Origin of the sequence: Rhodobacter sp. NTK016B, from assembly GCF_017303295.1 — a bacterium.
Lineage (GTDB): Bacteria > Pseudomonadota > Alphaproteobacteria > Rhodobacterales > Rhodobacteraceae > Pararhodobacter.
On sequence record NZ_JAFKOK010000002.1, the window covers coordinates 168,472 to 279,398 of the forward strand.

A 110,927-nucleotide genomic window follows, 5' to 3' on the forward strand; every position below is an offset into this window, starting at 1 on the left:
AGGCCACGCGGACATTGAGCATGATCATGCCCTTTTCGTCCGGGTAGTTGGCCATCGAATAGGCGCGCTCGATCGGCTCATCGACGGTCGAGGTATACTGCCACAGATTGAACCGGTCCCAGTCGCCGCGATACTCTTCTTCGACGTCGAAATCGGTGTATTTCACCGAATGCGCGGGCGCCTCGATCTGGATATAGCCGCCAGCGCGGAAATTCACGTCTTCGCCCTCGGGCAGATCGAGCACCAGCGCCTTGATGAAGGTCGCGACGTTCTCGTTCGAGCGGACGGTGCATTCCCATTTCTTGACGCCGAAGACCTCTTCAGGGACCTCGACCTCCATGTCCTGCTTGACCGCGACCTGACACGACAGCCGGTCACCGCGCGCGGCTTCGCGCTTGGTGATGTGCGATTCCTCGGTCGGCAGGATCGACCCGCCGCCGGAATGGATGCGCACGCGGCATTGCGCACAGGTGCCGCCGCCCCCGCAGGCAGAGGGCACGAACAGCTTCTGTTCGGCCAGCGTCTGCAGCAGCTTGCCACCGGCGGGGACCGAGATGGTCTTTTCGCCGTTGATGCGGATATTGACGTTACCGCTGGACACCAGCCGCGACCGCGCGGCAAGGATGATCGTCACCAGCGCGATGACGATCAGCGTGAAGAGCAGGACCCCAAGGCTGAAAGTTTCCATGATCCTCGTTCCTCAGAGTTTCACGCCAGAGAAGGACATGAACGCCATCGCCATCAGCCCCGCCGTGATGAAGGTGATGCCAAGGCCCTGCAGACCGTTCGGGATGTCCGAGTATTTCAGCTTCTCGCGCACGCCCGCCATCAGCGTGATGGCCAGCGCCCAGCCAAAGCCCGAGGACAGCCCGTAGGTCGCGGCCTCGGCGAAATCGTAGTCGCGTTCGACCATGAACAGCGAGCCGCCGAGGATGGCGCAGTTCACGGTGATCAGCGGCAGGAAGACCCCGAGCGCGTTGTAGAGCGGCGGGAAGTACTTATCGAGCACCATCTCGAGGATCTGCACCAGCGCGGCGATCACGCCGATATACGAGATCAGGCCGAGGAAGGTCAGGTCGACATCCGGAAAGCCCGCCCAGGCCAGCGCGCCGGGCGCGAGCAGGTAGGTGAGCAGCAGGTTGTTCGCCGGTACGGTGATCGCCTGCACGATCATCACCGAGACCCCGAGGCCCATCGCGGTCGAGATCTTTTTCGACACGGCGATGAAGGTACACATGCCCAGAAAGAAGGACAGCGCGAGGTTCTCGATAAAGATCGAGCGGACGGCAAGGGAAATGAGCGCTTCCATCAGTGAGTCTCGACCGTTTGGATCTTGTATTCGCGCTCTTCGACCTGTTCGGGTTTCCACGACCGGAAGGCCCAGATCAGCAGACCGATGATGAAGAAGGCCGAGGGCGGCAGCAGCAGCAGGCCGTTCGGAACGTACCAGCCGCCGTTATTCACCGTCTCAAGGATGGTGATGCCGAACAGGCTGCCCGAGCCGAACAGCTCGCGCACGACGCCGACCAGCATCAGGATCAGGCCGTAACCCAGCCCGTTGCCGATGCCGTCGATGAAGCTTTCGAAGGGCGGGTTCTTCATGGCGAAGGCTTCCGCCCGGCCCATGACGATGCAGTTGGTGATGATCAGGCCGACAAAGACCGACAGCGTCTTCGAAATCTCGAAGGCGAAGGCCTTGAGCAGCTGGTCGACGACGATCACCAGCGAGGCGATGATCACCATCTGCACGATGATGCGGATCGAGCCGGGGATCTGGCTGCGGATCATCGAGATGAACATCGACGAAAAGGCCGTCACCAGCGTCACCGCCAGCGCCATCACGAAGGCCACCTGCAGCGACGAGGTCACCGCAAGAGCCGAGCAGATGCCGAGCACCTGCAGCGTGATCGGGTTGTTGTCGACCAACGGGTCGATCAGCATTTCGCGGCGTTTGTGAGCCATCAGACATCCCCCGCTTTGAGCCGGTCGAGGAACGGACCATAGCCGCTCTCGCCCATCCAGAAATTGACAAGGTTATTCACGCCGGCCGTGGTCAGCGTGGCACCGGCCAGCGCGTCGATATGGTATTCGGCCCCTGCCGGCGGGACGGTTTTCGACACGCTGATCTGCAGCTCGCCATTCTCGTCGGCCAGAAGCGTGCCGCGCCATTCCGCGCGCCAGCGCGGGTTGTCGACCTCGGCGCCCAGACCGGGCGTTTCGGCGTGTTCGTAGAATTGCAGGCCGTAGATCGTGTTGCCGTCCGCTTCCAGCGCGATGTAGCCATACAGCGTCGACCACAGGCCGTAGCCGTGGATGGGCAGGATCACGCGCTCGATCTCGCCCGCATCGTCACGCAGGATATAGACAGTGACGAAGCGGCTCTGGCGACCGATCCCTGCGGGGTCGTCGTCCAGTTCGATCGACAGGGCCGGATCATCCGCCGCCGCGCGCTGGTCGAAGGTCGCCGGGTCAAATTCATCGGTGAATTCGCCGGTCGCCAGTTCCAGCACATGCGGCTCGAATGCGGCGAAGCTTTCGGCCACGTCGGCGGTCGGGTCATAGATGCCCGCGACCTGAAGGATGTTGATCTGCCGGTCGCGCAGCGCGTTGACCTGCTGCAGCGGGCGCAGAGCCACGGCTGCCGCCGACACGACCATCGAAGCCACGAGGCACAGCGCCACCGCGACGAAGACGGTCTTGCCCACGGAATCCGCGGGCGCCGCCAGGAACCGGGCGATTGCGCCTTTGGGGGCGTCGTTTCCGTCAGCCATTCCGCTTGCTCCTGCGCTTGATATTGGCCTGAACGACAAAGTAGTCGATCAGCGGCGCAAAGACGTTCCCGAACAGGATCGCCAGCATCATGCCTTCGGGGAAGGCAGGGTTCAGCACCCGGATCAGCACCACCATGACACCGATCAGCGCGCCATAGAAATAGCGGCCCATATTGGTATGCGAGCCCGAAACGGGTTCGGTCACCATGAACACAAGGCCAAAGGCAAAGCCGCCGGTGACAAGGTGCCAGTACCACGGCATCGCGAACATCGGGTTCGAGCTGGAACCGATCCAGTTCAGCAGCAGCGAGAAGCCGATCATGCCCGCTAGGCAGCCCGCGACCATGCGGTAATTGGCAATCCGCGTAGCCAGCAGGAAGACAAGACCGATGGCGCAGGCCAGCGTCGAGGTCTCGCCCATCGAACCGGGGATGAAGCCCAGGAAGCTGTCCCACCACGTCATGCCGCGCGCGGCCAGTTCCTGAAACCCGTCCGAGGCCGAAACCGCCAGCGCGGTGGCGCCGGTATAGCCGTCGACCGGAACCCAGACGCTGTCGCCCGACATCTGCGCGGGATAGGCGAAATACAGGAAGGCCCGCCCGGTCAGCGCCGGGTTCAGGAAATTCTTGCCGGTGCCACCGAAGACTTCCTTGCCGATCACCACGCCGAACAGGATCCCCAGCGCGACCTGCCACAGCGGGGTCGTCGCCGGCACGATCAGCGCATACAGCATCGAGGTCACAAGGAAGCCTTCGTTCACTTCGTGCTTGCGCGCGGTGGCGAAGATCACCTCGGCGATACCGCCCGCGACCAGCGTCGTGATGTATATGGGCAGGAAATAGAGCAGCCCGTGCAGCATGTTTGCCATCGGGCTGGTGGCATCGAAACCGATCCCCAGCGTCTCGATCACCGAAGCCCGCCAGCCCGACGCGCCGAATTCGGCAATCGCCCGGTTGGTCTGATAGCCGGTGTTATAGAGCGCCATCAGGATGCACGGGATCGTCGCGATCACGACATAGGTCATGATACGCTTCATATCGATATACGAGCGCGCATGCGGGGCGACGGTGGTCACGGTTTTCGGGGTATAGAGGAAGCTTTCCACCATCTCGTAGACGGGGAAATACCGCTCCCATTTGCCGCCCTTCAGAAAATGCGGCTCGACCCGGTCAAAGAAGCTACGCAATCCCAAGGATCAGCCCTCTTTCTCAATCTTGCTCAGGCAATCCCGCAAAGCGAGGCCATATTCATATTTCGCGGGACAGGCGAAGCCGACGAGACCGAGGTCCTCTTCGTCGAGTTCCAGCGCGCCGAGCGCCTGTGCCTGGTCAGTATCCATAACCAGAAGCGCACGCAACAACTGGGTCGGCAGAAAGTCCTGCGGCATCAGGCGTTCAAACGTGCCCGTGGGCACCATCGCCCGACGCCCGCCATTCAGGTTCGAGGTCAGCGGGAAGGTCCGGCGCGACAGGGCCGAGCCCAGCACCGGCTGCACCGCGTATTTCGACACCATCGGACGGATCCAGCCCATCGCGATCTGCTTGTGGTCTTCCTCGATCAGCGTGATCTGGCGCGCATAACGGCCCAGATAGCCATTGGCCCCCGCGCCCATATGCCCACTCAACACCGAGCCCGAGATCATCCGCGCGGGCACGTCCTGCGGCAGATCGGCCCCGGCGAGTTCCGCCATCGACGCCCCCAGCGTGGTGCGCACAAGCCGCGGATTGGCGCAGATCGGCCCCACCAGCGCGATCACGCGCGAGAAATCGACGCGCCCGGTCAAGAACAGCCGGCCGATGGCGATCACGTCCTGATAGCCGATGGTCCAGACCGTCCGCGTGTTCGACGGCGGGGTCAGGAAATGCATATGCGTGCCGGCCAGCCCGGCGGGATGCGGCCCCGAGAAGGCCGCCGCTTCGACACCCGGCAGATCGGCGCCGGGGATAGACGCGCCGTCGGCGTGGCACAGATAGGTCGTGCCCTCGGTCAGCGCGGCGATGCAGGCGAGACCCTTGGTGAAGGCCTGCGCCTCGGCCTCGATCAGCGGGGCGGGATCGGGCGAGAGCGGCTCGGTATCCATCGCGGTGACGTAGATCGCGTAGGGCCGCGCCGCCGGGTCGGGCAGCTTGGAATAGGGCCGCGTGCGGAACGAGGTCCACAGCCCCGATGCGCACAGCTTCGCAGCGATGGCCTCGGCGCTGTCTTCGCCCCCGATCTGCGAATAATCGACCGGCTCGGCGGCGCGGTCATCGGCTTCGATCTCGATGCTGATCAGCTTGCGGCGCGCGCCCCGGTTGATCGCCTTCACCCGGCCCGAAACCGGCGCGGCGATCTGCACTTCGGGCAGGTCCTTGTGGAACATCAAGGGCGCTCCGGCCCCGACGACATCGCCCTCTTCCACGACGATGCGCGGCTTCAGGGACACGTAATCGTCGCCGAGAACGGCATAGATCCGCGCCGCGCCGGTCTCGACCGAAGTCTGCCGAAGAGCACCGTCAATGGGAACATCAAGTCCCTTCTTCAGGGCGAACCGCTTCACCACGCGTGACCTCTAGCTTTGATACATCTCGAGTTTCGTGGCTTATGCACCGAGCATTCGCGTGGTAAAAGTCGAAAATCGGCCCCGGGCCACAACTTTTTTGCTTGAACTGACCCCGAATGTCACGGACAAGCCGCACGTCTTGCTCTGGTGAGCGTGCAAACCCAGAAGAGGTCAACAATTGTCCGATCTGCCCAAATTTTCCCGTCGCTCTGTTGTCGGAACCGCCTTCGCGCTGCCGCTGGCCTTCGCCGCCTGCAACCGCGAACCGTCGGTGCACAATCTTGTCGGGCGCGCGATGGGCACGTCGTATTCGATCACCGTCATCGATGAGACCCGCAAGCTGACCGAAGCCGAGATCCGCACCGCCATCGACGGCGCGCTGGCCGAGGTCGACGTGCAGATGTCGAACTGGAACCCGGCGTCGGAAATCTCGCGCTTCAACGCGCAGACCGGCACGCAGCCGGTAACCCTGTCGCCCGAACTGGCGATGGTGATCGACGCGGCCGAGCAGGTGCATCTGGCCAGCGACGGCCGTTTCGACACCACGGTCGGCCCGCTGATCGAGTTGTGGGGCTTCGGCGCCCCCGGTGCGCATGATATGCCCGCCGAGGCGCAGATCACCGAAGCCATGGCCCGTATCGGCCATGAGCGCACGCTGGCGCGCGAAGCCGGCGCGCTGCGAAAGCGTCAGGGCGATGCGCAAGTCTACCTGTCGGCCATCGGCAAGGGCTATGGCGTCGACCGCGTTGCCCGCGCCATTGCCGAGCTGGGCGTGAGCGATTTCATGGTCGAGATCGGCGGCGACATGTATGCCGCCGGCCGCAATCCGAACGGCCTGCCCTGGCAGATCGGCATCGAAACGCCCGCGGCCCTTGGCGGCGGTGTGTATGACGTTGTCGGCATCTCGGGTGTGGGTCTGGCGACCTCGGGCGATTACCGCAACTATTTCGAACAGGACGGTCAGCGCTTCTCGCATGTGATCGACCCGACGACGGGCCGCCCGGTCACGCACCGCACCGCCTCGACCACGGTCATCGCCGAGAATTCGATGCTGGCCGATGCCTGGGCCACAGCGATGCTGGTTCTGGGCCGCGAGCGCGGGCTGGAAATCGCGCGAGCGCACGACGTGGCGGTGATGTTCCTTGACCATCAGGGTGAGGGCGCCGGATTTGCCTCCTCCACCAGCCCGCGTTACGATGCGCTGGTAGCCTGACATCGGAAATAAGGACGGCGCGACATGGCCACGTTCCTTGCGACTTTCGTGATCCTGATGGTGGTGATGCTGGGCATGGCGCTCGGCGTCATCCTGATGGGACGCACCATCAAGGGCAGCTGCGGCGGTCTGAACGCCATCGCGGACGCCGATAAATGCCTTGTGTGCAGCAAGGATATCGACCCCGACAGCCCCCTGCGCGAGCGGCTCGCCTGCCCGCGCGCGCGCAAGATGCTCGAACGCGCGGGACTCGAAGCGGGGCTCGAGGACGCGCCCAGCTCCTGACGCGCCCCGACGGGCGCGTCTAAGCGCCGGCCGTGCTCCCGGTGGCGAGCGGGATGAATCCCACCGTCAGAAGCCCGGTCGCCGCCAGCACTCCCCATAGCCACAATTGCCAGCGCGGGCCTTCGGCCTTCCAGACCCGGCGGAACTGAAAGCCGCAAAAGCAGGCCACGACGAAGATCGTGACGGCGGCAGGTTGTGGCAGGGTGAGATGCGGCACGAAAAAACTCCTACTGGTTTCGTCCGGTTGCGCTATCTTTGACGAAGCGACCAATCCACGGCCAGGGAGAGAACCGCGAAATGCCAGCGTCTTATCAGCCTCCGATGCGCAAAGACGAGGAGAAAAACCGCACTCACAGCCAGAGTGCGGCGACCAACCTCAAGACCGAAACCCTGACCGTGCGTCAGGTGCTCGACCACAAGGGAAGCGACGTCTTCTCGATCACCCCGGACGAAACCCTGCGCAGCGCGGTCGAAATCCTGCGCGACCAGCGGATCGGCGCCCTGCTGGTCTGCGATACCGAAGGCGCGCTGGTGGGCATCCTGTCCGAGCGCGACATCGTCCGCAAGCTTGCCGACGCGCCGGGCCAGACCCTGCCGCAGAAGGTGGGCGACGTGATGACCTCGAAGGTGCAGACCTGCGAGCCGTCGGAAACGCTGATGCAGATCCTCAAGACGATGAATGCGGGCCGCTTCCGGCACATGCCGGTGATGGAAGACGGTGCGCTGGCGGGGATGATTACCATCGGCGACGTGGTGAATTATCGGCTCGTCGAGTTGGAACACGAAGCGCTGCAGCTCAAGCAGCTGATCGTCGGCTGACATCGCCCTGCCCTGCCCCGCACGGGTAGGGATCTGACAGCAAGACGGCCCGCGCAGTCAGCGCGGGCCGTTTGTCATTCCGTGACAGGCGGTGAGGGATCTCAGCCCTGCAGGTCGTTCCACATCTGCTGATCGCGCTCGGCGGTCCAGATGCGGGGGGTGTCGATGCCGCGGGCCTCGTCATAGGCGCGGCCGACATTGAAGGGCAGGCAATGCTCGTAGATCGCGTAATCCTTGAATTTCGGATCGCATTCCGCGCGCACCGCGTCCCAGGCCTCTTTCAGCGTGCCGCCGCGCGCCACGACGCGGGCGACCGGCTTGTAGGTCGAGCGCACGAAATCGGCGGTGTTCTCGATCGCCGCCGTGACCATCTCATCGCCCACCAGCGCATCGCCCCGGCCCGGCGCAATCGCCCGCGGCTCGAACGAGGCGATATTGGCAAGCGTCTGTTCCCAATCGGCAAAATGACCGTCGCCGCAATAGCAGGCCGAGTGGTACTCGACGATATCGCCGGTGAACATCACCTCGGCATCGGGCACCCAGACCACCGCGTCGCCCGCCGTATGCGCGCGCCCCAGATGCATGATGTCGACCCGGCGATTGCCCAGATAGACGGTCATCGAATCGCTGAACGTGGTGGTGGGCCAGGTCAGGCCGGGGATTTCCTCGTGCCCCTGGAACAGGCGCGGGAAGCGGCCGAATTCCGAATCCCAGTCCTCCTGACCGCGCTCGGCGACCATCGCGCGGGCGGTGTCGGACATGATGATCTCGCGCGCGCCATAGGCGGCGGCCCCCAGCACGCGCACCGCGTGGTAATGGGTCAGAACCAGATGCGTGATCGGCTTGTCGGTCACCGAGCGCACGCATTCGATCACCTTGCGCGCCAGACGCGGCGTCGCCTGCGCCTCGACGATCATCACGCTGTCATCGCCGATGATCACCCCGGTATTCGGATCGCCTTCGGCGGTGAAGGCGTAAAGCCCCTCGCCCACCTGCGTGAAGGAGATCGTCTTCTCGGTCATGTCCCCGGCGGAGGCAAATGCTTTGGCCATTGGTAAACTCCGATAGTCTCTTGGTTTCGTTGGGTCAGCGCAGCGCGATGGGCAGCCACAGCGCAATGGCAGGAATGAAGATCACCAGCAAGAGCGCGGTGATCTGGATCAGCACGAAGGGGATCACCCCGCGATAGATCGTGCGGATCGGCAGCTCTGGCGCGATGCCGCGCAGGTAGAACAGCGCATAGCCGAAAGGTGGTGTCAGGAACGAGGTTTGCAAGTTCACTGCCAGCGCGATGGCAAACCAGATCATCACCTGATCGCCCGGCAGACCGAAATCCAGCTGCGCGACGATGGGCGCGACAATCGGCACCACGACGGCGGTGATCTCGACCCAGTCAAGAAAGAAGCCCAGCAGGAAGACCAGAGCCATGATGGTGAAGAACACGGCGTAGGGATTGCGCTCGCCGATATTGAACAGATCGAGGATCATCGCGTCGCCCCCCAGCCTGCGGAACACGACCGAAAAGATCGACGCGCCGATCATCACGAAGACGATCATCGCCGTGGTCTTGGTGGTTTCGTGCAGTGCGCCGCTGAGCGCCTTGAAGCTGAGCTTGCGCGACAGAAGCGCCAGCACCAGCGCACCGGCCGCGCCGATGGCGGCGGATTCGGTGGGCGTGGCGATGCCCGCGATGATCGTGCCCAGCACCGACAGGATCAGCACCAGCGGCGCCACAAGGTCGCGCATCAGCGCCCACAGCGTCTGGCCAAGGCTACGCTTCTCGCCGCGTTCGGGCGCGGGCACGCGGTGCGGCTGGAAGAACGCGACCGAGCCGAGATAGAGGAAATAGAGCCCCGACAGCACCAGCCCCGGCACGATGGCGGCCATGAACAGGTCGCCCACCGAGACACGCAGCTGGTCGCCCAGAATGATCAGCATGATTGAGGGCGGCAGCAGGATACCCAGCGTCCCCGACGAGGCGATCAGCCCCGAGGCAAGGCGCATATCGTATTTCGCCTCGCGCATGGCGGGCAGCGACATCATGCCCATCATCACCACCGAGGCGCCGATGATACCGGTCGAGGCCGCCATGATCACGCCGATGATCATCACCGAAAAAGCGTAGCCGCCCGGCGTGCGCTGGAACAGCGAGGCGAGCGAGCGCATGAGCCGCTCGGCAATGCCCGAGCGTTCCAGCATCAGGCCCATGAAGACGAAAAGCGGGATCGCCACCAGCAGCCAGTTGGTGAGCGTGCCGGAATAGATCCGCTGCACGCCCATCGACAGGAACAGCATCGGAATGCCGTTGAGGACGGCGAAAATAATGCCGATGCCGGCAAGGACAAAGGCGACGGGATAGCCCGAGAAGATGCCGGCGATAAGGCCCAGCAGCATCAGTTCGGGGCCGAGATGGTCGATCATCGTGTGTCCTCGGTCAGGTCGCCGCGGAAGAGTTGAATGGCGGTGCCGATTGCGCGGATGAGGCCCAGAAGCCCAAGCACCGCGAAACTGAGCGGCAGCATCGCCTTGATCAGCCAGCGAGTATCGAGCCCGCCCTGCGTCGAGCCTTCGGCGGTGCGGAAGGCCACTTCGGTAAAGGACCAGCCATACCAGGCGATGATCGCGCAGAAGGGCAGAAGAAAGACCAGATCGCCGATCATCCGCACCCAGAGCCGTTTGCGCGGGCCCATCTGCAGCGCAAGGAAATCGACCGAGACATGGCGATCATCGCGCAGTGACCAGATGCCGCCCCAAAGCACCAGCAGGGCGAAGATGTACCACTGGATGTCGAACAGGCTGTTGACGGTCAGCGCCCGGCCCAGAACCGGGATCGAGCCGTCCCAAGCGATCAGCGTGTTGCGACCGAGGGCGGCGTAGACGATTGAGATCAGGATCGTGGCGATCAGCGGCAGCGTGAGCCAGCTGACCCAGACGGCGGGCAGGCACAGAAGTGCCATCGCTTTCTTCAGGAATGCCGGCATGCTCCCCCCCGGGCAAGTGGGCCGTGTTCGTGGTCGGGGCGGTCGCCTCTGCTTTGAGGGACCGCCCCGGCTGTTGTCGCTATCCAATCACGCCGATCAGCGGGCCGGAAGGGCCTGCAGGCTCGACCATTCGCCGACGCTGTCCATATAGGCGCGCAGCGATTCCAGCGCCTCGGCAAAGATCGGGTCCTGGGCGGCCTGCTCGTCGAGCACCGCGTCCGAGGCGTCGCGCAGGGCGAGCAGAACCTCGTCGGGGAAGCGGCGGACGTCGGTCCCGGCTTCGCGGATTTCCGCGATCGCGGCGGCCTGGCTGTTGATCTGGTCGCCGAGGTTATAGGCGATGTTGGCCTGGCAGGCTTCGGTCATGATGTCCTGCGTACGCTCGTCGAAGCTGTTCCAGACATCCATGTTGATGATGATGCTGTCCCAGCTCGACGGCTGGTGCCAGCCCGGGAAGTAGTAGTATTCCGTCACACGCTGGAAGCCGAAGCCCACATCGAGCTGCGGTGCCGAGAATTCGGCCGCGTCGATGCGCCCGGTTTCGAGGCTGAGGAAGATCTCGCCCGCCGGGACCAGCTGGGTGTTGGCGCCCAGACGCGCCATCGCCATGCCGCCGAGACCGGCGATCCGCATGTTCAGGCCCTCAAGGTCTTCGACCGAGTTGATCTCGCGGTTGAACCAGCCACCGGCTTCGGCGCCGACCAGGTGGCAGGGCAGAACCTTGACGTTGAACGGGTCATAGGCGCGCTGGATGATTTCCAGACCGCCCCCTTCGAACATCCAGCCCAGCGCCACGTCCGGCGAGGGGCCGAAGGGCATCGAACCGACGAGGTTGGCGACCGGGATCTGCTGCGCCCAGTAACCGATCCAATCGAAGCCCATCTGCAGGGCGCCCGAGCTGACCGCGCCGAAAACTTCGAACGGCGGCACGAAATCGCCCGCGCCGTGCACGTTGATGGTGACGTCGCCGTCGGTCATCTCGTTCACGCGCGCCGCCCAGAGCTGCGGGCTCGGGCCGATCGAGGGCACGTTAAGCCCGAACACACTTTGCAGATCGAAGGTCTGCGCCTGAGCGGCCGTGCCACCCGCGGCGACAAGCGCGGCCGCAGCCAGCAGCGGCAGTCGTTTGAAAGTCGTCATGTCTGTTCCTCCCGAAAATTCGCGTCTTCCGTCCTCGGCATGGTGCCGGGGCGGACTCCCGAAGCCGGGAGCACTGCTTGCGAAAAGACGTGTCCCAACCCTACCTTTTGTTAGTCATCAACAAATCTATTTGCAACAGACAAATTTTGTGCGAGACGAAAAAGGCAACCCAGAGGGGATCGGCACATTGGCCGTGCCCCTCTGGGGATCGGGATGGGAGGACATGATGCAAGGATTTTCCTTGAATTTTAAAGGCGTTGTTGCCGTTGTGACCGGCGCGGCGCAGGGAAATGGCCGGGCGATCGCCTTGGGGCTGGCCGAGGCAGGCGCAGCGGTCGCCTGCTGCGATATGCAGGGCGATTCGGTGCGCGAACTGGCCGAAGAGATCGTCCGGTCAGGCGGCAAGGCGGTGGGAATCACGCTGGACGTGACCGATTCCGACGCCTGCCGGTCCGCCGCCAAGGCAGTGGCGGAAACGCTGGGTGATGCCTCGGTGCTGGTCAACAATGCGGGCGTCATCCGCCGCACGCTGCCCGATGCCGAAAGCTTCGCCGCCGATTGGGATTTCGTGCTGAAGGTCAATGCGACCGGCACGATGCAGATGGTCCGCGCCTTCCTGCCGCAGCTTCGCGCCACGCAGGGGCGGATCGTCAATCTGGGGTCGATCATGTCAGTGACAGCCGGGCCCGGTCTGGCCGCTTATGCCGCGTCGAAGGGCGCGGTGCTGCAGCTGACCAAGGTTCTGGCGCATGATCTGGCGCCCGACGGCATCCGCGTCAACGCGATCGCGCCCGGCGTGATCGAGACGCCGATGACCGAGGTCACGCGCGCCGATCCCGACGCGATCGGGCGTTTCATGGCCCATACCCCGCTGCGCCGCCCCGGCCATCCGTCGGAACTGGTCGGGCCAGTGCTGTTCCTCGCTTCCGAGGCATCGAGTTACGTGACGGGCGCTCTGTTGCCCGTCGATGGCGGCTATCTGGCCGCGTGAGAAGGATTGAGACGATGAAACGACAAGAGGTAGACGTTCTGGTAGTCGGTTCGGGCGCGGGCGGTCTGTCGACCGCCGTGGCCGCCGCGCATCGCCGGCTCGACGTTCTGGTGGTCGAGAAGGAACCCGTGTTCGGCGGCACCACCGCGCGGTCGGGCGGCTGGATGTGGATCCCCGGCAACGGCCCCGAACTGCGCGCCGGTATCGAGGACGACGCCGCCAAGGCGCGGATCTACCTGCAGCACGAAGCGGGCGAGCATTTCGATGCCGAGCGCGTCGATGCCTTTCTGGAAGCCGGCCCCAAGGCGGTCGAGTTCTTCGAAGAGAAAACCGCGCTGCAATTCGACCTTGGCCCGTTCTTCGCCGATTACCATCCCGATGCCCCGGGCGGCATGGATGGCGGCCGCTCGATCGTCGCGCGGCCCTTCGACGGGCGTGAACTGGGCCCCGAGATCAAACGCCTGCGTCCGCCTTTGCAGGAGATCACTTTCCTCGGGATGATGATCGGCTCGGGCAAGGAGCTGCTGCACTTCTTCAACGTCATGCGCTCGCCGGTCTCGGCCTTTTACGTGGGCAAGCTGTTCTTCAAATTCCTGCGCGACATGGCCTTCCACGGTCGTCCGATGCGACTGATGAACGGCAACGCGCTGGCCGGGCGGCTGGCGAAATCGGCCTTCGACAAGGGCGTGCCGATCTGGACGCATGCGCCGGTGCGCGAGCTTCTGCGTGACGACAACGACAACATCATCGGCGCACGGATCGACCGGCGCGACGGTCCGGTCGAAGTGATCGCGCGCAAGGGCGTGGTGCTGGCTGCGGGCGGCTTCCCGCAGGACATGCTGCGCCGCAAGGAGCTGATGCCGCACGCCCCCACCGGCTACGAGCACGTCACCCCCGCGCCTCCGGGCAATACCGGCGACGGGCTGCGGCTGGGCGAAAGCGCGGGCGCCACGGTGGACACCTCCCTGCCCCATGCCGCCGCTTGGGTCCCGATCTCGCGGCCGGTGCGGCCGGACGGGACGCTGGGCACGTTCCCGCATTTCGTCGACCGCTCGAAACCCGGCGTGATCGCGGTCACGCGCTCGGGCAAGCGGTTCGTGAACGAATCGAACAGCTACCACGATTTCTGTCAGGCCATGGTCGCGCGCTGCCGCGAGGAAGCGGGCGAGGGCACCGAACCCGCCGCGTGGTTCATCACGGATCACCGGGCGTTCCGCAAATACGGGCTGGGCTATGCCAAGCCCGCGCCGGTTCCCTACAAGGCGCTGATCAAGAACGGCTATCTGTTGCGCGGCAACACGCTGCGCGAACTGGCCGAGCAATTCGGTGGCGACGGGGCCGAGCTTGAACGCACGGTGGCCGCATACAACCCGCTGGCGGCCAAGGGCGAGGACCCGGAATACGGCAAGGGCTCGACCAGCTACAACCGTTCGCTGGGCGACCCCGAGCATGGGCCGAATCCCTGCCTTGCGCCGATCAAGGACGGGCCGTTCTACGCGGTGCGGCTCTATGTGGGCGATCTGGGCACCTTCGCGGGGCTCAAGACAAACGCCAATGCGCAGGTGCTGGATGCTCAGGGCCAGCCGCTGCAGGGGCTCTATTCGGTGGGCAACGACGCGGCCTCAATCATGGGGGGCAATTACCCCGGTGGCGGCATCACGCTGGGTCCGGCGATCACCTTTGGCTACATCGCCGCGCGTCACATGGCGCGGGCCAACGACTGATCGCGTCATGGATCGAACGCGGCAGGGCGTCGCGCTGGGTTTCCTCGCGGCGCTCAGCTGGGGGATCTACAATGTTGGCGCCGAAATCGGACAGGCGACGGGCTTCCGGCCCGCCGACCTGACGCTTCTGCGCTACGGGGGAGCGGCGCTGCTGATGGCGCCGCTTCTGGTTCTGGCCCGCCACCGGCTGCCGCCCCTGCGCAAGGTGGCGGTGCTGGCGCTTCTGATCGGTCCGCTTTTCGCGCTGGCCTTCAACGAAGGGTTCCAGCGTGCACCGCTCTCGCATGCGGTGGTGATCGGGCCGGGCATGTCGATGCTCGTGGCCAATGCGCTCGACCGCTGGACCAGCGGCACGCCGCTAAGCTGGATGCGGCGGATCGGCATCGCGATCCTGATCGGCGGGCTGCTAATCATCGCCGCCGACGCCCCCGCGCCACGCGCCTCGGGCGGGTCGGTGCTGGTGGGCGATCTGTTCTTCGTCACCTCGGGGTCGCTGTGGGGGATCTACGTCTTCACCATGGGCCGCTGGAAGCTGCCACCTATCGAGACCACCGCCTGCATCGCGACACTCGCGACCCTCGCCTATGCGCCGGTCTATCTGTGGGTCTGGGGCCTGCCCGATCTGGCGCCGGGCCTGTGGGCCGAGCAATTCTTCTATCAGGGCGTAGTCGGCGGCTGCCTTGCCTTCGTGATCTTCGCTGCGACCGTTTTGCGGCTGGGCGGGGGACGGGCGGCGCTTTTCTCGGCACTGGTCCCGTCCGCGGCGGTGTTGCTTGCGATACCGCTTACCGGGCAATGGCCCAATGCCATACAATGGATGGGTGTGGCGGTGACGACACTGGGGCTGATCGTCTCGCTTGACCTGTGGCAGCGTCAGAAGGCATTGCCGGGGCGTGCCGGGTAGCGGAAACGTGGCAGCAGCCAGAGCGGGAGAGGGCGGATGGCAGAGGATATGGCGCGCGGCGAGGGCGCAGATGGCGGCAAGCCCGCCAAAGCGCAGCGCGGCATCCGTTCGCTGGAAACGGCGGGCGCCATCCTGCGGGTGATGGCCGAGGCCAATGGCCCGATGAAACTGCGCGACATCGCCGAGGCGGTCGACGTGGCCCCTGCCCAGCTGCACCCCTATCTCGTCAGCCTGCGCGGGATGCAGATGGTCGAGCAGACCGATACAGGCCTGTACGGGCTGGGGCCGTTCGCGCTGCAACTGGGCATGAGCCGTCTGCGCGCGCAGGATGCCTATCACGAGGCGATCGTGCGGGTGTCGGGGCTGGCCGAGGAAACCGGGCTGATGGTCGCGCTGTCGGTCTGGGGCCTGCATGGCGTGACCATCGTCCATGTCCGCGAGACCATTGCGCGCATCCATGCCAACGTGCGCGCGGGCGGCGGGTTCGGGCTGACCAACACCGCGACGGGGCGGTTGTTCGTGGCCTTCCTGCCCGAGACGATGACCGCGCCGCTCATTCGTCAGGAACTGGCCGAGCGCGCCAGCACCGAAACCCGCTTCAGCTTCGACGAAGCCGCCTACCGCGCCGATATCGCCCGTATCCGGCGCGAGCGCTACGAGACCACTCTGGACCTGCCGATCCCGGGCGTCAGCGCCGTCACCGCGCCGGTCTTCGATTTCACCGGCGAGATGAAGCTGGCGATCACGGTGATCGGCCCGACCCAGCAGATTGATCTGGGCCCGGACGGCGCGGCGGTGCGCGCGACGCTCGATTTCGCGCGCAAGCTGTCGACCGACCTGGGCTATCACCCGTCCTGACGCCTCAGGCATCGGCGGGCATCGGACCACCAACGAAAACACCGCGCCCCAAAGGGACGCGGTGTTTCCTTTTGCACGCGGTTAGCCGGGTTTAAGGCGCCTCGCAGGTGAAGTTCTCGGCGAGGGTCTCGTCGCCCGTGCCGCTATAGCGCGCCTGCGACGGATAGGGGCAGGCCGGACGGCTCAGTTCGGCAGTGCCCGCAGCCTCGGTCCCGTGGGTGACGATCCGGTCGGGTGCCTGACCGTTTTCGACCCAGTCCACCACCGCTTGTAGCGGATCGAAACGACCCAGCCCCGAGCCGCCGCCGCAATGATGCACGCCGGGCACGAAGAACAGCCGCGCGAAATCGTCACGCGCATCGCCATAGGTCGCGTCCAGCTCCCTGAACCAATCCATCAGCTCATAGCCCGAAAAGACCGGATCGCCGCTGCCGTGCCAGACGATCATCCGACCGCCCCGGTCGCGGAACGCGTCCAGATCGGTGCTGCGCGAACCCCAGATCTCTTGCGAAGCCGTGGTCTGGGCCCAGTCGGTCTCGGCGTCGAAATCGCGCAGGGGATCGGTGTTGGGCCGGGGGTCAGGGAAGGCCAGATAGCGCAGCCAGTCCTGCTGATAGGTGCCCTGACGACCGTATTGCCCCGCCGTCGGTGCGCTGCCCAGAAGCCAGGCGCGCCAGCCGCTCGGCCCGGCCTCGGCCCCCGGCATCAGGCCGCGATAGATGGGCGTACCATCCGCCAGCGAGGGGCCGTCATAGATCGCCTGCACCGCGTCCACCTGCGCCTGCGTCAGGCACTGGTTGCTTTCGCCCTCGCCGCAGAGCAGCTCGGATGGATCGACGCGGCAGCTCGTATCCTGAATGAGCCCGTCCTCGATCCCGTCGCGCGCGTCGCAGGTTGCCCGCGCATGGGACTGGATGAGCGCCAGCTCGTCATCCGAGAAGGCTTGCGAGACGATTGGATCACCGTTGCCATCGGTCGGCGACGCGGCGGCCAGCGCGCGGGTGTTCCAGTTCCACGCGACCACCGCGCCCACCAGATCCATCGCCGGAGCCGCCGAGACGATGCCGTCGAAATGCTCGGGATAGCGCCAGGCGGAAATCATCGCCTGCCGCCCGCCATTCGAGCAGCCGTTGAAATAGCTGTGGTCGGGGCCGGCCCCGTAAAGCTCGGTGACCAGCGCGCGGGCGCCGGTGGCGACGATATCGACCGCGTTGTAGCCGTTATCCAGCCGCGCCTGCTGATCGACACCGAAGCTCGCATCCGCCGAATCGACGCCGGTATGGCCCGAATCCGTCGCCACGACCGCAAAGCCCTGCGCCAGCGCCGGGGTGCCGCTGACGCCATCCGCGCCAATGGCCGGACGCACCGCGCCGTCCAGACCGCCGCCGCCCTGGAACAGGAAGCGGTGGCTCCAGTCCTGCGGCAACCGCAGCTCGAAGCCCGCACCATAGATCTTGCTGGGGCCGCCGGGCGCCGGGGTCCCCTGCCCCAGACGCGGCGCCATAATCCCCTGCACAAGGCAATGTGGCGTGGCGCCGTCGGCCAGCGTCGCCATGCGTGCGGCGGTCACGATGCCGCCGGCAAGATCCGCCTGCATCAGCGCCGTGCAGCGCTCGGCGAAATCGTCGGTGGTTGCGGGCGCGCTTTGCGCATGCGCGGCGCCAGCCAGCCCCAAGACAAGGGCAGAGGTCAGTCCGGTTATGGATCGCATGTGTCGTCCTCCCGATGCGATGCCCGGCCGATGCGCACCTGATGCGGGCACCACCTCCCCGTGGGGCTCCACTGCGCAAAGTCCGGCTTGATTCGAATTATTCGATATCGAACAATTCGAGATCAGTATTCCGACGCAAGGGTGAAGCTGTCAAGCGGGACCGCGATGCGCGCGCCGGTTGCGGTGGGTCGCCGGACAGGGCAGCGAAATCGCATCGCGCTGTGCCGCGCAACCGGGGATGCGCGGCACGGCAGATCGGGGATCGACGCCCTACATCGTCGAGGGCAGGAACAGCACCAGCGCCGGGAACATCACCAGAATGATCAGCCGCAGGATGTCGGTCACCACGAAGGGCAGCACGCCTTTGAAGATCGTGGTCAGCGAGACTTCTTTGGCAATCGTGTTGATGACGAAGACATTGATGCCCACAGGCGGGGTGATCATACCCAGCTCGGCCACCATGACGATGATCACGCCGAACCAGATCGGGTCGAAGCCCAGATGCATCACCACCGGGAACACGATCGGCACCAGCAGCAGGATCATCGCCATCGTATCGAGGATGCAACCGGCGATGATGAAGGCGATGAGGATCAGCGCCAGCGTGCCATGCGCCGAGAAATCGAGGCCCACCAGCCATTCGGTCAGCTTCTGCGGCGAACGGGTGATGGCAAGGAAATAGCCAAACAGCACCGCGCCGATCAGCACCGAGAACACCGATACCGATGTGCGCAGCGATTCCACGAGGCAATGCATGATCTTCGGCCCGTCGAGCTGACCGCGCACGACGCCGATCACCAGCGTGGCCATCGCGCCGATGGCCGAGGCCTCGGTCGGGGTGGCGACGCCCAGATAGATCGCGCCGACGACCGACACGAAGAGCAGCATCACCGCCCAGACGCCGGACAACGCGCGCATCGCCTCGCCGAACCGGAAGGGCTGACCTTCGGGCAGGCCCTTGCGATGGGCGATCAGCACGGTGCCCATATACATCAGGATGGCCAGCGTACCGGGGATGATACCGGCGATGAACAATTTGCTGACATCGGTTTCGGTGATGTAGGCATAGATCACCATCACCACCGAAGGCGGGATCATGATCCCCAGCGTGCCGCCGGCGGCGATGACGCCGGTCGCGGTTTCCTCGCGGTAGCCGAAGCGGCGCATTTCCGGCAGCGCGATGCGGGTCATCGTCGCCGCGGTTGCCACGGACGAGCCGCAGATCGCGGCAAAGCCAGCACAGGCGGCGATGGTGGACATCGCCACCCCGCCCTTGAGCGCACCGAACCACGCATTGGCAGCGCGGAACATTTCCCGGCTCATGCCCGAATGGGTGGCGAAAGAGCCCATCAGGATGAAGAACACCACCAACGACAGGTGGAAATCGGTCAGCACTCGGATCGGCGATGTGGCCAGCAGGTTTAAGGCGGGCGTCATGCCACGGATCGCGCCGTAGCCGAACACACCCACCAGCCCCAGCGCGACGCCGATCGGCACCCGCAGAAGCAGCATGGCAAACAGGGCGACGAAGCCCGATACGGCGATAAGATCAGCGTAGGCCACGCTTTGCCTCGTCCAATTCCTGATTGTCGGCCGAGGCGACCATATCCACCCCGGCGATGATACGAATGAGCTTGATGGCGATGGTCACGCAGCTTGCCGCAAGCCCGCCCCAGATAAGCGCAAGGAACGGCCAGAGCGGCAGGCGCAGATCGAAGGTGGTCTCGCCCGAGGCGCGCACCGACAGGATGCGCCCCCAGATCTTCCACGCCAGCAGCACCGCGAACAGCAAGAGCGCCGCCCAGGCGAGCGCGTCGATTGCCCGGCGCAAACGCGGGCCGAGGCTTTCGGCCACCAGATCCACCTGAATATGGCCACCCTTGAGGCCGATCACCGCGAAGCCCCAGGCGAGGCAGGCGCCCAAGATCAGCCGCGATATGTCGAAACTGTCGGGAACCGGCGTGGCGAACAGGTAGCGCCCAAGGGTCGAGACGACGACCAGCGCCGTCACCGCCACCAGAAGGATTGCCGCGATCCATTCGGTCACGCGGCAGAAGATATCGAGGAAGCGGGTCATGGAACCTCGCGAATTGAAGAAAGGCAGGGCGGATGCACCGCCCTGCCGGTCACCGGATCGGATCAGTTACCCCAGGCCGGGCTGTCCCAGCCGCCGCCCGCCGCGTCGAGGCGGTCGATCAGGTCGGCCAGAGCGCCCTCGGCATCGTCGAGACCGGCCTCGGTGGCGGTGGCGACCCACTCACCGCGAAGCTGGTCGGACAGTTCCATCCACGCCGCCATCTGCTCGTCATTGGGCGTGTAGAAGTTGTGACCCTCTTCCTCGGTCTTGATGCGCTGATAGGCGGCAACGTCGACCGTGTCCCAGCCGGTGGCGATGCGCTCGGACCATTCGGGCGTGCAATGCTCGTCGATCACCGCGCGGTTTTCGTCCGACAGCGCGTCATAGCTGCCCTGATTGATCGCATAGACGAAGGCCACGCCGTAGAGCGGCATGTCGAGGTGATGGGTCACGACGTCTTCGACCCCGAACAGCTCGAGGCTCTGCCACGGCGACACGGTGGCATCGGCCCCGCCCGACGACAGGATCGCGCGCATCTCGGGCGCGGGAACCTGCACGGGGCTTGCGCCCATCAGGCTGATCATGCGGGCGATGGTGGCCTGCGGCGGGCGGATATTCATGCCCGCGAAGTCCTCGGGCCCGGCAATCGGCCCCCGGATCGCGTGCAGCGTGCCGGGGTTGTGAAAGTGCACGAGGCACACTTTCACATCGGGCATCTCCTGCTCGGCGTATTGCGCGTACCATTCGTGCAGCGCGCGGCTGGCGCTGGTCGCGTTCGAGGTCAGGAACGGCAGTTCGGCAGCGGCGATGATCGGAAAGCGGCCGGCCTGATAGCCGGGATTGACGAAACCGATATCGACGATGCCGTCGCGGGCCATGTCGTAATGGTCAGGCGCGGCGCCGAGCTGCTGGGCCGGGAAGATGTCGATCTGGATGCGGCCTTCCGAGGCCTCGTTGATCGATTCGACCCACGGCACGAAGCCCGAGACCTGAACCTCGGATTGCGGGGGCACCCAGTGCGAGAACGCCCAGGTGACGTCTTGCGCGGATGCGGCGGTGGCGACCGAAAGGGCCAGCGCGGTCCCGGCGGTCAGATGACGGATGGTCATGGTTCTTCCTCCCTGTTCTGCGACGCGGCCCTCCAGTTGCCGCGCCCTGCCCGACCGTCACCGCGACGGCGGGCGGTATCCGGCACCCTTCAGAGTGCGCGGAGATTCGTGATGACCCGGTCGAGCATCTCGCGCAGCAGCACGATCTCTTCGTCCGAGAAACCGGCGAGCGTCTGCTCTTCGACCAGATTCGCCTTGTCCGACAGATCGGCGACGATCGCCTCGCCATGCGGGGTGGCCCAGACGGCATTCGCCCGGCGGTCGCCATCGACCGCGCGACGCTCAAGCACGCCGTTCTTCTCCATCCGGTCCAGAATCGGCACAAGGCTGGAACGCTGCAGGCCCACGGCCTCGGCCAGACGGTGCTGCGGCATGCCGGGATTTTCGCACACGATGGACAACAGCCCCAGATAGCGCGCGGCGCCGGAATGGTCGGGCGTCACCGCCTCGAAAGACTTGTAGGCAAGGATCTGCGCCATGCGCAGACGGAAGTTGATACTGGGTTCCAGCGCCGCCTGCAGCTTGAGGGGCGCCTCGACCGGCTCGTCGGCGATCTTAACCGCTGTGCTCTGCATCTGCTCCTCCCGTGAACCGATCGGCATCTTACTGGTCATCGTCATATTGATTGACGTCGAACAATTCGATAACACTCCGGTTGCAGGCTGTCCAGCCATCTCGGGCAGCGACGGGAGGACATCATGACGAACAACGCTCCGGCCATCTGGCCCGCGCGCGGGGACGGCCCCGCCCTTTGGGACATCACGCTCGGCGACCTTCTGGACCAGCAGGCCAGCGCCCATGGCGACAGGCTGGCGGTTCTGGTCGATGAAACCGCGACGGACACCCAGACCCGCTGGAGCTACAGCGAACTCAAGGCCGATGCCGACGCGCTGGCACGCGGCATGATCGACTGGGGGATCGAGGCTGGCGACCGCGTCGCCGTCATGGCCCAGAACTGCCCCGCCTGGGTGTTGCTGGAATACGCGCTGGCCAAGGCGGGCGTGGTTCTGGTGACGGTCAACCCGGCGCTGAAACCCGCCGAGCTGTCCTATCTGCTCGATCAGGGCAAGGTCGCCGCGCTGTTCTTCGCGCAGGGCTTCCGCGGCAGCGATATCGGCGGCGACCTGCTGTCGCTGATGCCCGATCTGGCCCATACGACGGGCGGCCTTCGCGACGCCGACGGCCCCTTCCCCGCGCTGCGCCGCCTTGCGCTGATCGGGGACAAGCCGCTAGGCTTTGCCCGGCCCTTCAACGACATCCTTGAAACCGGGCGCGGGCTGGACGACGCCGCGCGTGAAGCGCGGCAGGCGGCGGTGCAGCCCAAGGACGTGGCGCAGATCCAGTATACCAGCGGCACGACCGGCAAGCCCAAGGGCGCGATGCTGACCCACCATTCGACGGTCAACAATGCCCGCCTGATGGCCGATAGCGGCGGCTATGTCGCCGAGGACGTGATGCTGTCGGCAATGCCGCTGTTCCATACCGCCGGCTGCGTGTGCAACGTGATGGCGATGGCGGCCTGCGGCGGCGCGCTGATCACCATGGACAGCTTCGACGCGGCGCGGATGCTGCAATTGTGGCACGAGCATCGGCCCACGCTGCTGAACGCGGTGCCGACGATGATGGTGCGGATGCTGGAACATCCCGATTATCCGCAGCGCGACACCCACACGCTTCGCCGGGTCATCAGCGGCGGCACTTCGATCCCGCCCAGCCTGATGCTGCGGATGCGCGACGAGACCGGCGGCGAGCCGCTGATCATCATGGGCATGACCGAATGCAGCCCGATCATCACCCAGACCCGCGCTTCCGACCCGCTCGAGGTCCGCGTCTCGACCGCCGGGGTGCCACAGCCCCATACCGAACTGCGCATCGTCGATCCCGAAACCGGCGCGCCCGTGCCCTTCGGCCAGTCGGGCGAGCTGTGCATTCGCGGCTATCTGGTCATGAAGGGCTATTTCGACATGCCCGAGAAAACCGCCGAGACCATCGACGCCGACGGCTGGCTGCACTCGGGCGATCTGGCCGTGCTGGAAGAAAGCGGCCATCTGCGAATCGTCGGGCGGCTCAAGGACATGATCATCCGGGGCGGCGAGAACGTCTATCCGGTCGAGATCGAGGACTGCCTGCTCGATCACCCTGCCGTCAGTCAGGCGCAGGTCGTGGGCGTCCCCGATCCCGATCTGGGCGAGGAAAACTACGCCTATGTCGTTCTGGTCGAGGGGGCCGAGGCCGATGCGCTTGCCCTGCAGACGCATTGCCGCGAAAAGATGGCACGCCACAAGCTGCCCAAATACGTCGAGATCGTGAAGGAGATGCCGATGACGGCCAACGGCAAGATCCAGAAATTCGCCCTGCGCGAGGCCGCCACCGCCGCGATTGCCGAAGGCCGGGTCACGGCGGTGCGTCGATGAGCGCGCTGCCCCTGCTGCACGAGCGCGACGGCGCGGTCGCAATCCTGACGCTGAACCGCCCCGAAGCGCGCAACGCGCTTAGCCCGGAACTGGCCTGCCGTCTGGCCGATACGCTGGACGAGATCGCGCAGGACAGCTCGGTCCGCGCGGTGGTGCTGACCGGCGCGGGCGACAAGGCCTTTTGCTCGGGCGGCGATCTGGCCCTGTCGCTGCCGCTTCTGTCGGGCGCGCGCCAGCCCGAGACCGAATGGGATCGCCGCTTCCTGGCCGATGACGGCATCAATGCCCGCATCGCCCAGCGCGGCTTCGATCTGGGCAAACCGGTGATCGCGGCGGTCAATGGCCCCTGCATGGCGGGCGGCATGGAGACGCTGCTGGGCACCGATATCCGGCTGGCCGTGCCCCATGCCAAATTCGCCTTGCCCGAGGCCGCGCGCGGGGTGATCCCCTTTGCCGGTGCCTTGGTCCGGCTACCGCGCCAGATCCCTTACGCCGTGGCGATGGAGATGATGCTGACGGGCCGCGCCATCAACGCCGAAACGGCGCTGAATGTGGGCCTGATCGGGCGCATCGTCCCGCCCGAGGCGCTGATGGACACGGCGCTGGAAATCGCCCAGCAGATCGCCCGCAACGCGCCGGTCGCAGTGCAAGAGATCAAGCGCACGGTGATCGCCGCCAGCGGCGTCACGCTGGCCGAAGGCTACGAGATGGAAGACCGCGCCAAGGCTACGGTGATGGCGACCGACGATGCCCGCGAAGGGCCGCGTGCCTTCATGGAAAAGCGTCCGGCGGCATATCAGGGGAAATGAGCATGGATTTGCAGGGCAAGGTCGCGCTGATCACCGGCGCCGGGCTGGGCATTGGCCGCGCTACCGCACTGGCCATGGGCCGGGTGGGCGCGCGTGTCGTGGTCAACGATATCGACGGTGACGCGGCGCAGGCCGTGGTCGATGAGATTGTTGCGGCAGGGGGCGAAGCCGTCGCCGTCGCCGCCCCAATCGGCACCGACGGATCGGCCGAGGCCTGCGTGGGGGCGGCGGTCGAGGCTTTCGGGCGGCTCGATACGCTGTTCGCCTGCGCCGGAGTGCTGCGCGATTCGGTGCTGTGGAAGACCGGGGATGACACGTTCGATCTGGTCGTCGGCACGCATCTGAAGGGCACGTTCCAATGCGGTCGCGCCGCCGCGCGCCAGTTTCGCGCGCAGGGCGGGGGTGGCAGCCTGATCCTGACCGCCTCGCCCGCCGGGCAGCAGGGGAATTTCGGTCAGGGGGCCTATGCGGCGGCGAAATCGGGCATCGTCGGCATGATGCGCAGCTGGGCGCTGGAGCTGACGCGCGACCGGGTGACGGTCAACGCCATCGTGCCCACCGCGCTGACGCGGATGACCGCGACGATCCCCGCGCTGGCCCCGCATGTCGCGGCGATGGAGCGGGGTGAAGCGCTGCCGCAGCCGCTGCGCGAGAAGGGCATCGGCATGCCCGAGGATGTCGCACCGCTGGTGGTGTTCCTGGCCTCGGACGCGGCGCGCGATGTAACCGGGCAGGCCTTGGGCATCGGCGGCGACCGGCTGAGCCTGTGGTCGCATCCCGCCGAGATCCGGGTGCTTCAGCAGGCGGGCGGCTGGAGCGCCGAGACCATCGCCGAAAGCTGGGACGAGGTCGCGGCCGAGGGCCTGCAGCCGGTCGGCGTACCGCTCGATTTCTGAGCCATCGCAGGCGCCGCGCGTAAGCCCGCCGATTGTCCGGCGGGCTTTTTCGTGCTGATCGGGTCTGCGGAACTTGGCTCAGCGCGGCAAAATGTATGCAAAACCGTGCGCGATCTGGTCTAGGATCGCGCCATGCCCGCTACTCCGGGGCGCGTCGCGGCGCCCCCGCAAGGATTGGGGCCGGAGGACTGTCATGCGCGTCGATGTCTTGGGATTGCAGGCTTTCATCGCGATTGCCGATCACGGTACCTTCGGGGCCGCGGCCAAGGCGCTGAACCTGTCGCAGACCGCGCTGAGCCACCGGATCGCCAAGATCGAGACCGAGCTGGGCCTGCCGCTTTTCGTCCGCACGACCCGCAAGCTGGCGCTGACGCAAGAGGGGCTTGCGCTATTGCCCCGCGCGCGCCGGGCGCTGGTGGATCTGGAAAAGGCGATGACCGATCTGAAGCAACTCGGTCAGCTTCGGCGGCAAGAGGTCACGATGGGCTGCATCCCCTCGCTGGCGACCTCGGTTCTGGGTGAAACGCTGCCCGATTTCGCCCGCGTGATGCCCAATGTGCGCGTCCGGGTGATGGATGGCTACGCACGGGTCATCGCCACGCAGGTCAATGGCGGCGAGGTGGAATTCGGCCTCGCGGTGCGGATGGGCACGCATTACGAGCTGGATTTCAAGCCCGTTATCTCGGAACGCTTCATCGCCGTGTGCCGCCACGACCACCCACTGGCCGACCGTGGCACGGTCACGTGGGACGAGCTGTCCGAACATTGCCTGATCGGCAACACGGTGATCAACAGCGCGTTGCGGATGAGCGCGAACCAGCCCTATTGGGATTTCGAGGCCGAGACGATCTCGACCGCGGTGAGCTTCGTCAAACACGGGCTGGGCGTGACGCTTCTGCCCGAATTCGAACAGCAGCAACCGGGCTATCAGAACCTGCGCACCCTGAAGGTCACCGGCCCCGAAGTCAGCCGCGAGGTGGGGTTCATCGCCCGCCCGGACATGCCGCTATCGCGCCCAGCCTCGGTCCTGATGGACCTTATCGCCGCGCAATTTCAGGTGGTTGCGGGCCGCGCGGAAGATGGCGTCATCGGGGCTGCACAACGCCTCGCCTGAGCGCGAGAAGGCGGCATGAACCCATGACCACGGGCCGGTCCGATGCCACATTGATGCATCTTGTGCATATATTATCCAAATCTTCGCGTTTGTCTTTCTGTATACATTGCCCGAGCCTGTCCCCAGGTCAGCGCCGCCCTTCCTTGGCGGCTCTGACGCAGCAACGGGGGAGAGCGACGTGGCACCAAGACCCGCCTATCCGACCATCGCCCGCGCATCGGCGCGGCGTGCCGCGATACCCGTCCGCTCAGCGGAAGCGCGGCGCCTTGGTGGCCTGCCAGTGCTGCACGATCGCGTCGAGCGAGGCGGGCTGGCCCGTCTCGACCAGCGTATCGGCGGGGGGCGTGAACCACGGCTGCGCGTGTTGGGTCCAGATATGGGCCGCCGGCCGCAACCACGAGGTATCGTCAAGCGTGCCGCCGCGCAGGTGACAGAAATCGGTGTCGGGCCGCATGTTGTAGATGCGCCCGCCGCAACCGGGGCAGAACACGCTTTCGGATCCGGTTCCGCGCTCGGTCACGCGGGTTCGGGTGACAATCTCGCCCTGAACATCGAGATCGGCACGCCGCACGCGCAGCGACTGCCCGAAAGCGCTGCCGGATTGCCGCTGACAAAGCGTGCAATGGCAGGCGAACAGCGCAATCGGCGCGCTGCGCAGCGTGTAGCGGACACCACCACAGGCGCAGCCACCATGCAGCGGCAGCGCGACTTCGGACCGGGAGGATTGGAGCGTTTCGGAGGGCATGAGGCATATCCTGTCTGCAGCTTCCGCGCCATCAGACCAGCTTAGTGCTGATCGAACAAGACACAATTTAATCAATGACTTGCCCCTCATTTCCGGTCGATCTGAGACCGCTCGGGCACGTCTGATATCCACCAAAATGTCAATCTGGGAGGAGACGACATGAACCATCAAACCCTGCGCAATCTGGTCGCGACCACGGCGCTTGTGCCGCTGCTGGGGCTTGCCCCCGCCGCCGCACAGGTGATCGATCTGGAAGGCCGCACCGTGACCATCGTGCATAACGCCTCGCCCGGCGGCTCGACCGGGCTTATCAGCCAGCTTGCCGCCGATGCGTGGTCGCAGACGATGGAGGGCAATCCGACCATCGTCGTGCAATCGGTCGAGGGCGGCGCGCTGTCGCGCGGCATCCTGCACGTAATGAATGCACGGCCCGACGGGCGCACGCTGGGCTGGGTGGCATGGCAGGGCTCGACCCGCGTGCTGGACCCGGTCGAGCGTCAGATACCGTTTCAGGATTTCGGCCTGATCGGCGGCGTCGGCGGCTCGGTCTTCATCGCCCATACCTCGACCGATCCCGAGCGCGGCATGAACTCGGCCGAGGATCTGCCGCAGCTCGACCATTACACGTTCGGCGGCTATTCGCCCCGCAGCGGCCCGTCGATCCGCACGGCGGTGGCGATGGACATGCTGGGTGTCGACTGGACCTTCGTGTCGGGCATGTCGGGCGACACGCCGCTGGAAGCCGCCCGCCAGCGCGGCGAGATCGACGGCTACCCGGTGACGGCGGCCTATTATCTCAGCACGCTGGCGCCGGGCCCGGTGGCCGAGGGCACGGACATTCCGCTGTTCTATTTCACCGCGCCGAACGAGGACGGCACCGGCCTGTCGGTCGATCCCACGCTTGAGGGGATGCTCCCCTTCGACCAGTATTACGAACAGGTGACCGGGTCTGCGCCCGAAGGGCCGGGCTGGGACATGATCATGTATCATGCCCGCGTCACCGATCCGATCAACTGGCTGGTCGTGGCGCCTCCGGGCACGCCCGACGAGCATCTGCAGATGCTGCGTGAAAGCTTTGCCGAGGCGCTGGAAAGCGAGGAATTCCTTGCCGGTGCCGAAGAGCTTCTGGGGATGGTGCCGACGGTCTCGTACTACGACGACGTGCAGGCGATCGTCGACGAGATCGCCAACACGCCCGAAGCGATGCGCCAGCTGCAGCGCGACTATATCGGCCGCATGGAGCGCTGAGACCGGACGGAGAGCGGCACGGCCCGCTCTCTTCCTCCTCTGATCGGAGTTCACATGGAATCCCTGCTGGCAGGTCTGTCCCTCGCATTCGAGGGCACGACCCTTCTTTACCTCATGGGCGGCGTCTTGCTGGGCCTGTGGTTCGGGGCGATCCCCGGCCTTGGCGGTGTCACGGCGATGATTCTGGTGCTGCCCTTCACCTTCGGGATGGAACCGCAGCAGGCCTTTGCGCTGCTGCTGGGCGCGCTGGCGATTTCGACCACGTCGGACACGATTTCCTCGGTGATGCTGGGCATCCCGGGCACCATCGCGTCGCAGGCCACGGTGCTGGACGGACACGAAATGGCCAAGCAGGGCCGTGTTCTGACCGCCTTTGGCGCGGCCTTTACCGTCTCGGCCATCGGCGGCGTGGTGGGGGGTATCGCGCTGGCGCTGAGCCTGCCGATCATGACGTGGCTGGTGCTGACCTTTGGCGCGCCCGAATTCTTCGTGCTGTCGCTGATCGGGCTGGTGATGGTCGGCGGTGTCAGCGGCAACGCGATCGGCAAGGGGATCTGCGCAGGCGCGCTGGGGCTGTTGATCTCGCAGATCGGCTATCCGGTCGCGGCCTCGGATCCGCGCTACTGGTTCGACAGCATGTTCCTGATCGACGGGCTGCCGCTGGTGCCGGTGGTGATCGGGCTGTTCGGCATCCCCGAGATGATGCAGCTGGGCAGTTCGGGCGGCGCGCTGGCGGCGAAGAATTTCGGACAGGCCGAGGATGACAGCCTGATGGCGGGCGTCCGCCATGCCTTCCGCAACCGCTGGCTGGCCTTTCGCTGCTCGCTCATGGGGACCTATGTGGGGATGCTGCCGGGGCTGGGCGCCTCGGTCGTGGACTGGCTGGCCTATGGTCATGGCGTCCACAGCGCCAAGGACCGCAGCCAGTTCGGCAAGGGCGATGTGCGCGGCGTGATCGCGCCCGAGGCGGCCAACAACGCCACGCTGGGCGGTTCGCTGATCCCGACGCTGGCCTTCGGCATTCCCGGTTCTGGGGCGATGGCGATCCTGCTGGGGGCGATGACCATCCACGGGCTGGTGCCCGGCCCCGCAATGCTGGATCAGCACCTGCCGCTGACGCTGAGCATGGTGGTCTGCATCATCCTCGCCAATATCGTCGGCGCGGGGGCGCTGATGATCTGGTCCAGACAGGTGGCCAAGGCCGCTTTCATCAACGGCAACCTCGTCGTGCCCGCCGTTTTCGTCTTTCTCGTCATGGGGTCGTGGATCGGCCAGCCCGACATCCGCACGCTTGTCGCGCTGCTGGCCATCGGCTTCGCGGGTTTCGCGCTGCATGCCGCAGGCTGGCCGCGCCCGCCGCTGATCCTGGGTTTCGTGCTGGGTCCGGTGATGGAGAATTCGCTCGCCATCACCGCGCAGGCCTATACCTGGGGCGAGGTTTTCAGCCGCCCCACGATCCTGATCCTGCTTGCGCTCTTGGTGGTGATCTTCGTGGGCGCCGCGCGCGCCATCGCCAAGCGCAAGAGCGAGTTCAAGATCGAGATCGGCGGCGCGGCCAGCAAGGGCAGTCTGGCCCTGTCGCTGGTGCTGGCGCTGTCGGTGCTTGCGCTGTTCGTCTGGGCCTTCGCCGAAGCGCGCGACTGGACCTTCCTCAGCCGGGTTTTCCCGATGGCGATCTGTTCCGTCGGCGCGGTGGTGGCACTGGTCTGCGCCACGCAGGACATCCGCGCGCTGCGCCGTTACCAGCCCGTGGGCGACAGCGACACGCTGGCCGGGTTCGGCCGCCAGCACGCGCGCGAACTGCTGGTCTTCGCGATCTTCGCGCTGACCGTCGCGCTGATCCCGGTGGTCGGGCTGGCGGCGGCGATGGTCGGCTTCGTATTCCTTTACCTGCTGGGCTGGGGCCGGTTCCGCTGGCTGACCGGGCTCGTCTACGCGGCGGCGGTGGGGCTGTTTCTCTACGTCGTCTATCACCGGATGCTGCACGTTCCCTTCGTGCCGCCGCTCTTCCTGAACTGAAAGGACTTGCTTCCATGACCACTGACGTGATGGACCGAAAGCCGGGCAAGGCCGGAACACGCGATGTGCGGATCGATTGCGATATCCATCCGCGCCTGCCCCGGCTGCCCGATCTGGTCCCCCATGCCGCGCGCTACTGGGCCGAGATGTTTGACTACCGCAATATCGACCGGCAAGAGCTGATGACCTATCCCGTCAGCACCCTGCCCTACCGCCCCGAGGATCCCTCGGTTCAGGCCGATGCGGCGGGGCTGGCGGCGGCGCATCTGGACCCGATGGCGGTGGATGCGGGTATCCTCAACGTGCTGTCGGGCGCGCATGCGGCCTACGACCCCTATCTCGCGGCGGCGATGTGCGAAGCCACGAACCGCTGGCTGGCGGCAGAATGGCTGGAGCGCGATCCAAGGCTCAGGGCCTCGGCGCTGGTGCCGTTCCAGAACCCCGAAGCGGCGGTGGCAGAGATCGAGCGCCTCGCGCAGGATCGGCGCTTCGTGCAGATCCTTGCCGTTCTGGGGGGCGAGAAGCCTCTGGGCCGGCGCGAATACTGGCCTATCTACCGCGCCGCTGCCGACCATGGCTTCGCGCTGGCCATCCATCCCGGCGGCACCGCGCGCCACGCGCCGACGCAATCGGGTTTCGTCGCCACGCGGATCGAAGAAACCGTCTTGCAGAACCAGACCTTCGCCAGTCAGGTCGCAAGCCTCGTGGCCGAGGGGGTGTTCAACGAGGTGCCCTCGCTGCGCGTGGTGCTGATGGAAAGCGGCATTTCATGGTTGCCGGGGCTTATGTGGCGGATGTCCAAGGACTGGAAGGGTGCCCGCATCGAGGTGCCGTGGCTCGACCGTCCGCCGATCGAATACATGACGCGCCACCTGAGGCTGACCACGCAACCCTTCGACGGCCCGCAGGACGCGGTCATCGCCGCGAAGGTGCTAGACCAGCTTCCGGCGCCCGAGATGCTGATGTGGTCCTCGGATTTCCCGCACCGCCATGCCGAGCGCGGCCTGCCGCGCGGGCTGCCCGAGGCGATGCACAAGGCCGTCTGGGGGCAGAATGCCCTTGCCACCTATGAACGACTGGAGCTGTCCAATGTCTGAGCAGGTTTCCGATACGCTGACCCGCGATCTGAGCGGTGCGACCCCGGTCGCACGCACCGGCCAGCCGGTGGTCGATTGCGACATTCACCCCGTCTATCGCTCGCCCGAGGACATGGCCTCGTACCTGCCCGAACGCTGGCGCCAGCATGTGCGGGATTTCGGCGTTCAGACCGCGTCGCCGCTGGTGGGCGCGCTGCCCTATCCGCGCATTGCCAACGGGATGCGCCGTGACAGCTATCCGCCGACCGGCGGGCCGCCCGCCTCGGATCTGCCGTTTCTGCAAGAGCAGTTGCTCGATCCGCTGAACATCGCCCACGGCATTCTTCAGCCCCTGAGCGGCGCGCATACCGCGCTGCATCCCGGGCTGGCCGAGGCGATGGCGACCGGTACCAACGACTGGCAGCTGGACCGCTGGATCGAGCCCGACGCGCGGCTCAGGGGCTCGCTCGCCATCGCGCAAGAGGATGCCGAGGCGGCGCTGCGCGAGATCCGCAGGCGCGAAGGCGACCGGCGTTTCGTGCAGATCTCGGTTTCGCCACGCACGATGGAACCGGCCGGATCGAAACGCTACTGGCCGATCTTCGAGGCGGCCGAGGCGCTCGGTCTGCCGATCAGCATGCATTCGGCGGCGTTCGGCGCGCGCTCGAATACCGGGACCGGCTGGACCTCGTTCTACATCGAAGAGCATTTCGCGTTTTCGCATGGCGCGCAGGCGGCACTGGCCAGCATGATTTTCGGCGGTGTCTTCGACCGGTTCCCCAAGCTGAAGCTGATCCTTGTGGAAGGCGGATTCGGCTGGCTGCCGCCGACCGTCTGGCGAATGGAGCGTGAATTCGACCGCTACCGGACCGAACTGCCCGATCTCAAGCGGCGCCCGGCGGAATATGTGCGCGACCATCTGTGGCTGACGACCCAGCCGGTGGAAGAGCCGCCGAAATCCTCGCAACTCTCGGATCTGATCGACTGGATCGGCATCGACCGGCTGCTGTTCTCGACCGATTACCCGCACTGGGATTTCGACCACCCCGATTACGCCTTCCGCGTGCCGCTGACACCCGAGCAGCGCGCGAAGCTGATGCATGACAACGCGGTCGAGGTTTTCAACCTCGCCTGACGGCCTGACAGGAGCACTATTCTATGAGCGAGCATGTGGTTTGCCGGCTGGACGAGATTCCGGTCGGCACGTCGAAGCGCGTCAGCGTGGACAAGCGCGACATCGCCATCTTCAATGTCGGCGGGCGGCTCTCTGCCATCGCCAATCGCTGTCCGCATGAAGGCGCGCAGCTTTGCCTTGGCCGGGTAACCGGCGAGGTTCGCGCCGACCGCCCCGGCCAGCAGCGCATCGAGCGCGAAGGCGAGCTGGTGCGCTGCCCGTGGCATGGCTGGGAGTTCGATCTGAAAACCGGGCGGTCCTATTGCGACCCCGAGCGGCTGAAGGTGAAAGCGTTCGATGTCGCGGTGAAGCCGGGCGCCGAGCTGGTCGAAGGGCCCTATACGATCGAGACCTACGACGTTCAGGTACGCGACGACTATGTCGTGCTGACCGTCTGAGACCAGCGCCATCACAGGAACGGCCCGCCGGCACAGCCTCGCGGGCCGTTCTGGCCTTTCCAGAAGGCGAAACTTCCGCGCCGGTGGTCCGATGTGGCGACGCCTTGCGACCGCGTCAGGACAGCGGGGGTTTGCCCCGCCGCGTCGGTCGGCCCATTTCGTGTGACGCAGGGCGGGCGAACATCGGTGCGACGACGCTGACGAAGTGATCGAGCAGGCGCTCGGGCTCATCACGGCAGAACCCGTCGCCGACGGCTGCGTTTACGCGCTCGGGTTCGCGCAGCACGAGCGTTCTGATGGCAAGCGCCGAATAGACCCGCCACGCCGTTTCTTCGCGCGTGAGCCAAGGCGCCAGCTGTTGAAAGAGGTCCACGAACTCATCGAACTGCGCGCGTTCAAGCCCGGTATAGGCGCTGACCTCGGGGTCGTCGGTCAGGGTCCGGATGACGGTGTAGTGCCGAAAGACCGCGTAGCGCGACGGATCGCCACCGAAGGCCAGACGCAGCGACGGGCCGATCATTGCGCGGATCACGGCCTCGAGCGGCGGCAGATCGGGCGCGTGGCTTTCCACGAGTTGCTGAAGCTCGACACGCCGCTGTCCGTTGAAGCGCTTGTAGCTGCGCACCATCACCTCGCGCAGAAGCCGGTCTCGGCTTCCGAAACGGTAGACCAGCGCGGAATGGCTGGTATGGGCTTCGCTGGCGATGCGCCGAAGCGTGACCTGATCGACGCTGCGCGCGGCGCATAAAAGCTGTTCGGTGGTGTCGAGGATCTGTTTGTCGGAAGGCACGGACATGGCGGGCTCTCTGGTCGTCGCCGCACCGTAACGAACGGATGTGTCAGCCGGATGGCACTTTACCAGTGGTTCAATCCTGTCACGCGGCGGCCATGCCCGGGGCTTAGGACGGGCGGCAACAGAAACCCGACCACAGGACATCACCATGCCCACCCGCCGCCAGACCCTGACCTATCTTGCCGCCGCCTTCGGCGCGCCCGCTGCGCTGATGGCCCCCGCCCGGGTCTTTGCCCAGGACGGACGCCCCGTCCTGCGCGTGGCCGTTCAGGCGCTGAATGCCAGCCTTGAACCCTTCGAATCGGCAAACAATGTCGGCCTGCGCGCCGTTGATGCGCTGTTCGACCGCCCGCTGCGCCGCAACTTCGTCGAAGAGGCCGCCAATCCCGGTACCACCGTCATCGATCCGCAGCTGGCGCTGTCGGTCGAACAGATCGAGCCGCTGATCTGGGAAATGCGCCTGCGCCCGGACGTGATTCTGCACGACGGCCGCACCTTTTCGGCCGATGACGTGCTGGCGACGCTGTCGCCCGCCCGCGTCGGACCTGATTCCCCCTATGCCGATGGCCGCGTGCTGTTCAGCTTCCTCGACCGTGTCGAGAAGATCGACGACCTGACCGTCCATCTGCACACCGTTCAGGAAGACGTGGTTCTGCCGCACCGCATGGCTGGTTACGGCCCGTGGATCGTGTCGGGCGCGGCGCTGGACGAGATGGGCGCCGATGCGTTCCGCCTGTCGCCGGTCGGCTCGGGCCCCTACAAAATGAACAGCTTCGAGCGGGACGCGCGTCTGGTTCTCGATTCGCATGACGAGTACTGGATGGGGCAGCCCGCCGCCGCGCAGGTGATCTTCACCGTCGTCCCCGAAGTCTCGACCCGGATCGCCGGCCTGATCTCGGGCGAATACGACATCGTCACCAATGTTCTGCCCGATCAGGTCAGCCAGCTCGCCAGCTATGACGATATCGAGGTGCAGAGCGCCGCGATGGACCTGCTGCATATCCTGACCTTCGATACGTCGCGCCCCGTCATGCAGAACAAGTTGCTGCGTCAGGCGCTGGCGACCGCGATCGATTACGACGCGATCGGGCAGGCCGTCTGGGGCGAGAACTATCAGCGTCCGCGCAACTTCCAGATCCCGTCCTTCGGCCCGTTCTACGATCCCGAGCGCGCCTATTTCCAATACGACCCCGAAGCCGCGCGCGCCCTGTTGGTGCAGTCCGGGTATGACGGGGCCGAGATCGTCCTGCGCGTGCCGCCGACCTATTATCTCGGGTCGGGCGACATGGCGCAGATCGTTCAGGCGATGTGGCAGGAGATCGGCGTCAATGTCCGTCTTGAGATGTCGGAAAGCGCGTTGACCGCGGCCGAGCCGGGCGCGGATGTGCGGATGGTGTCGACCTCGTTCCGCTATCCCGATCCGCTTTCGGGCGGGGTCGGCGTCCACATGGGCCCGAACAGCTTCGTGCAGCAGCGCGGCTTCTGGCAGCCCGAAGGCGATTACAACGATGTTCTGGCCGCGTTCGAGGCCGAGACTGAGCAATCGCGCCGCGTCGAGCTGTTCCACCGGCTTCTGGACATTCTGGAAGACGAGGCGCCGGTCACCATCCTGTATTCGGTCAACGAGAATGTCGGCGTCAGCACCGAGGTCAACTGGACGCAATACCCGCTCTATTATTTCGACCTGCGCCCCGATGTCTTTTCGTTCCGGAGCGTCTGAGATGCGGATTGTCCAGATTTCCGACCTGCATCTGTCGCCCAAACACGGGTTCTTCATCAACAATTGGCGACGCGCTGCGCGTCGCCTGCAACAGATGGCGCCCGATCTGGTAATCGTCACCGGCGACCTTGCGATCAACGGTCCTGACGATGCCGGGGAACTGGCCTTCGCGCGGGCCGAGCTGGACAAGCTCGGCCTTCCGTGGCGGGCCGTGCCGGGCAATCACGATATCGGCGACGAGCCGCCGGGTCAGGATCCCACGCAATTGGTCAATGCCGCGCGCCTCGATGCGTGGCGCACGCATTTCGGTGCGGATTGGTGGTCGCAGGATGTGCCGGGCTGGCGTCTGATCGGGCTCGATTCGCAGGTCTTCGGCAGCGGCCTGCCCGACGAAGCCGCGCAATGGGATTTCCTGCGCGACGCGCTGGACGGGGCCACGGGCGATATCGGCGTGTTCATGCACAAGCCGCTGACCATCGACGATCCCGATGAGCCCGCCTCGACCCGCTGCATCGTCCCCGCCCCGCGCAAGGCCCTGACCGAGCTGTTCGATGCCTATCCGGTGCGTTTTCTGGCCACCGGGCATCTGCACGCCGCCAAGCATCAGAGTGCCGCCGAAAGCGGTCACGGCTTTGACCGGATCTGGGCCCCGCCGCTGGCTTTCGTGCTGACCAAACCCACCGCGCAGAATGCCGATCACATCCTGCCCGGTACGCGGCGCGAAGTGGGCATGGTTGTCTACGATCTGCAGGAAAGCGGCTGGAACGCCGGGTTCGACGCCGTCGCGGATGCCGAGATCTTTGATCTCGATGACATCAAGCAGGGGCGCTACGCCTTCCTGCGCGACATGCCCGCCTATTTCCCCGAAGATCTGGTGGAGTTGGCGGAATGAACGAACCGGCGCTGGAAGCCCGCGACCTGAAGGTGCGCACGCCCGACGGGCTGGCTGTCGAGGGGCTCGACCTGATCCTCGAGCGGGGGCGCACGCATTGCCTCGTCGGGGAATCGGGCTGCGGCAAGAGCCTGACCTCGCTGGCGATGGCGGGGCTTCTGGCGCCGGGCCTTTCGGCATCGGGGCGGCTGTCGCTGGAGGGCCGCCCCGTCTCCCTGCCCGCGCGGCGACCGCCGCAGGGGCTGGCGATGATCTATCAGGATGCCACCGCCGCGCTGAACCCGATCCAGCGGATCGGCCCGCAGGTGGCCGAGGCGATGCCGCGCGGCACCAAACGCAAGGCCGAGACGCTGCGCCTGCTCGCGCGCGTGGGTCTGCCCGACCCCGCCGCGATCGCCCGGCGCTATCCGCATGAATTGTCGGGCGGCATGAACCAGCGCGTGACCATCGCCATGGCGCTGGCCGCGCGGCCTTCGGTGCTGATCGCGGACGAGCCGACGACGGCGCTCGATGTCTCGGTACAGGCGCAGATCCTGACGCTTCTGCGGGAAGTGCAGGACGAAACGGGCGCGGCGCTGTTGTTCATCACCCACGACCTGAGCGTGGTGGCCGAGATCGGCGACAGCCTGTCGGTAATGTATGCCGGTCGCATCGTCGAAACCGGACCGGTCGCCCGCCTCTTCGATGCGCCCCGTCACCCCTATACCGCCGCGCTGATGGCCTGCCGCCCGCGTCTTGCCCCGCGCAACGCCGGTGGGTTCGCCGGCATTCCCGGACGCGTCCCGCCGGTCGGGGCGCGGCCCGCCGGCTGTGGCTTTGCACCGCGCTGTGCCCATGCCAGCAGCGCCTGCCACGCCACGCGGCCCGTATTGGACGATGACGGCGTGGCCTGCCTGCACCCGCTGCCTGCCTTCACCGATGCGAGCGAACGGAGATCCGCATGACCACGCCGCTTCTCAGCCTCAAGGGGATCGGCAAGACCTATGCCGCGCGCGGTGCCACCCCGGCTTTCCGCGCGCTCGCGGGTATCGACCTGACGGTGATGCCGGGCGAGGCGCTGGGGATCGTCGGCGAAAGCGGCTCGGGCAAGACGACGCTCGGACGGATCGTGACAGCCGCCCTGCCCCCGAGCGAGGGCGAGGTGCTCTATCGCGGCACGCCCTACCGCGCGCCGATGCCGCTGCCGCGCCGCGCTCAGGTCCAGGCCGTTCTGCAAGACACGCTGGGTGCGCTAAATCCGCGCCTGTCGATCCGCCGCCAGATGCTCGAGCCCTTCGCTATCCATCGCAATGTCCCGCGCGCCGCGCGGGGCGCGCGCATTCACGAGGCGCTGGCCGAGGTCGGGCTTGACGAAAGCGTGCTGACCCGGTTCCCCGGCGGCGTCTCGGGCGGGCAGCGTCAGCGTTTGCTGATCGCCCGTGCGCTGCTGCTCGATCCTGAGCTTCTGGTCGCCGACGAGCCGGTCTCGGCGCTCGACGTGTCGGTGCAGGCGCAGGTGATGACGCTGCTCGACCGGCTCCGGCGCGAGCGTGGCATGGCGATGATCTTCATCTCGCACGATCTGCGCGTGGTGCGTCAGCTTTGCGACCGCGTCGCGGTGATGAACAATGGCCGGATCGTCGAGATCGGGCCGACCGCCGAGGTGCTGGAACATCCCACCCACGACTACACCCGCGCCCTGATGGCCGCCCTGCCGCGCGACCATCCCCGCGCACGCCCCTCCCCTTCCCCTGAGAGTACCACCATGGCGCAACCCCTTCGGCCCCACCGGCTGCGGAGCCCCGCATGAGACAATTGCTGCTCTCGCGCGGAATCCGCGCCGCGCTGACGCTGTTCCTTTGCCTCGTTCTGGCCTTTGTCATCCTGCGCCTGTCGGGCGATCCGATGATGGCACTGGTCCCCGGTGAGGTCCCGCCTGTGCTCCTCGACGAATACCGGGTGCGCTGGGGTCTCGACCGGCCGCTGCCCGAACAGTTCCTGCGCTATGTCCTCGCCGCGATGCGGGGCGATTTCGGTCTGTCGCTGATCGACGGGCGTCCGGCGATCGAGCTGGTGACCGAACGCATCGGGGCCACGCTGAAACTGGGGCTGGCGTCGCTGTTGCTGGCGCTCGTCATCGGTCTGCCCGCCGGAACCTATGCCGCGCTTAACCGTGACAAGCTGGGCGACCGGCTGGTCATGAGCACGGCGATCTTCGGCTATGCGATGCCGAATTTCTTCCTTGGACTGCTGATGATCCTGCTGTTCGCGTTGCAGCTTCGGCTGCTGCCCTCGTCGGGCTACGGCACACCCGCACATCTGGTGCTGCCCGCGCTGACGCTGGGCACGGCGCTGGCCGCGAAGCTTGCGCGGTTTACCCGCACCTCGGTGCTTGATGTGCTGGGCCAGCCGCATGTGCGCACCGCGCGCGGCAAGCGGCTGTCGGGTTTCGCGGTGCTGATCCGCCACGTCCTGCCCAATGCGGCGATCCCGGTGATTACTTTCCTCGGCTTCGAGATCGGCCTGCTGATCGGCGGCGCGGTGGTGACCGAGACCGTTTTCGGCTGGCCCGGCATCGGACAGCTTCTGGTGATGTCCGTCACCCGCCGCGATCTGGCCGTAGTGCAGGCGATCGTGCTGATGATCGCGCTGGCCATCGTCGTCGTGAACCTTCTTGTCGATCTGAGCTATGGCCGGATCGACCCGCGTGTCCGGGGGACCCATGGCAAACGCGTCTGACCTGATGACCTCGTCCGCATCCCTGCCCCGCCAGCGCCGTCGCGCCGTTCCGGTGGTGGTGGTGACCAGCGCGGCGGTGCTGGCGCTGATCGCGCTGGCGGGACTTCTGGCGCCATGGATCGCGCCGCATGGCTATGCCGAACAGGACCTGCTGAACCGCCTTGCCCCGCCGGTCTTTCTGGACGGCAGCTGGGACTATCCGCTGGGCACCGACAATCTGGGCCGCGATCTGCTCAGCCGGCTGCTCTATGGTATCCGGACCTCGGTTCTGATCGCGTTGACGGCAACCGTGCTGGGTTTCGTCTTCGGCACCACGCTGGGCTTTCTGGCCGCGCTGCGCCGGGGTGTCGTGGAAGAGGGCGTGATGATGCTGGCCGATGTGCAGGCGGCGATCCCGACGCTGATCCTTGCGCTGGCGGTGCTGGCCTTTGTCGGCAACTCGCTCGGCATCTTGATCGTTCTGGTCGCCCTCGACGGGTGGGAGCGCTATGCCCGCCTCGCCCGCGCGCAGGTTCTGGCGGCAAAGGAAAGCGGCTATGTCGCGGCGATGCAGGTGATCGGCGCGCCGGGCTGGCGGCTTGCACTGGTGCATATCCTGCCTAACGTTCTGGGCGCGCTGGTGGTGCAGGCAACGCTGAATTTTCCGGGGACGATCATGCTGGAAACCGCACTCAGCTTCTTCGGGCTGGGCGTCCAGCCGCCCGAGACCTCGCTTGGCCAGATGCTGGGCACCGGACGAAATTATCTGCTGGGCGCATGGTGGATCGCGGTTTTGCCCGGCACAGTGATCTTCGTCACCACGCTGGCCGCCTGTCTGCTTGGCGACTGGCTGCGCGACCGCATCGACCCCACGCTGGAAAGGCCCTGACCCGATGACGCAAAACGAAACCACCTGCCGGGCCGAGGGCCTGATCAACCTGCGCGACCTTGGCGGTATCCCGGTCGAAGGCGGGCATCTGCGCTCGGGCCGTCTGTTTCGCAGCGCCCATCCCGGCGCGCTGACCGTCTCGGGCGCCGAAAGCCTGCGCGCGCTCGGTATCCGGACGATCTGCGATCTGCGCTCGCATGCAGAGCGGGCGGAACGGCCCTTTGCCCATCCATGGTACGGCGTGCTGCTGCATCTTCCCATCGAACCCCGGGTGAAGGCCCGGCTCGATGCGCTGTCGGGCGAGACGCCTGATCCTGCCGACAGCCCCGATGCGCTGATGCGACAGGCCTATCGCGTGTTCATCGCCGAACATGCGCAGGTCCTTGGCGCCTTCGTGACCCGGCTGGCCGATAGCGGCGAGGGGCGTGGCGTGCTGGTGCATTGCACCGCTGGCAAGGACCGCACCGGGCTGGCCGTGGCGGTGGTTCTGGCGCTTCTCGGGGCGGACCGTGCAGCGATCGAGACCGATTATCTTGAGACCAACCGCCACTGGCGCGGGACGGGCCGTCTGGACAACAGCCCCGCCGAGGTTCGCGCCGCGCTGACCGAAGCGCGCCTTCCCTATCTCGCCGCCGCGATGGACGAGATTGCAACGCGCCACGGCTCTGTCGCCGCTTTCGCGCGGGACGGTATGGGGCTGGACGACGAAACGCTGGACCGCCTGCGGACAGCGCTTGTGGCTTAGCGCCGGGCGGCTTTTCAGGATGGCTGAGGGGTCTGACTGAATGCGGAAAACGGGGCCGCCGCTGCGCCGGACGCGGGGCCGCACCCTTCAGTATTATCAAACCGGATTTGTTGACCGGTGACAGGAATCCTGATACCCCTTCCAAAGGGAAACGCTTGGGAGGGCGCCATGAAGTCAGCAAGAGATTTTCTGTCAGGAATCGTAATGACCGCTGCGATGCTGGGGGCCAGTGCGCCCGCTGTCATGGCGCAAGACAGCTACCCCAGTCAGACCATCAACCTGATCACCGGCTTTCCCGCCGGATCGGGTGCCGATGTTCTGGTGCGCTATTTCGGCACGGAACTGGCCGAGCTGACCGGCGAGACCGTGGTGGTCGTCAACCGCGCCGGGGCGGCGGGTAATATCGGTGCTGAATTCGTCGCCCGGTCGGACCCGGACGGCTATACCATGTATATCCACGCTGCGAGCTCGATTGCCGGGAACATGCATCTGTTCCGCAACCCGCCGATCAACGTGGCCGAGGATATCCGCATTGCCGCGACGCTCAACCAGCAGGCCTTCATGCTGATTGTCCCGGCCTCGAGCCCCTATGAAACCATCGCGGAGCTGGTCGAAGGGCTGCGCGCCGAGGGGGCCGAAGGTTCTTACGCCACGTCGAACACCACGGGCCGCGTCATGGGCCGCATCTTCACCGATGCCGCCGAGTTGGAAACGGTCGAGATCCCCTACCGCACGGATACCGACATCATTCCCGATCTGGCCGCTGGCGTGCTGGATTTCTCCATGATGAACCCGGTCTTCTCGCTGGCTCAGGTGGCCGAGGGGCGCGCGCGCATTCTTGCGGTCAGCACGCCGGAGCGGCTGCAGGCGGCGCCCGATTACCCCACTTTCGCCGAAGCCGGCATGCCCGAGCTGGTGATGCTGAGCTGGTTCGCGGTGATGGTGCCCTCGGCTACGCCCGATGACGTGGTCAACACGATCAACGGCTATTTCAACGAGATTCTGGCACGCGAGGAAACCGCGGAGTTCCTGAACTCGAATGGCGGCGATCCTTTCATCTCGACGCCCGAGGAAGGCCAGGCGCTGCTGCTTCAGCAGATCGAGGATTGGGAGCGTTACGTGGCGATCGCCAATATCGAACCGATCTGACGCATGAGCCTGCACGACACGATGCCCGCGAACGGCCTGTCGCCCTTCGCGGGCATGGATGCCGCCTCGTTTCTGGTACAACGCACGCGCCACTATGGCGACCGGCCCCTGATCCTGTGGGCGCCCTTTGACGGGCCCGAGCGCAGCTGGACCTATGCGGCCTTTCTGAACGATGTACAGAAACTGGCCGGCGGGCTCAGCGCGCGCGGCATCGGGCCCGGCGACAGGCTGCTGATCCATCTCGAGAATTGTCCCGAAACATTGCTGGCGCGCTTTGCCTGCGTCTGGCTGGGCGCGGTGGCGGTGATCAGCAACGCTATGGCCTCGGCCACCGAACTGCGCGACATGATCGACCAGACCGGCGCGCGCGCGGCAATCACGCAGCCCCGTCTGTCATCAACCGTGGACAGCGCCGGGGCGCGCCTGCTGGACTGGATCGCCGTCACATCGACCGATGCGGGCGACCCCGCAAGCGCCGAAACCCTGCCCGCGCCCGCCGACAGGTTCGACGCGCTGATGGGCGACCCCGCACCGCAGCGCGCGCCCGATCCCACACAACCCGCGCTGATCCTCTTCACCACCGGCACCACGGCCCGCGCCAAGGCGGTGCTCTGGACCCATGAGAACCTGCTGTGGGCCTCAAGCCTTGGCGCGCAGCAACAGGGGTTCCGCGACGGTGATGTGGCGCAGGTCTTTCTGCCGCTGTTCCACGTCGTCGGCTTTTCATGGACCTTTCTGCCCCTTCTGTGGGTCGGCGGCGCGGCGTTGTTGCAGCCCCGCTTCTCGGCCTCGCGGTTCTGGAGCGCCGCGCAACGCCACCGCGCGACCATCAGCCCGCAAGTGCCCTTCACGCTGGGCGCGCTGGCCGGGCATCCGGTGCCGGACCGGCACGATTTCCGGTTCTGGATCGTCAATCGCCAGATCCCCGAGGAACAGGCGCGGTTCCGCGTGCCGGGGATCGTTTCGGCCTGGGGCATGACGGAAATGGTCTCGCAGCCGATCGTCGGCGTGCAGGGGAACGGCGATCTGCCCGCGCAGGCAATGGGCAGGCCCTCGGCGGGCTACACGATCCGCGTCGTCGCCGAAGACGGCACGCCCGTCGCGCCGGGCGAGATCGGGGAATTGCTGGTTGGCGGCGTGCGGGGGCGGTCGATCTTTCTGGAATACGACCGCAACCCCGACGCCAATGCCGAAGCCTTCACCCCGGACGGCTTTTTCCGCACCGGCGACCGCGTGCGTCAGCTCGATTGCGGCGTGCTGGTCTTCGTGGACCGGATCAAGGACGTGCTGAAGGTCGGGGGCGAGGGCGTCTCGTCGGCCGAGATCGAAGCCGTGATCCGCCGCGCCGCCGGGGTGCAGGACGTCGCCGTCGTCCCCCGCCCCGACGCGCTGCGCGGCGAGGTTCCCGTGGCTTTCGTCGTGGCCGATCCCGACAGGCCCTCCGCCGATGACGCGCTGCGCGAGGCTATTCTGGCGCATTGCACGGCAGAAATGGCGCGCTTCAAGGTGCCGCGCGAAATCCGGTTTCTGGAGGCCCTGCCCCGCGTTGGCTTTGGCAAGATCGCCAAGGGCAAGCTGCGCGCGATGGCGGCGGAGGGACAGCCATGAGCGGCGCTCCGGTCGACTTCTATTTCGATCCCGTCTCGCCCTATTCCTATCTTGCCACGACGCAGATCGAGAAACTCGTCACCCGCCACGGACGCCGCGTGATCTGGCATCCTGTGCTGGTCGGCGTCACCGTGGTCAAGGTGATGGGGCTGAAACCCGTGCCCCTAACGCCGCTGAAATCCGACTATTCGCGCCGCGATCTTGCGCGGCAGGCCGAGATTTTCGGCGTGCCACTGAACCGCCACGGGCTTAAGGGCGTGACCTCGGTCGCCGCGTGCCGGGCTTTCCTGTGGCTGACCGACCGCGATGCATCGATGGCCAAGGCCCTGATCACCCGGCTCTCGGCTCGGCTCTGGGTCGAGGGGATGGATCTGAGCGCCCCCGAAACGGTGGTGGCCGAGGCACAGGCGCTGGGGGCAGGCCCCGATGCGCTGCGGGACGCGCTGCAGGATCCGGCGCTCAAGCAGCGGCTCGATCAGGCGGTGCAGGACGCCATTGACCGCGGCGTGTTCGGGGTGCCGTTCTTCTTTGTCGACGGCCAGCCGCTCTGGGGCTGCGACCGGCTGTGGATGCTGGATTACTGGCTGACGCACGGCCAGTGGCCCGGCCCGGCCGCGCTGCCCTGGAACCCCACGCCCAATCCCAGCCCGTAGCCAGCCTTGCGGCGCAGCCTCTAGTCCGCCCGCGCATACAGGCCATGGATCTGATGCGTCGGATCGGCCAGCGCGTCGCAGATGTCGAAATGGTGCCGGTCGGGCTCTTCCCAGATCGCCACCTCGGCCCCGAGACCGGTCCAGACCGAGCCCAGCAGCCGGTTCTGGCGCAAGAACTCGCCGCGTTCGCTGGCCCCCACCCAACAGAAGACGCGCAGCCCCTCGGGCGGGTGCAGCAGCGCCGGGCTTTCGCGCACAGCTTCCTCGGCATCCAGACGCAGGCTCTCGTTCATCTTCAGACGCAGGAAGGGCCGCAGGTCGCTCAGCCCGGAAATCGGCATCACCAGCTTCAGCCTGTCGCGCGTGGTCTCCGACAGCGCCGAGCCCTGCGCCGCGACCCGCGCGACCAGATGCCCGCCGGCGGAATGCCCGGCCAGCACGACAGGCCCGTCGATGCGCGCGGCGGCGGTGTCAATGGCCGCAGCGATTTCCCGACCGATATCGGTGATGCGGACCTCGGGGCACAGCGTATAGCCCGGCATCGCCACCGCATAGCCATGCGCCAGTGGACCGGCGGCCAGATGCGACCAATAGCTGTTGTCGAGCGTGTGCCAATAGCCGCCATGCACGAAGACGAACAGACCGCGCGGCGTGCCTTCGGGCAGGAACAGGTCGAACCGCTGGCGCGCGCCCTCACCATAGGGCTGGTCCAGCTCGGCCCGGCCCTGCGCGGACAGCGCGTCGCGGAACGCGGCAGCGGGCCCAACCCAGGCTTCGGGCCAGCGGTCGCTGCGGTGGATATGCGACGCGTTGGAATAGGCGCTGTCCCAATCCTTGATCTTGTGAAACACGCTCTCGGCTCCGCTTTGCGTGTCAGTGGCCTGCGACAATGTCGCCAGAAACGGGTGGGGAAAAGGGGCAGAACCCTGCGGCCCGCCCCCTTTTGGTGTCATGACCTTTCGGTCGTCAGTTGCGCTCGACGCCCAGCTCTTCGGCGACAGCGTCCAGTTGCTCCTGATAGAAGGCGATGGCCGCTTCGGCATCGACGCCGCGTTCATTGGCATCGGCGATCCACTGGTCCCAGATCGGCGCAAGGCGCTCCTGCATCATTTCCAGATCCGTGCCCGACAGCTCGATCTGGGTCAGACCGCCCTCGACCAGCTCGCCAACCGCCGCCGCGTTCTGCGCCTGCCAGACCTCGGCGAACTGGCGGACCATCGTCTCACCCGACAGCGCGTCGATGGCGGCCTGATCCTCGGGGCTGATCCGGTCCCAGGCGGCGTCGCTGATGACCAGGAACTGGCTGGACGCGGCGAAACCGCCGGGCACGGCCATCACCACCGGCATATGCTCGGCCATGTTGAAGTCGCGCACGGTGCTGTAGGTCTGGAACATGCCGTCGATGATCCCGCGCGAGATCTGGTCATAGGCTTCGGTCAGCGGCGACGAGATCGACACCATACCCAGCTCGGTCGCGATCCGCTCGACGGTGGAGCCGGGAACGCGGATGCGCAGACCGTCGAGATCCTCGACCGTTTCCACCCCGGCGCGGGTGAACAGCTGGTACGAACCCGGCACCCACAGGCCCAGCAGATGCGTGCCCTCGTGCTCGTTCGCATCCATGAAGAACTGCTGGTAGGTGCGCCAGTTGGCGATCGAGTTGACCTGTGCGTTTTCCGAGGTGAAGGGCAGCTCGACCATCTCGGTCAGCTTGAAGCGCTCGGGCGTGTAGCCGTGGACACCGAACGCGATATCGGCCACGCCGTTGCGCACCATATCGAAATGCGCGCCCGGCGCGCCCAGCGCGGGCAGGATCTGCAGCGAAACGCGGCCCTCGGTCGCGGCCTCGACCTCGGCGGCCCACGGCTCGATCATCTGGGTGATGATCGGATGGGTCGGCGGCAGCCAGTTGGAAAAGCGCAGCACGACATCCTCGGCCAGCGCGCCTGCGGCGCTGCTGAGCAACGCCAGTCCCGAGACGGCGGCGAACAGGGTCTGTTTCATCATGATTTTCTCTCCGTGTTGGTCTTTGTGTTGGTTTTGGTTGGTTGGCTCACATCATCCCGGGCAGCCACAGGGCCAGACCGGGAATGAGGATGAGGATCAGGATGCGGATCGCATCGGCGATGACGAAGGGGGTGACGCCCATGAACATCTTGCGCAGCGAGACCTTGGGCAGCACGCCCTGCAGAACGTAGATGTTCATCCCCACAGGCGGCGTGATCAGCGCGACCTCGACCAGCGTGACGACGAGGATGCCGAACCAGATCGGGTCGTAACCCAGATGCAGGATCAGCGGGAAGGTGATCGGGATCGTCAGCAGCAGCATCGACATGCTTTCCAGCACGCAGCCAAGGATCAGGTACATCACCACGATCACCAGCATCATCGCCCAGGCCGGCAGATCGAGCCCGTTGACGAAGCTGTTGAGCGCGGCGGTGAAGCCCGCGACATTGATGAAATTGCCGAAGATCTGCGCGCCCACGAGGACGAAGAAGATCGACGCGCTCATGATCGCGGTCTGGCCCAGCGTCTCCAGCAGGATGCGCGGTGTCAGCTTGCGCCGCCACGCGGCGATCACCAGCGCGCCGACGGCGCCCACGCCCGCCGCCTCCGTCGGCGTGAAGACATTGCCGTAGATGCCGCCGATCACCAGCCCGAACAGCAGGATCACCGATCCGACCGAACGCAGCGCGACGATCCGCTCGCGCCATGAACTGCTCTCACCCGCCGGCCCCGCAGACGGATTGATGGCGGTGGTCACGACGACCGCGCCGACATAAAGCACCGCGCCAAGAAGCCCGGGCAGGATGCCGGCGATGAACAGCTTGCCGATATCGCTCTGGGTCAGGATGCCGTAGACGATCAGCACGACCGAGGGCGGGATCATGATCCCCAGTGTGCCCGCCGCCGCGATGGAGCCTGCAGCCAGCGAATCGTCGTAGCGGTAGCGCTTCATCGACGGATAGGCGACCCGCCCCATCGTCGCCGAAGAGGCAAGGCTCGACCCGCAGACCGCCGCGAACATGCCGCCCGCGATAATGGTCGAGATCGCCAGCCCGCCGCGCCGGTGTCCGACGAAGCGATAAGCCAGATCGAACAATTCCCGCGAAATCTCGGCCCGGCTGATGAGATTGCCCATCAGCATGAACAGCGGGATCACCGACATGTTGAAGTTATGGACGGTGCGATAGGCGGTATCGGCCGCCATATAACCCGCAGGCCCCCAGTCGACGATCCATGCGAAGCCCCCGACACCGATGGCCAGCATCGCCAGCGCGATCGGCACTTCGAGGAACAGCAGCAGGAACAATAGTGCCAGCGCGCAAAGCATGACGGTCATCAGATTTCCCCCATGCCGTCGGCGGCTTCCTCGGTTTCGGGCGCCTTGCGGCTGACGATCGTGGCGAACGCCGAGACAAGGCACATCGCCGCCGCGAACCATGCGAAGGGGGCCAGCGGAAAGCCCGCGAAGATCGCCCGCGCGCCGCTCGCGCTCATCTGGTTGCCCAGCCGCAGCAGGTGCCACGCGAAAAAGACATAGACCGCGATGGCCACGCCCCGGCTGACCAGCGTGAACAGCAGGTCCACCCAGCGATAGCGGTCGGCCAGCACCCGAAACAGGGTCACGCGCACGTGCTCCTGTCTCAGCGTGACGACGGGCAGCGCCGCGAAGACCATCGCGCCCACCGCGATCTCGGTGATCTCATAGGCGCCCGGGATCGGCCGGTTCAGGCTGCGCAGGATCACGTCCGAGAACGACACCCCCATCAGGAGGACGATGCACAAGGACGTCAGCACATAGAGCGGAAACAGCACTTTCGAGGCGATCGAATAGGCCATCAGCGGCCCTTTCCTGCAGGAGATGTCTGGCCGGTCATGCCCCGTGAACCTTGTCCGCCGGATTGGTGTTGAGGTTGTATTTCATGATCTTGCCGTGACGCCCCTCGCGGTCGCCTTCCAGCCCGTAGACCGGCCCGTTCGGCCCCGCCGCCTGCGCCAGCACCGCGTCGATGGCCGCGCGATCCTCGGCATCAAGTGTGACGTTGAACACTTCCAGCGTCTGCGGCAGGTGGCGGGCATAGCGCGCGCCGACGATGGCACCGGCGACCTGCGGCTGGTCCAGCACCCAGCGCGTGGCAATCGACGACAGCGCCACGCCATGCTTGTCGCCCACCGCCTTGAGCGTTTGCAAAAGCTGCTGGAACAGGTCCCACGAGCCGAATTCGTCGATGATAAGGCGGTACTTGATCAGGCTGCGATTCTCGAAGGAAAAGCCCGGATCCTCCTTGCCCAGCCAGTTTTCGGTCAGGAAGCCGCCCGCCAGCGTACCGTAGCACAGGATCTGCACGTCGCGCCGCGCGCCCCATTCGGCAAAGGCCCCGGCCGGGCGCCGGTCCAGCAGCGAATACTGCACCTGCGCCGAAACCACATCGAAGCCCGCATCGATAAAGCGGTCCATGACCGGCGCGTCCCAGTTGGTGGTGCCAAGATTGGCGATCTTGCCCTTGCTCTGGCACTCCTTGAGGACCTCGAGCTGCTCGACCGCGTTGCCCAGCCCCATGTCCCACCAAAAGAATTGCACCAGCGGAATGCGCTCGATCTGCAGGCGTTTCAGCGACCGGTCGACGATCGCTTCGATTTCGTCGGGGCGGATATCGGCCAGCCGCGACAGGTCGGGCACCAGCTTGGTATGGACGACGACGCGGTCAGCCATCTCGGCCCCCCGGCGGCGACGCACATCGGCGATGAAATGGCCGATCATCTCTTCCACGCCGGTATAGATATCGGCGCAGTCAAAAGTGGTGATCCCGGCGTCGAGAAAGGCCTCCATATCGGCGATCGCGTCCTGCTGGCGCACTTCGCCATGGCCGCCGGCCAGCTGCCAGCCGCCCTTGATGACGCGGGACATCCGGTGGCCGGGGCGCAGATCTGCGGTTTCGACGGTCATTTCTCTTCCTTCCAGTAGGGCGTGCCACGCTGATCGGGCAGACCGGTGGTCGCGGCATGCGAGAACCAGCGTCGGCCCTCGCGAACGATGCGCAGCCGCCCGCCGCAATGAGGGTCGGGGCAGGCCACTTCGGCATCGGTGGTCATCCAGTCATCGGCGTCGGTTTCGCGCTGCTTGGCGGCCAGCAGCGGCAGGACCGAGGCCAGCGCGAACATCGAGATTTTCGTGTCTGCGTCGAACACCAGCGCCTCGCCGATCACGCGAAACGACTCGCCTTCGACATGGCGGCAGACGGGTGTGCGCCCCTCCAGAACGGTTTCGACGCGCAGGTCATAGAGCCAGAAACCGCGCTCTTCCTTCTTCTCCATTCCGGGCCTTTCCGTGCTTGACCGAGTCGACTGTGATGTGTGATATTTTATCAAAGATATGATTTGGAGCTGTCAAGAGCCAACATGAGCACCCCGATCATCGCCCGCATCGACCCGTTGAAATTGCGCGAAAATGTCTATTTCGCGCTCCGCGATGCCTTCACCCGTGGCGCCTTCGCGCCGGGCGATGTGCTGAGCCTTCGCACGCTGGCCGATCAGCTGGGTGTGTCGATGACCCCTGTGCGCGAAGCGGTGCGCCGACTCGTGGCCGAAGGCGCGCTGGTCGATACGCCGTCGCGCACGCTGATGGTGCCCGCCTTCGATGCCCGCCGGGCCGCCGATCTGAAAGCCGCGCGTCTGGCCTTAGAGAAGCTGGTGCTGGATCTGGCGATGACGCGCATGACCTCTGCGGATATCGACACGCTCGAAGAGATCCTGACGCGCCCAAAGACGGGCCCCGCCGCGCTGCCTGATCTGGTCGCCAATCACGATTTCCATCACAAGCTTTACGGCTTCAGTGAATCCGCGATCCTGCTGCCGATGATCGAGGCCCTGTGGCTGCAATATGGCGCCTATCTGAACCTGATCATCAACCGCCCCGCAGCCGGGCAGATCGACGAACACGCCCATCATCACGAGATCATCGCCGCCCTGCGCGCAGGGGACCGGGCCAAGGCCCATGCCGCGCTCGAGGACGACATCACCCGCTCGTTCCACTTCCTGCTGCCCTAGGCCCTCGCCTCACGCACGACGGGCTCTTGAGGCGCCCGCGCGGGGAAAGATCGGCCCGGTGCCGCCTTGGAAGGCCCCTGTCAGGACAAGATGCGTGCCCGTCCCGCAGCACCGCCATGCGGCGCATTGCTGTGAGATGCAGACAACAAGCGCCAAGAACCTGCGTCCCGACAGAGCAGAGACCGGCCATGCAATAATATTCAAGTTGGACTACTTGTTGGGGCACTCCACACCAAGGTCGGTTGTGTTAACGGCGCCAAGCCGCACACCTCTGACGGTGTGCGGCGAGTTTGCTTGTGCTTCCGATCAAAAGACCGGGGCGAGCGAGTCAGTTTTCCGAACTGCTCGCCGCACCGTCTACTGGACGGACTTTGGCTGACTCAGAATTAGCCTTTGCCGGTACGTCCATCGCGTCGTTGACGACCCCCGAAAGCCCGTTCTCCAGACTGATGCCAAGCTCTTTCCCCAAAGCCTGCATCGCGGGCATTTGAAGCGCCATGCCAAGCACTGAATCGAGCGCCTGATTGACCGGGGTTCCCCCGTTTGACGCGGTATCTTTGCCCCCGGCGCCCCCTAGCCCCGTGACCTGATGGATCTTGATGGAATCGATCTTCTCAGCGGGTTTCACCATTTCTGCAATGATCGCAGGCATGGCTTCCAGCTGCGCAAGGCGCACCTTCATCGCGATGATCTCGGCGCTCAACTCGTTCTCCGAATTCGCGATCGCCTTCTGGCCTTCTGCCGTTGCCAGCAAGTCGGCTTTCTTGGCTTCGGCTCGGATCGTGATCGCGCTGGCGTCTGCCTGCGCTTCTTCCAGCTTGGCGGCGGCACGGTCGCTTGCGGCTTCCTTTTCCGCTTTTGCAGCCAAACGGATGGCCGTTGCCTGACGTTCCGCTTCTTTCTGCGCTTCGATCAACGCGATCTGTTTGGCGCGTTCCGCTTCTGCAACGGCCCGGGCGGTTTCGATCGCCTCCGAGGCTTTCTTGGCTTCTGCCCGGGCATTGTCAGCAGAGGCTCGGGCCTGACTTTCTTCCTCGGACTTGCGGGCCACGATGATCTGACGTTCCTGATCAGCGACCTCCAGTTCCCGTTCCTTGGCGATCTCTGCTTCGCGAATGGTGCGCTCACGCTCAATTTCTGCTGCGCGGACGGCCTTTTCACGCTCAATGCGTGCTTCGTTCTTGGCCCGGTCCGAGGCTTCCTGATTGCGCGCGATCTGCGCCTCCTGCTGAGCCTGCAGGGTCTGGATTTCTTCGATCTGTTTGATCTCGGCCTGCTTTTTCTCGCGCTCGATCTGGTACTTGCGCTTTTCGGCTTCCATCTCGGACTGAGCGACGGACACATCCGCCTCGGCCGTGATCTCGGCCCGTTGCTTGCGAGAGGTTGCGATAACCGCCGCGAGTCTCTGCATGCCGACGGCATTGAACGCGTTGTTTTCGTCGAGCGATTCGAAGGGCGTCTGGTCCAGCGCAGTCAACGAGACAGCTTCCAGCTCCAAGCCGTTCTTCAGAAGGTCCTCGGAGATCGCGTTCTGCACCTCCTGGACAAAGCTGGCGCGGTTTTCGTGCAGTTCATCCATTGTCATCTGCGCGGCGACAGCCCGCAGACCATCGACCAGCTTGCCCTCGATCATCTCGCGCAGTTGTTCGACGTGGAACGTCCGATCGCCCAGCGTTTGCGCCGCACGCGAAATACCATCTTCGGTGGCATTCACCGACACATAGAACTCAACCCCGACATCAACGCGCATCCGATCCTTTGTGATCAAGGATTGTTCATTCACGCGCGACACTTCGAGGCGCAACGTCTTCATGTTGACCTTTGAAATTTCGTGCAGGAAGGGAACGACGATTGTCCCTCCGTCCATGATGACTTTGCGTCCGCCAGACCCGGTTTTCACCAAAGACGTCTCGCGCGTTGCGCGCTTGTAGAGACGCGCCATGATAAGACCGATAAAGACCAGAAGGGCAACGATGACCCCTGCGATCGTGAGGATTTCAACCAATTGCATTTAATACTCCTTGGGTTTTGAAAACTCGTTTGGGGGGCCGTTCAGATCACAAAGAACTTGTCGCCCCGCTTGCGGATCAGGGTTACATCGCTGCCCTGTTCAAAAGTTTCGTCGTCGCGCAAAGGCTCCACACGCAGGTAGTGGATGTTGCCGTGGCGATCTCTTATCTTGACCTCGGCCGGTTTCCCACGCGACGCCGTGCCCTGTGTCACGGTCCCATGGCAGCCCCCCAGATGGCGCGCCCTAACAGCGGTGGTTTCCGTCTTCGGCATGATCAGGGCAACCCAGTTCGCAATCACGCGCGTGACTCCGAGTGCGGGCACAAAGGCGATGACGCAGGCCAGGATGGCCGGTAATGGCGCGCCGAAGATACCGGTACTCAGGGATTGAAGGATCAAACCAAACAGCCCGAAAGTCGTCAGAAATGACACCAGCCAGATCAGAAACGGGACATCCCGCGCGCCGATCCAGGTGAATAGTCCCGACGTCCCGGCACCGCCGGTTTCGAGATCAGGTCCCACATCATCCACCGCCAGACCGCCGCCATCCGCAACTTCGGCAGAAAAGTCAAAATCCGCGTCGAGATCGAGATCCGGCGCATCGCTGCCGATCCCCAGTAGCGTACCGCCCAAAAGCGCCGTCAGAATTTCAAGAATGAACAGCCCTGCGACAACTGCAAGACAGACTGCAAAAACCATCGCTTCGGGCATAAGAAATGTAGAAAGCATAGGCGTCCTCTCGATTCCTATATGGGCACATTTTCAGAAAATGTTAGGTATATATATGCAAATAGTCTGTTAGTCTGAAAAATATCTAAGCATGGCTTAGGGTGGACCTACGGATTTCCTCATGCACCGAGAGGATGCAGATGCCCGACTTCATGAAAAGACGCCGCCTGGCGCGTATGATCGACGCGACAACCAAGCAGATAGCGGATGTCGAGATGCCCGAAAAGGGTTGGATTGCCTCTGTGCGCTATGCGTTGGGCATGTCTGCCGAACAGGTCGCAAAGCGCCGGGGGGTCAGCCGCAATGCAGTCTATCAGGCGGAACGGAGCGAGCTTGACGGCGGTGTGTCCATCAAACAGATGCAAAGTCTCGCGGCGGCAATGGGCGGGCGCTTTGTCTATGCCATCGTGCCGGATGCGCGCATAGAAGACATGCTGTACCGTCAGGCAATCAAGAAGTCCAAGCACCTTCTTTTGGAAGAACCCGACAGCCGGTCGTGGTCCAGCGATGACCGACAGGATTGGATCGAGGACAAGGCTGCGGAACTTTTGCATGATTTTCCAACAGACTTCTGGGAAGACCCTTAGACCTCGGAAGGCGATCCAACTCCGGGTCCAACGGTTTGAACCCGTGACCAAAAGTGACTTGGCTCAAGATGCTGAAGCTATCGACAAATTTCGGGCCACAAGCGTTGAAGGCAAGACCCCTCACTCGCCGCTGCAACAGCGCCACCACCGGACGCGGAGGCACGGCGATCACTACCACTCGCAAGAGACTCCGACCACCAGACTGCCGAAATCCACATCCGCATCGACCTCATGAACCGCGTCAACGCACTCAGTACCGCCGGGATCGTCCGCGTGGCCTGACGGCGGTGAGGAAAGGAAGAGTCGCGCCGCAGGCGGCATTCCTGCAACTACGCCGGTCATCATACGAACTGCGACCGCAAGCACTACAATTTCAGGGCTGTAAGGTGGTAGCGGAGGAGGGACTTGAACCCCCGACACGCGGATTATGATACAGCCGCAACTATTTGTTTCTAAACGACTTCACTGAAAAACTCCCTGTTTTCAGCCTCAGGAAGATCAATAACTTACCGGCTAAATGCAAAACGCAGCGGACGCTCTTTCGCGCAGGGTATCAGCACCATCGGTTCTGGACGGCACCAGCTTACAGCCCTAGACAATGCCGACGTCACCGCGCGGCGAATCCATCATCCGGGTAGATTGCGCCTGTGGTCATCGCGCGGTGTTGCGGACTGCTGATCTGGGTGAGGCAGCCGCGACCTTTCGCGACATCCACCGACTGCGATGCAGCGTTTGCGGACGGAAGGGGCGGCCCGATGTGATGATCTGCAGTTGGTCGCCCGCGTCGGTGCAGGCTGCCTATCGGGGCAACTATCGGCCCTTAGCAGACCTTGGCCAGGATCACCGTCGCCGCGCCGCAGCTTCCCCAAAGCGTTCGTTCGTGCGTCGCGCAGCATTTTCGGAGTGTGAAGGTCGGCAGCGCGGACGAAGCTGCCGTTGGTTTGTTCGACAAATACCGTGGAGTTAGATAAGAGTGTCGGTGACGATGACGCCAAAGGAACCAGCGACCGATGCCAATGCCGTGGACATATCGGCACGCCTCCAAGGAATGGCGCGCTTTCCTCGATGACGTGAAAGAGCGCATGTCCCTCGAGTCAGACAACATGGCTTACACGGCGGTCGATGCGGTCTTTCAGGTGTTCCGGCGTCGTCTGACCGCTCAGGAGGGCTTGAACTTCGCAAGTATCTTGCCAAGCGTGCTTCGCTCGATCTTTCTTCAAAACTGGGATGTTACGGAGCCTCGCGCAGCGTTTGACGACCGAGAGACGCTCATCTCGGAAGTCAAGGAGGTGCGGGTAAACCACAACCTAACGCCGGACAATGCGATTGAGGCGACGGCATGGGCGGTTCGGCGCTGCACCAATGGAAGAGACTTCGAGCGCGTTTTGGCAAAGCTTCCGGCTGAAGCGCGCGCCTTCTGGCATGTCGACGTTGCGGATCCTGCCGAGCTGGAGCAACGGATCATTTAGCGGCTTTACACCATTCGGAAGGTTTGGGCTCGGAGCGGTCATGCGGCGGCGCAGCGGGTCGTGCGCCGGCCAGACAGCAGCGGGCGTCGCTCCCGGCCCAGAGCTGTCGCTCAAGACATATCGAAGCGCCGCAGTGCAGCCACGCGTTAGATACAGAATGCGCTTCATTTTGTATTGTATTCCGTCATAGTCAAATAATCGGGGAACTTTGCAAATAACGGGTATTGACTATGAGATTCTTTGCGGATGGCCCTGCCATCCCTGATGTCCTCATGGAGCGTTGCGACGCTGGTCGGGTCGTCTTCCTCTGCGGTGCTGGAGTTTCATTTAACTCGGGCATGCCAACGTTTCTTGGGCTTACGAAGCATGTGATCGACTTCTTCGATCCACCTCAATATTCAGAGATCATGAAGGCTTTCGACCCTTGGCGAGCCGATCCAACCGCAGCAAATGTGCCCCTCGATCAGATATTCAATCTTCTACACCAGGAGTATGGTCGGGATGAGGTCAATGCGCTGGTAACAGAACGTTTGCTGATCCCATCGACATCAGAAACCGTCGGCTATGAACATGGCTTGATTAAGAGAATTTCATCGAACCAGCGTGGTGTCCCTCAGATCGTAACAACCAACTTCGATCACCTTTTCGAATTTGGCGACGAAGCGGGCGGCATTCCAACCCATATTCCCCCGGCATTCCCTGACTTAACATTCGGATCGCCGATCGACGGTATTACCTATCTGCACGGTCGGCTCGTTGCGCGAAATGCAACCCAACACCCCTATGTGTTGAGCAGTGCAGACTTCGGTAGAGCGTATCTGTCCGAGGCATGGGCCACAAAGTTCATCAGCGGCCTGCTGGAACGATACACTGTCGTTCTTGTCGGGTATCAGGCTGAAGATCCACCCGTGAAATACCTTCTTCAAGGGCTCAACCACGACGGTCAGTTCGATCGAACTCGACTCTATGCCTTCGACCGAGGGGAGCCGGAAGCGATTGAAGCCAAGTGGCGAGATCGAGGCGTCACCGCCATCGCCTATCAAGATCATCCCCATCTATGGCGGTCCATGGAAGCCTGGGCAGAACGGGCTGACGACCCACGTGCTTGGCGGAGCCGGGTCGTCGCTTCTGCGCAACTCGACCCGAAGGAGATGTCACCTCACGAGCGTGGGCAAGTCGCTCATATCCTGCGTTCTGTTCCTGGAGCCAAGGCGTTTGCTAACGCCGAACCGTCGCCACACCCAGAGTGGGTTTGTGTTCTCGATGCATTCGTCCGCAATGCGAAGAAAAGCAGTGGATACCATGAAGAGGCCGAGGAATTCGATCCTGTCCTAGCATATGGCCTCGACGATGACCTTGGTCCGATCAGCGATGAAGATTCCAGGCGAGGGATCAGAAACGACAATCTGCTCGAATGGCGGAATGGCGATGACAACCCACCAGATTTTCACCGCCTAGGAAGTCGCCAGCTAGAAGGCCATGAGGCGATGCCAACCCGCTTGTGGCATCTCATCCGCTGGATCGGCAAGTCATCTCAATCGCCAGTGATCGCATGGTGGGCGGCTCGTCAACTTGGCCTGCATCCTCGCCTCATCGATCAGATCGCTCGACACCTCGACCAAGCGAAGGACCTTGACGAGAACTGCCGACGAATTTGGAACCTTATACTGGAACACCACCGTGACCCTCGAAACCGCAGGTGGCACGGGCGCTGGTACGATCTAAAGAAACGCGTTGCCGAAGAGGGCTGGGTTCCGAGCGTCCTGCGTGACTTCCAAAACGCCGCCACACCATGCTTGCACAAAAAGGGCCCCATGGGCCTGCATGAAAACAAGCCGCCGACATCGGAATGGGGGGAACTCTGTATCGAAGAGATCGCTCGGTTCGAGGTCAAATATCTGGAGCGGCATGGCGAAGACCTCGGCGTGCCAGATGAGGCCGTGCCTGCAGTTTTTGGTCTTCTGGAAAACCAATTAATTATAGCGGCAGGACTACTTTCCGACCTTGGTGTATCCTACTTCACCACGCCTACATGCTTCCCGGATCGGGAAACAGACGGTGGCGAGCAGTACCATGATTCTGCTGAGCAGTTTCTTCTGTTCATTGAGTTCTTCAACCGGCTTGTGGCACTCGCCCCCCAACGGGCGACGGCCCATGCAATGTTCTGGGACGAACGCGACGAGTACTTCTTTCGTAAACTGAAGCTCTATGCGCTGTCGAAGCCTGAACTGTTCGACGCGAACGACGCCGCCGGCATCATCGCCGGGTTCGATCAGGCGACGTTCTGGGACAATGACGTGGTGCGTGAACTTCTCTTCACCCTAGTAGATCGATGGCAAGAACTCTCCGACGAGAGCAAGGAAGCCTTGGCTGAGCGTATCGTCGCGGGGCCCGACCAAAGGGACTATTGGTCAGACGAGGAATACCCTTCGCTTCGTGATCGGACTGCCGCCAGATATGGTCGTTACCTTCAATTGAATGGTTGCGATCTTCCCGATGCCGCTGCCACCAGATTGGCGCAAATCATCACTGAGATTCCGGATTGGACCGACGGTCGCGCTACTGCAACGGTAATAGAACACGGCATCCACGCAGGGTTTGTCGAAACGGACGAAACGCCGGATGAGATAATTGATCTACCAGTCGATGAAATCGTGGATCGAGCACAAGCCGATTCGCCACGACGCTTTCCCGATCTTACCGAGAGGAGACCTTTCACTGGTCTAGTGAAGGCAAACCCTCGCAAGGCCCTTTCTTCTCTCTCGGTCGCGGCCAAAAAGGGCGACTATCCCAAGGCACTCTGGGCGGTAATGATCGTCGAGTTGCCCGTAAACATCGCTCCCCGTCTCAGAAGAGCCTTTCTGCTTCGTGTTGCTGGCCTCCCCCACCCAACCGTTATACAACTCCGTCATACATTGGGTCGTTGGCTGGAACAGAACCTAGTCAGGGTTCTTGAGTTCGACCATGACCTGGGCTGGATGGTTTTCGATCACGTTGTTGATGGTATCTTGAGCGGTGGAGCAAACGCCGCAGTAAGTGGTCTTGGAGAGGTCCGGCGGGCCGGAGAGGTTACCGGGCGATCCAGACGCACATATGGTCATGCAATCAACGGACCGTTGGGAATGTGCGCGAAGGCTTTGTTCCAAACTTTACCTGGGAAGAATCAGGAAGCCGGTTCTTTGGTTCCTGAGTACATCAAGGGACGGTTGGAACGCCTATTCGCAGCACCAGGTGAAGGCTCAGATCACGCAGTGTCGATAACGACACGCCGGCTCAACTTGCTGATGCATATCGATCCCGACTGGACCAAAGAGCGCCTATTGCCTCTGTTGGCATATGATCATCCGGCCTCGGAGCCAGCATGGAACGGTTTCCTTCACAGTCCGCGTGTCCCGTGGGCCCCGCTGGCCGAAGTTATAAAGCCCCTGATGCTCGATCTTTTTCCAAGGGTCGAAGACTTCTCATGGGACCGCAACCTCTCAAAAGTGGCCGCGCAATGGTTGGGTTTCATGCGGGTGTTTCATCCTGATGAACCAGGTGGTCTTACCAAAGTCGAGATGCGATCTGTTCTTCGGGCAATGTCAGACGGTTCACGCAATCAATTCATTTTCTGGTTAGGGCGCGTAGGGCAGAAAAACGAGGATGGTTGGGTCAAACACGTGGTCCCCTTCGTTCGTGAAAACTGGCCCCGAGAACGCCAGTCCCGAACTTCCGGGTCGGTGAGAGCTTGGATTAGTATGCTTGACCACACAGGCAATGACTTGCCCGCCGTTTATGAAGTTGTGAAGGAGTTCTTGGTGTCAGTGGATGAAGATAACCTTCCATTTTATCGTTTCTTCCGAGAGCAGGGAGAACAAGAACCTCTCGGTACTCAGTTTCCTGAGGTGACGTTGGATTTATTGCACAGGGTCACCCCAAGTGAGCTCGCTCGGCCCCATTATGATCTACCAAAAATGCTTGCGCTGATTTGCGAAGCTGAACCGTCTCTTGCCGCAGACTATCGCTATTTGCGCCTAATTGACTTGCTGGAGCGAAGCTGACACCATTTTTGCGTTCCAGCTAACTGGGACACGTCGATATCTCTTCCTATCCGAACTGGTCGACTAATGCCTGCGACCCTGAGCCAACCTTCGTGCGTGGCTCGACGGCTTGTCGGCGTTTAGCATTAGGGCGCTTTAGTTGACACGCAGCGAACGACCGCTTCCCGCCCAGACCTGCCGTTCGTTGGTGGCGCAGCGGAGCACCGGTCCCGACCCGAAGCGGCCCCAAGGACCTTCGCCGCGAATTTACGATAGCCGACCAATGCCGTGCAGGTTACGAAAGGAAAAAAGGTCGCCGAGTAGCAGTCCAGTCGTGGAATGTCAGTGTAATGGAACCTGAGACGTATCGCGCATCCCCCATCCTCGGACCCGTCATCGGCGGAATGCTCGGGGTCATTTATCTTGTGATGTACTTCGGCATTCCGCTTGTCGCGTCGGACATGCCCGACGGCTTTGGCGTCGGTGGCGCCGTTGCCTTCATCGTGTCCTGGATAGCCGTGACCGCCATAGCGGCCCTTATCGGCATGCGTGTTGTCCTGCGGGTCAACGAATACGGGATCGAGTCGCGCGGGCGCAAGCTGGCCTGGAGCGATATTGCGAGTATCGAGCGCGAGAACCGGACCGTCGTGACACACGGCTACAACAGCGCGTCCGGCATCACCACGCGACGAACGCAGCACGATCTGGTGATTTTTCATCCAAAGGCCAAAAACGCCCCGGCGCTGGAGATCAACGCTGCTTTGATGAATTCGGGCGCGGACGTGTTGGCGGAGAAGATGCGGCGCTATCTCGCTTCTTATCGCACGCCCGACACGCGCTGACCTGCTCCTGATACGCGCACCGACCGCCTGTACGCGCGCCAGAGCCACGTCCAGCGGGTCCTCTGGGGCGACGGGTGTTCCATGCTCTTGCCGACACAATTCCAGCAGCTAGCGCAGCTCTCGTGCCTCTGCCTTGCGCGCCATTGCATCGCGACACTCGGCGCGAGCACCTTCGCGAGAGCAGGCTGAACAAGCTACACACGCCTTGAGCGCTGACCGGCAAGCGCAAACAACAACGTGCGCCTTCGGTCGCACCTAAGTACCAAAATTCTATAGAAACTGCGTTCGGCGAGGACCCGAAAGCCGCATGCGCTGATATCAGCGCGGCGCCTTAGGCATTGAACCACCGCGTTGTTGTCGGCGCGCAGCTTTCCGTGCGCCCACGCCCGTTTCCGAATTCCACGCGGCAGAGATAACCGCTGTCAGTCTCGAAAACCTGAAGGCAACTGCCGGTCCAACTGCCTTGCGGGGCAACGCAAAGCCCACGCCCCTCGGCGCTCGCGACGGTGCTGCGCGTGACGATCATCCGTGAGCCGCGGCTAATCCAAAAAGCCGTGCCGTCGGGTTCAAACCAGAAGCCCTCTTCTCGGTCAAAAAGCCAGCCGCGCGCGGCAGCCATATCGCCGCGCATTACCTCGGGTGTTACCGGGGTTCCGCTGATCTCGGATGCGCTTTGCACGCAGCCGCTTACACCCAAGGCCAAGGCGAGGACGGGCGCCATCAGCCAGTGCAGGGCACCCGAACGTGCCGCCATTTTGTCCGCGCTCACTTGCGATAGTTCCATATGCTCGTCGCCTTTCATAATGGCTCTGCTGTTCGACGGTTTCTGCAGGAAACAAGCTACTCGCAGGGATCGCGCTTTCGTCGAAACCACAGCCCCTTTGTCGGACACGCCGGTGTCGATGACTAGGCTACTGGCACGGAAAGCAACGATCCAGACAATTATCAACCAAAAGAGTATATTACTGAAAATTGGGATCATTGAGGTGTTGTTAAACATCCCTCAATGCAGATGTTAGTCATTTGCCGCTTCAGTAATGCCAACCATGTTGCGCGCCACAGCTACCACACAGGTGACGTTCTCGGAAGCCACAAGGCCCGATACGAAGCTGTCGTGGAGATCCAGCGCACAGACGGCCAGCCGTTCGATCTCAGGCTCTAGGGCATCCAGAACAGGGTGCTCGATAAGCAGAGGATCACTGGTGCAAGCGCTCAAATCGATCACGCAGGAAATCAAGATCGTCAGCTGTGTCACCAATCGAGATAGGGGCATCGCCAATCCTTTCACGGGTTTCTTCGGTCGCTCGATCAAGGACAGCTTGGGCATCAGACCAGCCCGCCGCGTAACCTTGGTCATACATGCGCCAGCTGAAGCCCAGCCCGGCGGTGAATAGCGCTCCGCCCAGCAAGCCAAATACGACAAGGGCGTATGGCCATGTGAAGCGGGTAAGAATTGCGGCGATCACGTCCGCCACGCCCCTCTGACGCGCCTCAGCACCACCGGCGCGATCCACACGAGCGCCAGCCCGAACGCCACCCACAGCCCGACCTGCCAGAGCACCGGGGGCAGCGTGGGTTGCAGGGCGACCACGGCCGGGACCGCCGCCGCGACGGGCGCGACGTAGCCCGCCGCTGTTGCGGCAAGTGCGGTGCGACGCTCGGCCGTCGAGCGCTGCGCGGGGGCATCGGCCGCGACCGGGGCCTCGACGCCGAGCGCTTCCCACGTCCGCCGCCCGACCACCCCATCGACGGGCAGGCCCGCCGCGCGCTGGAAGGCTTCGACGGTTTCGAGCGTCAAGGGACCGAAGGCGCGATCCGAGGGAATACCAAGGGCCTCTTGAAGCACCGCCACGGCCGGGCCGCGATCGCCCACGCGTAGCACCACGGGCGAGCGTGCGCCGCCGGAATGACGCCGGAATGCCGCCTCGATCCGCGCCGCATAAACCTCGGGTTGCCCGCTACCGTTGTAGCGGCGGGCAAAGCTCAGCCAGTCATGCGCGCGCAAAGCGGCATCCAGCCCCCACGCCGTCACCAGCGCAACGAAGGCGTCCAGATGCGCGGGCGCGCCGCGTGCCATCGCCTCGACCATGTCTCGCGCCGATGCCGACCCGGCCGCGCCATGGTTAAAGCCCATGATCTGCGGGCCGCCCCAGCTCGACGCCATCAGCGCGGCGTCCATGTCGAGTTGCGCGGCGGTCGAGAACATCCGCGCGCGGGCGGATTGCGACAGCGCCAGCGAGGCCCGCCACGGGGCCTGACCCGCGCGCGGTGCGAAGCCCATCGCGGACCAGAGCGCGCGCGGGACGTGATGCGGCTCGAAGCGACGCAGGACGCCGCCCGAGGCATCAAAGCACCGGCCCGAGGCTTCGACCTCCCAGACCGCGCGCAGAGCGGCCGGGTCGCAGCCGAGCCGCGCGGCGGCGCGCTGGAAATCGGCGGAGGACAGGTCGCGGGGCATCGCGGCCCCGATCCAAGGTGTCGCGGTCATCGGATGCGCTCCAAGCTGGTGATCAATCGGTTGATGTCGGTGCGGACGCCCTCAAGCCCTTCCTCGATGCGGCCGAGCTGGACGGCCTGCGAGGCGGCTTGGCCGCGCATGATCTCGACGCGCTGCTCCATCGCGGTCAGCCGCGCGGCATTGCCGGTGACGGTGTTGCGCAGCGTCGTTATGAACATTGCCACGAGGACAATTTGCGTCACCAGAACCACCAGAGTGGCAATCGGGATACGCTTGTCGAAATGCCAAGGCTCGGGGCGGTCAGGCTGCGGCATGGCGGGGTCCTTCGGTCAGAATGGCGGTTTGCAGGGTCATGCAGCCGCCCCCGGCAGGGTGGCGATCGCGGCGGCGACCTCGGCCTCGGTCGTGGCGGCGTCGATCGCTGCGCCCGTCGCCATACGCAGGGCTTCCAGCGTCGCGGCGGTCGCGCGCCAATCGGCCGACAGCGAGATCCAGAGCGCGGCCAGCGCGGCGGCATCGGGGGCGGTGATTCCGATCTCGGCCGACAGCAGCGGATAGTCGGCGAGATCGGGCGACGGGTCGGCGACATAGGCGCGCGCCTCGGCTTCCTTGGCCTGATAGATCAGGTCCTGCCCCGGCAGATCGGTGATCGCAGCGCGCCGGGCAGCGGCCATCCAGTCATGCAGATGGCGCTTTGCCTCGGTCTTGGCACCGGCCAGTGCAGCGGCGGCAATGTCTTCGGCCGTTTCGATGGTTTCAAAGGTGATCATACGGCGGGTTCCTCGATGCGGTCGGCGGGGATGGTGACAGGCCCGTCTGCGACGGTGACGGCCCACGGGCTGGCAAGCTGATCTGGCGCGGCGGTGTCATCCAGCACGACGCGGATCGTCGCGTGGATCACCCCGCCTTCGCGGGTGATGGGGCCGACGAAAGGATGATCGCCCGGCGCGGGCGTGGCGCGGCCGCCCTCGGGCACGGGGGCGAGGTCATAGGCCACGCCGTCGATGATTAGCACGTCACCCGCGACGGAGATCACGGTCTCGACTTGGCCCGGCAGGCCGCGAATAGGGGAAAGGATCAGATGCATAGGGATCTCCTCAGAACCAGCGGCCGATGAACATGAGCGTTATGGCAACCTCGGCGGCAGAGCCGCCCGGCCCACTTCCATCTCGCGTGATGAACCAACCCGTCGGCGATGACGGCCCCCAGCTCGATAGCGATTGCAGATTGTCCCGTGCGGCAGAGCTCCCCGACCGGATGCTCGGTGAGCCGCCCGCTGGGGTACTCACGAATGCCGCAGGGAAAGAGCCGCCATAATTGCCCGCCACGGCGAAATTAGGCGACGCATAGATCCAACAGAACTGCGTCCCATCCGGGAGACGCAGATACTCGCCATTGCTGTTGCTGCCGCGCTCGAACAACCCGCCCGTCGGGACACCGCCTGACTGCGAGACGAGGCCGAGAACGGAATGCTGCGTGTAATCCTTGACCCATTCCCCCCAGGACGATCCGCTGTAGCGCCTTGACCAGCGCTCGCGTGTGCCAGCGGCCCGCTCGGCGGTCTGGATCAATGCTGTGGCGCTGAAGCGCGTCAACCGGACAAAGCCGTAGTTCCCTGCGACCCAGCCGGGTGGTGTACTGGTGCCGTTGCCCGTCGTTGTCACGGAGAACACATAGTCACCCGACGGGGTATCGATCGCGTCCCAATTGCCGAGATTTGGCGGAAAGCCCGTTACTCCAAGGCCGAAGTCTCCGACCTTCAGCAAACGATCTTCGGTAGCGTCCAGCGCGCTTGCCGTCATCACCGGGTCAGCCGCCAGAAACGCCCGCGCCGCCGCGCCGAAGTCGGTCAGCCCCATGACATTCTCGCCCGTGAAGTAGGGCAGTTTGTTCGCTACGCCCGGCAGGTCCGCGAGCGAGGTCAGCGTGCCGCCATCGAGCGCCTGCAAGAGCGTGTTCGCGGCAATGAGCGCGCGCAGCCCGTCGTCGAGTTGCAGGATGGCGTAATTGACTGCCGCCTGCGTTGCGGCGGGCCACGCATTCGCCAGCGTGATCCCGGCGGCCGAGGTCACTGAGGCGATCTCGGCGACCGCGCCGCCCGCGATCAGCAGATCCCCCGGCCGCGTGCCGCTGGTGGTCCATGCGGTGCCCGACCCGGTCACGTTCGTGGACCCGGCCCCGATCGAGATCGCGCCGGTTTTGTAGAGTGTCGTCATGCGACCGTCCTTTGTTTAAGGGAAAGGGCGCCTAACCCACGTTGCGCGCGAGATAGGCGATGATGTCGTGGCTGTAGCTGTAGTAAGGCTGCGGGTTCTGGCTGGCCGGGTTCTCGTACTCGACCGCCGCGCCGGTATTGCGCGAGACCCGGATGGTGCTGGCGTCGATCTGTTGCAGCTCGACCCGGTCCATGCGCCAGGTATCAATCCGCCGCGTGCCACTGCCCGCAAAGCGGCGTCCGAGGAACACGACGTTGAAACAACTCAGGATCGGCACCGAGACCCACGAATTGGGCATCGGTTCGGGCAAGGTCACGTCGCGCGTGGCGCCGTTATAAAGGACGTCGTCGGCAACGGCCTTCGGCACGATGAAGGCAAAGCGCACCGCAAGGAACGTGTCGCGGCTATCGAAGATCACCGCGCCAGAGGCATCCCTGATCTGCATCCCGTAATCGCTCGCATAACCCCCCGGTGTCGGGATGGGCGCAAGGATGCGGTACTGCCGCACGCCGTTGACCAGACAGAAGGTGCCGCCCGGTACACCGGGGACGTTGATCTCGGTCTCGATCGCGCGATTGATGGGCTGCGCCGTCCAGCGATAGAAGGCCGAGAACCCGCCGCCCGCCGCATCGAAGACGGGCCGCACGGCATAGACCTTGGCCTCGGGGAAGCCCGGATAGCCGGTGCCCATGAGCTGCAAGGCGAACCCGCTATGCGGCATCGCGGTTGCGCCCGGCCCTTCGAAGCTGCGGGCCTGCCCGAAAGACAATTGATGCAGCCGCTTGGGGCTGGGCAAAGCCTGATATTCTTGGAACGCCGCTTCGGCCGCCGCGTCCGCGTCAATCGTGGCGCCGCTGGCGACGACGCGCAGGCAGCGCGACGCCTGATCGAAGACCGGCACGCCCGCGCTGTTGGTCAACTCAATCCCATAGGCCATGGCTCAGACCTCGAAGCGCGCGTTGAGACCCAGGAACACCAGCCAGTAGAAGCGCGGCGGCTGGACGGGCCAGCCGTCGGGCAGCGTGGCCGGGGCGATACTCATCGCCTTGGTGGCGTTGTTCCAATTGAGCGTCGGGAAGGGCGTCGCGGGCACGCTCGGGCGCACTGTCTGCGCCTGCCACCATTCTTGCCCGGCTGAGGGCGTCGCTATGCGCAGCTCGGGGCTGACATAGAACATCCCGTATTGGTCATCGAAGCCCGGCACCCAGATCGTGCCCGAGAAGCCCCAAGCAAGGCGCTGCTCATCAATGACGCGCGGCATCGCCTCATCAATCGTCAGCGTTTCATTGCCCGCCGCGTCGCGGAATTCGAACCCGAACGCCATCAGGACAGATCCCCGATGCGCACCCGCGCGATGCCGTTCTCATCGAAGACCCGCATGCCCGAGGTGTCCATCTCGACGCGCGCGCCGGTCCAGCCCGAGCGAATGGCGAACGTGCCGTCAACCGTGGTCGCGCCGGTCAGACGGATAGCCTCCCCGGTGACATAGACATTGCCGCCGTCCACGATGAACGGCGTTCGCACGCCGCTGCCGGTGGCGATGACGAATTGATCGGCAAAGACACCTATGCGCGAGGGCGTGTTCCAGTCCGACGACACGTCAATAAAGAGCCCGGCTTCCTTGAAGCCGTAGCCATCCGCATAGCGCGCAGACATGGCGATGCGGGCGTAACCGCCCGGCCCGGCGAGGGTTTCCATCTTGAAGTTTGCGCCCGCCGTCGCGGCATCAACACTGCTTTCCAGCGCGGTCACCGAGGATGCCAGCGCCGACAGCTCGCCGTCGATTTCCGAGACCTCGAGCGAAAGCGCATTCAGCGCCCATGCACTGGCGCGGGTCGCCAGCTCATCGTCCAGCTCGGACAGGTCAGCGTTGATCTGCGTGATCGCGTTGGCATTGGCCGTGATCTGCCCCTCGGCCGTCGTCACGCGCGCGGTCAGGGCATTGAGGGCCGAGGCACTGGCGCGGGTGGCAACATCGCCTTCCAGCGCATCGAGACTGCTTTCGAGCGAGGTGACCGCGCTCGAAAGGCTTTCGACTTCATCCTCGGTCGCGGTGACACGGGCCGTCAGCGTGCTAACGGCGCTGGCGCTGGCCTTGGTCGCGAGGCCGCTTTCCAGATCCTCGATGTCGGCCTCAAGTCCGGTGACCGCGCTCGACACTGCGTCGATCTCGCCCTCGGCCGTGGTCACGCGCGCGCCCAGACTATTGAGCGCCGAGGCGCTGGCCTTGGCGGCAAGGTCATTCTCAAGCCCGCCGACGCTGGCCTCCAACGCGGTCAGGGCGGTGACAGCGGCATTGAGCGCGTTGCCCTGATCGACAACCTCGACCGTCAGCGCATCGAGCGCCCCGGCATTGGCGAGGACGGCGCCCTCGGCATCCAGCACCTGCGCGCCGAGCTTGGTGATCGCCTCGGCAATGATCGTGACCTGCCCGTCCGTCGCATCCACGCGCGTGTTGAGCGCCTGCGTGGCCGAGGCGACATAGTCCCGCACGCGGCGGCGCTCGATCTCATCGCGGGCGGCAGCGTTCAGCCCTTCCAGCGCCACCCCGCGCAGGCTGCTTTGCAGATCCCGGATCGCGGCCGCGTAGGAATATTGCGAGCCATCCGACAGCAGCCCCACCTCGGCCGCGATGCTATCGACGGCACTCGCCAGCGCGTCCAGCCCGGTTGCGTCGTCATTCACCGAGGCTTCCAGTGCCTCAATCGACGTGGCGGCGGCTTCCAGCCCGGCCTCGGTTTCCCCGACGCGCGCATCCAGCGCGTTGATCGCATTCGCGTTGCCGGTGATCTGACCATCGGCGGCGGTCAATTCCGCTTCCAGAGCGACGATAGATGAGGCCAGCGCACTATCGGCCGAGATCCGCGCCTGTTGCTCGGTCAGCAGCTCGGCCGAGGACGCCCCCGGCGACGGTCGGCCGATCGCGATCCAGTCGAGCTCGTAGTAATTCGCGGCATCGGTGCCGTCGCCCAGATCAAGCCGCATCGCATCAATCGCGCCCGACCAGCCGGGGGTAAAGGTGATCTCGGCCACCCCTTCCGAGCTGAAGGCCGGTTCATCGAGCGTCACGCGGCGGGCTGCATCCCAACCCTGACCAGCACCGGCCCACCACAGATGACCCGCCCAGACCGGCGCCCCAATGGCGCGGATACGGGCGCGCACCTGCGCATACATCGCGGCCTCGACACCAAGGCCCGAGGGCGAGACCGCCGAGGACCCGAGGCCCGGCCGCAACCATCCGTCCGACGCGGTCGGCGCCACGGGCGCGCCGGTCCAGCCCTCGGTCGTCGTGTCGAAATACCAGATCGCCGCATGGTCGAATTGCTGCGCCGTGCCCACCGCCACCGCCGCGACCAGCGAGGCGAGCGCGTTGTCCCCGTCGATCCGGGCCTGATCCACTTGGTTGATGGATGCCGACAGGTCGTCGCTTGTCGCCTCGACACTGGTCAGCCGCGCGGCCAGCGCGAAGTCCGCATCGGCCAGCGTCAGGACCTGTTCGTCAAAGCTGGCTTCCAGATCTCCGAGCTGGACCTGCACCGAGCGGCGGATCTCTTCGCGCGCGGCATGGTCATTGGCAGCCAGCTCGACCACTTCGGCCGCGACTTGCCGGATGCGATCGCGCTCGGCCCGCAACGCCTCGGCCGCCGCCTGCGTCTCGGCCGAGCGCGCGTCAGCTTCCTCGGCCAGCTCATCGGCCACCGCCTGCACCGCATCTGCGCGGGCCTGTGCTTCGTCGGCGAGCGCTTGCGCAAGATCGCGGACCTCGGGAATGCCGTCGTCGATCCAATCGCGCATCGTGCCCAGCCAGTCGACCAGCGCGGGCGCCAGATCATCGAGACCGAAGCCCACGGCGGGAACCGCGACCGAGGTCCAGTCTGTCCAATCCGTCGGGCGATCGGCGTCATACTGCGCGCGGACTTCGTACACCCCCGCGAGAATGCCATCGGTGATCGCCGCGCCCCCGGTTGCGACCGGATACAGCGGTTGCTCGACGCCGTCGCCGGCATCGCCCTGCCGGCGGACGGCCACGCGGACGCCGCGCGCATCCTCGGCCCCATCCGCCTCCCAGCGGGCGAGGATGCCCGCGCGGCGGGGCTTGCCCTCAATCGTGATCGTGTAGGGGTCGGCCTGCCATCCTTCGACGGCTTGCGCGGCGGGCCTGACCGGACCCGGCGCGGGCGGTGTCGGGCGGATGATCCCCTCGGGGATCTCGTAATCCTCGGGCTCGACCTCGCGCAGCGACACCCGCACAAGCTGGGTGCGCAGATCGCGGATCGCCTCGGTGACCTCGAAGAGCTTCGCGGAATAGCTGTTCTCGGCCGAGGTCCAAGAGACCACGTCCAGCGCTTCCAGCGCGGCGGCTTCCATCGGCAGGGTCAGGACGTGCCGCCGCATGCGCCGGTGATCGGCGATCAGCGCGCGGGTAACGCGCTGCACCTGCGCGGGATAAGGTACGACGGGCAGCGACAGCGAGGCGGTCAGGCGGCGATTGCCGTCCTCGGCTTCCCATTCGGCATTCGTGACCAGCTCACTTTCCGCACTTTCCCAATTCTGCGCCGGATCGGGATAGGTGGCCGAGATCGCGTTGAAGATCTGATCGAGCGGCGGGAAGGGCCGGAAGTCCTCGGCCTCATCCGCGATGATGTCGGCATCCTCGAAGAACAGGACCGGCAGACGCGGTGCGCCGAGGCGCAGCGACCAGACGCCGCCGGTCTCGCTCACCTGACCGTTGCAACCCTTGAGCAGTTCCTCAATGACCGAGAACGGCTCATCATCGGCCCGGACTTCGACACCAGCGCGATAGCGCGGCTCGGTGCCGCCGTCGCCGTCATCGACCGCTTCGTCGGCGCGGTCCATTTCCGCCATCCAGTCGGCGATCGGCAGATCCTCGGCCGGGATACTGCCGCCCCAAACATCGCCACCCGGCAGCGCGATCCCGCGCTTGGCGTTATAGGCGAGTACGGCCGCGTTGTTCGACGGCTCATAGGTGGACGCATCGCCCCAGCGATGCGGGCCATCGCCCCCAACCGAGCTATCCTTGCGCGGGTCATAGACCGGGGCCGAGGACAGCACGAAGCGGCATTGCGGCCAGCCCGACCAGACCTTGCGGTCATAGCGGAAGGTGAGGACGGCATAGCAGATCCCTTCACCCACCATGTCCGCCGTCCACGGCCGCACATAAGGCGCGGGATAGGTCGCGACCAGCATCGGGTCGGCGACAGTTTGCGTGCCGTCGTAATACTTCACCCACGCCCGGCCGTCGTAGTCCCCGCCGATCCGCTGCCCGTAATCGGGATGCGGATCATCCGGCAGGATCTCGACCGCCTCGCCATTGAGGCTGAGACCGTCGAGCTGGTGACCGGGGACGCCTGCCAGCTCAATCACATAGGTCAGAAACGCATTCGGCGTCTTGCCCGGCAGGTCATGCGCCATAGGCGGGCAGACCATCGTCCCGCCCGTGGCGCTGCGCCCGAGCAAGAAGACCTCGGGAACCGTGCCACCGCGCAAGGTGGTTTCGGTGCGCAGGCCCGCCGCTTTCGGCGTCGGCTGCAATGCCATCGACAGCGCGGACAGCGCGACCGATGACAGCAGGTTGAGCGCGATACCCCCGAGCGCCGACGCGGCGAAGGTCGCGCCCGCCGCCACGCCCGCCGACAGAGCGGCGGGAACAGCAATTCCGGCCCCGCCGAACGCGCCCAGAAGGAAGCCACCGACATAAGGCATTAGCGCACCTCCAAGACGGTGACGGCCTGTGCCAACGGCACAAGCGCCAGCCGATCCGGCGTCAGCACATAGACCGCCGCGCCCTGCACCACGCCGAGCGCGGGGCCGGTCTCGGTCGGGATGACAGCGAGATCGCCGGGCCGGGCACGTTCCCCATCCGCCCGCGTACGCAGATGCGCCGCCGCGAGGGCGACATGGTCGTGGTATCCGTCCTTGCGCAGAATGCGGATCCCGCCGCGCTCGGTCGTGTAGCGGCCGCGATAGGGCGCGGCGAGATCCACGCCCGTCATCGCCGCCAGCGCGCCCGAGGCGAACAGCGCGCAATCGTGCTGCCCCGGCACAAACCTCTCCCGCCCGGCGGCTGCGAGATACGCAACCAGCCGGTTTTGCCAGCCCGGTGTTTTGTGCATTTACCTGTCCTGCCAGCCCGTGTTCGGACCATCGACGGGCGGGCGCGGCCTGCCGCCGCCCGCATCCGTGGCCGATCTCTCGCCCCACCAGACATTGATGCCGACGAGGCTGTTGTAGCGCCGGAACCGATCGGCCCCGCCGCTGCGCGCTTTGAGCGCTTCATCGCTGCGCTTGAGGGTCAGCCCTTGCGTGAGCCGCCATGCGTCCGAGACCACCTTGAGCGTCGCGGCACTCTCCTGCCCGTCGGGCGGTGTGGGAATGTCCAGCTCCATCAGCGTCCCGCGCACGACGCGCACCGGCTCAGCCAAGGGCAGATGCGTCAGCGGGTCGTGGTGCCACTCATGGACCTCGACCGGCGCGAGGCGGGCGTCATAGGCGCGCACGGCCTCGGCGATCTGCGCATCCAGAGGCGAAACAGACAGGGACCAAACCCGCTTCTGGGCGGCGGACACCGACGCCACTGGCTCGAAGCCCAGCAAGGCGCCCACGCCGTAATACGTGCGCAGCTCGCCCTCGACCTCGATCTCTTGATGATCGGCCCCGGACCAGAAGCCCAGCGAGTGCGGCGCGCCCGTCACCCGGTCGCGCGCCGTGATCCAGACCAGCACCTGCACATCGGCATGACCGCCCGCCGCGTAATGCGCGGCGACGACTGATGGAAGGAAACGCATTATATCTCCTTTAGAGGCTTGGAAAAGCGCCTGCGTGCTTCACATAATCATGTGGGCGGCACTCAGATAGATTTGAGCCACCAACATCTAGGAGACTGTTTTCATGGTTGAAAAGCTCACGACGCCTTCACCCAAAGAGTTGAGAGACGCCCTGATTTCTGTGTTGACGCTGCAAGAAATGACCCTGTCATTGCTCTTGAGGAAAGGCGTCTTCCATCAAGCAGATATCGACTTCATGGAAAGCGTTTTGGGAGCATCGCCAGAGCTTGCATACGCCCTTGACGTTGTCGAGCAAGCAAAGAACTCAATTCCCGAAGCGTAGCTTCGAGAGATTTCGCTTCGACCCAAACCAGCACTCAATGCTTGTGGTCAATGCGGCATCAATTGTTTGCCGCAGCAGGCTCGGCGGCTTGGCCTTCCGACGGCTGACCGAGGGCCGCGCGCATCGCGTCGAGACTGGCGCGTGCCAGCATCCCGACCAGATCGGGCGTCAGCACCGCCTCGACCCGCGCGCCGCCCGTGGCAACGACCATGCGGACGATGCCGGTTTTGGGGTCGCCGTGAAACGTCGCCGCACCTTCAAGCATCGCCTTGTCGAGATCGGCGGGGGCGGTGTCACCGGGGAACAAAGGCGCAAACGAGCGCCGCGCCGTGGGGGCGTGGTTGATCATGGGGAAGTCCTTTCTTGGGGGATGATACCGGGTCAGACCAGCGAAGGAAGGAGGCAAACGGGAAGCCCGAGGGCCCAAAGGGCTACAATTCGGATCAAAATAGAAAAGACAGCCGACGCTTACGCCGAGCGTTCTTTCCTCGCCCTAGGGAGGTCAAGCAATACTAGCGCCGAGGACCTACTCGGCTTTCGTCAAGGGCACGGGACGATCTCGCCGCAATCCTCAATGTTGTTGCTCTTACGCCCAAGCCAATTCGAGCCATAAGCCATGAACAACCAAGAGACGGCAGAAGCGCTCCCGCGCCCAATCAAAAGTCGAGAGCTCGAAAAGCAGCAACATCATATAATGCAGACTTCCTAACGGGGGTCTCAATCGAAAGTTTCGCATTGGTCTCTTTAATCATCCGCTCGAACCAAGGGGGTGCATCAGGGCCAATCAGAATCTCTTCAACACAAGCATTTACATCAAACGGAATAGTCAGACCGAAATCTGTCAACTCATGTGCCGCACTAAAAGCCTCATCAGAATCAAAGCCATAAAACTCATTAGGAAACTTATTAATTACTGCCCGAATTTCTTTTTCGTGCTCAAATGACTTTCTTTTATGCATCGCGGGATTGAAAACATTCTTCAAGTCGAAAAACTGCTTATCGAAGTCTATGTAATTCACCATGCCAAGATACGCGTAATCTGGCAGGCAATCTCTGAATCTCTGATATGACGTCTTGAACGCGATCGCAGAGCCATCACGGCCAAACAAATCCCACATAGCAGCTGACTCAGCTGAGTTCATATGCCAGCAACTAATATAATTCTCCCGCCTAACATTGCGGAGATAATCTAAAAAATGCCCTTCCAAAGCTCTTGCACCAGGATTAGGCCGAATGTTCGGATTTTCTTTGAGCTGCTTTGCCTCCGATTCTCTGAACTGCATGGCTATTCCATAGCGGGAAAGTCTCGGAATCTCGCCCTCGAACGTATCCCTGAACTTGTCTTGACGACTAAAAAAAAGCCGCCCCCGCGCCGCAATATCTAGATATCGTGGAAGGTCCATGAATCTCCACACAAGTGTCGGCTCTACTGGCTGCGGGAAGCTAGGATGATTCGTTTGCGCGGGCATGCCAGCACCTTTTTTATTGACATAACACTACAACCTTAAAGCCAACAATAAACGGAGATCCGCCAATTCCAAGTTATATCTTCTGAAGCACCCACATCGTCGTCAGCTTCATCATGCGGCAACAAACTCGTGCATAGCATAATACATATGATGGAACTGCCTTCACCCCAGCGTTTGCACAAAGTCGAGCAACAGGGCCGACGTCGTCAGGATCTCGGAAATCGGCGCCATCGGCGGCGCCAACACGGCTTTCATGTACGGTCGCACAAGGGTTACCGGCGCGGCCGCTGCGGCGCCCGGTCGGATCGGGGGCGTGACTTCGACCATCGGCGTCAGACCCGACGCATTCGCCGCCGCGCCCGCGACCACGCGGTGCAGGCCGTAGCGCACCGGGTTTGAGCCATAGGCGAAGGACAGGAAGTCACCCGCTGAAATCACATAGGCGGGTGGCAGGCCCGCGATCCGCAACTCGCGCCCGCCATCTGCGACACTCTCAATTCCGGGCGTTGCCCCGCCCAGACCGGCCCCCGTCGGGTCAAGGCGCGGCGCGAAAAGCGGACGCGGATGGACGAAGAAAGAGCGGCCCGGCTCGCACAGGACAGAAATCAGCGCCTCGATTCGCGCGGCCTCGGCATGACGCTGCACGGGCAGTGTGATCTGCCCTTGCCAGAGCCGTTCCGAGACCCGCGCCGTCTTGATCGCGCCGCCGCGCGTGCGACTTATCGCCAGCGAGGCGGGCAAGTGAAACGTGCTGGTGCGCACGGGAAGCCCGCCGAAGAACGCATCCAGCCCGAGGGGGAAGGAAAGGGCCATCTACTTCACCCCCGAATTGAAACGTTGAAAAATCACTCGCGCCGCTGCCAAGATCGTCCGATGAAGCATAGAGCGCGCATTCGGTTCATGGACGACGGCGGCATCACTTATGCCCGCCCCTCCAAGTCCGCTTACATCCCGGTCGTCGATCTCATTGTCTCGTCGAAAGACGGAACCCTGCGGGAACTCGCGCTGATCGATACCGGTGCGCGGCACAATTTCATCGAGATTACCCTGGCTGAACGCCTCGGACTCCCCGTCACAGGGGGGCCATTCGACGTCTCTGCTGTGGGGACTAGCTTTCCGGCCTACGCTCGCCACCTGAAAGCCACCTTTGGCGGCACTAAGCTCGCAATCGAGAGCGGTTTCCTCGCTGTCGACATGATAAACTCTGGTCGCAAATACAGCTTCATACTCGGGATCGCCGGGATAGAAAATTTTCGTCTCACCCTCAATTTCAAGCGTCATAAATACTTCCTCGACACCGGCGCCACATAAGGGACAACAGGCCATCAGCGCTGCCTCGGGTTGCGGTTGATCTCGCGCACGCGACCGGGAAGCGCGTTGTTCATTTGCTGGAACCCCTGCGCCATCATCGCCCCCGCCTCGGACAAGACACTGGCTTTGAAGCCGCCCGTGGTTTCATCGAACCCGATCGACACATGAAGCCGGCCACCGGCCCCACCACGCGCCGCCTCGCGAGCAAGGCGGGCCGTTTCCAGAGCGGGCGTCACCTGCGCGCCCGTGGGCAGGTTGATCAGCTCGGGGCCTTCCTCGCCCACCAGCGACAGACCGCCGCGCCAGCTTTCCGTCCCGCGCGCGTTCTTTCCGAGACCGATGCCAAGCACCTGCAACAGACTGCCGAAGATACCGCCGCTGGACGCCAGCCCCTGAAACGCGCGCATGGCCTGCATCCGCGCCAGCTCCATGATCAGCCGCGCGATCGCCGCGCGGCCCGCGTCCGCCCCATCCATTGCCGCCATAAAGACGTCGGTGAGCGCAGACGCCCCGCGCTGACCCGCCTCGTGCTGGCGCTCCAATGCCTCGGTCAAATCCTCGACCCGCTGACCGGCAGAGACATAGGCTTGCGCCATGCCGTCGATTTCGGCGCGCAGCTCGGGCGTGATCTCGCGACCCTCGGCCTGTGCCTCGGCCAGCATTTCGGCGCGGACAGCGGCGTATTCGGCCGCGTCGCCATAGTCCTGCCCCGAGGCGGCAACCTCGGCCAGCGCCACAGCCTCGGCCTGCAATGCCTCGGTGCGCGCGCGAATGTCGGCAACGGCCCCGGCGTAGCCCGAGGGCGAGGCACTTCCACCGCCGCCCGATCCGGTACTCGACAGCGAGTCATAGGCGGAATGGCCCTCGTTCGGCGCGGGGGGCGGCGCGCTGGCGCGACGGCCGCCCAGATAGTCCTGCGGCATCAAGGGAGTGTCCTGGTCGAAAAGCGGAACCCCCTGATCCATGCCCGGCGCGCGACCGCCCGGCATTGCCTCGCGAGCCTCGGCTGCTCGCTCGCCGAGCCGGGTCACGGCTTCCGTTAGCGTGTTGATGCGCCCGATCAGCCCCGACAGGCTGACACCATCCATGTCTTCGAATTGATCGGCGATTGCCTTGATACGATTAGCGAGGCGCTCGGCCTCATCGCTGTATTCACCGGCGGAGATCGTACCAGCCGCGAATCTCTCTTGTAGCGTGTCCGCCTCGGTGATCAGATCGCGCAAGACCTGTTCCGCGCCGATCTCATTGGCATTGCGCAAAGCTCGCGCAAAATACTCAAGCTCGGGGCGGGCGTCGGCGACCGCATTCCTGACCGCTGCAAAGGCCATGGCAGCGTCGCCGACTCCCTCACTTGCTTCCTCGGCGAATTCTTCAACATCCGCCGTCAAGCGTTCGACCCAGTCATCGCCGAGAATCGAACGGGCGTTCTCGATCGAACCGAACATACGCTCAAGCGCGTCAGTTGTCGTTTCGAAGCCGCCCATGAACACATTGACGGCCATCGTTTGCACGAAACCGCCCGCGCGGTCTGCCAACTCGCTGAACTTGCGTTCAAGGATCGTGGCGCGGGTGATCGCCTCGTTTTCCAAGACGTTGCCAAACTCATGGGCCTCCGAAATCAGCTCTCGGATCCCGTCGCCACCCATGTTGATCAATTGGACGAAGCGCTCGCCCGCCGCCCCACCGAAAAGCTCATCCGCAACCCGGATGCGGCCCGCCGTATCCAGCCCCTGCATCCGCTCGGTGATTTCCAGCAGCAGCTCGGACGGGTCTTCGAGACGCCGCGCGACGTCCCCAGCATCGAAGCCCAGACGGCGCAAAGCATCGGCAGCCGATCCGCCGCCTGTGACCGCGAATTCGTCGGCGCGCAGGTTCAATTCCTTGAACGCCTCAGTCATCAGCTCGACAGGGATGCGATTGGCTTCGAACACATGCGCCCATTCCTGCCAGCTCTCGGCGTCAACACCAGCCATAGCGGCCTGATCCCCGATTGCGGCCACGTCACGCAGGAAGTTGCGCACGGCAACGCCTGCGCCGACGGCTGCCGTTCCGATGGCCGTCACTCCCAGCGCCGTGCTGGTCAGCCGCCGCATCGACGCGGCGACCCTCGGCCCGAAGCCGTCGGCTTGCTGTTGCGCGCCGCGCAGGCCCCGGCTGAAATCCGCCGTGTCCAACCCCAGCCGGGCCTGCAACCGCCCCATAAATCCGGTCATGCTTCCCCTCTCAGTCTTGCGCGGTAATCGTCCATCGAGATCACGGCCATCGAGCGGGCCATGCTTTCCAGCGCGTGGCGCTGCGCTTCGGGCGGTAGTGGCGGCTTCGGTCGATCATCCAGCCCGGCGAGGAAATCGCGCAGGCCCTCGTGATCAAGGTTTTCGCCGATCCATGCGGCGAGCGTCGCATCATACAGCGCCGCGCTGCGCCGCCGCGCAGCCCCCTTGAACACCCGCTGCAAGGAACGCGGTGTCTGTGACCAGAACGCCCCCGGATCGAACCCCGCCGCGATCCAATCCACGGCAAGGCTCTCGGCCCAATCTTTCAGGCTTCCGGGGGCGTCGGCTTTCCCGGCTCATCATCCTCGGACTTTTCCGGGGCCGCGCGTTCCATCGCCTCGGACAATCCAGCCATCAGCGCCGCGCCGTCGGTCTGCATCAGCGCGCCAACGTCGCGCGGGGTCAGACCCTCGTGGTGATCCTTGGCGCAAGCCCAGATCAGCGCGCGTTGCGCGGTCAGCGTGGCGCGCGCGCCGCCCTCGATGCGCGCCAGTTCGCGCAGCGGGTCGAGACCGGTGCGCGCGACCTCGGCCTCGAAGTCGCACAGCGCATTCACATCGGCACATAAGCGCAACGGAGTGCCATCGCGCAGCAACACCGCGACCAGTTCGGGCGCGCGCATCACGCGCCGCCCCCGGCAGCGGCATTGGCGACGGTCGCCATAAGGCGCCAGGTCGTGCGCATCATCACGACGCCCTTGAGCTGCCCGACAGGCTTGTATTCCTTCACGTAGCCCATGCAGGTGACGGTCTTGCCGCCGACGCCGATCTCGACAAGGTGCAGCTCTTTCAGAGCCGTCACCGGGTCGCGCTCGGCCAGCTCGGTCAGCGCGGTATCGCCCGCCGACCCATCGTCAAGCAGATGGTCGATCGCGTAGTCGACGGCGGGCAGGATGCCGGGCATGTTTTCTTCGGCGAAGCCGGGCGAGTCCTGATTGGTGATGTCGAGATCCGACGGCATGCGGTCGGGCCATTCGACATTCTGCAAGCCGGTGATCTTCGTCCAATCCGGGGACTCACCCCGGCCGACGCGGATCGTGGCGTTATGCGCCAGCTTCGGCGCGATCGAATAGGCGGGGGCAGGCATGGGCTATCCTTTCAAGGTTGCATCCGGGCGCACCAGCTCTGCACGCCGAATGTCAAAGTGAGGGTTCCGATGCGGGGCGACCCCGTACCGGAAATGTCGATGGCAGAGGATTGCAGCGCGACGTCGCGCGCCGGTCCCGTGCCGCGCATCAACGCGGCTTCGATCGGGTCGATCAGGGCGATAGCCGCGTCATCGAGCGCGTTCTCGGCCTCGGGGCCGTCCGTGCCGTTGAGGCCCTTGGCCTTCATCTTGACGACGACGACGGCGCGGAAATCCTGCGCCATCGTGTCCATGGTGGCCGGTTCGCGGCCTTCGGTCGGGACGGCGATCCCCACGATCGGCAGGGCGTCGGGCGAAATGTCCTGCGCCCAGGCCGATACGATCCTGGCCCCGGCGAGCGGCGCGTGCTCGGCGATCGCCGAGGCCACCGCCGCGCGCAGATCAGCGCGCAGCGCCTTGCGTTCGGCGCTCATGTCTCCAGCGCCTCAAGCTCGACCAGCAGATGCCCATCAATAGCGGGCGATCCCTGCGGCCAGACATTGGAGACGCGATAGGCGCCCGAAGCATCCGCGACGCGATCATCGCGCGCCACCTCGGGCACCAGATCGGCGCGCACGCGCCAGCTCGGCGACATGACGAGCATATCCACCCCGTCGGGACCGATCGCGCGCACTGGCGTGCGGCGCAGGATGGATTGCACCACCCGCGCCGCGCCGCCCTCGGGCGTGTAGGTCACAGGCCCGCCGATCACGGCAGCGGCGATACCGCTCAGACCGTCAGCGAGTCGCGTCACCGGATCGCGCCATCCAGAAGGACAGTTCCCTCGGCCGAGGGGCTCTCGGCCGAGGCGAGCGCCGCGCCAACCAGCGTGTTGCCCGAGGCGGTCGTGGTGAACACGAAATTCGTGTTATCCCAATAGAGCGCCGCCCCGGCCGTCCAAGCCTGCGCCGCCGTCTTGGCATGCGTCGCAACACCCCGACGGCGGATTTCGACCGCGTCGCCGCTTTCGGCCGCATGCACGGCAAGGCCGAAGATCTTGCCCACCAGCACGCCCTCGCCCGAGGCGACCGCGCGCGGGGCAACCACCGAGACGACTTCGCCCGGCTGAATGAAGTTCTTCATCTCTTTCCCTTTCGGTTTCGGGCCGCGCCCGAATGTCAAAAGGGCGGCCCGATCGCCGCCCCTTGCTTCACTGATTGTGTATCAGCGCGGGTTACTGGCCCGGATTGAACCAGCCGCCGACGCGCCCCGCCGACCCGGCGGCGAAATCGTGTTCCAGGGACCACGACATGCCCGACCGGCCGAAGGGTTCTTCCATCCGCATACGCGGGCCGCTCGCGCCTTCCAGGAAGCCGAACACGAATTGCGCGGCGTCGGCCGGGTCGGTCAGCAGATACCAGCCATTGCCCTTGAGTTCGGCCGAGGACAGCACCGTCAGCTTGCCCGCGAACGGGTTGACCTTGGCGGCGTCGGCGGGAACGAGCGGCGACACGACTTGCTCGGCCGCCGTTTCCTGATCCGGCGACACCAGGAGGATACGCGCCGACAGGTTCAGGCTGGCCCCGCCGAGGGACTTGTGCTTGCGGATCGCGGCGCGTCCCGTGCCCAGGGTATCGACACCGATCGCCGCGCCCGCGTTCGCCTTGGTGCCGTCGTTCGTGTTGAACACGGCGCGATTGTTCGACAGCGTCGGGCCATTCCCCGAATTGCCGAAGCAGACCGCGAAGAACGTCATTTCCTCGAACCGCGCGACCATGCGGCCCTGATCAGCGATCGCGTCGGCAATCGCGCCGGTGTCATCGTTGATCAGCACCTGCCGGGTCACGTCGAAGCGCACGGCATAGGGCACCAGCGTCACCGCTTCCGCCGATTCCCCGATCGTCCCCGCCTTGATCTCGCCGCCCTCGCCCAGCTTTTGCAGCATCGGGAAGTCACCGGGCCGGATGATCGAATGCGCTCGGAAATCCTTGAACGACTTCTCGCGGGCGATCTGGCGATAGATCGACGGGGCCTCGCGGTAACGGTCGGCCAGCGCCTTGTTGAGCGCGTTCGACAGCGCCAGCGGGAAATCCGAGGTCGAATGCATGTCCATGAAGACGCGCAGGCGGTCGTCGGCGGTGCGCAGCGAGCCGCGATAGCCCGAGGCATTCGCCGCCATTTCCACGAGCGACATGGACATGAACGGCCGCGCGCGATCGTCGGTCGGATCGCGGCGGGCAAACTGCGCCGCAAGCGCGGCCGTCATCCCCGCGCGGCGGGTTTCACGCTCATCGCGCAGAATGCGGGTCGAAGGCCCGCGCGTCGGTTTCGGCACGTTGTGTCCTTTCTGTTGGTAATGGGCGATCACGCCGCGCAGGCCGATCCCCTGGGCGATGAAGTCGCCCGCCTGGCTCAGACTGCCGCCGTTCATTTCGACAATGGCGCAGATCGCCGACGCCTCGGCGGCGGGGCCGGTGTCGTCATCATCCTCGGCCGCGTCGTCGTCGCCCTGGGCGTCGTCGTCATCTTCGGGGGTATCGCCACCGGCGGGCGGCGTGTCGTCGGCAGCGTCGCCGCCTTCGGTCGTGTCGTCACCCTGCCCCGTGGTCAGGTCGTCGTCGTCTTCCGGGTCCATGTCGGATTCCTTCATTTGCGGTGTTGCGGGCGGTGTCCCGCCAATCCAGGCCATGACGGCCTGCGGTGACGGGCTTGCAGCCCGTGGCCCCGCCAGCAGGTGCCGGGGGGAATGGTGATAGGTGGCATAGGCGAAGGCCGCGGCGTCCGACGCCACCGAGGCATCGGCGCGGGTCGCGAAACCGGCCGCGACCGCATCCTCGGCCGTGAACCACGTTTCCGCGCGCATGATCTCGCGCGCGGCCTCGGCGGTGATCCCGGCGCGGGTCGCGTAAACCTCGGCATAGCCCTGCGACATGAGCGCGAGCGAGTCGGCCATGTCGCGATGTTCGGCCTCGGTGCCGCGTCCTTCGATGAAGGGCACGGCCGGGTCGTGGATCATCATCATTGCGCCGGTCAGCATGACGATGTCTTCGCCCGCCATCGCGACCAGACTGCCCGCGCTTGCGGCAATCCCCGACACCACGACCGAGACCTTGCCGGAATAGCCGCTCAGGGCGTGGAACACGGCCAAGCCCTCGGTCGCGAGACCGCCGGGGCAGTTCAGATAGACCGTGACGTCATCCCCGCCCGCGCGCGCCAGCTCGGCCCGCACCGTCGCGGCGGTAAAATGCGGCTCATCGGGCCAAGGCGGCGCCCCGACCATCCCTTCCAGGTAAATTTCAGGCATCAAGGGTCCTTTCGCTTTCGGAATTTCCGAGCTGGACGGCCGCGCCGGGCTGTTTCAGCGCGGCCAGATCGCGGCGGCGCTGCATATCGGCGTCGATCTCGCGGTCGATTTCGTCAGGGTCATATCCCGAGGCGCGGATCTCGCCCCGGCGCGAGGCCAGACCGGCCTCGATGCGCTGCACGGCAACTTGCGTTTCGGTTTTGGGGTCTGCCATGACCGGAGGCGGCGGGGTCCAGTCGATCCGCGCCTTCGACAGCGCGCGGATCGCGGCGAAGCCGCCCGCGTTGAATGCCCAATCCTTCAAGATCCAGTTGCCAGTCGGGCGACACATGCCCGGCAAGGCCATGTGCCATTGCCAGCGCTCGACATTCTGGCCCATGTCGATCCGGCCGAGACGCCCCGAGGCGAAATTGACCCCGGTCAGGTCACCTGTCAGGCTTTCATAGGTGATGCCCATGCCGACCGCGACGCGGCGCAGATGCACCTTCGTGAAATCGTCGTATCCCGTCACCTCGGGCGGGTTGGCAAAGGACACTTCGTCGTTTTGGCCGATCGCTTGGATAAGTCCCGGTGCCAGTTCGGAAGGCGGCGGGTTGCCCTGCATGTCGTCGGTGCGCCAGAACACCGAGAAACACGCAGCGATCCGCTGGCGCATCAACTGCGCTTCGTCGTTCTCGGCAAGCGCGACCAGATCGTCCAGCACTGGCGCGAACCAGCTCACGCCCCGGCGCTGTCCCGGCCGGTCAACGCGGTAAAGATGCGCCACGCGCGCTGCATCGACCCTTTCGGACTCCAAGCCCCGCCAGTTCGACCCGAGAACGGGCGACCCCGGATGCTCGCCAAACAGATGATAGGCGACGATGCGCCCCCAAGCGTCGCGCTCGATGCCGTCATAGAGTGTGTTGCCCGAGGCCCCGACCGGGCCTTGCATCCGCGTGTCGAGATAGTCGGCTTCGAGAACCCGCACTTGCCCGTGACGTGCGCCGTGTTCGGGCCAGACGATAAGCGCCTCGCCATCGGCGACCGCCGCCCCGAACGCGGACGCCTGCAAGCCGCCCAGCGGCAAGACGCCCTCGCCATCGACCGCGACCGAGCTGAGATGCGGCAGCACGTCGTCGCGCCATTCGCGCTGCAAGCCCTTGTCCGTCGTGACAAGGCGCGGCTCGATGCCCGCGCCGATCACGTTGTTCTGGATCACCGACAAGGCCCGCGACGCCGTCGGGTTGTTGCGGATCACGTCGCGGCTTGCCAGGGAAAGACCCCGGCGCGCAAGCTGCGCCACCGCGTCGGCATCGCCGCCGACCGCGCGCAGGCTTTCCGAGCGCCGCGCGAGATCGGACGCGCGGTAATGCATCACCACGTCAGCCGCCGCGCGGCGCGCCGCCATCGACTGACGTTCGGCCAGCCGCCGATTGCCCGCCGTGGGCGAGGCCCAGGCGATCACCCGGTCGAGAAAGGTATCCCTCATACCGGGCGCCTCACCAGACGCGGATAAACCTGCCTCGATCGCCCCCCTGCCCCGGCCAGCCCGTCGCGGATCATGTCGCGGGTCTGACGCATTTCCGACAGCGAGCGGAAAGTGTACTGTTCATCGCCGATGCGCACCGACGACACACCTTTGGCGATCGCCGCTTCGATCGCGGTCAGATCGTCTTGCGTCCAACTCATTTCAGCCATTTCCCTTTCGGCTTGATCCAGCGCGCCGGTGCCGGTGCGCCCGATGCGGCGGGCGTCGTCGCCTCGCCTGTTCCCTGCGGCCCGGTCCAGTCCGCGAAGGGGTTGTCGGCGTCGAGCCGCGCCCAGAACGGCGGGGCCTCGGTTGCGATCGTCTCGCCCTTGATCTGGATGTGCAGCGCGCGGGCCTGCACCAGGTGGTCAAAGGATTCGTTGCGCACCATGCCCGGCTTCTTGGCCCAGCCCTTCGGCCCGCGCCGCTCGGCGGTGAACTCCTGCAACTCGGCTTCGCCGAACCATTCCGGCAGGCCGCAATAATTCCGCCCCGGTTCCGGCAGGCGCAGCGACGACGCGACCGCGTCTTTCAGGCGATCCGTCGCCATGTGCAGGATCTGCACGTCGCTTGCCGCGCGCCGCCGCTTGTTCGCGCTACGCTCGGGCGCGCGCAGCCAAACCCGGTCCCGGTGTTCGCCACCCTCGCCCCGTGTCAGGAACCACAACTTGCCCTGACCGGCTTTCTTGCGCCCGCGCCAGAATCGATAAGCGTGTTCCGTGGTCGAGCCGCCGCCGTGCATATCAACGGCCAGCGCGACCGGGCGCAGGGTCCAGTCGGTGCCATCCACCGGCCACGCGCGCAGCGCCAGCGCGTCCAGCACGGCCCAATCCTCGGCCACGTCGAAGGGCCGGATGCCACGCGACGCGCCACCCGGTGCGCCCTCGGGCGGATTGACCAGGTCGAAGCGGTCAACAGGTTCGTGCCGGCCATCCAGCCCCCACGCCGTGACCCCGACCGCAAACCGCGATCCTTGCACGTCGATCGACACCGTCAGATACCGCGTCCAGCTCGGGGCCGTGCCCTGCGCCGTGGCATTGCCCGCCGCCTTGTCGCGCAGGCCCTGCACCGACAGCTCGCCCTCTGCGCCCGCATGGCGCGGCAGGTAGGGCCGTCCAATCGCCGTGTTCGTCACGGTCTTGATCTGTTCTTCGTCGCCCGTCCGCTCGAAGGCTTGCAGCGCGTTGACCCACAACACGACGATTTCCGCCCAGGTCGCGAACCCTGCCGCCGCACCGTCCAACCAATGCGACGCAAGGTCTGTCTTGCGGATGGCCGGATCGCCGAGGCGCACCAGCGACTTGCCGTCGCTGGCCTCGTGCAACCAATAGCCCGACGCGTTCAACTCGCCTTTCAGCTCATGCCCGAACCCGTCGCGGCAATGCGGACAGATCATGCGCGCCGTCGCCCCGCATTCCGCCGGGTCCGCGCTGTTCTCCCAGCGCAGCCGGGCAAAGGTCGGCTCGAAGCGAGCCCCGCAAAGCGGGCAATCCCAATACCACCGTCCCCGCGTGCCTTGCGGATAGAGGCCCAGAACACCGCCCGAGACCGGCGGCGCGTCATGCGGGGTTTGCGCGCGCCAGCTTTCATCCGTGATTGCCCGGCCGGGCGAGGACTCGATCGCCACCATGCCGCGCGACCCGAGCGTCCGGGTCCGCGCGCGCATCATCACATATCCCGACCCCTCGCCGTCGATCGAGTCAGGCCAGCGGTCGTAATCGGTCCCCATCACAAGACGGCCGGTGAAGCTCGCGAGCTTCGTCGCGGTCGGCCAGTCGAAGCTCAACTCGGTGCCGCCGGTGAAGCGCTTTTGATACTGGTTATCGCCGCCCCGGCCCTTATCGACGCGCTCGGCCACGTCAGGCGAGTTGCGCACCATCGGCGACCACTTGTTGCGCTCGAATTCCGCCGCCGCCTCGCGCGTCATCTGGAACAGCGCCACCCGGCCCGGCTGGCAACAGATCGCGTGGACCGAGGCCCCCAAAAGCATCATCGTCTTGCCGGTCTGCGACGGCCCGGCGAACACCTCGGCGCGGTAGTCGCGCGAGGCGATCACGTCCTGCGGCTCGGCCATGTACGGCGCATCGCTGCGGCGGAACGGCTGCCATTGCTCGCCCGTGTAGACGTGCATGTACTTTTCCGCCGCCTCGGTAACCGAGATCAGCTCGGGCGGCGTCAGCGCAGGCAAAGCCCGGCGCAGGGCGTCGCGGGCGCTGGCGAAGGGCGGTAGCGGCCTGATCCGGTCCAGCGCCCCCGCTTCCGAGACGGCGCGCGGGTCGCCCATCACAAAAGCCCGTCGTCGTCGTCGCGCTCGACCAGCTCGGCGCGTTCGATCTTGGCGCGCATGCTCTTGATCGTGTCGGTCGCCGCGCGCTGCACCGCCGAGACCTGCGCCGCACTCAAGCCCAGCTCGCGTTCCAGCCGGTCGGCAAGGTTGCTCAGCCCCTCGCGCGCCGTGACCAGCAGCGCCTCGGCCAGCTCGACCACGTCATCGAGCGGCACCAGCGAGCGCCGCCCACGCGCGGCTTGCTGATAGATCAGATCAGCCCGCGCCATTTCCTGCCGGTCTTTCCACGACAGTTGCGCCTCGGGCTGATCCACGTCGAGACCGAGGAAATGCGCCTGTAAGGCCGAGACCTGTTTCGATGCGTGCGCGGCCTCGGCCTTGAGGCGCGCGTCGCGGTCCTGAAACCAAGCCCAGCAATGCGACAGGCGATAAACATAGGACTTGCCCGGCCCGCCCTCTTGCACGAAGGGCATGCCGTCCTTTGTCCATTTCGCGACCGTGTTGACCGTCTTGTTGAACGCCGAGGCGACCCCGTCCTGGTTGAGGTCCGCATCCTCGACGCCCTCGGGCAAGGGATGCGCGGCGATGAGCGCGGCCAGATCCTCGCCGACCTCGACCGGCAGCAGCGCCGGGCTTTCCGTTTCAGTCATAGAACAACCACAACCCCAATTCGCACCCTCGACGGATCGACCTGCCCCCACCCCAACCGGGGCGCGAATAACCCGCGTGCGGGGTTTCCGGGGGAAGGACCCGAACGGGGGGGGGCGGGGGCCTTAGCGCGCGGTTGCGAGCGCCCGCTCGAAGGCCCGGCGCAGGTTGATCCCGATCCGGTCGCGATAGGTGCGGGCGACGACGCCCTCGAAGTGAAAGGCCGCGTCATAGCGCGGCGCGGCCTTGGTGAAATGCGCAACCTTGGACAGATCGCCGCTTGCGGTGCGCTTCCAGATGCCCGGCGACAGCCCGCCATTGCGCGGCACGAAATAGCTTGCCCTGCCCCGCCTGAGACCCCGCGCCCGCGAGGCATCCGTGGCATTCGCCGCGCGGTCGCGCTGCGCCCCGATCCCGGATAGCGCCTGATTGCGCTCGCCCGGTGACCAGTTGCCATAGGCATTGAGCCGCGCGCCCTCGGCAGGCACGACCGAATGCAGGATCTCGGCCGAGACGACACGCTCGGACAAGAGCTTGTCCAACGCGGTCTGCGGTCTCGGCCCGCCTGCGCTTTGGACCTTCAGGTAATGCCGCCGCGCGACATGGCCCTTTTCCTGCACCGTGGCGACGGGCGCGGTCTTAGTCGCGCGCCAGACATGGAAGGCATTCAGCGTCCAGCGGGTCGGGCGGTCGAACGTGACCCGCATGTGATCTTTCAGCGCGTCCAGACCATCCTGCGCCGTCCAGTTGACCGCCCAGACCTCGATTTGCGGCAGATGCCGGTTCAGCATGTCGTCGGCACGGCGCAGGAAATCGGACGCATCGACACCCATATTCAGCATCACGCACCCCCGGAAACGACAACGCCCGCGCCGGAATGTCCGGTGCGGGCGTAATTCGTCATCTTGGTAATAAGTCATGCCTCAGCGGACCTAAGCGGTCAACGGTCAAAATTCGCGGCCGCTACCGAAGAACGCCACGCAGGCGCTCTAGCGCTTCCGCCAAGGCGACCTGCAACGCCGCACGCGATGCGCCTTTGACCCCCCAGCCATGCGCCCGCAAGACGTTGTCCAGCGGCTCGCCATGCAGCGCGACTGCATCGACCAGCGCGCGATCGGTGATGGCCTTGCGATCCGGCCCGCCGCGATCCGAGGGGCGCACCCGCCGCACCGGCTTAGCGACCCCGCGACCGATGGCGATCACGGCCCGGTCCAACTGGCGCGCGGCGTCCAGATGATAGTCCATCGCCGACAGCTCACCGCCACCCGCGCCACCTTGCGGCAAGAGCGCCGACAGGGTCGAGCGCGCGGACAGCCCGCTAGCGACACGCTCGACAAGATAGCCGTAGCGCCGCCCGGCCGAGACCTGACCGGGCGTCAGAAAGAAATCGACCCTTGCCCGCTGCGCCGCCCATTCCATGCGGTCGAAGACGTCCGCGCGCCGGAACCGTAGCCCGTCATCATCTTCGCCCCGGACATAGCCCGGCCCGGATGCCAGCCGCTCGCGCGAGACGGCCTCGGCCCCGCGCGCGGGGGCTTGCGGATCGGCGCGCAGGCGCTCGCCCCCCGACAGCGTGATCGGCTTCGGTCCGCGCAGGCGCGGCGCGGCTTTCACAGCTTTGCGCTTGCTCATGCCGCCCCCGTGATCGGCGTCGCGCCGCGTTCTGCCCGAACCTTGTCCAGAAGCCCGATCAGCCGATCGCGGCGCGCGAGATAGGCGCGCACCCAAGCGGCCTCATTCGGCTCAACGGCCCAGCCCGCCGCCTGTTTCTCGGTCGCGATCTGGACCCGGCGCGCCGCCTCCTGCGCCCGGCTCAGGACTAGCGCCCGCGCCTGCGGCGTCGCGGGCGGGATCCGCTTGGCCTCAAAGTAATCCCACGTCTCGACCAGCGTGCCGTCCTGCACCATCCGCTCGCCCTCGACCGAGGCGAACCAGCTCACCAGCTTGGGGTCAGCCTCAAGCGGCAGGGGCTGGCAGACATGCGCGAAGTTGATGAAGGTCGCGCGATCTGGCCAGAAGTTGCGCGCCGAACCTTGGCCGTGAACGCGCAGCATCCGCGCCAGCGTGGCGAGCGCCTCGTCGGTCATATAGGCCAGCTCGTCAGCGATGCGATCCAGCATCGCCCGCCCTTCTGCCTCGGTGATCTTCTTGGGGAACCGAAACCCGAGCGCATCAAGCAACAGCCTGCGCACCCGGTCGCGATTGGTTTCTGCGGTCATGCCCTAGTGCCTCTATTCTAAGCATGGCCCTGTTTTTCCGTTTGCGTTGCCGGTGCCGCTTTTGTCCTAAGAGATTTCATTTCTTCTCATGTCCTCTCAGGCCGGAAGGTTTTTCCCCAAAGAAAACGGGCAAAGCTGCCCGGATCGTCGGTTTCCTTCCGATTTTGTTCCGAAAACTTTCCGCCGGAAGGTTTTGGAAGGTTCTGGAAAGTTTTGCTATTTCGCGAACCGCGTGTCTGCGAGTTCCATTTTTTCCATGGCTTCGCGCACCCGAGCCGCCGTCCGCGACTTCCCCGGCTCAAGCGTGTCCAAGAGGAACTGATCGAGTCGGCAGATATACGCGAGATCCTGTGCGAGACGCTGAGACCCGCCCGCGCGCAGGATGCGGTCGGGCAGCTCTTTAAGCCGCTTGCGCTCGCGATCATCGGCCCGGCGCGTCTCGGCCTCGACCTTCATGCGTGCCGCGCCCTCGGTCACTTGCAGCAATTTCGGATGATAGAACCGCATCCGCCCGTCGCTCACCGTGCAAGGCTTCCAGCCATGCAAGGGCGTGACGTCGCGCGATGTCAGGCGCAGCCAGTCATCAAGTGACATGCGGGCCACCCAAGCCAATTCCCGATCCGCCATCGGCAACGTACCGACCGGGTCTTCATCCTGCGCCGCACATAGAAGGTCCAGAAACACCGCCCGCACTTCGCGATCCGCGTCGCGGCGAAACTCGGACGTGCGCCACCACGCATGATGAAACTGAAACCAGCCGTGGGATTCGAGCCGAACACCCACCGGAATGGGATAGCGAAACAGCTCTTTCGCCTCGACCACTTGGAATGCCGCTTGTGCCGTCACTGCCACCGCCTCCTTGAGGCCATCGCCCGCGCCTTGCGGTCGTGCAGCCATGCACTTTGCAACTGTCCGATGTAGCGGCGGGCCGCAGCCGAAAGGTCGCGGCGCGCGCGCGCCTCGGCGTCCTGTTCGGCGCTGCGCTTGTCGATGTACTTTCCCAGCCGATGCGCCAGCAAAGCGGGCGCGGCCTTCTGGCCGACCCGCCGCCGCTCGCGTTCGTCGGCCTCGCGACAAGCGCGGCTGCAATAGAGTTGCCATTCACGCGCGGCGTTGAACGGTCGGGCGCAATCAGGGTTCGCGCACCGCCCCGGCTCGGACAGCGGGCACGCGGCCAGCTCGGCAAAGGCGAAATCTACGAAGCTCTCAAAGTCAAAGCCCTCGCCCTGCCCCGCTGCCGAATGCGCCGCCGGTGCATTCCCGACTTGATCCGCCCGCGTGGTCATGGCTGCAAACTCGCAATGCCCAGCCTGCGCGCGTCCCAGCGGCTCGTCTCAAAGATCACCGGCTTGCACCCGGAAAGCGCGTGGGCGACCTCGCGAGCGACCCCGTCCGACTCGTGCCAGCCTGCGATTGCGGGCACGTAAACCATGCGCGCAGCATCCAGCAGCGGCGCACACCAGCGGGTCCAGAACATGGCATCCAGCGCCGCCCGCTCGGCAAAGCCCGCGTTGACGTGAGTGTGCCACCAGTCGCAAGCCGAATGCGCGATCACGATCGGCGACACAGCCGAAACCCCGCGCATGGCGAGCATCGCCACCGCGCCCGCCGCCTTGTGCGCGGCGGCATCGGCGCGCGGCCAATCGAAAACGCCGCGCGGCGCGGCGAGTTTGGTGTAGGGCGTGGCGACATAGACCAGACCGGACAGCCGCCGCGCGGCCTCGGTCGCGTCCTGCCCCCAATGCACAAGCGCCGACCCGGCGGCGTCGGGAAACCGTGTCATGCTGCACCCCCAAAAGCCCCCCGGCACAAGGCCGGGGGCAGTTGGCAGACGGCCAAGGGCAAGCGCCCCGGCCCGGCAACCCGGCAAGGCAACAGGATAGCCCTGCCGGAAGTCTGACCGAAGGAACCCGGCATCACGCGCGCCCCTCGGCCTTTGCCACCATCGCCGCGCGAAGGCGCGAGGCGGCGGCGATCATTTCGTCAATTTCCTTGATTTGCGCGGCGGCTTCGGCGGCGGTGTACCCGGCCGGGTTTTCGCTGGCGTCCGAATGCGCTTCGGCGTGCTTTTGCAGCACGTCCGAAAACTCGCGCGTGAGGGCGTGAATATCCCCGCTCAGCGGCCCGCCGAGGTCCACAGGCTGGAAGAACCCGCCCGCCAGCGCCGCGAAATGCTGCGCCACGGGCAACGCGGCGGCGGCTTCGATCCGGCCGAGGCGGTCGAGATAATTCACCCCCAGCCCGCCAGGGCGATCCTCGCGCAGCTCAGTGCCATAAGACAGCACTGACAGGGACACGCCCAGATCGGCGGCGACGGCTTCCAGACCGCCCGCGCCTTTATACGCGGCCCCGATCGCCGCCTGTATCGTGCCGGGCCTCACCCTGCGCGCCATTGAGTGACCTCCTGTGAATTGTAACGAGCGCGCGAAGCGGATTCGTGCGATTTCGCGTGATGGGGCGCCGCGCGAAGGGCATTGCTTGGGAATGGGAAATCACTTGCCACACCACGAACCACACACGCACCGCTTGCAAAGCTTGGACCTCCCCGCCACCGTGGGCGGAACGTTCGGGCAGCTTGCAGGAGGAATGCGTGGCGAATTTGGGAGTGATGGCAGCAATGGTGACGATGCTCGCCGCCACCGCCGCGCAGGCGCAAGGCAGCTTTATTTCCTTCGACAGCCGGGAAGTGCGGTCCTACTGCAATACGCTGCGCGGCCCCGGAGCTGGGGCAGACCGTTGTGTCGAGCGCTACCGTGCCGACTTCGACAGTGCACGCAACCTTGCGTATCCCGACGGCGAGCATACGCAGATGATCATCTACCCCGCCCTTACGGCGTGCCATCGCACGCACTTCCCCGAGTGGGACCGCATCCGGTATTGCGCCGAACGTCAGGCCGCGCCTGCCTATCGCTTGAACGCGATGGCGGAGTCGGGAACCGAAGCCGAAAGGGACTTCGTCAACGCCTGCCTGACTCAGTACCCCGAAGAGTTGCGGGATGCCGAGAGTTGCGTGCGCACCCTGTTGCGCATCGCCGAACAAGACTGAGGAGCTGGGCAGCTTCATCAGGCAACCCTTTCCCGCACATCCGAGAAGGTCACGGCCGGGGCAGAATGCAGTGCGACGACCAGATCCGCAGTCACTTCGACAAAACCGAGGCTGCGGGCCGCGTCGATAAGGCACTTGTGGTAGCGCGCCGGAATAGTCCCAGCCTGCGCCCATTTATGCACCCTCGATTCACTGACACCGATTGCACCGCTCAAGGCGCGGCGAGAGGGCCAAAGCCCGATCAGCTCGCGCACGCTCGACGGGATAGTGGGGGCATCCTCTGACATGGCAAGATTGATAATGGAGAAAATCTCCATTCGTCAAGATGGGAAAAACTCCAATGGAGAATCTCTCCAAATAGCCCAAGAGTGCGGAATATGAAAAAGCTCGCCGCGTCCCTCATCGAAAGACGGTCTCACCCCGTTCAGGTTGCCCCTCGCATCTTCGCGATACGCGAGCACCTCGGGCTGCCGAAGGCCCAGTTCGCGGACGCCATTGGCGTTGACCGAAGCTCGCTCACCAAGATCGAGAAAGGCAGTGCGGGCTTGGATATAGCAGTAGCTGAAAGAATTTCCGCGCTTTATGGGGTTGGGCTTGATTTCATCTATCGCGGCGATCTCGATGACCTGCCAACCGACTGGCGGCCCAGCATCTTGAGCTTAATGCACGGCCATCGCACCAACCCGTAGGCGGTCGCGATGCGGCAGCGGGTAAGTCTGGCAACCACCAGCACAACCATATCGGTAAACTTGTAAGGCATCGACTCGCCCTCCCCGCGAGACGTTGCCAAGGCAAGCAAGTTGTGTAAATAGATTTTTTCTCCACTTTATGTTTGACAGTGGAGAAATTCTCCACAATTCTCGCCTCACACAACCAGAGGCGAGGCCATGACCACACGCACCGACCTTCCCAAGATCCGCGCGGAATTTCGCGCCACCCTAACCGCGCTCGACAATGCGCTGACCCGTGCCGCCGATCAGCGGTTCGCCGTGATCGACGCGCACGCTTACGTCGTCGTGGACGCCATCGGCCCGATGACCTTCGATCTGGCCGAGGTCGCCAAGGGCAAAGCCTTTGCCACCGCGACCGGGCACGGCGCGGCGCATCGTGCCAACCGCTTCACCCGCACCGATGCCGATCGACTCGCCCGCGCCACCCGTGCCCGCGCGATGCACTGGAAGGATGCGGCGCGCGCTCAGGCCGAAAAGCTACGCCAAACGCTCGCCATCCTCGACGACCTGCCCGCTGGCCCGCTCGAAGGGGAAATCGCATGAGCGGCGCGAACCCCATCCCCGCCATCATCGCTGACGAGGCTACGCGCGCGGCGTGGATCGCGTGGCGCGTACGCTTGCACAGAAAGCGCCTCCGCATCGCCGCGCAGGCGCCCTTCCGGTCGGGCCGGGGGGCCGCGTGATGATCCAGTTTCAGGGCCTTCACGGCGTCCCGCTTGCCGCCCCGCAATGCCTGCGCCTCGCGCGCGACATTGGCCTCGAACCGCGCCGCTCGCGGGTCTCGGCCGAGGTCGATCCCGCCGCCCTAGAGCGCCGCCTGTCTCGCAATGCACTGCGCATCCTTCACGCGCTTTCGCATCGCGACCACCCGGTCGATATGGACACGCTCTTGGCGGCGATGCGCATCGCCCCGCCGCCCCGTGCCCGAGCGTCCGATTGCCTGTCTCGCATGGTGCACAACGGCTTCGCCCGCGCGATCGCCACCACCAACGGGCGCAGCATGTGGATTATCACAGCGACCGGCCAAGCGCGCATCGAGCGTGACGCCCAGACTGTATCCCCCGAGGCCGCGTGCCATGCGGTTGCGCAGATCAACGCATCGCCCGTCTTCGCATCACAGCGCTGGTGGCCCGCTGAGACGAAGGCGCAGTTGCGCCGCCCGGCGACCATGACCTCGGTCTGCGAATACCTGTTCGCGAGCCGGAGCGACGCCGCGCAGTCCGCCGTTGCCGCTGCCCTCGACCAGCTTGCCGCAAGCGGTGACCTCATTTCCGCACCGTGGGAACGCCGAGGCAGGGCCTCGACCATCTACTGGACGCCCGACGCGTAAGCGCGGGCGGCACATTTTCAGAAAGGAGAGAGAATGCCTTCCAACTTCATTCTTGAGGCCGTCGCCGTGTTCTCGCTGGCGCTGCTTGGCGGGTTCGGTGCGGGCCTCGGCTTCTATGTCGCGCGCTGGATCGCCCGCGACACTATCGCGAGGGGCTGATCATGTCCCAGACGATGAAGGAAACCGCTGAGGACGTCGCCGTCCGCGAGCGCGTGCATCAGGTCACCGGGCAACAGATCCGCGCCTATATCGAGCGCGCCGAACAGCTCGAACAGGAAAAGGCGGCGATCGGCGACGACCTGAAAGCGGTTTTCGCCGAGGCCAAATCCCAAGGCTACGACCCGAAGATCCTGCGCCGCCTGATCGCGGATCGCCGCCGGAATGCCGACGACGTGCAATCCGAGCAAGCCTCGCTCGACCTATACCGCGACGCGCTCGAACAAGCCGCCTGACGCCTTTTTCTGCCCCCGCGCACCGGGGGCAGCGATGGACGTCAGGGAAAGGACACACCATGCCGAAAGATACGGTCCCGCCGGGCAAGCCCCGCCGCCACCCGCGCACGCGCCACGACGCGCGCCTGCTCTGCGCGCTCGATTGCGGCAAGCCGCCCGACCTTTGCGAATGCCTATCCGAAATGCTCAGCGACCGGGGCATGACCGCTCACGGCGCTGCGGTGTCTGTCACCAGCGATACCAAGACAGAAGAAGCGACGCGTTCACGCGGCAACCTGGGCGATGAAGGCCCGGAAATTTGTGGCATCCGCCGCGCACAAGGGGCGCAGGAACGGGGCAGCGCGCCCGTGCCCGCCTTCACGGCAAATGCACCCGGCACGCCCGCGAAACGCCTCTGGCGCGCCATCGTGCGCGCTCTGACCGGAGGCACGAAGGAATGACCGCCCGCGCCATGTTTCACAAACGCGATTTGACCCGAGCTTGGGAAACCGCACAGGCTTGCGGTCTCAACATCGCGCGGACCGAGATCGGAACAGACGGAAGCATCGTCATCGTCCATGATAGCCCCGCCGAGAAAGGCACCGAACCGAAATCGGCCTATGACGAATGGAGGGCGAAACGTGGTTAAGGTCAATCTTGAGGGCGTTGCAAAGGTACGCGCGAAGCTGGCCGACGGAACGCGGCGAACATACTATTATGCATGGCGCGGCGGCCCCCGCCTTCCGGGAGAACCGGGCAGCGCCGAGTTCATGGAAGCACTGCAAGCCGCACGCGGGCAGAAGCCCAAGCACCACGCGGGCACCCTAACAAGCCTCTTGATTGATTATCAGGAAAGCCCCCGCTTCACCGATTTGGCAGAGGCCACGCGGCGCGATTACATCCGCCACATTCGTGCAATTGAAACCGAGTTCGGCGACATGCCGATCGCCGCGTTATCCGATTCTCGCGTCCGTGGCGACTTCCTCAATTGGCGCGACCAGCGCGCACAGACCAGCCGTCGGCAAGCCGACTATGCGATCACCGTGTTGTCGCTAATCTTAGCATGGGCCGAGGATCGCGGGCACGCACCCGCCAACCCGCTCAAACGACCGGGACGCACGTACCGAGCAAACCGCGCAGACTCGATTTGGACCTATGACGATGAAGCAGCGTTCCAAGCGGCGGCATCGCCCCAACTCGCGCTGGCGCAGATTCTCGCGGCTGAAACCGGGCAGAGGCAAGGCGACCTTTTGCGCCTGACTTGGGCTGCTTATGACGGCACGTCGATCCGGCTCAAACAATCCAAGCGGGGGCGCCGCGTTGTCGTGCCCTGCACCACTCGATTGCGCACCGTATTGGACGCGGCCAAGGCCAAGCGCGGAAACGCCGTGACTATCCTGACCACGTCACGCGGAACCGCATGGACGTCGAGCGGCTTTCGGGCAAGTTGGGCCAAGGTCAAATGCGATCTTGCGGGCCTGACTTTCCACGACCTGCGGGGAACCGCCGTCACGCGCTTGGCCGAAGCGGGCAGTTCGACGCCAGAGATCGCGACCATCACCGGGCACAGCCTCAAAGAAGTCGATGCGATCCTCGACACGCACTATTTGAGCCGCAACCGCACGCTTGCGGAATCGGCGATTGCAAAGCTCGACCGACACCGGGCAGAGGCCGAGAAAAAGGCCAAAAAGTGAACGCTCTTGCAAAATGGCCTGCAAAACGGTCTATGCGCGTCAAACGACCCGCGACAGGAAAAGCAACAATTTCATGGCTTTAAGGTGGTAGCGGAGGAGGGACTTGAACCCCCGACACGCGGATTATGATTCCGCTGCTCTAACCAACTGAGCTACTCCGCCCCGATGCCGATCGGTCGGGGCGCGGCCCCGGTGGCTGGCGGCTTCCTAGGCCAGCCCTCGGACAGCGTCAAGAGGGAAATCCACCCGAAACCGCCCCCGGTTGAAAACCCGGTGGCGGCGCTTTGCCGTCTCGCCTGCGCGGGGTTCTGCCGCTACATCTGAGGGAAGACCGGAGGTGCCATGCAGACCCTGCCCCAGACCCGAGACCTCGTGCTGATCGGCGGCGGCCATGCGCATGCGCTGGTGTTGCTCAAATGGGCGATGAAGCCTCTGGCCGGGGCGCGGCTGACGCTGATCGACCCCAATCCGACTGCACCCTATACCGGCATGTTGCCGGGCCTGATCGCCGGACATTTTGACCGCGCGGCGCTTGAGATGGATCTGGTCGCGCTGGCCCGGCATGCCGGGGCGCGGTTGATTCTGGGGCGCGCGGCGGGGATCTACACACAGGCGCGGCACGTCACGGTGCCGGGCCGTCCGCCGGTGGCCTATGACGTGCTCTCGGTCGATCTGGGCATCACCTCGGACCTGCCGTCGCTGCCCGGCTTCATGGACCATGCCGTCGCTGCGAAACCCCTCGCCGCCTATGCCGCGCGCTGGGAGACCTTCGTGCGATCGGCCCCCTCCGCGCCGCATGTCACCGTGCTGGGCGCCGGGGTTGGCGGAGTCGAGCTGGCGCTGGCGATGCAGCACCGGTTGCCGTCGGCCAAGATCACCGTGATCGAACACTCGGTCGCGCTGCCGCATATGGGCCGGCGGGCGCGGGCGCGGCTGCTGGCGCTGTTGTCGGAACGCGGCATCGCGCTGATCGAGCAATGCGAGGCCGTTCGGGTCGAGAAGGACGCCGTTCTGTTGTCGGACGGCCGCAGCCTGCGCTCGGATTTCACGCTGGGCGCGGCCGGAAGCCGCCCGCAGGACTGGCTGACCGGGACCGGGCTGGCGCTGCACGACGGCTATGTGACGGTCGATCCGACGCTGCGTTCGGTCTCGCATCCCGAGATCTTCGCGGTCGGCGATTGCGCGCATATGTCGGAGAGCCCGCGCCCCAAGGCCGGCGTCTTTGCCGTACGGCAGGCGCCCTATCTGTACCACAACCTGCGCGCGGCCTTGTCCGGCGGGGCGATGCGCCGCTACCGGCCGCAGCGCGACTACCTCAAGCTGATCTCGCTGGGTGGCAAGTCCGCGCTGGCCGACAAATGGGGGCTGCCGCTGGCCGGGCGGGCCATGTGGCAGCTGAAAACGCGTATCGACCGCAAATTCATGCGGATGTTCCACGCGCTGCCCGAGATGGAAATCGCCCCCCTGCCCCGCCTCCATGCGCAGGGTCTGGCCGAGCTTGTGGGCGACAAACCCCTGTGCGGCGGCTGCGGCGCCAAGGTCGGCCCCGATGCGTTGCGCCATGCGCTGGCCGCCCTGCCGCAGACCTCGGCTCTGGAAAAGGGCGTGGGAGACGATGCGGCGGTGTTGACGATCAACGGCGCGCGGCAGGTGATTGCGACCGACCATCTGCGCGCGGTGACGGACGATCCGTGGCTGATGGCGAAGATCGCAAGCGTGCATGCGTTGGGGGATGTCTGGGCGATGGGGGCCACGCCGCAGGCAGCGCTGGCCATGCTCATCCTGCCGCGCCTGTCCGAACCGCTGCAAGCGCGGACGCTGGCCGAAATCATGGCCGGGATGACCGAGGTGCTGCGGGACGCTGGCGCCGATCTGGCGGGTGGGCACACGACGCAAGGGGCCGAACTGACGATCGGGCTTACCGTCACCGGCATGGTCGGGGCGCGGGTGCTGACCAAGGGCGGCGGGCAACCGGGCGACGCGTTGGTGCTGACCAAGCCCATCGGCTCGGGCACGCTGCTGGCCGCCGAGATGCAGAAAAAGGCGCCGGGCCGGGCGATTGCCGCGCTCTGGCCGTTCCTGACGCAGCCGCAGGGGCGAGCTTCGGCGATCCTGTCGGGCCATGCACGCGCGATGACGGATGTGACGGGCTTCGGGCTGGCCGGGCATCTGGACGAGATGCTGCGCGCAAGCGGGCTGGGGGCTGAGATCGCGCTTGATGCAATTCCGCTCTTCGAGGGCGCGCTGGCGATGGCCGAGGCGGGCGTCACCTCGACCATCATGCCCGCGAACCGAGCCGCGCTGCTGGGCCGAATTGCCGCGCCGACCAGCGCGCAAGCAGGTCTGCTGTTCGACCCGCAGACAGCGGGGGGCCTTCTGGCCGCAGTGCCAGAGGATTGTGTCGCCGCGCTGCTCGACGAATTGGGCGATGCAGGCTACCGCGCTGCCTGCATCGGGCATCTGCGCGACACTGACGACAGCCCGGCGCTGCGCGTGGTTTAAAGCGGAATCGGTCGATCCTCGATCATCGCTTCCATGGCGAAATACGAGGTGACGGCCTCAAGCTCGAGCTTCTCGGTCACGCGCTGATAGACCCGGTCGAACCCGGCGATATCGGGGGTGACGATCTTCAGCATGTAATCGAAGTCGCCGCTGATCCGATACAGGCTGACCACTTCGGGGATCGATTCCAGATGCGTGCGGAAACTGCGCAGCCACTCCGCCGAATGCCGCCGCGTCTTGACCATCGAGAACACGACCAGCGAGGCACCCGCCGCTTCGCGGTCCAGCCGCGCGGCATAGCCCTTGATCACGCCGCTGGCCTCAAGCGCCTTCAGCCGCCGCCAGAGCGCGTTTTGCGACAGGCCGACATCTTCGGCCAACGCCCGTTGCGAGCGCGAGGATTCGATCTGCAGCTCGCGCAAGATGCGCCGGTCCATTTCATCGAGTTTATGTGCCATATTTCGATCATATGACCCAATTCACTACTCATCAAGCGGGAATACTGTGAACACTTTGCACCAAAAGCGTGAGATTGATTTCCCAAAGACCACCACCCCGCGAGAGAGCTCCGATGCCCAAGGATATGACCGCCCAGCCCGCCCCCCTGTTCGACCGCTTTGCCCAGACTCTGGCCCAGTCTCTGGCAGAAGCGGGCGGGGTCGACGCGATCCGCGCGGGCCTGATCGGCGAGGGGCAGGAGATCGTCACGCCCTTCGGCACCAAGACGCTGACCTATGCCGATTACACCGCGTCGGGCCGGGCGCTGATGCAGATCGAGCAACTGGTCCTGACCGAGATCCTCCCGATCTATTCCAACAGCCATACCGAAGCCTCGCATTGCGGTAAGCAGATCACCCGGATGCGCGCCGCTGCCCGCGCTGTCGTGGCGCGCGAAACCGGTGCGGATGCGGGCTGTCACGTGATCTTCGGCGGATCGGGCGCGACCGCGGGTCTGAACCGGCTGGTGGCGCTGGCCGATATTCCGGGCCGCGTCGCGCGGGGCGAGGATGTGCGCGTGATCCATGGCCCCTACGAACACCATTCAAACCTGCTGCCGTGGCGCGAAAGCGGCGCCAAGGTGACCGAGATCCCGCGCGCCCCGGCGGGGGGCGTGGATCTGGACGCGCTGGCCGAGGCGCTGGCGCAGACCAAAGGCGCCGATCTGGTGATCGGGACGTTCTCGGCCGCGTCCAACGTCACGGGCGAGATCACCGATGTGCAGGCGGTGACCCGGATGCTGAAACAGGCGGGCGCGCTGTCGGTCTGGGACTATGCCTGCGCCGGACCCTATCTGCCGATGCGGATGGTCGAGGATGGGGTGCAGAAGGATGCGATCGTCTTCTCGCCGCATAAATTCGTGGGCGGGCCGGGGGCCAGCGGCGTGCTGGTCGTGCGCGACACGCTGGTTTGCCGCGATACGCCGACCCAGCCGGGCGGCGGCACGGTGCAATTCACCTCGCCCTGGACCGAGGTCTACGCGACCCGCGTCGAGGCACGCGAAGAAGCAGGCACGCCGAACGTGCTGGGCGATATCCGCGCGGCGCTGGCGCTGGAAGTGAAGCGCGTCGTCGGTACCGAGGCGATCGAGGCCCGCGAGCATGAGCTTCGCGCCCGAGCGCTGGCGGCTTGGGCCGATCTGCCGGGCTTGCGGTTGCTTTCCCCCGGCGGCGAGACACCCGCCCTGCCGATCTTCTCGTTCCAGATCCATGGCGAGCACGGCCACATCCATCCGCAGCTTGTCACGCGGATGCTGTCGGATGTGCACGGCGTTCAGGCGCGCGGCGGTTGCGCCTGCGCCGGGCCTTTTGCGCACCGGCTTCTGGGCATCGACCGCGCGGCGTCCGAGGCTTTGCAGGCCCGGCTGGCGGCGGGCGAAGAGATGGCGAAACCGGGCTGGACGCGGCTCAATCTGGGCTGGTGCCACGATGATGCGCAGGCTGACCAAATCATCGGGGCGGTGCGCGATATCGTGCTGCGCGCGGATGCGCTGGCGCCGCTCTACACGGTCGATCCGGCAACGGCGCGCTGGCGCGCGGCCTGACCCGAAACCGGCGGGCCGGATCAGATCCGGCCCGCCGTCACCCGGGTTCCGCCCCCCCCCTGAGGGTGCCGTTTTCCCAACCCTGGCTTTCCGTCAACCCTGCCCGCTGCGGCGCATGTAGATCATCGCGTAGCCGTCGCGGATCGCCTCGGTGATCTGTTCCAGCCGCCCGTCGATATGCGTCTGCAACAGGTCCCGTGCCTTGGCGGCATCGCCCGACGCGACCGCTTCGAGGATTTCCAGATGCTCGCCCTGCGTATGGCGACGGCGCCCGCGCTCCATATTGACCCAGCGCACGAAGCGGATACGGGCGTTGATATCCTTGAGAACATGCAGCATCTCGGCATTGCCCGACAGCGCGGCGAGACGCTCGTGGAAGCCTTCGTCCAACCGCACAAGGTCGTAGACGCTGCGCGTGGGATCGTCGCGGCGGCTGATTTCCAGAAATCCCCGGATCTCTTCGATCGCTTCGGGCGTTGCACGCTCGACCGCGAGTTCGGCCAGCATCATCTCGAGCCGCTGGCGCATCTCGTAGAGATCGAACACCTCTTTCACTTCGAGATTGCGGCGGAAGAATCCCTTGCCGGCGGTGAAGGTCAGGAAGCCGTCCGCGACAAGCCGGTTGAGCGCCTCGCGCAGCGGCGTGCGGCTCACGCCGAACCGCTTGGACAGCTCGACTTCGTTGATCCGGTCGCCCGGCAACAGGTCGAAGCGGATCGCCTGTTCGCGCAGGTCTTCATAAACCCGTTCCACACTGCTCAGCGGCGGCGCGTCTTCCCCACGCGGTGCCATGACCTAGACCCTCGCTTTAAGGAAATCGCGGGGCAGCGTGGTAAATCGCCGATGGCCGTCTTTTGTAATCACGAAACACTCCTCCACCTGAAACCCGCCGAGGCCCCGCACGTAAAGCGGCGTCTCCAGCGCAATCACCATGCCCGGTTCCAAAGACCGTGTCTCGACCGGAGACAGATACGGCCCCTGCTCGCCCATTCCGAGACCCATCGTATGCCCGATATGCCCCCGCGTGTACCACCCAAGGCCCGCTGCGCGCACCGCGTCCTGCCCGGCATGGAAAACGTCGCACATGGGCGTGCCGGGCACCAGAAGCGGAATTGCCGCATCCATGCCCGCGCAGACAGCATCCATGATACGCCGCGCTTCCGGGCCGGGCGCGCCGAAGGTCAGCGTGCGCCCGGTATCCGAGCCGTAGCCATGGATCGAGACCGCGCAGTCAAAGAAGACAAGCTCTTCGCCGGTAACGCGCGGCCCGCCCGCGATGACGGGCGACACCGCCCCGCCGATCGAGGCCGTGACGCGGGTGCCGTTGAAACCGCTGTCGGGATTGCCCCCCAGCGCATCGGTGACGGCCGCATCGTAGATCTGCTTGAGCCCGACGGTATCGAGCCCCCTGAGCGGCGCATCCGCGACCGCGAGAAGCCCGATCTCGGCCAGCCGCGTGGCCTCGACCATGCAGGCGATTTCCCAGTCAGTCTTGTAGAGCCGCAGGTCGGTGAAGACGCCCGCCGCCTCGGAAAACCGGGCCTTAGGCAGGGCCTCGGTCAGCAATGCGAAAGCCTGCGCGCTGACGGCGTTCATCTCGATCCCGATCCGCCCGGCATCGAGTCCCCGCTCGGCCAGCGCCTGTGCAAGGCTGCGCATGTTGGCTCCCAGATCGAAACGCGGGCTGGGCTTGGACGTGATCCCGGCCGTGCCTGCGCGGATCTCCTGCAAATCGCCGATCTCGATCCAGATCGGATAGGTCTGGATGGCGCCCAACTGGTTGTCGACCTTCGCAGCATCCTCGACCCAGCTTGCGATCAGGATCATCGGTTCCAGCGCGGGATCGGCGGGGATCAGCGCGACCGAGCCGCCGGGATTGTCGAAATAATTCGCAAATCCGGTGACATAGCGAAAGTTCGCCCCGCCCCAGGCAAGGATCGCATCCATGCCGGCGGCCTGCATGAGCGCACGCAGGCGGTCCATGTCGCAGGGATACTGGGCGGGGGATACCTTTGTCATCGCGGGCCTCAATACAGGGTGTCGATCAGCGCATCGATGCGCGCGCGATCGGGCGGATTGCCCGCGCGGGTCTCGGTCAGGATTGCCGCTTCCAGCGGCCCGCGCAGCGTGTCGCGCTGCGGTGCGGACCGGTCAAGAAGCGCCGCGATCATCGCCGCCTGCACGTCTTCGGGCCAGTCCCGCTCGAACGCGGCGCGCTTGGCACCCATATCGGTGCCGGTCGCGGCTTCGTGCCCCTGACGCAGCGCCTCGGTCGCGGCGTCGTCCACCGCGCTGTCGGCGATCACGACGCCGTAGAATGCCTGCGCCGCCTCGGGCGAGACATAACCCTGCATGACATCGGCCAGCACCTGCGCGGGCGGACGCTGGAACGGATCGCCATAGCCGCCACCGGTGGGCGAAACGAATTCGACCCGGTCACCGCGTTTCAGCTCGACAAGGTCGATCTGGCCCAGATCGCGCGCGCCGTCGCTGCCGGGGTTCAGCACAACCTGCGTATTCGCGCCTGCCTTGCCGCCATGACTGCCCCAGGCGTTGAACTGGAACCGCTCAAGCCCGCGCGCGGTCAGGGCGGTGCCGTCCTGCAGGTTGCGCATCCGGAACCGGATTCCCGCCCCGCCCCGCAGCCGCCCGGCGGCGGCGCTGTCGGTAGCGTAACCGTATTCCTCGACGATGAGCGGCATTTCGGCTTCGAGCACTTCGTTGGGTACGTTGCGCAGCCAGCCGCCGGTAAAGGATGTGCCATCGACGCCATCCTGTGCGGGGCGCCCGCCCGATCCGCCGGTCAGCGGCTGCGCCACGGTGATCCGGCGCTTGCCGGTTTCCATGTCCATGTTCGACACCAGCACGATGGCAATCGCCCCGGCCGAAGCCGCAGGCGTCGCTTCGGGCAAAGCCTGTGCGAGACAGGCCATGATGCAATCCATCACCCGGATAAAAGTCGCGGCGCGCACGCCATAAGCGCGACCCGGATCCGGGTTCAGGATCGTGCCCTGCGGGATCGTCATCTTCATCGGGCGGGTAAGGCCCGAATTATATGGGATCTCGGGGTCGAGCGTGCGGAAATAGTTCAGCATCGCCAAGGACATCATGTAATGCCCCGGCTGCCCATAGGTGGGCAGGTTGAAGGCCGCGCGCACCTGCAGGTCCGAACCCGTGAAATCGAGCAGGATCTCGTCGCCCCTGACCTCCATCGTCAGGGCGATGCGGATCGGGCGGTCGACGCCGACCTCGATCTCCATGTAATCGGACGCCGAATAGCGCCCGTCGGGGATCGTCGCGATGATCTTGCGCGCGCGCTCTTCGGCGCTGGACAGAAGGTCGGCGATACCGTCGCGCACCGCGGCGCGGCCATAGCGGACAGCCAGTTCCTTGACCCGCCGCTCGGCGGTGGTGAGCGAGGCCAGCTCGGCCTTGATGTCGCCCCAGTTCTGGTCGGGGATGCGGCAATTCAGCAAGATCAGCCTTACCACATCGTCATTCATCACGCCCGCCTTGATCAGCTTTAGCGGCGGGATGCGCAGGCCCTCTTCCCAGACATCGCGCGCGACCGGCGTGATCGAGCCCAGAACACGCCCGCCCACATCCGAGGAATGGATGAAGTTGAAGGCAAAGGCGATGATCTCGCCCTCGATGAAAATCGGCCGCCAGACCCAGATATCGGGCAGGTGCGTGGACAGGCCGCGCGTAGTGTCGGGATCGTTGGCGATACAGACATCGCCCTCTTCGTAGTGATCGAAGGCACCGATGGCTTCCCAGCCGGGCAGCCCCACCATAAGGCTGACGGCGGCCTCGGTCGGCGCAGCCAGAACCTCGCCCGTGGGCGCGACGAGGCAGGCGCCGAAATCGCCGGTTTCTTTCACGAAGACGGTGAAGCCGGTGCGCAGGGTAACGCTGGCCATTTCCTCGACAATCGCCTGAAAGCGGTTGCGGAAGATTTCCAGTTGAACGGGGCTGGTCTTGATCGGGCTCATGCGCTGGCCTCCGCGATGCTGTACTCCGCCGCGCCGGTAACGCCGCGCAAGCGTCCGACGAGATTGCCGAACGCGTCCACCTCGGCGGTGAAATCGCCGGGCAGGTAGATGGTGGTATCGGGCGCCTCGATCACGGCGGGGCCGTCGATGACATGACCGGCCTTCAGCGTGGCGCGGTCGTAGAAGGCTGCATCGACCTCGACGCCATCTTCGATCAGCGGGGCTTTCAGGCGCGGTTGCGGGCGGTCGCCCGGCGTCGCTTCGGCGATCCTCGGCACCGCATCGACGCGCGGGATCAGGCCCAGCACGGTGACGCGGGCATTGGTGATCTCGACCAGCGCATCGGGGTCGGAAAAGCCGTAGATCCGCTCATAGGCGGCATGGAACGCGGTGAGCAGCGTGTCGATGGACACCGCCGCGCCCTCGGGCAGCGGTACGGTCAGATCGAAGCTTTGACCGTGATAGCGCATATCCGCCGAGCGCTGCTGCTCGACCGCAGTGATCCGCTCGGGCTGCGTTTCGAGCCATGCGTGACCCTCGGCAACCAGCGCGTCCCAGGCGTTGGTCAGCGCGGCGGCATCGGCATGGGCGGGCAAAGTGCGGATGAAATCCTGCCGCAGGTCCGCCCCCAGACTGCCCTGCGCGCAAAGTGTCCCGGGCGAGGCAGGCACCAGCACCGCGTCGACGCCCACTTCGCGCGCCAGAAGGAACGCGTGCTGCGCCCCCGCCCCGCCATAAGCAAGAAGCTTGAAGTCGCGTGGATCGAGCCCCTTGCGTGCCATGAGCGGCATGAACTGCGCGAACATGTTGGCCGTGGTCACGTCGAGGATCCCCTGCGCGACCTCGGCGGTGCTCAGCCCCATCGGTCCGCCGATGGTCTGCAAGGCGGCTTCGGCCTTGGCGCGATCCAGCCGCAGCCCGCCGCCCAGCACGCGGTCAGGGGCATAGAGACCGATGCGGACATAGGCGTCGGTGACGGTGGGTTTCTCACCGCCGTGACCGTAAGCGGCGGGGCCGGGCATCGCGCCTGCGCTGTGCGGGCCGACCTTCAGGATGCCCGAGGCATCGAGCCACGCGATGGACCCGCCGCCCGCGCCGATGGACGAGATATCGACGGCGGGCATGATCAGCGGGAAATCCCCGATCCGGCTTTCGGTGGAATAGAGCACATCGCCGTCGATGATCGCCACATCGACCGAGGTGCCGCCCATATCAAAGCCGATGAGCTTGTCGTAACCGCCCGAGCGTCCCACCATCAGCGCGCCCATCGCCCCTGACGCCGGGCCTGACAGCAGCGTTTCGACCGGCGCCTCAGCGGCGCTGGCGGCGGCCATGATGCCGCCATTCGACTTGGTGGTCATCAGCCGCGCGGTCAGCCCGGCCTCGGCCATATCGTCGTGCAGCCGGGCATAATAATGCTTCATCCGGTCGCCGATATGGGCATTGATCGCCGTCACCAGCCCGCGTTCGTATTCGCGCTGCTGGGGCCAGACCTCGTGGCTGGCGCAGACATAGGTGCTGGGGAAGACTTTTCGCAGATGGGCTGCAAGCGCGGCCTCATGCGCGGGGTTGCGATAGGAATGCAGGAAAACGATGGCCAGCGTCGTTGCGCCCGCTTCAAGCAGGTCACGCGCGGCGGCCTCGGCCGCGTCCAGATCGAGCGGGGTGATGACCCGGCCATCCACGCCCAGCCGCTCGTCGATCTCGCGCACATCGTGGCGGGCGATCAGCGGCTTGATGCGCTCGACATAGTAATTGGTCGGATCGGGCAGACGCAGACGACCGATTTCCAGCACGTCGCGAAAACCCTTGGTGACCAGAAGCCCCGCGCGGTCGCCGTTGCGTTGCAACAGCGTGTTCAGCCCCAGCGTGGTGCCATGCACGAAATAGCCGATCTGCGCGGCGGGAATGCCGTGTTCCTCTTCGAGAATCCGCACGCCATTACGCACCGCCTGCGCCGGGTCCGAGGGAACCGAGGGCGTCTTGAAGGACAGCGTCTCGCCGGTGGTTTCGTCTACCACGAACAGATCGGTGAACGTGCCACCGATATCGATGCCGAGGCGGTAGTGTTTATCGCTCATCAATGTCTCCCCGACCCCATCATTTTCATCAGCGCGTTGCCCCGGACCACGAAGGGCACGATCAGGATCACGACGAAGGTGAAGACGATCAGCAGCGTGGACAGGGCGGCCAGCGTGGGGTCCTGGTATTGTTCAAGGAACAGGTACATCTCGACCGGCAAGGTGTTCACATCGGGCCGGACTATGAAGATGGTGGTTTCCACCTCGTCGAACGAGGTGATGAAGGCGAAGATCCCCGAGACCAGCAGCGCGCCCTTGAGCTGCGGCAACACCGCAAGGCGGAAGGCCTGCAGCGGGCTTGCGCCCAGATCACGGGCGGCTTCCTCGACGATGGGATCGACCTCGCCGAAACTGGCGGTGAGGATCGCCACGACGAAAGGCAGCATCAGGATCGAATGCGCCAGCACGACGCCCGCGAAACTGCCGTAGAGCGGCCGTGCCAGCACGATGAACAGCACGAACAGTGCGAAACCGATGGCCACGCGCGGCACGACCAGCGGCGCGAACAGCACCGCGCGGAACGCAGCAAGGCCCCTCATGCGGATGCGCGCCAGCGCATAGGCGATGGGGGTGCCAAGGATCAGCACCAGAAGCGTCGACAGCACACCCACCTGCAACGAATTCCACGCGCCGCGCCGGAAAGCGGGATTATCCAGCACCCGGCGATACCAGTCCAGCGTGAAGCCTTCGGGCGGCCAAGCGCTGAATTGCGAGGCGTTGAAGCTGTTGATTACGACGATCAGGATCGGCGACAGCATGAAGACGATGACAAGGATCAGCACCGCCCGCAGCGTCCAGAATTTCAGTCTGGATTCGGGCATCTCAGCTCTCCCTCGCGGCATGGGTGGCCCGGTTGACGCGTTCGAGCACGAACAGCACCGCCAAAGCCGTGACCAGCAGCACGATGGCCTGAACGGCGGCCATGCCCCATTCGATCATGCCGATATTCTCGTAGACGAGCTGCGACAGCGTCAGCACGCGCCCGCCGCCCAGCAGGCTGGGCGTGACAAAGGCCGACGCGGACAGCGCGAAGATGATCTCGGCGGCGACGATGACACCGGGCAGCGTGAGCGGCAGGGTCACGCGGCGAAACACCGTCCAGCCCGACGCGCCCAGATCCAGCGCGGCCTCGCGATAAACGGACGGCACCTGCGTCATGTTGTTGAGGATCGGCAGCACCGCATAGGGCAGCACGACATGGACGATGGCGATGATCACGCCGGTCTCGTTGAAAACCAGCCGGATCGGGTCGATGCCGAACAGCATGCCGAGCGTCTGATTGACGAAACCGTTATCAGACAGCAACAGCAGCCAGCCATAGGCGCGGCTCACCATGCTCATCAAGAGCGGCGAGAACAGCGCCACATAGCCGAAAGCCAGAAAGGCGCGGCTTTTCACCCGCATCAGCGCGGCGGCGACCGGATAGGCGAGCGCCACGGCGATGAGGGTCGAGATCGCGGCGATGCGGACGCTGTTCCACAGCACCGACCAGTTGAAGCCATCGGATGCGAAATCCATCCACAGCGACAGGCCCATGCCCATCCCGTTGGCGTCGCGCAGGTTCAGCGAATAGGTGCCCAGCATCACCATCGCGCCGAAAAAGGGCAGCACGATCAGAAAGAAACCCGGCCCGATCAGCAGCGCGAGACGCACCCAGCGCGGCAGGGTGCGGCCGGGCGCCACGAGGGACGAGGCGGCAACACCGCTCATTCCATGTCCTCCGCGACCGAGGTCTGACGGATCTGCACGGCAGCATCGGGCGCCCAGCCGATGCGAGCGCTGTCGCCCTGCCCCAGCGGCGCGCGGTCGGCCAGAGCCTGCACCATCAGCGTGCGGTCGGTGGCGGTCTTCATGCGGTAGAGCACCGTCGACCCCATGAACTCGGCCTCGGTCACGGTGGCGTCGATCCCCTCGGCGCCGGGTGCGCGGATCTCGATCCGTTCGGGGCGCAGCGACAGCAGGGCCGTGTCGCCGGTTTTCAAACCGTCCACCGGGATCGACAGCGTCTGGCCGTCCACGGCCAGCGCGGCGCTCGGGCCGTCGATGCTGTCGACGCGCGTTTCGATCAGGTTGGTGCGCCCGATGAACGAGGCCACGAAGCTGGTCGCGGGTTTGAGATACATCTCGGCGGGCGTGCCGATCTGCTCGATCTTGCCGCCATTCATCACCGCCAGCCGGTCGGACATCGACAATGCCTCGGCCTGATTGTGGGTGACGTAGATGAAGGTCGTGCCGGTCGCCTTCTGAATGCGCCGCAGCTCGCGCTGCAGGTGAAGCTGCAGCTTCAGGTCCAGGGCGCCGAGCGGTTCGTCCAGCAGCAGCACGGCGGGCTCGTTGACCAGCGCGCGAGCAATCGCCACCCGCTGCTGCTGGCCGCCCGATAGCTGCGACACCGCGCGTTTCTCGAACCCCGTCAGGCTGACGACATCGAGGATATCGCCCACCTTGCGCTTGATCTCGGCCCCCGGCAGCCGCTTCAGGCGCAGACCGAAGGCCACGTTTTCAAACACGTCGAGATGCGGAAACAGCGCCATTTTCTGAAACACGAGGTTCGTCGGCCGCTTGTTGATCGGCACGTCGTTCATGCGCTGGCCCCGGATCATCACGTCGCCCGATGTCGGCGTCTCAAGCCCCGCGATCATCCGCAAAGTGGTGGTCTTGCCGCAACCCGACGGGCCGAGAAGCGAAAAGAACTCGCCGTTCTCGACATTGAGATCGACATTGCTGACGACGCGGTCGGATCCGAAAACCTTGTCGACGGCGGTAAGAACGATATCGGCCATGAGCCATCCCGTGTTTGGGGCCCGCCCTCGTGGCGGCGCCGGATCAGCGCGCCACGAAGACGGGACACGCGGCCCGGATCTGGTACAAGGAGAGAGTGAAAACCAGCCCGGACCGCGTTTCTGTTGCACTCAGATCAGAGATTCGCCTTCACGCGGCGGTTCCACATCCGGGACCATTCCGGGCCATTGGCGGCGATCTTTGCGTAATCCAGCTTCTGCGCATTGGTGATGGCCTCGGGCGAGATCGCCGGGTCGGCGGCCATGTCCTCGGGCAGATCGACATTGTCCATCAGTGGCACGACATAGGCGGTCTGGCAGTAATCCAGCACGTTCTCAGGCTCGAGCGATTTGCTGACGAGATCGTAGCAGACATCGAGCTGCGCCTCGGTCGAGCCGTTGACGATCTGGAAGCCCTCGGGGAAGGCGACCTGCCCCTCTTTCGGCACCGCGTAATTGACGGGCGCGCCGCCATTGCGCCACGGCAGCGCGACACCGCGGAAATGCGGCATCACCACGACCTCGCCCGAGACCAGAAGTTGCTGCGCCTGACTGTTCGAGGTGAAGAGCGAATGGATCTGACCATCGCGCGCGGCCTGTTCATAGATCGCCATCGCCGGTTCGATATCGTCTTCCGAACCGCCATTGATCAGCGCGGTCGAAACCAGCCCGTTGCCCGGCCAGAAACCGTCGAACATCGCCACCTTGCCGCGCAAAGCCGGATCGAACAGGATCTCCCAGCTGTCGGGGGCCTCGTCGAAGTAATCGGTGTTGTAGACTAGCCCGCAGACATCCATGCAGAAGAACGCGCCAAGGTCGTTTTCCTGACGGTAATCGGGCAGGATATTCGCCATGGCGGGCACGTTGTCGGGCGTAATCGGCAGCCACATATCGACCAGCTTGCCGCGCTCGGTGGCGTCCATGTTGAAGAAGCCCAGATTCAGCAACGGGTCCTCGGGGTCGATATCGCGGCTGGCCTGAAGCTGCGGGAAGGTCGCGCCATTGGTCCCGGCGATCATGTCGATCGACACATGCGGATTGGCGGCGACGTATTCCTCGGCGATCCGGCGCGGGACGGGTTCCTGCGCGCCGGTCCAGATGAACTGGGTGACCGAGACGTTCTGCTGCGCGCGGGCAAGGCCCGGCAGGGTGCTGGCCAGGCCCAGCCCGGCGGTTCCGGCAAGGAAATGCCGGCGGTTCATCTGAAACTTGGATTGGGACATCCCTGTCACTCCTTGATCGGGGGCCTTGATCGGGGGCGAGGCCCAAGGGTTGGATCGGGCCGGGGTTGGTCCCGGCCAGCTTGTTCGGGCCCCGGATTCTGTGTCCGGGTACCTCCGCCCCGGCGCGCGGCTTGCTACGCGCGCCGGGGCGGGTCGTCTGTCAGCCCATCCACTGGCTCACCGGGGCGGCGGTATCCTGCAGCGGCTGGCAAATCACATCGACTAGCGCCGGGCCGTCATGCGCCAGCGCGGCGCGGATGGTTTCTTCGACCTTGGCGGGGTCATCGACCGTCCAGGCCTCGACCCCGAACGCGCGGGCGACGGCGGCGTGATCGGTGCGGTTGAAATCGACCGAGAAATAGCGCTCTTCGTAGCCCGCCTTCTGGCTGGCCTTGATCCAGCCGAATACCGAATTCGAGAACACGATCATCTTCAGCGGCACGTTGAAGCGGCGGATGGTTTCCAGCTCGCCGACCGTGAAGCCGAAACTGCCATCGCCCATCAGCGACAGGACGGTCGCGTCGGGCCGCCCGAACCACGCACCGACGGCCGCAGACATCGAATAGCCCAGCGCACCCTGCGCGCGGTTGGTGATGACCTGACGGCCCGCCCGCTTCTGGCGGTAATGGGCCGAGACATAGGGACACGGCGTGCCGGGATCAGCAACCACGATGGCGTCTTCGGGCAGCAGCGTGTTGAGCGCGTCGATCACCGCTTCGGGCTTCACCGGCGTCTCACGCGATGCGGCGAGCGCGGCAAAGGCCGCCCGCTTGCCGTCGCGCGCCTGTCCGGCCAGCGCTGCGCCGTCGCCGGCACCCGCGACACGACTACCGAGCGACGCGGCAACGGCCTCGCCCAGAGCTTCAAGCGCCAGCCGGGCATCGGCGACGATGGCGACGTCGGTCTGGTAGTTGCAGGAAATGACCATCGGGTCGATATCGATATGCACGACCGGCACGTCCGGGCCGGGCACGGTGCGATGCTCGGTCGAGGTCGAGCCCGCGCGGCACCCGATGAAGACGACCAGATCGGCCTTCGACAGCACCTCGCGCGTCTGCACGACGCCGCCATTCGCCCCGACCACGCCGACCATAAGCGGATGGTCGTCCGACAGCGAGCCCTGCCCGCTGATCGTGGTGCAGACCGGGGCATTCAGGCTTTCGGCCAGCACGGCCAGCGCGCCCTCGGCGCCCGAAATCACCACGCCGCCGCCGCACACGAAGACCGGCAGCTTCGCCGACAGGATCGCCTGCGCCGCGCGCTCGATCTCGGCGGGGTTCGCTCCGGGGCGCCAGGCGGGATAGCGGCCATGCTCGGGCT

The 110,927-nt window shown here is 65.1% G+C and carries 115 protein-coding genes, 1 tRNA gene and 1 pseudogene (2 of these 117 only partly in view); 45 read left to right on the forward strand and 72 right to left on the reverse strand.

Translation table 11 applies throughout. The features are described 5' to 3' along the window. The 6 genes in view from nqrF to JI664_RS03175 are tightly spaced (at most 12 nt apart) and all read right to left on the reverse strand, a layout consistent with a single transcriptional unit that may run on beyond the window. On the reverse strand, positions 1-688 hold the 5' portion of the coding sequence (gene nqrF / locus JI664_RS03150; protein WP_207012264.1) for an NADH:ubiquinone reductase (Na(+)-transporting) subunit F. Its footprint begins 536 nt before the window's first position; only the first 688 of its 1,224 coding nucleotides appear in the window; it begins with the start codon at positions 686-688; the stop codon falls past the left edge of the window. Between the two features lie 12 nt (positions 689-700). Next, positions 701-1,309 carry an NADH:ubiquinone reductase (Na(+)-transporting) subunit E gene (nqrE, locus tag JI664_RS03155; RefSeq protein ID WP_207012265.1) on the reverse strand — a complete coding sequence of 203 codons (609 nt, stop codon included), beginning with the start codon at positions 1,307-1,309 and terminating at the stop codon, positions 701-703. Further along, the gene (locus tag JI664_RS03160; protein ID WP_207012266.1) at positions 1,309-1,962 is read right to left on the reverse strand and encodes an NADH:ubiquinone reductase (Na(+)-transporting) subunit D; all 654 of its coding nucleotides are present in this window, start codon (positions 1,960-1,962) and stop codon (positions 1,309-1,311) included. The genes nqrE and JI664_RS03160 overlap by 1 nt, the downstream gene beginning before the upstream one ends. Next, positions 1,962-2,771 carry a Na(+)-translocating NADH-quinone reductase subunit C gene (locus JI664_RS03165; protein WP_207012267.1) on the reverse strand — a complete coding sequence of 270 codons (810 nt, stop codon included), beginning with the start codon at positions 2,769-2,771 and terminating at the stop codon, positions 1,962-1,964. Before JI664_RS03165 ends, JI664_RS03160 begins: the two co-directional genes overlap by 1 nt. Next, positions 2,764-3,963 carry an NADH:ubiquinone reductase (Na(+)-transporting) subunit B gene (locus tag JI664_RS03170; RefSeq protein WP_207012268.1) on the reverse strand — a complete coding sequence of 400 codons (1,200 nt, stop codon included), beginning with the start codon at positions 3,961-3,963 and terminating at the stop codon, positions 2,764-2,766. The genes JI664_RS03165 and JI664_RS03170 overlap by 8 nt, the downstream gene beginning before the upstream one ends. 3 nt (positions 3,964-3,966) lie before the next feature. Continuing rightward, a complete protein-coding gene (locus JI664_RS03175) occupies positions 3,967-5,310 on the reverse strand; it encodes a Na(+)-translocating NADH-quinone reductase subunit A (protein ID WP_207012515.1) in 1,344 nt (447 codons plus the stop codon). A gap of 181 nt (positions 5,311-5,491) precedes the next feature. Between JI664_RS03175 and JI664_RS03180 the strand changes: the two genes are divergently transcribed. Both JI664_RS03180 and nqrM read left to right on the forward strand, forming a co-directional pair. Next, a complete protein-coding gene (locus tag JI664_RS03180; protein WP_286173802.1) occupies positions 5,492-6,526 on the forward strand; it encodes an FAD:protein FMN transferase in 1,035 nt (344 codons plus the stop codon). Between the two features lie 24 nt (positions 6,527-6,550). Continuing rightward, positions 6,551-6,811 carry a (Na+)-NQR maturation NqrM gene (nqrM, locus tag JI664_RS03185; RefSeq protein ID WP_207012269.1) on the forward strand — a complete coding sequence of 87 codons (261 nt, stop codon included), beginning with the start codon at positions 6,551-6,553 and terminating at the stop codon, positions 6,809-6,811. A gap of 19 nt (positions 6,812-6,830) precedes the next feature. Here nqrM and JI664_RS03190 read toward each other — a convergent pair whose 3' ends face one another. Then, positions 6,831-7,028 (reverse strand): hypothetical protein, encoded by a 198-nt coding sequence (locus JI664_RS03190; RefSeq protein ID WP_207012270.1) that lies wholly within the window; start codon positions 7,026-7,028, stop codon positions 6,831-6,833. Positions 7,029-7,108: 80 nt separating this feature from the next. On the opposite strand from JI664_RS03190, the gene JI664_RS03195 reads away from it, so the two are divergent. Continuing rightward, positions 7,109-7,630 (forward strand): CBS domain-containing protein, encoded by a 522-nt coding sequence (locus tag JI664_RS03195; RefSeq protein ID WP_207012271.1) that lies wholly within the window; start codon positions 7,109-7,111, stop codon positions 7,628-7,630. Positions 7,631-7,731: 101 nt separating this feature from the next. Here the strand turns inward: JI664_RS03195 and JI664_RS03200 are convergent, their stop codons facing one another. From JI664_RS03200 to JI664_RS03215, 4 genes are all read right to left on the reverse strand, one after another. Further along, entirely contained in the window at positions 7,732-8,682 is a 951-nt protein-coding gene (locus JI664_RS03200) for an MBL fold metallo-hydrolase (protein WP_207012272.1), read from the reverse strand. 34 nt (positions 8,683-8,716) lie between these two features. Continuing rightward, positions 8,717-10,051, reverse strand: a complete 1,335-nt coding sequence (locus JI664_RS03205) for a TRAP transporter large permease (RefSeq protein WP_207012273.1) — start codon at positions 10,049-10,051, stop codon at positions 8,717-8,719. Further along, entirely contained in the window at positions 10,048-10,611 is a 564-nt protein-coding gene (locus JI664_RS03210) for a TRAP transporter small permease subunit (RefSeq protein ID WP_207012274.1), read from the reverse strand. The genes JI664_RS03205 and JI664_RS03210 overlap by 4 nt, the downstream gene beginning before the upstream one ends. Positions 10,612-10,707: 96 nt before the next feature. Next, complete coding sequence (locus JI664_RS03215) at positions 10,708-11,751, reverse strand: TRAP transporter substrate-binding protein (protein ID WP_207012275.1); 1,044 nt, start codon at positions 11,749-11,751, stop codon at positions 10,708-10,710. 241 nt (positions 11,752-11,992) lie between these two features. On the opposite strand from JI664_RS03215, the gene JI664_RS03220 reads away from it, so the two are divergent. The 4 genes from JI664_RS03220 to JI664_RS03235 are packed head-to-tail and all read left to right on the forward strand — an operon-like array spanning position 11,993 to position 16,228. Beyond that, the gene (locus JI664_RS03220; protein ID WP_286173803.1) at positions 11,993-12,742 is read left to right on the forward strand and encodes an SDR family NAD(P)-dependent oxidoreductase; all 750 of its coding nucleotides are present in this window, start codon (positions 11,993-11,995) and stop codon (positions 12,740-12,742) included. 14 nt (positions 12,743-12,756) lie between these two features. After that, positions 12,757-14,466 (forward strand): FAD-dependent oxidoreductase, encoded by a 1,710-nt coding sequence (locus JI664_RS03225; protein WP_207012277.1) that lies wholly within the window; start codon positions 12,757-12,759, stop codon positions 14,464-14,466. Positions 14,467-14,473: 7 nt separating this feature from the next. After that, positions 14,474-15,370 (forward strand): DMT family transporter, encoded by an 897-nt coding sequence (locus tag JI664_RS03230; RefSeq protein WP_207012278.1) that lies wholly within the window; start codon positions 14,474-14,476, stop codon positions 15,368-15,370. Between the two features lie 36 nt (positions 15,371-15,406). Continuing rightward, positions 15,407-16,228 (forward strand): IclR family transcriptional regulator, encoded by an 822-nt coding sequence (locus JI664_RS03235; protein WP_207012279.1) that lies wholly within the window; start codon positions 15,407-15,409, stop codon positions 16,226-16,228. Positions 16,229-16,319: 91 nt separating this feature from the next. Here the strand turns inward: JI664_RS03235 and JI664_RS03240 are convergent, their stop codons facing one another. From JI664_RS03240 to JI664_RS03260, 5 genes are all read right to left on the reverse strand, one after another. Further along, on the reverse strand, positions 16,320-17,939 hold the full coding sequence (locus tag JI664_RS03240; protein ID WP_207012280.1) for a tannase/feruloyl esterase family alpha/beta hydrolase: 1,620 nt from the start codon (positions 17,937-17,939) through the stop codon (positions 16,320-16,322). Positions 17,940-18,209: 270 nt separating this feature from the next. Next, complete coding sequence (locus JI664_RS03245; RefSeq protein WP_207012281.1) at positions 18,210-19,502, reverse strand: TRAP transporter large permease; 1,293 nt, start codon at positions 19,500-19,502, stop codon at positions 18,210-18,212. Further along, on the reverse strand, positions 19,489-20,016 hold the full coding sequence (locus JI664_RS03250) for a TRAP transporter small permease (protein WP_207012282.1): 528 nt from the start codon (positions 20,014-20,016) through the stop codon (positions 19,489-19,491). The genes JI664_RS03245 and JI664_RS03250 overlap by 14 nt, the downstream gene beginning before the upstream one ends. A 62-nt stretch (positions 20,017-20,078) precedes the next feature. Next, the gene (locus JI664_RS03255; protein ID WP_207012283.1) at positions 20,079-21,125 is read right to left on the reverse strand and encodes a TRAP transporter substrate-binding protein; all 1,047 of its coding nucleotides are present in this window, start codon (positions 21,123-21,125) and stop codon (positions 20,079-20,081) included. A gap of 89 nt (positions 21,126-21,214) precedes the next feature. Then, a complete protein-coding gene (locus tag JI664_RS03260) occupies positions 21,215-21,700 on the reverse strand; it encodes a MarR family winged helix-turn-helix transcriptional regulator (RefSeq protein ID WP_207012284.1) in 486 nt (161 codons plus the stop codon). Positions 21,701-21,823: 123 nt separating this feature from the next. Between JI664_RS03260 and JI664_RS03265 the strand changes: the two genes are divergently transcribed. The 4 genes from JI664_RS03265 to JI664_RS03280 all read left to right on the forward strand — a co-directional run bounded on the left by JI664_RS03265 (position 21,824) and on the right by JI664_RS03280 (position 26,358). Next, positions 21,824-23,539 (forward strand): AMP-binding protein, encoded by a 1,716-nt coding sequence (locus tag JI664_RS03265; RefSeq protein ID WP_207012285.1) that lies wholly within the window; start codon positions 21,824-21,826, stop codon positions 23,537-23,539. Further along, positions 23,536-24,348, forward strand: a complete 813-nt coding sequence (locus JI664_RS03270) for an enoyl-CoA hydratase/isomerase family protein (protein ID WP_207012286.1) — start codon at positions 23,536-23,538, stop codon at positions 24,346-24,348. The genes JI664_RS03265 and JI664_RS03270 overlap by 4 nt, the downstream gene beginning before the upstream one ends. Before the next feature lie 2 nt (positions 24,349-24,350). Beyond that, on the forward strand, positions 24,351-25,244 hold the full coding sequence (locus tag JI664_RS03275) for an SDR family NAD(P)-dependent oxidoreductase (RefSeq protein WP_286173804.1): 894 nt from the start codon (positions 24,351-24,353) through the stop codon (positions 25,242-25,244). Between the two features lie 193 nt (positions 25,245-25,437). Further along, the gene (locus JI664_RS03280) at positions 25,438-26,358 is read left to right on the forward strand and encodes a LysR family transcriptional regulator (RefSeq protein ID WP_207012288.1); all 921 of its coding nucleotides are present in this window, start codon (positions 25,438-25,440) and stop codon (positions 26,356-26,358) included. Positions 26,359-26,605: 247 nt separating this feature from the next. Here the strand turns inward: JI664_RS03280 and JI664_RS03285 are convergent, their stop codons facing one another. Beyond that, on the reverse strand, positions 26,606-27,103 hold the full coding sequence (locus JI664_RS03285) for a GFA family protein (RefSeq protein ID WP_207012289.1): 498 nt from the start codon (positions 27,101-27,103) through the stop codon (positions 26,606-26,608). 159 nt (positions 27,104-27,262) lie between these two features. On the opposite strand from JI664_RS03285, the gene JI664_RS03290 reads away from it, so the two are divergent. Genes JI664_RS03290 through JI664_RS03310 form a run of 5 tightly spaced genes read left to right on the forward strand, consistent with a single transcriptional unit; the run spans position 27,263 to position 33,018 of the window. Continuing rightward, positions 27,263-28,351, forward strand: a complete 1,089-nt coding sequence (locus JI664_RS03290) for a hypothetical protein (RefSeq protein WP_207012290.1) — start codon at positions 27,263-27,265, stop codon at positions 28,349-28,351. Between the two features lie 54 nt (positions 28,352-28,405). Continuing rightward, complete coding sequence (locus tag JI664_RS03295; RefSeq protein ID WP_207012291.1) at positions 28,406-30,370, forward strand: tripartite tricarboxylate transporter permease; 1,965 nt, start codon at positions 28,406-28,408, stop codon at positions 30,368-30,370. 14 nt (positions 30,371-30,384) lie between these two features. After that, entirely contained in the window at positions 30,385-31,467 is a 1,083-nt protein-coding gene (locus JI664_RS03300) for an amidohydrolase family protein (RefSeq protein WP_207012292.1), read from the forward strand. Beyond that, a complete protein-coding gene (locus tag JI664_RS03305) occupies positions 31,460-32,581 on the forward strand; it encodes an amidohydrolase family protein (protein WP_207012293.1) in 1,122 nt (373 codons plus the stop codon). Before JI664_RS03300 ends, JI664_RS03305 begins: the two co-directional genes overlap by 8 nt. A gap of 23 nt (positions 32,582-32,604) precedes the next feature. Next, a complete protein-coding gene (locus JI664_RS03310; protein WP_207012294.1) occupies positions 32,605-33,018 on the forward strand; it encodes a Rieske (2Fe-2S) protein in 414 nt (137 codons plus the stop codon). 115 nt (positions 33,019-33,133) lie between these two features. On the opposite strand, the gene JI664_RS03315 is transcribed toward JI664_RS03310, so the two are convergent. Then, positions 33,134-33,814: a TetR/AcrR family transcriptional regulator gene (locus JI664_RS03315; RefSeq protein WP_207012295.1), complete on the reverse strand. Its 681-nt coding sequence runs from the start codon at positions 33,812-33,814 to the stop codon at positions 33,134-33,136. Between the two features lie 145 nt (positions 33,815-33,959). Between JI664_RS03315 and JI664_RS03320 the strand changes: the two genes are divergently transcribed. From JI664_RS03320 to JI664_RS03365, 10 genes are all read left to right on the forward strand, one after another. Beyond that, positions 33,960-35,531 carry an ABC transporter substrate-binding protein gene (locus JI664_RS03320; protein WP_207012296.1) on the forward strand — a complete coding sequence of 524 codons (1,572 nt, stop codon included), beginning with the start codon at positions 33,960-33,962 and terminating at the stop codon, positions 35,529-35,531. A gap of 1 nt (position 35,532) precedes the next feature. Next, positions 35,533-36,423 carry a metallophosphoesterase family protein gene (locus JI664_RS03325; RefSeq protein ID WP_207012297.1) on the forward strand — a complete coding sequence of 297 codons (891 nt, stop codon included), beginning with the start codon at positions 35,533-35,535 and terminating at the stop codon, positions 36,421-36,423. After that, positions 36,420-37,367, forward strand: a complete 948-nt coding sequence (locus JI664_RS03330; protein WP_207012298.1) for an ABC transporter ATP-binding protein — start codon at positions 36,420-36,422, stop codon at positions 37,365-37,367. The genes JI664_RS03325 and JI664_RS03330 overlap by 4 nt, the downstream gene beginning before the upstream one ends. Beyond that, positions 37,364-38,212 carry an ABC transporter ATP-binding protein gene (locus JI664_RS03335; protein ID WP_207012299.1) on the forward strand — a complete coding sequence of 283 codons (849 nt, stop codon included), beginning with the start codon at positions 37,364-37,366 and terminating at the stop codon, positions 38,210-38,212. Before JI664_RS03330 ends, JI664_RS03335 begins: the two co-directional genes overlap by 4 nt. Then, positions 38,209-39,141: an ABC transporter permease gene (locus tag JI664_RS03340; protein WP_207012300.1), complete on the forward strand. Its 933-nt coding sequence runs from the start codon at positions 38,209-38,211 to the stop codon at positions 39,139-39,141. Before JI664_RS03335 ends, JI664_RS03340 begins: the two co-directional genes overlap by 4 nt. Continuing rightward, positions 39,125-40,009: an ABC transporter permease gene (locus tag JI664_RS03345; protein WP_207012301.1), complete on the forward strand. Its 885-nt coding sequence runs from the start codon at positions 39,125-39,127 to the stop codon at positions 40,007-40,009. The genes JI664_RS03340 and JI664_RS03345 overlap by 17 nt, the downstream gene beginning before the upstream one ends. Positions 40,010-40,013: 4 nt before the next feature. Then, positions 40,014-40,754, forward strand: coding sequence for a tyrosine-protein phosphatase (locus JI664_RS03350; protein WP_207012302.1), 741 nt, complete (start codon positions 40,014-40,016; stop codon positions 40,752-40,754). A 204-nt stretch (positions 40,755-40,958) separates the two neighbouring features. Continuing rightward, entirely contained in the window at positions 40,959-41,903 is a 945-nt protein-coding gene (locus JI664_RS03355) for a Bug family tripartite tricarboxylate transporter substrate binding protein (RefSeq protein WP_286173807.1), read from the forward strand. A gap of 3 nt (positions 41,904-41,906) precedes the next feature. Then, entirely contained in the window at positions 41,907-43,511 is a 1,605-nt protein-coding gene (locus tag JI664_RS03360; RefSeq protein WP_207012304.1) for a class I adenylate-forming enzyme family protein, read from the forward strand. Then, the gene (locus tag JI664_RS03365) at positions 43,508-44,164 is read left to right on the forward strand and encodes a 2-hydroxychromene-2-carboxylate isomerase (protein WP_207012305.1); all 657 of its coding nucleotides are present in this window, start codon (positions 43,508-43,510) and stop codon (positions 44,162-44,164) included. Before JI664_RS03360 ends, JI664_RS03365 begins: the two co-directional genes overlap by 4 nt. 20 nt (positions 44,165-44,184) lie before the next feature. Here JI664_RS03365 and JI664_RS03370 read toward each other — a convergent pair whose 3' ends face one another. From JI664_RS03370 to JI664_RS03395, 6 genes are all read right to left on the reverse strand, one after another. Next, complete coding sequence (locus JI664_RS03370; RefSeq protein ID WP_349768678.1) at positions 44,185-45,015, reverse strand: alpha/beta hydrolase; 831 nt, start codon at positions 45,013-45,015, stop codon at positions 44,185-44,187. A gap of 115 nt (positions 45,016-45,130) precedes the next feature. Continuing rightward, positions 45,131-46,171 (reverse strand): TRAP transporter substrate-binding protein, encoded by a 1,041-nt coding sequence (locus JI664_RS03375; protein WP_207012307.1) that lies wholly within the window; start codon positions 46,169-46,171, stop codon positions 45,131-45,133. 46 nt (positions 46,172-46,217) lie between these two features. Then, positions 46,218-47,507, reverse strand: coding sequence for a TRAP transporter large permease (locus JI664_RS03380; RefSeq protein ID WP_207012308.1), 1,290 nt, complete (start codon positions 47,505-47,507; stop codon positions 46,218-46,220). Further along, entirely contained in the window at positions 47,507-48,007 is a 501-nt protein-coding gene (locus tag JI664_RS03385) for a TRAP transporter small permease (protein WP_207012309.1), read from the reverse strand. Before JI664_RS03385 ends, JI664_RS03380 begins: the two co-directional genes overlap by 1 nt. Before the next feature lie 34 nt (positions 48,008-48,041). After that, entirely contained in the window at positions 48,042-49,115 is a 1,074-nt protein-coding gene (locus JI664_RS03390; protein ID WP_207012310.1) for an aldo/keto reductase, read from the reverse strand. Then, on the reverse strand, positions 49,112-49,483 hold the full coding sequence (locus tag JI664_RS03395; protein ID WP_207012311.1) for a TIGR04076 family protein: 372 nt from the start codon (positions 49,481-49,483) through the stop codon (positions 49,112-49,114). Before JI664_RS03395 ends, JI664_RS03390 begins: the two co-directional genes overlap by 4 nt. A gap of 84 nt (positions 49,484-49,567) precedes the next feature. Here JI664_RS03395 and JI664_RS03400 point away from each other — a divergent pair, with 84 nt between their 5' ends. Next, complete coding sequence (locus JI664_RS03400; RefSeq protein WP_207012312.1) at positions 49,568-50,215, forward strand: GntR family transcriptional regulator; 648 nt, start codon at positions 49,568-49,570, stop codon at positions 50,213-50,215. A gap of 328 nt (positions 50,216-50,543) precedes the next feature. Here JI664_RS03400 and JI664_RS03405 read toward each other — a convergent pair whose 3' ends face one another. Further along, positions 50,544-52,226 (reverse strand): flotillin family protein, encoded by a 1,683-nt coding sequence (locus tag JI664_RS03405; protein WP_207012313.1) that lies wholly within the window; start codon positions 52,224-52,226, stop codon positions 50,544-50,546. 41 nt (positions 52,227-52,267) lie between these two features. Further along, the gene (locus tag JI664_RS03410) at positions 52,268-52,954 is read right to left on the reverse strand and encodes a YqiJ family protein (protein WP_207012314.1); all 687 of its coding nucleotides are present in this window, start codon (positions 52,952-52,954) and stop codon (positions 52,268-52,270) included. A 140-nt stretch (positions 52,955-53,094) separates the two neighbouring features. On the opposite strand from JI664_RS03410, the gene JI664_RS03415 reads away from it, so the two are divergent. The 5 genes and pseudogenes from JI664_RS03415 to JI664_RS03435 all read left to right on the forward strand — a co-directional run bounded on the left by JI664_RS03415 (position 53,095) and on the right by JI664_RS03435 (position 59,871). Next, positions 53,095-53,541 carry a hypothetical protein gene (locus JI664_RS03415; protein ID WP_211201610.1) on the forward strand — a complete coding sequence of 149 codons (447 nt, stop codon included), beginning with the start codon at positions 53,095-53,097 and terminating at the stop codon, positions 53,539-53,541. 180 nt (positions 53,542-53,721) lie between these two features. After that, positions 53,722-53,823, forward strand: a pseudogene (locus JI664_RS03420) (IS5/IS1182 family transposase); the annotation flags it as partial. Between the two features lie 728 nt (positions 53,824-54,551). Beyond that, a complete protein-coding gene (locus tag JI664_RS03425; RefSeq protein ID WP_207012316.1) occupies positions 54,552-55,010 on the forward strand; it encodes a DUF2267 domain-containing protein in 459 nt (152 codons plus the stop codon). A 230-nt stretch (positions 55,011-55,240) separates the two neighbouring features. Further along, positions 55,241-59,050: an SIR2 family protein gene (locus JI664_RS03430; RefSeq protein ID WP_207012317.1), complete on the forward strand. Its 3,810-nt coding sequence runs from the start codon at positions 55,241-55,243 to the stop codon at positions 59,048-59,050. A 329-nt stretch (positions 59,051-59,379) separates the two neighbouring features. Next, positions 59,380-59,871, forward strand: a complete 492-nt coding sequence (locus tag JI664_RS03435; protein ID WP_207012318.1) for a hypothetical protein — start codon at positions 59,380-59,382, stop codon at positions 59,869-59,871. A 331-nt stretch (positions 59,872-60,202) separates the two neighbouring features. Here the strand turns inward: JI664_RS03435 and JI664_RS03440 are convergent, their stop codons facing one another. The 12 genes from JI664_RS03440 to JI664_RS03495 form a co-directional block, all read right to left on the reverse strand. Further along, complete coding sequence (locus JI664_RS03440) at positions 60,203-60,871, reverse strand: hypothetical protein (protein ID WP_207012319.1); 669 nt, start codon at positions 60,869-60,871, stop codon at positions 60,203-60,205. Between the two features lie 15 nt (positions 60,872-60,886). Beyond that, positions 60,887-61,198: a hypothetical protein gene (locus tag JI664_RS03445; RefSeq protein ID WP_207012320.1), complete on the reverse strand. Its 312-nt coding sequence runs from the start codon at positions 61,196-61,198 to the stop codon at positions 60,887-60,889. A 135-nt stretch (positions 61,199-61,333) separates the two neighbouring features. Continuing rightward, positions 61,334-62,359 (reverse strand): N-acetylmuramidase domain-containing protein, encoded by a 1,026-nt coding sequence (locus JI664_RS03450; RefSeq protein ID WP_207012321.1) that lies wholly within the window; start codon positions 62,357-62,359, stop codon positions 61,334-61,336. Next, entirely contained in the window at positions 62,356-62,643 is a 288-nt protein-coding gene (locus JI664_RS03455) for a hypothetical protein (RefSeq protein ID WP_207012322.1), read from the reverse strand. The genes JI664_RS03450 and JI664_RS03455 overlap by 4 nt, the downstream gene beginning before the upstream one ends. Positions 62,644-62,679: 36 nt before the next feature. Further along, positions 62,680-63,099: a hypothetical protein gene (locus JI664_RS03460; protein ID WP_207012323.1), complete on the reverse strand. Its 420-nt coding sequence runs from the start codon at positions 63,097-63,099 to the stop codon at positions 62,680-62,682. Next, a complete protein-coding gene (locus tag JI664_RS03465) occupies positions 63,096-63,416 on the reverse strand; it encodes a hypothetical protein (RefSeq protein WP_207012324.1) in 321 nt (106 codons plus the stop codon). The genes JI664_RS03460 and JI664_RS03465 overlap by 4 nt, the downstream gene beginning before the upstream one ends. Before the next feature lie 10 nt (positions 63,417-63,426). Beyond that, positions 63,427-64,545: a pyocin knob domain-containing protein gene (locus tag JI664_RS03470; RefSeq protein WP_207012325.1), complete on the reverse strand. Its 1,119-nt coding sequence runs from the start codon at positions 64,543-64,545 to the stop codon at positions 63,427-63,429. Between the two features lie 31 nt (positions 64,546-64,576). Further along, entirely contained in the window at positions 64,577-65,482 is a 906-nt protein-coding gene (locus tag JI664_RS03475; RefSeq protein WP_207012326.1) for a hypothetical protein, read from the reverse strand. Positions 65,483-65,485: 3 nt separating this feature from the next. After that, positions 65,486-65,869: a hypothetical protein gene (locus JI664_RS03480; RefSeq protein WP_207012327.1), complete on the reverse strand. Its 384-nt coding sequence runs from the start codon at positions 65,867-65,869 to the stop codon at positions 65,486-65,488. Then, positions 65,869-70,269, reverse strand: coding sequence for a phage tail protein (locus JI664_RS03485; protein ID WP_207012328.1), 4,401 nt, complete (start codon positions 70,267-70,269; stop codon positions 65,869-65,871). Before JI664_RS03485 ends, JI664_RS03480 begins: the two co-directional genes overlap by 1 nt. Next, positions 70,269-70,679, reverse strand: a complete 411-nt coding sequence (locus JI664_RS03490; RefSeq protein WP_207012329.1) for a DUF6950 family protein — start codon at positions 70,677-70,679, stop codon at positions 70,269-70,271. Before JI664_RS03490 ends, JI664_RS03485 begins: the two co-directional genes overlap by 1 nt. After that, positions 70,680-71,351, reverse strand: a complete 672-nt coding sequence (locus JI664_RS03495) for a hypothetical protein (protein ID WP_207012330.1) — start codon at positions 71,349-71,351, stop codon at positions 70,680-70,682. Positions 71,352-71,454: 103 nt separating this feature from the next. Here JI664_RS03495 and JI664_RS03500 point away from each other — a divergent pair, with 103 nt between their 5' ends. Next, entirely contained in the window at positions 71,455-71,673 is a 219-nt protein-coding gene (locus tag JI664_RS03500) for a hypothetical protein (RefSeq protein WP_207012331.1), read from the forward strand. A gap of 58 nt (positions 71,674-71,731) precedes the next feature. On the opposite strand, the gene JI664_RS03505 is transcribed toward JI664_RS03500, so the two are convergent. The 3 genes from JI664_RS03505 to JI664_RS03515 form a co-directional block, all read right to left on the reverse strand. Next, positions 71,732-72,022: a hypothetical protein gene (locus JI664_RS03505; protein WP_207012332.1), complete on the reverse strand. Its 291-nt coding sequence runs from the start codon at positions 72,020-72,022 to the stop codon at positions 71,732-71,734. A gap of 307 nt (positions 72,023-72,329) precedes the next feature. Further along, positions 72,330-73,142: a hypothetical protein gene (locus JI664_RS03510; RefSeq protein ID WP_207012333.1), complete on the reverse strand. Its 813-nt coding sequence runs from the start codon at positions 73,140-73,142 to the stop codon at positions 72,330-72,332. Positions 73,143-73,304: 162 nt separating this feature from the next. Next, a complete protein-coding gene (locus JI664_RS03515) occupies positions 73,305-73,955 on the reverse strand; it encodes a hypothetical protein (RefSeq protein ID WP_207012334.1) in 651 nt (216 codons plus the stop codon). A gap of 87 nt (positions 73,956-74,042) precedes the next feature. Here JI664_RS03515 and JI664_RS03520 point away from each other — a divergent pair, with 87 nt between their 5' ends. Next, complete coding sequence (locus tag JI664_RS03520; RefSeq protein ID WP_207012335.1) at positions 74,043-74,453, forward strand: retropepsin-like aspartic protease; 411 nt, start codon at positions 74,043-74,045, stop codon at positions 74,451-74,453. 14 nt (positions 74,454-74,467) lie between these two features. On the opposite strand, the gene JI664_RS03525 is transcribed toward JI664_RS03520, so the two are convergent. The 19 genes from JI664_RS03525 to JI664_RS03615 form a co-directional block, all read right to left on the reverse strand. After that, complete coding sequence (locus JI664_RS03525) at positions 74,468-76,666, reverse strand: hypothetical protein (protein ID WP_207012336.1); 2,199 nt, start codon at positions 76,664-76,666, stop codon at positions 74,468-74,470. Beyond that, positions 76,663-76,968, reverse strand: coding sequence for a hypothetical protein (locus tag JI664_RS03530; protein WP_207012337.1), 306 nt, complete (start codon positions 76,966-76,968; stop codon positions 76,663-76,665). The genes JI664_RS03525 and JI664_RS03530 overlap by 4 nt, the downstream gene beginning before the upstream one ends. A gap of 23 nt (positions 76,969-76,991) precedes the next feature. Continuing rightward, positions 76,992-77,348, reverse strand: coding sequence for a hypothetical protein (locus tag JI664_RS03535; RefSeq protein WP_207012338.1), 357 nt, complete (start codon positions 77,346-77,348; stop codon positions 76,992-76,994). Then, complete coding sequence (locus JI664_RS03540; RefSeq protein ID WP_207012339.1) at positions 77,348-77,812, reverse strand: hypothetical protein; 465 nt, start codon at positions 77,810-77,812, stop codon at positions 77,348-77,350. Before JI664_RS03540 ends, JI664_RS03535 begins: the two co-directional genes overlap by 1 nt. A gap of 11 nt (positions 77,813-77,823) precedes the next feature. Further along, complete coding sequence (locus tag JI664_RS03545) at positions 77,824-78,285, reverse strand: hypothetical protein (RefSeq protein WP_207012340.1); 462 nt, start codon at positions 78,283-78,285, stop codon at positions 77,824-77,826. Next, positions 78,282-78,605: a head-tail joining protein gene (locus JI664_RS03550; RefSeq protein ID WP_349768679.1), complete on the reverse strand. Its 324-nt coding sequence runs from the start codon at positions 78,603-78,605 to the stop codon at positions 78,282-78,284. The genes JI664_RS03545 and JI664_RS03550 overlap by 4 nt, the downstream gene beginning before the upstream one ends. Continuing rightward, positions 78,602-78,934 carry a DUF2190 family protein gene (locus JI664_RS03555; protein WP_207012341.1) on the reverse strand — a complete coding sequence of 111 codons (333 nt, stop codon included), beginning with the start codon at positions 78,932-78,934 and terminating at the stop codon, positions 78,602-78,604. Before JI664_RS03555 ends, JI664_RS03550 begins: the two co-directional genes overlap by 4 nt. A 91-nt stretch (positions 78,935-79,025) precedes the next feature. Beyond that, the gene (locus JI664_RS03560) at positions 79,026-81,095 is read right to left on the reverse strand and encodes a head maturation protease, ClpP-related (RefSeq protein ID WP_207012342.1); all 2,070 of its coding nucleotides are present in this window, start codon (positions 81,093-81,095) and stop codon (positions 79,026-79,028) included. Next, a complete protein-coding gene (locus JI664_RS03565; RefSeq protein ID WP_207012343.1) occupies positions 81,088-82,563 on the reverse strand; it encodes a phage portal protein in 1,476 nt (491 codons plus the stop codon). Before JI664_RS03565 ends, JI664_RS03560 begins: the two co-directional genes overlap by 8 nt. After that, the gene (locus JI664_RS03570; protein ID WP_207012344.1) at positions 82,560-82,763 is read right to left on the reverse strand and encodes a phage head-tail joining protein; all 204 of its coding nucleotides are present in this window, start codon (positions 82,761-82,763) and stop codon (positions 82,560-82,562) included. The genes JI664_RS03565 and JI664_RS03570 overlap by 4 nt, the downstream gene beginning before the upstream one ends. Then, the gene (locus tag JI664_RS03575; RefSeq protein WP_207012345.1) at positions 82,760-84,886 is read right to left on the reverse strand and encodes a terminase gpA endonuclease subunit; all 2,127 of its coding nucleotides are present in this window, start codon (positions 84,884-84,886) and stop codon (positions 82,760-82,762) included. The genes JI664_RS03570 and JI664_RS03575 overlap by 4 nt, the downstream gene beginning before the upstream one ends. Further along, a complete protein-coding gene (locus JI664_RS03580; RefSeq protein ID WP_207012346.1) occupies positions 84,886-85,539 on the reverse strand; it encodes a terminase small subunit in 654 nt (217 codons plus the stop codon). The genes JI664_RS03575 and JI664_RS03580 overlap by 1 nt, the downstream gene beginning before the upstream one ends. A gap of 123 nt (positions 85,540-85,662) precedes the next feature. Then, a complete protein-coding gene (locus JI664_RS03585; protein WP_207012347.1) occupies positions 85,663-86,379 on the reverse strand; it encodes a hypothetical protein in 717 nt (238 codons plus the stop codon). A 121-nt stretch (positions 86,380-86,500) separates the two neighbouring features. Continuing rightward, the gene (locus JI664_RS03590; RefSeq protein WP_207012348.1) at positions 86,501-87,169 is read right to left on the reverse strand and encodes a hypothetical protein; all 669 of its coding nucleotides are present in this window, start codon (positions 87,167-87,169) and stop codon (positions 86,501-86,503) included. Next, the gene (locus tag JI664_RS03595) at positions 87,166-87,756 is read right to left on the reverse strand and encodes a hypothetical protein (RefSeq protein WP_207012349.1); all 591 of its coding nucleotides are present in this window, start codon (positions 87,754-87,756) and stop codon (positions 87,166-87,168) included. The genes JI664_RS03590 and JI664_RS03595 overlap by 4 nt, the downstream gene beginning before the upstream one ends. Positions 87,757-87,972: 216 nt before the next feature. Next, positions 87,973-88,602 (reverse strand): hypothetical protein, encoded by a 630-nt coding sequence (locus JI664_RS03600; protein WP_207012350.1) that lies wholly within the window; start codon positions 88,600-88,602, stop codon positions 87,973-87,975. Continuing rightward, positions 88,599-89,042, reverse strand: coding sequence for a hypothetical protein (locus tag JI664_RS03605; RefSeq protein ID WP_207012351.1), 444 nt, complete (start codon positions 89,040-89,042; stop codon positions 88,599-88,601). Before JI664_RS03605 ends, JI664_RS03600 begins: the two co-directional genes overlap by 4 nt. Next, on the reverse strand, positions 89,039-89,539 hold the full coding sequence (locus JI664_RS03610; RefSeq protein ID WP_207012352.1) for a DUF1937 family protein: 501 nt from the start codon (positions 89,537-89,539) through the stop codon (positions 89,039-89,041). The genes JI664_RS03605 and JI664_RS03610 overlap by 4 nt, the downstream gene beginning before the upstream one ends. Positions 89,540-89,672: 133 nt before the next feature. Further along, positions 89,673-90,149, reverse strand: a complete 477-nt coding sequence (locus JI664_RS03615; RefSeq protein ID WP_207012353.1) for a hypothetical protein — start codon at positions 90,147-90,149, stop codon at positions 89,673-89,675. Between the two features lie 197 nt (positions 90,150-90,346). On the opposite strand from JI664_RS03615, the gene JI664_RS03620 reads away from it, so the two are divergent. Continuing rightward, complete coding sequence (locus JI664_RS03620; protein WP_207012354.1) at positions 90,347-90,802, forward strand: hypothetical protein; 456 nt, start codon at positions 90,347-90,349, stop codon at positions 90,800-90,802. A gap of 17 nt (positions 90,803-90,819) precedes the next feature. On the opposite strand, the gene JI664_RS03625 is transcribed toward JI664_RS03620, so the two are convergent. After that, complete coding sequence (locus JI664_RS03625) at positions 90,820-91,119, reverse strand: hypothetical protein (protein ID WP_207012355.1); 300 nt, start codon at positions 91,117-91,119, stop codon at positions 90,820-90,822. 60 nt (positions 91,120-91,179) lie between these two features. Between JI664_RS03625 and JI664_RS03630 the strand changes: the two genes are divergently transcribed. The 8 genes from JI664_RS03630 (at position 91,180) to JI664_RS03660 (ending at position 94,988) form a co-directional block, all read left to right on the forward strand. Continuing rightward, positions 91,180-91,491 (forward strand): helix-turn-helix domain-containing protein, encoded by a 312-nt coding sequence (locus JI664_RS03630; protein WP_207012356.1) that lies wholly within the window; start codon positions 91,180-91,182, stop codon positions 91,489-91,491. A 198-nt stretch (positions 91,492-91,689) separates the two neighbouring features. After that, the gene (locus tag JI664_RS03635) at positions 91,690-92,076 is read left to right on the forward strand and encodes a hypothetical protein (protein ID WP_207012357.1); all 387 of its coding nucleotides are present in this window, start codon (positions 91,690-91,692) and stop codon (positions 92,074-92,076) included. A gap of 139 nt (positions 92,077-92,215) precedes the next feature. Then, positions 92,216-92,863, forward strand: coding sequence for a hypothetical protein (locus JI664_RS03640; RefSeq protein ID WP_207012358.1), 648 nt, complete (start codon positions 92,216-92,218; stop codon positions 92,861-92,863). 33 nt (positions 92,864-92,896) lie between these two features. Beyond that, positions 92,897-93,022, forward strand: a complete 126-nt coding sequence (locus JI664_RS23870) for a hypothetical protein (RefSeq protein WP_286173809.1) — start codon at positions 92,897-92,899, stop codon at positions 93,020-93,022. A gap of 2 nt (positions 93,023-93,024) precedes the next feature. Then, positions 93,025-93,315, forward strand: coding sequence for a DUF2312 domain-containing protein (locus JI664_RS03645; protein WP_286173810.1), 291 nt, complete (start codon positions 93,025-93,027; stop codon positions 93,313-93,315). A 59-nt stretch (positions 93,316-93,374) separates the two neighbouring features. Further along, positions 93,375-93,755 (forward strand): hypothetical protein, encoded by a 381-nt coding sequence (locus tag JI664_RS03650; protein ID WP_207012359.1) that lies wholly within the window; start codon positions 93,375-93,377, stop codon positions 93,753-93,755. Then, positions 93,752-93,943 carry a hypothetical protein gene (locus JI664_RS03655; protein WP_207012360.1) on the forward strand — a complete coding sequence of 64 codons (192 nt, stop codon included), beginning with the start codon at positions 93,752-93,754 and terminating at the stop codon, positions 93,941-93,943. Before JI664_RS03650 ends, JI664_RS03655 begins: the two co-directional genes overlap by 4 nt. Continuing rightward, positions 93,936-94,988 (forward strand): site-specific integrase, encoded by a 1,053-nt coding sequence (locus tag JI664_RS03660; RefSeq protein ID WP_349768680.1) that lies wholly within the window; start codon positions 93,936-93,938, stop codon positions 94,986-94,988. Before JI664_RS03655 ends, JI664_RS03660 begins: the two co-directional genes overlap by 8 nt. Positions 94,989-95,073: 85 nt before the next feature. On the opposite strand, the gene JI664_RS03665 is transcribed toward JI664_RS03660, so the two are convergent. Continuing rightward, positions 95,074-95,150, reverse strand: a tRNA-Met gene (locus JI664_RS03665). Positions 95,151-95,330: 180 nt separating this feature from the next. Here JI664_RS03665 and selD point away from each other — a divergent pair. After that, the gene (gene selD, locus JI664_RS03670; RefSeq protein ID WP_207012362.1) at positions 95,331-97,490 is read left to right on the forward strand and encodes a selenide, water dikinase SelD; all 2,160 of its coding nucleotides are present in this window, start codon (positions 95,331-95,333) and stop codon (positions 97,488-97,490) included. Here selD and JI664_RS03675 read toward each other — a convergent pair. Continuing rightward, entirely contained in the window at positions 97,487-97,948 is a 462-nt protein-coding gene (locus JI664_RS03675; protein ID WP_207012363.1) for an Lrp/AsnC family transcriptional regulator, read from the reverse strand. The genes selD and JI664_RS03675 overlap by 4 nt on opposite strands. 113 nt (positions 97,949-98,061) lie before the next feature. On the opposite strand from JI664_RS03675, the gene JI664_RS03680 reads away from it, so the two are divergent. After that, positions 98,062-99,531 (forward strand): aminotransferase class V-fold PLP-dependent enzyme, encoded by a 1,470-nt coding sequence (locus JI664_RS03680; RefSeq protein ID WP_286173813.1) that lies wholly within the window; start codon positions 98,062-98,064, stop codon positions 99,529-99,531. Between the two features lie 93 nt (positions 99,532-99,624). On the opposite strand, the gene JI664_RS03685 is transcribed toward JI664_RS03680, so the two are convergent. From JI664_RS03685 to JI664_RS03725, 9 genes are all read right to left on the reverse strand, one after another. Next, a complete protein-coding gene (locus JI664_RS03685; RefSeq protein ID WP_207012364.1) occupies positions 99,625-100,323 on the reverse strand; it encodes a GntR family transcriptional regulator in 699 nt (232 codons plus the stop codon). Positions 100,324-100,326: 3 nt separating this feature from the next. Further along, positions 100,327-101,550, reverse strand: a complete 1,224-nt coding sequence (locus JI664_RS03690; protein WP_207012365.1) for a M24 family metallopeptidase — start codon at positions 101,548-101,550, stop codon at positions 100,327-100,329. Between the two features lie 8 nt (positions 101,551-101,558). Further along, entirely contained in the window at positions 101,559-103,523 is a 1,965-nt protein-coding gene (locus JI664_RS03695; RefSeq protein WP_207012366.1) for a hydantoinase B/oxoprolinase family protein, read from the reverse strand. Continuing rightward, positions 103,520-105,604, reverse strand: coding sequence for a hydantoinase/oxoprolinase family protein (locus JI664_RS03700; protein WP_207012367.1), 2,085 nt, complete (start codon positions 105,602-105,604; stop codon positions 103,520-103,522). The genes JI664_RS03695 and JI664_RS03700 overlap by 4 nt, the downstream gene beginning before the upstream one ends. Continuing rightward, positions 105,604-106,425 carry an ABC transporter permease gene (locus tag JI664_RS03705; RefSeq protein ID WP_207012368.1) on the reverse strand — a complete coding sequence of 274 codons (822 nt, stop codon included), beginning with the start codon at positions 106,423-106,425 and terminating at the stop codon, positions 105,604-105,606. The genes JI664_RS03700 and JI664_RS03705 overlap by 1 nt, the downstream gene beginning before the upstream one ends. 1 nt (position 106,426) lies before the next feature. Next, a complete protein-coding gene (locus JI664_RS03710; RefSeq protein ID WP_207012369.1) occupies positions 106,427-107,314 on the reverse strand; it encodes an ABC transporter permease in 888 nt (295 codons plus the stop codon). Continuing rightward, a complete protein-coding gene (locus JI664_RS03715) occupies positions 107,311-108,387 on the reverse strand; it encodes an ABC transporter ATP-binding protein (RefSeq protein WP_207012370.1) in 1,077 nt (358 codons plus the stop codon). The genes JI664_RS03710 and JI664_RS03715 overlap by 4 nt, the downstream gene beginning before the upstream one ends. A 134-nt stretch (positions 108,388-108,521) precedes the next feature. Beyond that, a complete protein-coding gene (locus JI664_RS03720) occupies positions 108,522-109,607 on the reverse strand; it encodes an ABC transporter substrate-binding protein (RefSeq protein WP_207012371.1) in 1,086 nt (361 codons plus the stop codon). Between the two features lie 160 nt (positions 109,608-109,767). Then, a protein-coding gene (locus JI664_RS03725; protein WP_207012372.1) for a thiamine pyrophosphate-binding protein crosses the window boundary here: on the reverse strand, positions 109,768-110,927 show its 3' portion. 547 nt of this gene lie beyond the right edge of the window; only the last 1,160 of its 1,707 coding nucleotides appear in the window; the start codon falls outside the window, past its right edge; the stop codon is at positions 109,768-109,770.

What these genes read in the sequence shown, in the direction of transcription:
- JI664_RS03585 (WP_207012347.1), bottom strand. Translation starts at nt 86,379, where the DNA reads ATGCTGAATATGGGTGTCGATGCGTCCGATTTCCTGCGCCGTGCCGAC.
- JI664_RS03605 (WP_207012351.1), bottom strand. Translation starts at nt 89,042, where the DNA reads ATGACCACGCGGGCGGATCAAGTCGGGAATGCACCGGCGGCGCATTCG.
- nqrE (WP_207012265.1), bottom strand. Translation starts at nt 1,309, where the DNA reads ATGGAAGCGCTCATTTCCCTTGCCGTCCGCTCGATCTTTATCGAGAAC.
- JI664_RS03710 (WP_207012369.1), bottom strand. Translation starts at nt 107,314, where the DNA reads ATGAGCGGTGTTGCCGCCTCGTCCCTCGTGGCGCCCGGCCGCACCCTG.
- JI664_RS03350 (WP_207012302.1), top strand. Translation starts at nt 40,014, where the DNA reads ATGACGCAAAACGAAACCACCTGCCGGGCCGAGGGCCTGATCAACCTG.
- JI664_RS03345 (WP_207012301.1), top strand. Translation starts at nt 39,125, where the DNA reads ATGGCAAACGCGTCTGACCTGATGACCTCGTCCGCATCCCTGCCCCGC.
- JI664_RS03295 (WP_207012291.1), top strand. Translation starts at nt 28,406, where the DNA reads ATGGAATCCCTGCTGGCAGGTCTGTCCCTCGCATTCGAGGGCACGACC.
- JI664_RS03320 (WP_207012296.1), top strand. Translation starts at nt 33,960, where the DNA reads ATGCCCACCCGCCGCCAGACCCTGACCTATCTTGCCGCCGCCTTCGGC.
- JI664_RS03705 (WP_207012368.1), bottom strand. Translation starts at nt 106,425, where the DNA reads ATGCCCGAATCCAGACTGAAATTCTGGACGCTGCGGGCGGTGCTGATC.
- JI664_RS03340 (WP_207012300.1), top strand. Translation starts at nt 38,209, where the DNA reads ATGAGACAATTGCTGCTCTCGCGCGGAATCCGCGCCGCGCTGACGCTG.
- nqrM (WP_207012269.1), top strand. Translation starts at nt 6,551, where the DNA reads ATGGCCACGTTCCTTGCGACTTTCGTGATCCTGATGGTGGTGATGCTG.
- JI664_RS03240 (WP_207012280.1), bottom strand. Translation starts at nt 17,939, where the DNA reads ATGCGATCCATAACCGGACTGACCTCTGCCCTTGTCTTGGGGCTGGCT.
- JI664_RS03615 (WP_207012353.1), bottom strand. Translation starts at nt 90,149, where the DNA reads ATGGCGCGCAGGGTGAGGCCCGGCACGATACAGGCGGCGATCGGGGCC.
- JI664_RS03445 (WP_207012320.1), bottom strand. Translation starts at nt 61,198, where the DNA reads ATGCCCAAGCTGTCCTTGATCGAGCGACCGAAGAAACCCGTGAAAGGA.
- JI664_RS03290 (WP_207012290.1), top strand. Translation starts at nt 27,263, where the DNA reads ATGAACCATCAAACCCTGCGCAATCTGGTCGCGACCACGGCGCTTGTG.
- JI664_RS03440 (WP_207012319.1), bottom strand. Translation starts at nt 60,871, where the DNA reads ATGTTTAACAACACCTCAATGATCCCAATTTTCAGTAATATACTCTTT.
- JI664_RS03225 (WP_207012277.1), top strand. Translation starts at nt 12,757, where the DNA reads ATGAAACGACAAGAGGTAGACGTTCTGGTAGTCGGTTCGGGCGCGGGC.
- JI664_RS03325 (WP_207012297.1), top strand. Translation starts at nt 35,533, where the DNA reads ATGCGGATTGTCCAGATTTCCGACCTGCATCTGTCGCCCAAACACGGG.
- JI664_RS03375 (WP_207012307.1), bottom strand. Translation starts at nt 46,171, where the DNA reads ATGATGAAACAGACCCTGTTCGCCGCCGTCTCGGGACTGGCGTTGCTC.
- JI664_RS03210 (WP_207012274.1), bottom strand. Translation starts at nt 10,611, where the DNA reads ATGCCGGCATTCCTGAAGAAAGCGATGGCACTTCTGTGCCTGCCCGCC.
- JI664_RS03390 (WP_207012310.1), bottom strand. Translation starts at nt 49,115, where the DNA reads ATGACCGTCGAAACCGCAGATCTGCGCCCCGGCCACCGGATGTCCCGC.
- JI664_RS03235 (WP_207012279.1), top strand. Translation starts at nt 15,407, where the DNA reads ATGGCAGAGGATATGGCGCGCGGCGAGGGCGCAGATGGCGGCAAGCCC.
- JI664_RS03405 (WP_207012313.1), bottom strand. Translation starts at nt 52,226, where the DNA reads ATGCAATTGGTTGAAATCCTCACGATCGCAGGGGTCATCGTTGCCCTT.
- JI664_RS03490 (WP_207012329.1), bottom strand. Translation starts at nt 70,679, where the DNA reads ATGCACAAAACACCGGGCTGGCAAAACCGGCTGGTTGCGTATCTCGCA.
- JI664_RS03485 (WP_207012328.1), bottom strand. Translation starts at nt 70,269, where the DNA reads ATGCCTTATGTCGGTGGCTTCCTTCTGGGCGCGTTCGGCGGGGCCGGA.
- JI664_RS03700 (WP_207012367.1), bottom strand. Translation starts at nt 105,604, where the DNA reads ATGAGCGATAAACACTACCGCCTCGGCATCGATATCGGTGGCACGTTC.
- JI664_RS03365 (WP_207012305.1), top strand. Translation starts at nt 43,508, where the DNA reads ATGAGCGGCGCTCCGGTCGACTTCTATTTCGATCCCGTCTCGCCCTAT.
- JI664_RS03215 (WP_207012275.1), bottom strand. Translation starts at nt 11,751, where the DNA reads ATGACGACTTTCAAACGACTGCCGCTGCTGGCTGCGGCCGCGCTTGTC.
- JI664_RS03250 (WP_207012282.1), bottom strand. Translation starts at nt 20,016, where the DNA reads ATGACCCGCTTCCTCGATATCTTCTGCCGCGTGACCGAATGGATCGCG.
- JI664_RS03260 (WP_207012284.1), bottom strand. Translation starts at nt 21,700, where the DNA reads ATGCAGAGCACAGCGGTTAAGATCGCCGACGAGCCGGTCGAGGCGCCC.
- JI664_RS03415 (WP_211201610.1), top strand. Translation starts at nt 53,095, where the DNA reads ATGCCCGACTTCATGAAAAGACGCCGCCTGGCGCGTATGATCGACGCG.
- JI664_RS03460 (WP_207012323.1), bottom strand. Translation starts at nt 63,099, where the DNA reads ATGATCACCTTTGAAACCATCGAAACGGCCGAAGACATTGCCGCCGCT.
- JI664_RS03470 (WP_207012325.1), bottom strand. Translation starts at nt 64,545, where the DNA reads ATGACGACACTCTACAAAACCGGCGCGATCTCGATCGGGGCCGGGTCC.
- JI664_RS03205 (WP_207012273.1), bottom strand. Translation starts at nt 10,051, where the DNA reads ATGATCGACCATCTCGGCCCCGAACTGATGCTGCTGGGCCTTATCGCC.
- selD (WP_207012362.1), top strand. Translation starts at nt 95,331, where the DNA reads ATGCAGACCCTGCCCCAGACCCGAGACCTCGTGCTGATCGGCGGCGGC.
- JI664_RS03200 (WP_207012272.1), bottom strand. Translation starts at nt 8,682, where the DNA reads ATGGCCAAAGCATTTGCCTCCGCCGGGGACATGACCGAGAAGACGATC.
- JI664_RS03495 (WP_207012330.1), bottom strand. Translation starts at nt 71,351, where the DNA reads ATGCGTTTCCTTCCATCAGTCGTCGCCGCGCATTACGCGGCGGGCGGT.
- JI664_RS03510 (WP_207012333.1), bottom strand. Translation starts at nt 73,142, where the DNA reads ATGCCCGCGCAAACGAATCATCCTAGCTTCCCGCAGCCAGTAGAGCCG.
- JI664_RS03165 (WP_207012267.1), bottom strand. Translation starts at nt 2,771, where the DNA reads ATGGCTGACGGAAACGACGCCCCCAAAGGCGCAATCGCCCGGTTCCTG.
- JI664_RS03285 (WP_207012289.1), bottom strand. Translation starts at nt 27,103, where the DNA reads ATGCCCTCCGAAACGCTCCAATCCTCCCGGTCCGAAGTCGCGCTGCCG.
- JI664_RS03595 (WP_207012349.1), bottom strand. Translation starts at nt 87,756, where the DNA reads ATGACCGCAGAAACCAATCGCGACCGGGTGCGCAGGCTGTTGCTTGAT.
- JI664_RS03475 (WP_207012326.1), bottom strand. Translation starts at nt 65,482, where the DNA reads ATGGCCTATGGGATTGAGTTGACCAACAGCGCGGGCGTGCCGGTCTTC.
- JI664_RS03480 (WP_207012327.1), bottom strand. Translation starts at nt 65,869, where the DNA reads ATGGCGTTCGGGTTCGAATTCCGCGACGCGGCGGGCAATGAAACGCTG.
- JI664_RS03570 (WP_207012344.1), bottom strand. Translation starts at nt 82,763, where the DNA reads ATGAGTTGGACGCAAGACGATCTGACCGCGATCGAAGCGGCGATCGCC.
- JI664_RS03380 (WP_207012308.1), bottom strand. Translation starts at nt 47,507, where the DNA reads ATGACCGTCATGCTTTGCGCGCTGGCACTATTGTTCCTGCTGCTGTTC.
- JI664_RS03310 (WP_207012294.1), top strand. Translation starts at nt 32,605, where the DNA reads ATGAGCGAGCATGTGGTTTGCCGGCTGGACGAGATTCCGGTCGGCACG.
- JI664_RS03255 (WP_207012283.1), bottom strand. Translation starts at nt 21,125, where the DNA reads ATGACCATCCGTCATCTGACCGCCGGGACCGCGCTGGCCCTTTCGGTC.
- JI664_RS03360 (WP_207012304.1), top strand. Translation starts at nt 41,907, where the DNA reads ATGAGCCTGCACGACACGATGCCCGCGAACGGCCTGTCGCCCTTCGCG.
- JI664_RS03275 (WP_286173804.1), top strand. Translation starts at nt 24,351, where the DNA reads ATGGATTTGCAGGGCAAGGTCGCGCTGATCACCGGCGCCGGGCTGGGC.
- JI664_RS03545 (WP_207012340.1), bottom strand. Translation starts at nt 78,285, where the DNA reads ATGAGCGCCGAACGCAAGGCGCTGCGCGCTGATCTGCGCGCGGCGGTG.
- JI664_RS03690 (WP_207012365.1), bottom strand. Translation starts at nt 101,550, where the DNA reads ATGACAAAGGTATCCCCCGCCCAGTATCCCTGCGACATGGACCGCCTG.
- JI664_RS03525 (WP_207012336.1), bottom strand. Translation starts at nt 76,666, where the DNA reads ATGACCGGATTTATGGGGCGGTTGCAGGCCCGGCTGGGGTTGGACACG.
- JI664_RS03435 (WP_207012318.1), top strand. Translation starts at nt 59,380, where the DNA reads ATGGAACCTGAGACGTATCGCGCATCCCCCATCCTCGGACCCGTCATC.
- JI664_RS03300 (WP_207012292.1), top strand. Translation starts at nt 30,385, where the DNA reads ATGACCACTGACGTGATGGACCGAAAGCCGGGCAAGGCCGGAACACGC.
- JI664_RS03455 (WP_207012322.1), bottom strand. Translation starts at nt 62,643, where the DNA reads ATGCCGCAGCCTGACCGCCCCGAGCCTTGGCATTTCGACAAGCGTATC.
- JI664_RS23870 (WP_286173809.1), top strand. Translation starts at nt 92,897, where the DNA reads ATGCCTTCCAACTTCATTCTTGAGGCCGTCGCCGTGTTCTCGCTGGCG.
- JI664_RS03270 (WP_207012286.1), top strand. Translation starts at nt 23,536, where the DNA reads ATGAGCGCGCTGCCCCTGCTGCACGAGCGCGACGGCGCGGTCGCAATC.
- JI664_RS03610 (WP_207012352.1), bottom strand. Translation starts at nt 89,539, where the DNA reads ATGACACGGTTTCCCGACGCCGCCGGGTCGGCGCTTGTGCATTGGGGG.
- JI664_RS03515 (WP_207012334.1), bottom strand. Translation starts at nt 73,955, where the DNA reads ATGGCCCTTTCCTTCCCCCTCGGGCTGGATGCGTTCTTCGGCGGGCTT.
- JI664_RS03265 (WP_207012285.1), top strand. Translation starts at nt 21,824, where the DNA reads ATGACGAACAACGCTCCGGCCATCTGGCCCGCGCGCGGGGACGGCCCC.
- JI664_RS03645 (WP_286173810.1), top strand. Translation starts at nt 93,025, where the DNA reads ATGTCCCAGACGATGAAGGAAACCGCTGAGGACGTCGCCGTCCGCGAG.
- JI664_RS03230 (WP_207012278.1), top strand. Translation starts at nt 14,474, where the DNA reads ATGGATCGAACGCGGCAGGGCGTCGCGCTGGGTTTCCTCGCGGCGCTC.
- JI664_RS03450 (WP_207012321.1), bottom strand. Translation starts at nt 62,359, where the DNA reads ATGACCGCGACACCTTGGATCGGGGCCGCGATGCCCCGCGACCTGTCC.
- JI664_RS03580 (WP_207012346.1), bottom strand. Translation starts at nt 85,539, where the DNA reads ATGACTGAAACGGAAAGCCCGGCGCTGCTGCCGGTCGAGGTCGGCGAG.
- JI664_RS03715 (WP_207012370.1), bottom strand. Translation starts at nt 108,387, where the DNA reads ATGGCCGATATCGTTCTTACCGCCGTCGACAAGGTTTTCGGATCCGAC.
- JI664_RS03355 (WP_286173807.1), top strand. Translation starts at nt 40,959, where the DNA reads ATGACCGCTGCGATGCTGGGGGCCAGTGCGCCCGCTGTCATGGCGCAA.
- JI664_RS03400 (WP_207012312.1), top strand. Translation starts at nt 49,568, where the DNA reads ATGAGCACCCCGATCATCGCCCGCATCGACCCGTTGAAATTGCGCGAA.
- JI664_RS03650 (WP_207012359.1), top strand. Translation starts at nt 93,375, where the DNA reads ATGCCGAAAGATACGGTCCCGCCGGGCAAGCCCCGCCGCCACCCGCGC.
- JI664_RS03465 (WP_207012324.1), bottom strand. Translation starts at nt 63,416, where the DNA reads ATGCATCTGATCCTTTCCCCTATTCGCGGCCTGCCGGGCCAAGTCGAG.
- JI664_RS03630 (WP_207012356.1), top strand. Translation starts at nt 91,180, where the DNA reads ATGAAAAAGCTCGCCGCGTCCCTCATCGAAAGACGGTCTCACCCCGTT.
- JI664_RS03425 (WP_207012316.1), top strand. Translation starts at nt 54,552, where the DNA reads ATGCCAATGCCGTGGACATATCGGCACGCCTCCAAGGAATGGCGCGCT.
- JI664_RS03555 (WP_207012341.1), bottom strand. Translation starts at nt 78,934, where the DNA reads ATGAAGAACTTCATTCAGCCGGGCGAAGTCGTCTCGGTGGTTGCCCCG.
- JI664_RS03560 (WP_207012342.1), bottom strand. Translation starts at nt 81,095, where the DNA reads ATGCCTGAAATTTACCTGGAAGGGATGGTCGGGGCGCCGCCTTGGCCC.
- JI664_RS03335 (WP_207012299.1), top strand. Translation starts at nt 37,364, where the DNA reads ATGACCACGCCGCTTCTCAGCCTCAAGGGGATCGGCAAGACCTATGCC.
- JI664_RS03280 (WP_207012288.1), top strand. Translation starts at nt 25,438, where the DNA reads ATGCGCGTCGATGTCTTGGGATTGCAGGCTTTCATCGCGATTGCCGAT.
- JI664_RS03565 (WP_207012343.1), bottom strand. Translation starts at nt 82,563, where the DNA reads ATGAGGGATACCTTTCTCGACCGGGTGATCGCCTGGGCCTCGCCCACG.
- JI664_RS03590 (WP_207012348.1), bottom strand. Translation starts at nt 87,169, where the DNA reads ATGAGCAAGCGCAAAGCTGTGAAAGCCGCGCCGCGCCTGCGCGGACCG.
- JI664_RS03330 (WP_207012298.1), top strand. Translation starts at nt 36,420, where the DNA reads ATGAACGAACCGGCGCTGGAAGCCCGCGACCTGAAGGTGCGCACGCCC.
- JI664_RS03520 (WP_207012335.1), top strand. Translation starts at nt 74,043, where the DNA reads ATGGACGACGGCGGCATCACTTATGCCCGCCCCTCCAAGTCCGCTTAC.
- JI664_RS03385 (WP_207012309.1), bottom strand. Translation starts at nt 48,007, where the DNA reads ATGGCCTATTCGATCGCCTCGAAAGTGCTGTTTCCGCTCTATGTGCTG.
- JI664_RS03625 (WP_207012355.1), bottom strand. Translation starts at nt 91,119, where the DNA reads ATGGAGATTTTCTCCATTATCAATCTTGCCATGTCAGAGGATGCCCCC.
- JI664_RS03695 (WP_207012366.1), bottom strand. Translation starts at nt 103,523, where the DNA reads ATGAGCCCGATCAAGACCAGCCCCGTTCAACTGGAAATCTTCCGCAAC.
- JI664_RS03430 (WP_207012317.1), top strand. Translation starts at nt 55,241, where the DNA reads ATGAGATTCTTTGCGGATGGCCCTGCCATCCCTGATGTCCTCATGGAG.
- JI664_RS03655 (WP_207012360.1), top strand. Translation starts at nt 93,752, where the DNA reads ATGACCGCCCGCGCCATGTTTCACAAACGCGATTTGACCCGAGCTTGG.
- JI664_RS03640 (WP_207012358.1), top strand. Translation starts at nt 92,216, where the DNA reads ATGATCCAGTTTCAGGGCCTTCACGGCGTCCCGCTTGCCGCCCCGCAA.
- JI664_RS03675 (WP_207012363.1), bottom strand. Translation starts at nt 97,948, where the DNA reads ATGGCACATAAACTCGATGAAATGGACCGGCGCATCTTGCGCGAGCTG.
- JI664_RS03575 (WP_207012345.1), bottom strand. Translation starts at nt 84,886, where the DNA reads ATGGGCGACCCGCGCGCCGTCTCGGAAGCGGGGGCGCTGGACCGGATC.
- JI664_RS03635 (WP_207012357.1), top strand. Translation starts at nt 91,690, where the DNA reads ATGACCACACGCACCGACCTTCCCAAGATCCGCGCGGAATTTCGCGCC.
- JI664_RS03315 (WP_207012295.1), bottom strand. Translation starts at nt 33,814, where the DNA reads ATGTCCGTGCCTTCCGACAAACAGATCCTCGACACCACCGAACAGCTT.
- JI664_RS03680 (WP_286173813.1), top strand. Translation starts at nt 98,062, where the DNA reads ATGCCCAAGGATATGACCGCCCAGCCCGCCCCCCTGTTCGACCGCTTT.
- JI664_RS03395 (WP_207012311.1), bottom strand. Translation starts at nt 49,483, where the DNA reads ATGGAGAAGAAGGAAGAGCGCGGTTTCTGGCTCTATGACCTGCGCGTC.
- JI664_RS03160 (WP_207012266.1), bottom strand. Translation starts at nt 1,962, where the DNA reads ATGGCTCACAAACGCCGCGAAATGCTGATCGACCCGTTGGTCGACAAC.
- JI664_RS03535 (WP_207012338.1), bottom strand. Translation starts at nt 77,348, where the DNA reads ATGCGCGCGCCCGAACTGGTCGCGGTGTTGCTGCGCGATGGCACTCCG.
- JI664_RS03505 (WP_207012332.1), bottom strand. Translation starts at nt 72,022, where the DNA reads ATGATCAACCACGCCCCCACGGCGCGGCGCTCGTTTGCGCCTTTGTTC.
- JI664_RS03720 (WP_207012371.1), bottom strand. Translation starts at nt 109,607, where the DNA reads ATGTCCCAATCCAAGTTTCAGATGAACCGCCGGCATTTCCTTGCCGGA.
- JI664_RS03540 (WP_207012339.1), bottom strand. Translation starts at nt 77,812, where the DNA reads ATGCCTGCCCCCGCCTATTCGATCGCGCCGAAGCTGGCGCATAACGCC.
- JI664_RS03500 (WP_207012331.1), top strand. Translation starts at nt 71,455, where the DNA reads ATGGTTGAAAAGCTCACGACGCCTTCACCCAAAGAGTTGAGAGACGCC.
- JI664_RS03195 (WP_207012271.1), top strand. Translation starts at nt 7,109, where the DNA reads ATGCCAGCGTCTTATCAGCCTCCGATGCGCAAAGACGAGGAGAAAAAC.
- JI664_RS03685 (WP_207012364.1), bottom strand. Translation starts at nt 100,323, where the DNA reads ATGGCACCGCGTGGGGAAGACGCGCCGCCGCTGAGCAGTGTGGAACGG.
- JI664_RS03305 (WP_207012293.1), top strand. Translation starts at nt 31,460, where the DNA reads ATGTCTGAGCAGGTTTCCGATACGCTGACCCGCGATCTGAGCGGTGCG.
- JI664_RS03410 (WP_207012314.1), bottom strand. Translation starts at nt 52,954, where the DNA reads ATGCTTTCTACATTTCTTATGCCCGAAGCGATGGTTTTTGCAGTCTGT.